Annotated in this window: 84 protein-coding genes and 1 pseudogene (2 of these 85 running past the window's edge); 41 read left to right on the forward strand and 44 right to left on the reverse strand. The window is 51.8% G+C overall.

Annotation, left to right across the window (positions count from 1 at the left end):
• On the forward strand, window positions 1-155 hold the end of the coding sequence (locus ACO064_RS22075) for a tetratricopeptide repeat-containing sensor histidine kinase (RefSeq protein WP_421829389.1). It extends 1,891 nt beyond the left edge of the window; the window shows 155 of its 2,046 coding nt (coding positions 1,892-2,046); its start codon lies beyond the left edge, outside the window; it ends in the stop codon at window positions 153-155.
• Between the two features lie 22 nt (window positions 156-177).
• Here the strand turns inward: ACO064_RS22075 and ACO064_RS22080 are convergent, their stop codons facing one another.
• Complete coding sequence (locus ACO064_RS22080; RefSeq protein ID WP_421829390.1) at window positions 178-1,206, reverse strand: YpdA family putative bacillithiol disulfide reductase; 1,029 nt, start codon at window positions 1,204-1,206, stop codon at window positions 178-180.
• Between the two features lie 261 nt (window positions 1,207-1,467).
• Between ACO064_RS22080 and ACO064_RS22085 the strand changes: the two genes are divergently transcribed.
• Together ACO064_RS22085 and ACO064_RS22090 are read left to right on the forward strand one after the other, a co-directional pair.
• On the forward strand, window positions 1,468-2,058 hold the full coding sequence (locus ACO064_RS22085; protein ID WP_421829391.1) for an NAD(P)H-dependent oxidoreductase: 591 nt from the start codon (window positions 1,468-1,470) through the stop codon (window positions 2,056-2,058).
• 6 nt (window positions 2,059-2,064) lie between these two features.
• Complete coding sequence (locus tag ACO064_RS22090; RefSeq protein ID WP_421829392.1) at window positions 2,065-3,951, forward strand: monovalent cation:proton antiporter-2 (CPA2) family protein; 1,887 nt, start codon at window positions 2,065-2,067, stop codon at window positions 3,949-3,951.
• 87 nt (window positions 3,952-4,038) lie between these two features.
• On the opposite strand, the gene ACO064_RS22095 is transcribed toward ACO064_RS22090, so the two are convergent.
• Window positions 4,039-4,413, reverse strand: coding sequence for a DoxX family protein (locus ACO064_RS22095; protein WP_421829393.1), 375 nt, complete (start codon window positions 4,411-4,413; stop codon window positions 4,039-4,041).
• 239 nt (window positions 4,414-4,652) lie between these two features.
• Here ACO064_RS22095 and priA point away from each other — a divergent pair, with 239 nt between their 5' ends.
• The 5 genes and pseudogenes from priA to ACO064_RS22120 all read left to right on the forward strand — a co-directional run.
• Window positions 4,653-7,157 (forward strand): replication restart helicase PriA, encoded by a 2,505-nt coding sequence (priA, locus tag ACO064_RS22100; protein WP_421829394.1) that lies wholly within the window; start codon window positions 4,653-4,655, stop codon window positions 7,155-7,157.
• A gap of 22 nt (window positions 7,158-7,179) precedes the next feature.
• A complete protein-coding gene (locus ACO064_RS22105; RefSeq protein ID WP_421829395.1) occupies window positions 7,180-7,410 on the forward strand; it encodes a hypothetical protein in 231 nt (76 codons plus the stop codon).
• Window positions 7,400-7,729, forward strand: coding sequence for a type II toxin-antitoxin system RelE/ParE family toxin (locus tag ACO064_RS22110; protein ID WP_421829396.1), 330 nt, complete (start codon window positions 7,400-7,402; stop codon window positions 7,727-7,729). The genes ACO064_RS22105 and ACO064_RS22110 overlap by 11 nt, the downstream gene beginning before the upstream one ends.
• A gap of 79 nt (window positions 7,730-7,808) precedes the next feature.
• A complete protein-coding gene (locus ACO064_RS22115; RefSeq protein ID WP_421831050.1) occupies window positions 7,809-8,006 on the forward strand; it encodes a DUF433 domain-containing protein in 198 nt (65 codons plus the stop codon).
• A 104-nt stretch (window positions 8,007-8,110) separates the two neighbouring features.
• Window positions 8,111-8,359: pseudogene (locus ACO064_RS22120) on the forward strand (DUF5615 family PIN-like protein); the annotation flags it as partial.
• A gap of 178 nt (window positions 8,360-8,537) precedes the next feature.
• Here ACO064_RS22120 and ACO064_RS22125 read toward each other — a convergent pair.
• Entirely contained in the window at window positions 8,538-8,999 is a 462-nt protein-coding gene (locus ACO064_RS22125; protein WP_421829397.1) for a hypothetical protein, read from the reverse strand.
• A gap of 90 nt (window positions 9,000-9,089) precedes the next feature.
• Window positions 9,090-9,518, reverse strand: a complete 429-nt coding sequence (locus ACO064_RS22130; protein ID WP_421829398.1) for a hypothetical protein — start codon at window positions 9,516-9,518, stop codon at window positions 9,090-9,092.
• 131 nt (window positions 9,519-9,649) lie between these two features.
• Between ACO064_RS22130 and ACO064_RS22135 the strand changes: the two genes are divergently transcribed.
• Both ACO064_RS22135 and ACO064_RS22140 read left to right on the forward strand, forming a co-directional pair.
• Entirely contained in the window at window positions 9,650-10,672 is a 1,023-nt protein-coding gene (locus ACO064_RS22135) for a helix-turn-helix transcriptional regulator (protein ID WP_421829399.1), read from the forward strand.
• A gap of 44 nt (window positions 10,673-10,716) precedes the next feature.
• Window positions 10,717-11,655: a carbohydrate-binding family 9-like protein gene (locus tag ACO064_RS22140; protein ID WP_421829400.1), complete on the forward strand. Its 939-nt coding sequence runs from the start codon at window positions 10,717-10,719 to the stop codon at window positions 11,653-11,655.
• 19 nt (window positions 11,656-11,674) lie between these two features.
• Here ACO064_RS22140 and ACO064_RS22145 read toward each other — a convergent pair whose 3' ends face one another.
• The 4 genes from ACO064_RS22145 to ACO064_RS22160 all read right to left on the reverse strand — a co-directional run bounded on the left by ACO064_RS22145 (window position 11,675) and on the right by ACO064_RS22160 (window position 17,053).
• Window positions 11,675-12,532, reverse strand: coding sequence for a DUF3037 domain-containing protein (locus tag ACO064_RS22145; protein WP_421829401.1), 858 nt, complete (start codon window positions 12,530-12,532; stop codon window positions 11,675-11,677).
• A gap of 121 nt (window positions 12,533-12,653) precedes the next feature.
• Complete coding sequence (locus tag ACO064_RS22150; RefSeq protein ID WP_421829402.1) at window positions 12,654-15,632, reverse strand: helicase-related protein; 2,979 nt, start codon at window positions 15,630-15,632, stop codon at window positions 12,654-12,656.
• A gap of 90 nt (window positions 15,633-15,722) precedes the next feature.
• Window positions 15,723-16,655 carry an HNH endonuclease gene (locus ACO064_RS22155; protein WP_421829403.1) on the reverse strand — a complete coding sequence of 311 codons (933 nt, stop codon included), beginning with the start codon at window positions 16,653-16,655 and terminating at the stop codon, window positions 15,723-15,725.
• Window positions 16,656-16,780: 125 nt separating this feature from the next.
• Window positions 16,781-17,053: a hypothetical protein gene (locus tag ACO064_RS22160; RefSeq protein ID WP_421829404.1), complete on the reverse strand. Its 273-nt coding sequence runs from the start codon at window positions 17,051-17,053 to the stop codon at window positions 16,781-16,783.
• A 25-nt stretch (window positions 17,054-17,078) separates the two neighbouring features.
• Between ACO064_RS22160 and ACO064_RS22165 the strand changes: the two genes are divergently transcribed.
• Window positions 17,079-17,270 (forward strand): hypothetical protein, encoded by a 192-nt coding sequence (locus tag ACO064_RS22165; RefSeq protein ID WP_421829405.1) that lies wholly within the window; start codon window positions 17,079-17,081, stop codon window positions 17,268-17,270.
• Between the two features lie 8 nt (window positions 17,271-17,278).
• Here ACO064_RS22165 and ACO064_RS22170 read toward each other — a convergent pair whose 3' ends face one another.
• Together ACO064_RS22170 and ACO064_RS22175 are read right to left on the reverse strand one after the other, a co-directional pair.
• Window positions 17,279-17,428 carry a hypothetical protein gene (locus tag ACO064_RS22170; protein ID WP_421829406.1) on the reverse strand — a complete coding sequence of 50 codons (150 nt, stop codon included), beginning with the start codon at window positions 17,426-17,428 and terminating at the stop codon, window positions 17,279-17,281.
• Window positions 17,429-17,433: 5 nt separating this feature from the next.
• Entirely contained in the window at window positions 17,434-17,562 is a 129-nt protein-coding gene (locus ACO064_RS22175) for a hypothetical protein (RefSeq protein WP_421829407.1), read from the reverse strand.
• Window positions 17,563-17,735: 173 nt separating this feature from the next.
• Here ACO064_RS22175 and ACO064_RS22180 point away from each other — a divergent pair, with 173 nt between their 5' ends.
• The 9 genes from ACO064_RS22180 (at window position 17,736) to ACO064_RS22220 (ending at window position 35,101) form a co-directional block, all read left to right on the forward strand.
• The gene (locus ACO064_RS22180) at window positions 17,736-19,487 is read left to right on the forward strand and encodes a PQQ-dependent sugar dehydrogenase (protein WP_421829408.1); all 1,752 of its coding nucleotides are present in this window, start codon (window positions 17,736-17,738) and stop codon (window positions 19,485-19,487) included.
• A 325-nt stretch (window positions 19,488-19,812) separates the two neighbouring features.
• Complete coding sequence (locus ACO064_RS22185) at window positions 19,813-20,493, forward strand: RNA polymerase sigma-70 factor (RefSeq protein ID WP_421829409.1); 681 nt, start codon at window positions 19,813-19,815, stop codon at window positions 20,491-20,493.
• Window positions 20,494-20,514: 21 nt separating this feature from the next.
• Window positions 20,515-21,597, forward strand: coding sequence for a FecR family protein (locus ACO064_RS22190; protein ID WP_421829410.1), 1,083 nt, complete (start codon window positions 20,515-20,517; stop codon window positions 21,595-21,597).
• Between the two features lie 81 nt (window positions 21,598-21,678).
• Window positions 21,679-25,020, forward strand: coding sequence for a TonB-dependent receptor (locus ACO064_RS22195; RefSeq protein WP_421829411.1), 3,342 nt, complete (start codon window positions 21,679-21,681; stop codon window positions 25,018-25,020).
• A gap of 24 nt (window positions 25,021-25,044) precedes the next feature.
• Window positions 25,045-26,922 (forward strand): RagB/SusD family nutrient uptake outer membrane protein, encoded by a 1,878-nt coding sequence (locus ACO064_RS22200; protein ID WP_421829412.1) that lies wholly within the window; start codon window positions 25,045-25,047, stop codon window positions 26,920-26,922.
• Between the two features lie 120 nt (window positions 26,923-27,042).
• Window positions 27,043-29,433 carry a GH92 family glycosyl hydrolase gene (locus tag ACO064_RS22205; RefSeq protein ID WP_421829413.1) on the forward strand — a complete coding sequence of 797 codons (2,391 nt, stop codon included), beginning with the start codon at window positions 27,043-27,045 and terminating at the stop codon, window positions 29,431-29,433.
• A 55-nt stretch (window positions 29,434-29,488) separates the two neighbouring features.
• The gene (locus tag ACO064_RS22210; protein WP_421829414.1) at window positions 29,489-31,501 is read left to right on the forward strand and encodes an NPCBM/NEW2 domain-containing protein; all 2,013 of its coding nucleotides are present in this window, start codon (window positions 29,489-29,491) and stop codon (window positions 31,499-31,501) included.
• 3 nt (window positions 31,502-31,504) lie between these two features.
• Window positions 31,505-33,529, forward strand: a complete 2,025-nt coding sequence (locus ACO064_RS22215; protein WP_421829415.1) for an NPCBM/NEW2 domain-containing protein — start codon at window positions 31,505-31,507, stop codon at window positions 33,527-33,529.
• 102 nt (window positions 33,530-33,631) lie between these two features.
• Window positions 33,632-35,101: a sulfatase family protein gene (locus ACO064_RS22220; protein WP_421829416.1), complete on the forward strand. Its 1,470-nt coding sequence runs from the start codon at window positions 33,632-33,634 to the stop codon at window positions 35,099-35,101.
• Between the two features lie 5 nt (window positions 35,102-35,106).
• On the opposite strand, the gene ACO064_RS22225 is transcribed toward ACO064_RS22220, so the two are convergent.
• The gene (locus ACO064_RS22225; RefSeq protein WP_421829417.1) at window positions 35,107-36,801 is read right to left on the reverse strand and encodes an ATP-binding protein; all 1,695 of its coding nucleotides are present in this window, start codon (window positions 36,799-36,801) and stop codon (window positions 35,107-35,109) included.
• Window positions 36,802-37,165: 364 nt separating this feature from the next.
• Here ACO064_RS22225 and ACO064_RS22230 point away from each other — a divergent pair, with 364 nt between their 5' ends.
• Together ACO064_RS22230 and ACO064_RS22235 are read left to right on the forward strand one after the other, a co-directional pair.
• The gene (locus ACO064_RS22230; RefSeq protein WP_421829418.1) at window positions 37,166-38,953 is read left to right on the forward strand and encodes a family 43 glycosylhydrolase; all 1,788 of its coding nucleotides are present in this window, start codon (window positions 37,166-37,168) and stop codon (window positions 38,951-38,953) included.
• A 159-nt stretch (window positions 38,954-39,112) separates the two neighbouring features.
• Window positions 39,113-39,796 (forward strand): 3-keto-disaccharide hydrolase, encoded by a 684-nt coding sequence (locus tag ACO064_RS22235; RefSeq protein ID WP_421829419.1) that lies wholly within the window; start codon window positions 39,113-39,115, stop codon window positions 39,794-39,796.
• A gap of 64 nt (window positions 39,797-39,860) precedes the next feature.
• Here ACO064_RS22235 and ACO064_RS22240 read toward each other — a convergent pair whose 3' ends face one another.
• The 3 genes from ACO064_RS22240 to ACO064_RS22250 are packed head-to-tail and all read right to left on the reverse strand — an operon-like array spanning window position 39,861 to window position 41,776.
• Window positions 39,861-40,070, reverse strand: coding sequence for a hypothetical protein (locus ACO064_RS22240; protein WP_421829420.1), 210 nt, complete (start codon window positions 40,068-40,070; stop codon window positions 39,861-39,863).
• Window positions 40,067-40,315, reverse strand: a complete 249-nt coding sequence (locus tag ACO064_RS22245; protein WP_421829421.1) for a hypothetical protein — start codon at window positions 40,313-40,315, stop codon at window positions 40,067-40,069. The genes ACO064_RS22240 and ACO064_RS22245 overlap by 4 nt, the downstream gene beginning before the upstream one ends.
• Window positions 40,316-40,339: 24 nt before the next feature.
• Window positions 40,340-41,776, reverse strand: coding sequence for an NADP-dependent isocitrate dehydrogenase (locus ACO064_RS22250; protein ID WP_421829422.1), 1,437 nt, complete (start codon window positions 41,774-41,776; stop codon window positions 40,340-40,342).
• 90 nt (window positions 41,777-41,866) lie between these two features.
• On the opposite strand from ACO064_RS22250, the gene ACO064_RS22255 reads away from it, so the two are divergent.
• Window positions 41,867-42,793, forward strand: a complete 927-nt coding sequence (locus ACO064_RS22255; RefSeq protein WP_421829423.1) for a LysR substrate-binding domain-containing protein — start codon at window positions 41,867-41,869, stop codon at window positions 42,791-42,793.
• Between the two features lie 91 nt (window positions 42,794-42,884).
• Window positions 42,885-43,586: an aquaporin Z gene (gene aqpZ / locus ACO064_RS22260; protein WP_421829424.1), complete on the forward strand. Its 702-nt coding sequence runs from the start codon at window positions 42,885-42,887 to the stop codon at window positions 43,584-43,586.
• Between the two features lie 169 nt (window positions 43,587-43,755).
• Here aqpZ and ACO064_RS22265 read toward each other — a convergent pair whose 3' ends face one another.
• Window positions 43,756-45,957 (reverse strand): bifunctional alpha,alpha-trehalose-phosphate synthase (UDP-forming)/trehalose-phosphatase, encoded by a 2,202-nt coding sequence (locus ACO064_RS22265; protein WP_421829425.1) that lies wholly within the window; start codon window positions 45,955-45,957, stop codon window positions 43,756-43,758.
• A 199-nt stretch (window positions 45,958-46,156) separates the two neighbouring features.
• Entirely contained in the window at window positions 46,157-49,468 is a 3,312-nt protein-coding gene (gene treS / locus ACO064_RS22270; RefSeq protein ID WP_421829426.1) for a maltose alpha-D-glucosyltransferase, read from the reverse strand.
• 401 nt (window positions 49,469-49,869) lie between these two features.
• Here treS and treF point away from each other — a divergent pair, with 401 nt between their 5' ends.
• Together treF and pyk are read left to right on the forward strand one after the other, a co-directional pair.
• Window positions 49,870-51,429 (forward strand): alpha,alpha-trehalase TreF, encoded by a 1,560-nt coding sequence (gene treF, locus ACO064_RS22275; RefSeq protein ID WP_421829428.1) that lies wholly within the window; start codon window positions 49,870-49,872, stop codon window positions 51,427-51,429.
• 127 nt (window positions 51,430-51,556) lie between these two features.
• Entirely contained in the window at window positions 51,557-52,996 is a 1,440-nt protein-coding gene (pyk, locus tag ACO064_RS22280) for a pyruvate kinase (RefSeq protein ID WP_421829429.1), read from the forward strand.
• Between the two features lie 255 nt (window positions 52,997-53,251).
• Here the strand turns inward: pyk and ACO064_RS22285 are convergent, their stop codons facing one another.
• The gene (locus ACO064_RS22285) at window positions 53,252-54,580 is read right to left on the reverse strand and encodes a DUF5690 family protein (protein WP_421829431.1); all 1,329 of its coding nucleotides are present in this window, start codon (window positions 54,578-54,580) and stop codon (window positions 53,252-53,254) included.
• Window positions 54,581-54,789: 209 nt separating this feature from the next.
• Between ACO064_RS22285 and ACO064_RS22290 the strand changes: the two genes are divergently transcribed.
• Both ACO064_RS22290 and ACO064_RS22295 read left to right on the forward strand, forming a co-directional pair.
• Window positions 54,790-55,347: a YqgE/AlgH family protein gene (locus tag ACO064_RS22290; protein WP_421829432.1), complete on the forward strand. Its 558-nt coding sequence runs from the start codon at window positions 54,790-54,792 to the stop codon at window positions 55,345-55,347.
• A gap of 190 nt (window positions 55,348-55,537) precedes the next feature.
• Window positions 55,538-56,119: a porin family protein gene (locus tag ACO064_RS22295; RefSeq protein WP_421829433.1), complete on the forward strand. Its 582-nt coding sequence runs from the start codon at window positions 55,538-55,540 to the stop codon at window positions 56,117-56,119.
• Between the two features lie 29 nt (window positions 56,120-56,148).
• On the opposite strand, the gene ACO064_RS22300 is transcribed toward ACO064_RS22295, so the two are convergent.
• The 5 genes from ACO064_RS22300 to ACO064_RS22320 all read right to left on the reverse strand — a co-directional run bounded on the left by ACO064_RS22300 (window position 56,149) and on the right by ACO064_RS22320 (window position 61,577).
• A complete protein-coding gene (locus ACO064_RS22300) occupies window positions 56,149-56,976 on the reverse strand; it encodes an NYN domain-containing protein (RefSeq protein WP_421829434.1) in 828 nt (275 codons plus the stop codon).
• Window positions 56,977-57,086: 110 nt separating this feature from the next.
• Complete coding sequence (locus ACO064_RS22305; protein WP_421829435.1) at window positions 57,087-57,347, reverse strand: YtxH domain-containing protein; 261 nt, start codon at window positions 57,345-57,347, stop codon at window positions 57,087-57,089.
• A gap of 120 nt (window positions 57,348-57,467) precedes the next feature.
• On the reverse strand, window positions 57,468-57,770 hold the full coding sequence (locus ACO064_RS22310; protein WP_421829436.1) for a DUF1330 domain-containing protein: 303 nt from the start codon (window positions 57,768-57,770) through the stop codon (window positions 57,468-57,470).
• A gap of 3 nt (window positions 57,771-57,773) precedes the next feature.
• Entirely contained in the window at window positions 57,774-58,943 is a 1,170-nt protein-coding gene (gene lepB, locus ACO064_RS22315) for a signal peptidase I (protein ID WP_421829437.1), read from the reverse strand.
• Window positions 58,944-59,156: 213 nt separating this feature from the next.
• Window positions 59,157-61,577, reverse strand: a complete 2,421-nt coding sequence (locus ACO064_RS22320) for an ABC transporter permease (RefSeq protein ID WP_421829438.1) — start codon at window positions 61,575-61,577, stop codon at window positions 59,157-59,159.
• A gap of 44 nt (window positions 61,578-61,621) precedes the next feature.
• Between ACO064_RS22320 and ACO064_RS22325 the strand changes: the two genes are divergently transcribed.
• Window positions 61,622-62,098 (forward strand): Uma2 family endonuclease, encoded by a 477-nt coding sequence (locus tag ACO064_RS22325; RefSeq protein ID WP_421829439.1) that lies wholly within the window; start codon window positions 61,622-61,624, stop codon window positions 62,096-62,098.
• Here the strand turns inward: ACO064_RS22325 and ACO064_RS22330 are convergent.
• From ACO064_RS22330 to ACO064_RS22340, 3 genes are read right to left on the reverse strand one after another with little or no spacing between them, the layout of a single operon-like run.
• The gene (locus tag ACO064_RS22330) at window positions 62,091-62,993 is read right to left on the reverse strand and encodes a winged helix-turn-helix domain-containing protein (protein WP_421829440.1); all 903 of its coding nucleotides are present in this window, start codon (window positions 62,991-62,993) and stop codon (window positions 62,091-62,093) included. The two genes, ACO064_RS22325 and ACO064_RS22330, sit on opposite strands and share 8 nt — an antisense overlap.
• A 13-nt stretch (window positions 62,994-63,006) precedes the next feature.
• A complete protein-coding gene (locus ACO064_RS22335) occupies window positions 63,007-64,170 on the reverse strand; it encodes a S1 family peptidase (RefSeq protein ID WP_421829441.1) in 1,164 nt (387 codons plus the stop codon).
• A 17-nt stretch (window positions 64,171-64,187) separates the two neighbouring features.
• Window positions 64,188-64,688, reverse strand: coding sequence for a hypothetical protein (locus tag ACO064_RS22340; protein WP_421829442.1), 501 nt, complete (start codon window positions 64,686-64,688; stop codon window positions 64,188-64,190).
• A 404-nt stretch (window positions 64,689-65,092) separates the two neighbouring features.
• Here ACO064_RS22340 and ACO064_RS22345 point away from each other — a divergent pair, with 404 nt between their 5' ends.
• Window positions 65,093-68,212: a SusC/RagA family TonB-linked outer membrane protein gene (locus ACO064_RS22345; RefSeq protein ID WP_421829443.1), complete on the forward strand. Its 3,120-nt coding sequence runs from the start codon at window positions 65,093-65,095 to the stop codon at window positions 68,210-68,212.
• Between the two features lie 132 nt (window positions 68,213-68,344).
• On the forward strand, window positions 68,345-69,925 hold the full coding sequence (locus ACO064_RS22350) for a SusD/RagB family nutrient-binding outer membrane lipoprotein (RefSeq protein WP_421829444.1): 1,581 nt from the start codon (window positions 68,345-68,347) through the stop codon (window positions 69,923-69,925).
• Between the two features lie 107 nt (window positions 69,926-70,032).
• Here the strand turns inward: ACO064_RS22350 and ACO064_RS22355 are convergent, their stop codons facing one another.
• From ACO064_RS22355 to ACO064_RS22375, 5 genes are all read right to left on the reverse strand, one after another.
• Complete coding sequence (locus ACO064_RS22355) at window positions 70,033-70,329, reverse strand: hypothetical protein (RefSeq protein ID WP_114403954.1); 297 nt, start codon at window positions 70,327-70,329, stop codon at window positions 70,033-70,035.
• 24 nt (window positions 70,330-70,353) lie between these two features.
• Complete coding sequence (locus tag ACO064_RS22360) at window positions 70,354-72,786, reverse strand: ABC transporter permease (RefSeq protein WP_421829445.1); 2,433 nt, start codon at window positions 72,784-72,786, stop codon at window positions 70,354-70,356.
• Between the two features lie 87 nt (window positions 72,787-72,873).
• Complete coding sequence (locus ACO064_RS22365; RefSeq protein ID WP_421829446.1) at window positions 72,874-75,297, reverse strand: ABC transporter permease; 2,424 nt, start codon at window positions 75,295-75,297, stop codon at window positions 72,874-72,876.
• Between the two features lie 4 nt (window positions 75,298-75,301).
• Entirely contained in the window at window positions 75,302-77,752 is a 2,451-nt protein-coding gene (locus ACO064_RS22370) for an ABC transporter permease (protein ID WP_421829447.1), read from the reverse strand.
• A gap of 29 nt (window positions 77,753-77,781) precedes the next feature.
• The gene (locus ACO064_RS22375) at window positions 77,782-80,205 is read right to left on the reverse strand and encodes an ABC transporter permease (RefSeq protein WP_421829448.1); all 2,424 of its coding nucleotides are present in this window, start codon (window positions 80,203-80,205) and stop codon (window positions 77,782-77,784) included.
• 256 nt (window positions 80,206-80,461) lie between these two features.
• On the opposite strand from ACO064_RS22375, the gene ACO064_RS22380 reads away from it, so the two are divergent.
• Window positions 80,462-81,046, forward strand: a complete 585-nt coding sequence (locus ACO064_RS22380; RefSeq protein WP_421829449.1) for a Uma2 family endonuclease — start codon at window positions 80,462-80,464, stop codon at window positions 81,044-81,046.
• A 53-nt stretch (window positions 81,047-81,099) separates the two neighbouring features.
• On the opposite strand, the gene fdhA is transcribed toward ACO064_RS22380, so the two are convergent.
• Both fdhA and ACO064_RS22390 read right to left on the reverse strand, forming a co-directional pair.
• A complete protein-coding gene (fdhA, locus tag ACO064_RS22385; protein WP_150876050.1) occupies window positions 81,100-82,290 on the reverse strand; it encodes a formaldehyde dehydrogenase, glutathione-independent in 1,191 nt (396 codons plus the stop codon).
• A 44-nt stretch (window positions 82,291-82,334) separates the two neighbouring features.
• Window positions 82,335-82,745: a GlcG/HbpS family heme-binding protein gene (locus ACO064_RS22390; RefSeq protein ID WP_421829450.1), complete on the reverse strand. Its 411-nt coding sequence runs from the start codon at window positions 82,743-82,745 to the stop codon at window positions 82,335-82,337.
• A 222-nt stretch (window positions 82,746-82,967) separates the two neighbouring features.
• Here ACO064_RS22390 and ACO064_RS22395 point away from each other — a divergent pair, with 222 nt between their 5' ends.
• The 3 genes from ACO064_RS22395 (at window position 82,968) to tnpA (ending at window position 84,821) form a co-directional block, all read left to right on the forward strand.
• Window positions 82,968-83,849 (forward strand): helix-turn-helix domain-containing protein, encoded by an 882-nt coding sequence (locus ACO064_RS22395; RefSeq protein WP_421829451.1) that lies wholly within the window; start codon window positions 82,968-82,970, stop codon window positions 83,847-83,849.
• A gap of 220 nt (window positions 83,850-84,069) precedes the next feature.
• Window positions 84,070-84,294, forward strand: coding sequence for a hypothetical protein (locus ACO064_RS22400; protein ID WP_421829452.1), 225 nt, complete (start codon window positions 84,070-84,072; stop codon window positions 84,292-84,294).
• A gap of 65 nt (window positions 84,295-84,359) precedes the next feature.
• Window positions 84,360-84,821 (forward strand): IS200/IS605 family transposase, encoded by a 462-nt coding sequence (gene tnpA / locus ACO064_RS22405; protein WP_421829453.1) that lies wholly within the window; start codon window positions 84,360-84,362, stop codon window positions 84,819-84,821.
• Between the two features lie 432 nt (window positions 84,822-85,253).
• Here the strand turns inward: tnpA and ACO064_RS22410 are convergent, their stop codons facing one another.
• Window positions 85,254-87,713 carry an ABC transporter permease gene (locus ACO064_RS22410; RefSeq protein WP_421829454.1) on the reverse strand — a complete coding sequence of 820 codons (2,460 nt, stop codon included), beginning with the start codon at window positions 87,711-87,713 and terminating at the stop codon, window positions 85,254-85,256.
• A 103-nt stretch (window positions 87,714-87,816) separates the two neighbouring features.
• Window positions 87,817-90,192: an FtsX-like permease family protein gene (locus ACO064_RS22415; RefSeq protein WP_421829455.1), complete on the reverse strand. Its 2,376-nt coding sequence runs from the start codon at window positions 90,190-90,192 to the stop codon at window positions 87,817-87,819.
• 41 nt (window positions 90,193-90,233) lie between these two features.
• Between ACO064_RS22415 and ACO064_RS22420 the strand changes: the two genes are divergently transcribed.
• The gene (locus ACO064_RS22420; RefSeq protein ID WP_421829456.1) at window positions 90,234-90,431 is read left to right on the forward strand and encodes a hypothetical protein; all 198 of its coding nucleotides are present in this window, start codon (window positions 90,234-90,236) and stop codon (window positions 90,429-90,431) included.
• Here ACO064_RS22420 and ACO064_RS22425 read toward each other — a convergent pair.
• The 3 genes from ACO064_RS22425 to ACO064_RS22435 all read right to left on the reverse strand — a co-directional run bounded on the left by ACO064_RS22425 (window position 90,417) and on the right by ACO064_RS22435 (window position 97,769).
• Entirely contained in the window at window positions 90,417-92,825 is a 2,409-nt protein-coding gene (locus tag ACO064_RS22425) for an ABC transporter permease (RefSeq protein WP_421829457.1), read from the reverse strand. The genes ACO064_RS22420 and ACO064_RS22425 overlap by 15 nt on opposite strands.
• Window positions 92,826-92,836: 11 nt before the next feature.
• Window positions 92,837-95,245, reverse strand: coding sequence for an ABC transporter permease (locus tag ACO064_RS22430; protein ID WP_421829458.1), 2,409 nt, complete (start codon window positions 95,243-95,245; stop codon window positions 92,837-92,839).
• Window positions 95,246-95,351: 106 nt separating this feature from the next.
• On the reverse strand, window positions 95,352-97,769 hold the full coding sequence (locus ACO064_RS22435) for an ABC transporter permease (RefSeq protein WP_421829459.1): 2,418 nt from the start codon (window positions 97,767-97,769) through the stop codon (window positions 95,352-95,354).
• Between the two features lie 63 nt (window positions 97,770-97,832).
• On the opposite strand from ACO064_RS22435, the gene ACO064_RS22440 reads away from it, so the two are divergent.
• Window positions 97,833-98,282 carry a hypothetical protein gene (locus ACO064_RS22440; RefSeq protein ID WP_421829460.1) on the forward strand — a complete coding sequence of 150 codons (450 nt, stop codon included), beginning with the start codon at window positions 97,833-97,835 and terminating at the stop codon, window positions 98,280-98,282.
• 7 nt (window positions 98,283-98,289) lie between these two features.
• Here ACO064_RS22440 and ACO064_RS22445 read toward each other — a convergent pair whose 3' ends face one another.
• Together ACO064_RS22445 and ACO064_RS22450 are read right to left on the reverse strand one after the other, a co-directional pair.
• Window positions 98,290-100,740 (reverse strand): ABC transporter permease, encoded by a 2,451-nt coding sequence (locus ACO064_RS22445; protein WP_421829461.1) that lies wholly within the window; start codon window positions 100,738-100,740, stop codon window positions 98,290-98,292.
• A gap of 20 nt (window positions 100,741-100,760) precedes the next feature.
• On the reverse strand, window positions 100,761-103,139 hold the full coding sequence (locus tag ACO064_RS22450; protein WP_421829462.1) for an ABC transporter permease: 2,379 nt from the start codon (window positions 103,137-103,139) through the stop codon (window positions 100,761-100,763).
• Between the two features lie 49 nt (window positions 103,140-103,188).
• Here ACO064_RS22450 and ACO064_RS22455 point away from each other — a divergent pair, with 49 nt between their 5' ends.
• A complete protein-coding gene (locus ACO064_RS22455; protein WP_421829463.1) occupies window positions 103,189-103,656 on the forward strand; it encodes a Uma2 family endonuclease in 468 nt (155 codons plus the stop codon).
• Between the two features lie 95 nt (window positions 103,657-103,751).
• Here ACO064_RS22455 and ACO064_RS22460 read toward each other — a convergent pair whose 3' ends face one another.
• The 5 genes from ACO064_RS22460 to ACO064_RS22480 form a co-directional block, all read right to left on the reverse strand.
• Entirely contained in the window at window positions 103,752-106,169 is a 2,418-nt protein-coding gene (locus ACO064_RS22460) for an ABC transporter permease (protein ID WP_421829464.1), read from the reverse strand.
• A gap of 98 nt (window positions 106,170-106,267) precedes the next feature.
• Window positions 106,268-108,688, reverse strand: a complete 2,421-nt coding sequence (locus ACO064_RS22465) for an ABC transporter permease (RefSeq protein ID WP_421829465.1) — start codon at window positions 108,686-108,688, stop codon at window positions 106,268-106,270.
• A 33-nt stretch (window positions 108,689-108,721) separates the two neighbouring features.
• Entirely contained in the window at window positions 108,722-108,916 is a 195-nt protein-coding gene (locus tag ACO064_RS22470; protein WP_421829466.1) for a hypothetical protein, read from the reverse strand.
• Window positions 108,917-108,970: 54 nt separating this feature from the next.
• Window positions 108,971-109,648 carry an ABC transporter ATP-binding protein gene (locus tag ACO064_RS22475; protein WP_114403935.1) on the reverse strand — a complete coding sequence of 226 codons (678 nt, stop codon included), beginning with the start codon at window positions 109,646-109,648 and terminating at the stop codon, window positions 108,971-108,973.
• A 112-nt stretch (window positions 109,649-109,760) separates the two neighbouring features.
• A complete protein-coding gene (locus ACO064_RS22480) occupies window positions 109,761-111,008 on the reverse strand; it encodes an efflux RND transporter periplasmic adaptor subunit (RefSeq protein ID WP_138989603.1) in 1,248 nt (415 codons plus the stop codon).
• Between the two features lie 343 nt (window positions 111,009-111,351).
• Between ACO064_RS22480 and ACO064_RS22485 the strand changes: the two genes are divergently transcribed.
• The 3 genes from ACO064_RS22485 to ACO064_RS22495 form a co-directional block, all read left to right on the forward strand.
• Complete coding sequence (locus tag ACO064_RS22485) at window positions 111,352-112,737, forward strand: sigma-54-dependent transcriptional regulator (RefSeq protein WP_421829467.1); 1,386 nt, start codon at window positions 111,352-111,354, stop codon at window positions 112,735-112,737.
• 3 nt (window positions 112,738-112,740) lie between these two features.
• Window positions 112,741-114,069 (forward strand): sensor histidine kinase, encoded by a 1,329-nt coding sequence (locus ACO064_RS22490; protein WP_421829468.1) that lies wholly within the window; start codon window positions 112,741-112,743, stop codon window positions 114,067-114,069.
• A gap of 367 nt (window positions 114,070-114,436) precedes the next feature.
• Window positions 114,437-115,343: the 5' portion of a hypothetical protein gene (locus tag ACO064_RS22495; protein WP_421829469.1), read on the forward strand. It continues 860 nt past the right edge of the window; 907 of the gene's 1,767 nt are visible here — the first part of the coding sequence; its start codon is at window positions 114,437-114,439; its stop codon lies beyond the right edge, outside the window.

The following is a 115,343-nucleotide window of genomic DNA, read 5'->3' on the forward strand; positions in this document are numbered from 1 at the left end:
AACGGAAGGGAACGTCCGGCGAAGAGTCGTTCGGGCTGGGCCTTTCCATCACCAAGCAGATTGTGGAAGCCCACGCGGGAAAAATCTCGTTCGAAAGCGTTCCGAATCAAGGTACTACGTTTAAAATTGTGCTTCCTGAGGCTGGTGTTGAATAGGGGTTTTCGAAGAAACCCCTACTCAAATCCGCTCAATCAACTCCGCTACTTTCCGCACCGGCTTGCCCGTGATGTGGTCGATAATCGCCTTGGCGTGGTCGCGGCCGTTTTCGATGAACACTTTTTCGGTGTAAATCCCGGCCATCACCGTGCCGCAGACGTACAGACCCGGTACGTTGGTTTCGAAGGTTTCCTTGTCGTAGGTCGGCACCTGGGTTTCGGGGTTCAGCGCAACGCCACACTCTTTCAGCAGGTCGGCATCAGGAATGTAGCCGGTCAGCATGAGCACAAAATCGGCGGGCAGTTCGCTTTCTTCACCGGTTTCCAACTGAGTCAGACACACTTTTCCGGGTTCGATGCGGTTTACGGAGGTGCTAAAGCGGGTGTGAATTTTTCCTTCCTTGACCCGGTTTTTAACATCAGGCACCAGCCAGTATTTAACGGTTTTCCGGAAATCATCGGCCCGGTGAACAATCGTCACGTGGGCATCGGCCCGGTACAGTTCCAGAGCCGCTTCCACTGCCGAGTTCGACGCGCCGATGATAACGACGTTGGTGTAGGAATACTGAAACGGTTCGTCGTAATAATGGCTGACATGCGGCAAATCCTCCCCCGGAATCGCCAGCGTGCGGGGTTTGTCGAAATAACCCGTCGCCAGAATGATTTTGTGCGCCTGATAGGTGCGGTCGTTGGTCGTGAAAACCGTAAACAGGTCTACCGATTCCTTGTCTTCTTCCTGGGGTGGTTGATACCGGGTGATGTGCTTGACTTCCGTGAACAGCTTGAAATTCAGCTTAAAATAACCGGCTACTTTCCGGTAATACTGCAAGGCTTCGGTGCGGTTGGCTTTCACGCCCGCAATCGGAAACGGAATGCCGCCGATCTCGATGTTTTCGGCCGTCGAGAAAAACCGCATCATTTTCGGATACCGGCGGATGGATTCAGTCAGGCTGCCTTTTTCCAGAATCAGATGGCTCAGTCCGGCTTTGGAAGCTTCGATAGCGGCCGCCAGACCGCAAGGCCCTCCGCCAATGATAATCACGTCGTACATATAGCGTTGCCCGTTGAGCAAGTTGGATCAGATGGACAAATAAAGAATACCAAAATTAGCCAAAGAAGTTCTGATTCGCCGGATAATTTCCCCGAAATCGCCGGGATTCCGTTGGTTGAAGCGGTCTGTGGGAAGTTGCCCGCGCTCCCCATCGGTTTTTATTTCTTTAGATTTGGCTTAAATTTGAGTAGACAGCCCTTTTGTGCCGGACTGGTAAACCGGTCGCGCGGGTGGTCTGAGTCCATCTTTTTTCCGAATCGCATGTCGTCCGTATTGATCCTTTTTGCGCATCCCGCTTTAGAAAAATCCCGCACCAACCGGCTGTTGCTGGAAGCCTGCCACTCGGTGGAGGGCGTCACTGTCAACGACCTCTACGAAGAATACCCGGATTTTGACATCGACGTGGACCGGGAGCAGCAGTTGCTACTGGATCATGATTACATCCTCCTGCATCATCCGTTTTACTGGTACAGTTCCCCCGCTATCGTGAAACAATGGGAAGACCTGGTGCTCGAACACGGCTGGGCGTATGGGCGGGAAGGCAGGGCGCTGGTGGGCAAAAAAATACTGAACGTGCTAACCACCGGCGGGCGCCACGAAGCCTACGAAGAAGGCGGCTATAACCGCTTCACCATGCAGCAATTTCTGGCTCCCTTCGATCAAACGGCGTATTTGTGCAAGATGATTTACCTGCCGCCCTTCGTCGTCCACGGCACCCACCGGCTTTCCGAACCCGAAATGCGCCGGTATGCGAGTCAGTATAAAAGTCTGCTGACGATGCTGACGACTGACCAAATTAACCTCGAAGACGCCAAAACGCGTCGGTATTTGAATGAATTACTCGTCGATTAAAACCTTATGAATCAATCCGTACTTATTCAGGCCATTGTTTACCTGGCTTCGGGTGTGTTTTTTGTTCCGATTGCCAAACGGCTTGGCCTGGGCTCGGTGCTGGGCTACCTGATCGCCGGGGTCATGATCGGCCCCGCCGTGCTGGGGCTGGTGGGCGAAGAGGGCCATGACATCATGCACTTCGCCGAGTTCGGCGTCATCATCATGCTGTTTCTGGTGGGACTGGAACTCGAACCCGAGCGGCTGTGGAAACTGCGCATGCCGGTGTTGGGTCTGGGCGGTTTGCAGGTGCTGCTGACGGCCCTGCTGACGAGCGGACTGGCGCTGACGACCGGTTTGCCGTGGCAGCCGTCGCTGGCGCTGGGCATGATTCTGGCGATGTCGTCCACCGCCATCGTGCTGCAAACGCTGAACGAAAAAGGGTTGATGCAAACGGCCGCCGGGCAAAACACGTTTGCGGTTTTGCTGTTTCAGGACATCGCCGTCATTCCCATTCTGGCCATCATGCCGCTGCTGGCCACCTATCCACTCCCGGTTAGTGCCAATGAGCACGAACACGTTGCGTTCATCGACGGTCTGCCGGGCTGGTTGCGACCCATTGTGGTCGTGAGCGCGGTGCTGGGGCTGGTGCTGATGGGCCGCTACGTCATGCAGCCGGTTTTTCGCATCATCGCCCGAACCGGTATGCGGGAAGTTTTCATTGCTACGGCCTTGCTGATGGTGGCGGGCATTTCGGTTTTGATGGAAATGGTGGGACTCAGCCCGGCCCTGGGCGCTTTCGTCGCGGGGGTGGTGTTGGCCAACAGTGAGTATAAACACGAACTGGAAAGTGACATTGACCCGTTCAAAGGACTGTTGCTGGGATTGTTTTTCATCTCCGTTGGGGCCGCCATCAATTTTGAACTGATTGCCGAAAATCCGCTGCTGGTGGTCGGCATCGTGTTGGCGGTGATGGTTGCCAAAGCGCTGGTTCTGGCGGTGTTAGGGAAGATCTTTCGATTAAAAACCGATCAGAATCTGCTGTTTTCGCTGGGACTTTGCCAGGTGGGCGAGTTTGCCTTCGTGCTGTTTTCCTTCGCGTCGCAAAACGGTATTCTGGCGAAGGAGACGGTGGATCTGATGACGGCGGTGGTGGCCATCAGCATGGGGCTGACTCCGCTGGTTTTTCTGGCCAATGAAAAACTGTTGCTGCCGCGAATCGGTACGAAGGAAGTGGTTGAAAAAGAGCCCGATACGATTGACGAAAAGAACGCGGTGATCGTCGCGGGCTTCGGGCGGTACGGCAACATCGTCGGGCGGTTTTTGCGGGCCAACAACATCGGAACCACGGTGCTGGATTTTGATTCAGATCGCGTCGATACGTTGCGGAAACTGGGCATGAAAGTCTACTACGGCGATGCGTCCCGCTATGACCTGCTGAAATCGGCCGGCGCGGAGGATGCCAAACTGATGATTATTGCCCTGGATTCGGCGGAAAAATCGCTGGAACTGGTCGAAACCGTCAAGAAACACTTTCCCCATTTGAAAGTTCTGGTGCGGGCCAGCGACCGGGAAGATACCTACGATCTGATGGATGCGGGGTTGACGCACATCTACCGCGAAACCGTCGACAGTTCGCTCCGGATGGGCGTCGATGCCATGACCTTACTCGGGTTTCGGGCCTACCAGTCGCAGCGGGCGGCCCGGTTATTCCTGAAACACGATGAAAAAGCCCTGGCGGGGCTGGCTGCTGTCCGGCACGACCGGAAGCAGTATTTCAGCAGTGCCAGACAGCGTATTCGCGAACTGGAAGACCTGCTCAGTTCCGACGAAAAAGACCGCTGGCTGAAAGATGTCGAAGACGGCTGGGATCCGGAATCGCTGCGGAACGAGTTCAAACAGCAGAATCTTTAAAGCTTGAATTAATCCCGATTAGCAGCCGAAACGCCAGACTGCGGTTTTCAGTCTGGCGTTTCGGCTGCTAATCGGGTTAAAAGCTCCTCAAATCCCTTCCCGGCTGGTGATTGGGAAAAAGACGGTTTTGTCGCGCAGGAAAGCCGCTATCCAGACCAGCACCATCACCATAACCGCCCCGGCGAGCGGCCCACCGTGGGAGAGTTCCGTGGCCATAGCCCCGGCAAAATAACAGCACAGCAGCACGAAGCCCAGCTTCATGGTTTTGGGATAGAGGAACAGGCCGGCAAAAGCAATCTCCATGATGCCCAGCACCGGGATGTAGGGGCCTACGCCCGCGTTGGTCATGGCTTTTACGATTTCGGTGCCCCCCATCAGTTTCATAACACCGCTGAGAATGACCATGCCACTGGCGATAACCGTAAACAGGATGGTGATAATTCGTTTCGTTTTTGCATTCATGATCTTCCTTTGGTTAAATGCGATCGGCTTCCGAACGGGCCGAAAAGCGTCGTTTGTTCGGCTGTAAAAGTACGGCGGATCACTATGCAAAAGATAGCACTATCCCAAAGGATACCGGTATCCTTTGGGATAGTGGATAAGCGGATGGAAAGGAATGATAACTGTCAAATGATGGATGTTGAGTGTAAAAGTGCCGCGGCAATTGCTAACTTGCTATACGAAATAAAGCCGTACCCATTGTGCAACCGCTGCCCCAGACATTTGCTTTCGACGAAGAGACTACCTATTTCGCTGACCTGATCATCCCCGTTCCGATTCCAAAACTCTTTACCTACCGCGTGCCGCGCGACCTGGTGGAACGACTGAAAGTGGGCGCGCGGGTGATTGTGCCGTTTGGCAAAAACCGGGTCTACACGGCGGTGGTAAAGAACATTCACCACCAGCCCCCGAATGCTTATCAGGCCAAATACATCCTCGAATTGCTGGACGAATACCCGCTGATTACCAGCTATCAACTGGAGCTATTTGCCTGGATGGCTGAATATTACCTCTGCAACATCGGCGATGTGCTGAACGTGGCCCTGCCGTCGGGACTGAAGATTACGAGCCAGTCGAAAGTGCAGTATAACCCGGATTTTGACTACCCCGAACTGTTGACGGATGACGAAGTTCGCTTGCTGGACGAGCTCAAAAAGCATTCGTCGCTGTCGTATGAAGAACTGGGTCGGCTGGTGGGGGAGACCAACGTGCCGGGTACGATAAAACTTTTGGTGGGCAAACGGGCGGTGATCGTTTTCGACGAAGTGCGGGAAAAGTACGTGCCGAAGATGGTGCGGAAAGTCCGGCTGACGGAGAAATACGAAAACCGGGACGTGATGCTGAATCTGATTAACGGACTGGAAAAGTCGCCGAAGCAGCAGGAAGTGGTCATGAAATACCTGAGCTACGTGCCGGTTTTGAACAATCCGACCCTCAACCGCAAAGGACTCGATAAAACCATTCTGAATCAGGACGATGAGGTGTCGCAGTCGTCGCTGCAAACGCTGATCAAAAACCACGTTTTCGAAACATTCGAAATCATCGTTCCGCGATTTGGCGACGAGGATATGCAAAATGTGGAGGTGAAACTGACTGACATTCAGCAGAAAGCCTGCGACGACGTCATCAGTCAGTTCAACGAAAAAGATATTGTTCTGCTGCACGGCATTACCGGAAGCGGCAAAACGGAAGTCTACATCAACCTCATTCAAAACGCGCTGGAGAGTGGTTCGCAGGTGTTGTATCTGCTGCCCGAAATTGCGCTGACCACCCAGATCGTGGTCCGGCTGAAGAAGGTTTTTGGCGATAAAATGGGGATTTACCACTCCAAATTCTCGGACAACGAACGGGTGGAAGTCTGGAAGGGCATTGTGGATGGGCAATACCAGTTTGTGGTGGGCGTTCGCTCGGCGGTTTTTCTGCCGTTCGATAACCTCGGGCTGATCATCGTGGACGAAGAACACGAAACGTCCTACAAACAGCACGACCCGGCCCCGCGCTACCACGCCCGCGACGTGGCCATGATGATTGCCCACTGGCAGAAAGCCAAGGTGCTGTTGGGTTCGGCCACGCCCTCCATCGAAAGTTACTACCACGCGCAGCAGGGCCGCTACGGTTTTGTTGAACTGCTGCAACGCTACGGCGACGCCATGCTACCCGACATTGTGTTGGTGAATACGCGGCTGGAAAAGCAGCAGAAGAAGATGAAAAACGAGTTTTCGTCGGTCTTGCTCGACCAGTTGCGGCAAAATCTGGAGCGCAAGGAGCAGAGCATCCTGTTTCAAAACCGGCGCGGCTACTCGCCCTATCTGCAATGTGAAGACTGCGAATGGACGGGCCGGTGTCCCAACTGCGACGTCAGCCTGACTTACCATATGCGTGATGCCGAAATGCGTTGCCACTATTGCGGACACAAAGATCCGGTGCCGAAAAGCTGCCCGGCCTGCGGTTCGTTCAAGGTGCGGACGATCGGGTTTGGGACCGAAAAGCTGGAAGATCAGCTCCAGATTGTGTTTCCAGAAGCCCGGATTCAGCGGATGGACTTGGACACGACGCGGGCCAAGAATGCCTATCAGCAGATTATTTCGGAGTTTGAGGGCGGCAACGTCGATATTCTGGTCGGAACGCAGATGATCAGCAAGGGGCTGGATTTCGGCAATGTCAGCCTGGTCGGCATTTTCGACTCCGACCGGATGATTCACTACCCCGAATTCCGGGCCATCGAGCGGGCGTTTCAGATGATTACGCAGGTGAGTGGCCGCGCCGGACGCCGGGCCGACCGGCGGGGGAAAGTGCTGATTCAAACCAGCAATCCGCAGCAGGCGGTTTTGCTCAAAATTCTGGAAAACGATTACCGGGGACTGTTTGAAGAAGAAATTGTGGAGCGGGAAAACTACAACTATCCGCCTTTTTCGCGGCTCATCAAACTAACGGTCCGGCACGCCGAGCAGAGCGTCAGTCAGAACGCGGCCCAGCGGCTGGTGGCCCAACTGACCGAGAAGCTGGGCGAAGCGCGGGTGCTGGGGCCGGAAGTGCCGCTGGTCGAGCGAATTCGCAACCAGTATCTGTACACGATTCTGATCAAGCTCGAACGCACCATCAGTCCCAAAGCCGCCAAGGTGTTTATCCTGGACAAAATCAATGAGCTGCTGAGTGACAAGGGGTTGAAAGCCGTGACAGTGGTAGCGGATGTGGATTGTTTGTAGTAACTTTATGTGAGCAAAAGCCATGGAAACAACATTAAACATATCATTGACCGTTAGTCAACTAGCTACATTACTACGGCAGCAACTGCCGAAAAAGGATCGCCAAAAGCTGATCTCACTCTTGCAGGATGAGGAAGAGTTGACAAAAACCGAATTGAAAGCAGAAATTCGGCAGGCCGTTCAGGAGGTTAATTTAATTAAAAAGGGCAAGTTAAAAGCCCGGCCTATCCAAGACTTGCTAGATGAGCTATAACGTTAAAGCTATTCCTACTTTTGATAAACAAGCGAAGCGCTTAGCGAGAAAGTATCCATCTTTAAAGCAAGAATTAGCCAGTCTTGCGCTCAATTTATCGGACGAACCTGACCAGGGTACGGGTTTGGGCAACAGTTGTTATAAAATTAGATTGGCAATAAAAAGCAAAGGACGAGGTAAAAGCGGAGGAGCCCGGGTTATAACTTACGTCCATGTAACGGAAGAAGATATTTATCTGCTTTCGATTTATGATAAAAGTGAAAAAGAAAATCTGAATGACGGAGAGCTGGACGAATTATTATCTGAAATAGAACCCTAAAGTACATAGCAATATAGACCCCAAAGCCGCCTATTGTATTATGAACTGGAGAAATTATATACATTCTGACCCCTAAATACTGCTTGGCAAACCGGTCATTAAAAACACCCGCATTTCAGTGGAGTTACTGCTTGAACTTTACGGGAAAGGGTGGACCGAAGAAATGATATTGGAAAGCTATCCAAGACTGACACGCGAAGATATTCGGGCGGTTTTTTTCTACCTGAACGAGTGTTTACGTCAGGAACTCTATTTTCCGTCTAAAGCCAGTGCCTGATGCGGTTTCTTGCCAATGAAAATTTTCCGGGTCCAAGTATTCGACGGCTGCGTGCGGAAGGCTATAACGTGATTAGTATATCCTAAACAAATGGTGGCTGGAAAGATACGCAGGTTCTGGCTCAGGCCGTTGCTGAGCAACTGATCATCTTGACTTTTAACCGGGATTACGGGGAGCTTTTATTCCGTTATCGATTGGAATCCCCTCCGGCAGTTGTTTATTTTCGTCGAAAAGGCGACACTCCTGATGATGCTGCTAAAATTTTGATTGACTTACTTTCGACCGGTAAGGTTGACATTTTAAACCATTTTACGGTCATTGACGAAGATGGAATTCGACAGCGGAAACTGTGATTACCGCCGATAAAAACCCGGAGGTAAAATCAGGACATGCGTGAGTACCAGTACTCGAATCAGAACCGAATAGCAGAGCAGTCTGAAAACCACCAGCGGTTTATTCTGAAACACGATAAAGAGTGCAATTTTCAAAGCCATAAAGGTGTGGGTGGATTGAAAAAAAGAAACCATCGTCTTAAGCCAGTGCTTTCCTGAACAATTCTTCCCGACTGCGAAAAATACTCCGGCTTACTTCCGACCCGCAGCTCCCCGGACTTTGGGAGCAGAATGCCCGCAGGCTGGTCGGCAGCGCATCGTAACGCGCCAGCGCCATCAGCCAGACGCTGCGGTCCTGGTAAGGAGCCAGCAACGCCCGGGCGCGGTTCAAATAGCGGTGTTGCCGCGGTTTCCAGACCGGGCGCTCCCCGTAGACCAATCCCTCGCCGTTTAACAGGTTGGGAAGAGCCTGGGGGGGCGCCAGGGGCAACAGTTCCGCCAGCAGAAAAAGCCCCAGTTCAACATTCAACAGCCGGTTGGACAACTGGCCGGGCAACTCGTGCTGAAACCGGAGTTGCGTCGCCAGCGGCTCCTGCCAGTGCAACGGAAACGGGCTCAGTTGGCGGGCGATTGGTGCGTTAGACAGGGGTAATGCGTTCATAAGTATGGTTGTTTACCGTTCGTTGTATACAAAAATAAACCCATCAGAACGTAATCTTTTTACGTTGTCAATTAATGTATTATTTTTTTTTCAGCCCAACACTTTTCGTAAAACCGTCAGGCGATTGCGCGAAAAGCCCACGGTTTTCAGGCGGAAACCGCTGCGATCAGAACTGATGTCGTAGGCTTGAAGATGAACGGGAACGGCAATGTATAATTCCAGGAGGTCATGCCAGCAGGTTTGCCGGGTCAGATGCGTCAGCAACGCCAGACCCCGGTTGCGCAGTTTTTGCTGGCGGGTGGTCCAGTTCAGGCACACAGAGCTGGTCGGATGGTGATCGCTCAGCAAACCGGGCAGGGCGTCGGGGGGAGCGCCGGGCAGGAGTTGCGAGAGTAGAAAAAGGCCCAGTTCAACATCCAGGAGCTGGCGGGCGGAAAGCCGGACCGGTCGCCGGGTAATGTGCTGACTGCTCAAAACCGGGTGTACAAAGGGTTGGAGAGATACGAGTTGCGTGTTCATCGTCGTGTTGTTTCTGTTCGGCCGGGTGATTCGAACACTACAAAATTGATTTTGTCAGAACGTAATCTTTTTACGGCCTTTGATTTTTCTGCGATTTTTTTTCGCTTCTTTGCCCCGACAAAAAAGAACCCATGCCCATTACCCGCTCCGCTTTCCAACGCTACCGCCTGATCGACGAAGTGATCAGCCGCTATCCCCGCCGGTATTCGAAACAGGCGCTGTTTGAACTGCTCCAGGACCGCTGCGGCATCCGGTCGGTTTCGTCGCTGGAAAAAGACATTCAGCGGCTGCGCGAAGACCACAACGCGCCCATTGCCTACGACAAACGCCGGAACGGCTATTACTATACGAATCCGCAGTTCCGGCTGCTCCGGCTGATGCTCACGCCCGACGACATGGAAGCGCTCGACTACGCCCGCGAGGTGCTGGCGGCCACGCAGGGCGCGTCGGTGGTGGCGGAACTGACCAACGCCCTCCAGAAAGTCCGGCAAAGTCTGGACATTGTCCGGGAGGTTCGACCCGAAGACGGCAATGCGTCAGGGATGCAGCGGAAAGTGGTGTATGTGGAAGAGAAAGTGCTGGGCGGAAACCGGCAGTACGTTCCGGTGCTGATTCGGGCCGTCAACCAAGACCGGCAGGTGTCATTTCAATACCGTAAACATGCCGATCCCGCAATCGAGTCGTCGGCGTCGGCCCGAACCCTGCACCCGATTCTGCTGCGGGAGGTGGCCGATAGCTGGTATGTGATTGGCTACGACGCCCTGAGCGGCAAGGAGAAAACCTACGCCCTTGACCGCATGGCCGAACTGGAGATTCTGGACGAACCCTGCGCCGTGCCGCCCTCGGTTCTGGCCTATGTCGCCGAGTTGTTCGACCACATTTACGGCATCACGGACACCACCGATCCGGTGGAGGAAATTCTGCTGTCGTTCACGCCCCTGTTCGGGTATTACGTGAAAGCCAAGCCGATTCACCAGACGCAGGAGGTGCTGCGCGACGACGAAACGGAGTGCATCGTCCGGCTCCGGCTGGCCCCCAACCGCGACCTGCTGATGCACCTCCGCAGCTACGGCGAACACGTCAAAGTGCTGAAACCGGCGAGTCTGGCGCAGACCATTACGGAGTCGTTGCGGACGACGCTGGGGCGGTATTGAATCGCCGGTGATCTTATGGAAATACACCTGAAATTTATACTCGCATGAAAAAATACTACCCCGCTGGCTTTCCTTCCTTTCTGATTCTAGTCCTCAGTTTACTTTTCTTTCAAGGTTCGGTTTTGCAGATTCCGTTTCGTGCGACCGATCAGACAACGGCTGATACAACCGGCTGGGCTTTTCCGTGTGACAAAAACACCATCGAACAGTATACCGCCTACCGAACCGCCAAACCGCCCGTGATCGACGGAAAACTGGACGAGGCAATCTGGACCAAAATCCCGCGTTCACCCCGGTTTGTCGATCTGGTTTCGGGCGGCAAGACGTTGCACGACACGCGGGCGGCTGTCTGTTGGGACGCCGAGAATCTTTACATTGCCTTCTGGGTGGAAGAACCCTACATCAACGCCAAACTGGCGAATCACAACGATCCGATTTATTCGGAAAACGACGTGGAGGTGTTTATTGCCGGGAAAGACACCTACTACGAATTTGAAATCAATGCGTTAGGCACACGCTACGAAGCGTTTTTTATCTGGCAGGACGCCTACGAAAAAGGCGGTTTTGGACAGGATTCCCGCTTTGCGCTTTCCAATCCGGCGGTTCGGAAATTCAACGGCGTCGGGTTCAAAAACCACCCCCGGGGGCTGCGCTACGGTTCCTGGGATTTCCGTTTTCCGGGCCTGCAAAGTGCGGTTTTCGTGGACGGCACCCTGAATAACAACCAGGATCGGGACCGGAAATGGACGGTGGAGCTGGCCTTCCCCTGGAAAAGCATGGGCGACCTCGCCAAAGCGGACCACCGGGCACTACCCCCGAAAAACAATGATCAATGGCGAATCGATTTTTCGCGCTTCAACACCTACAAAGAAGCCGCCCCCTCCGGCGACCACGGCGGCTGGGCCTGGAATTCCCACCGCGTCTGGGATTCGCATGTTCCGGAGTGTTTTCCCATGATCCGGTTTTCGGAGAAGGGGTTGTGAGGGAGGGTGGAATTATAGGCTACCGTAACGCTTCCGCCGTTTTCTCGGAATAGCTATCCAACTCGTCTTCTTCCACGATTTTTACCTTTGGTACACTTTCAATCTGTTGGAGGGCATCATCATAGGCGCTATACAGATTCTTGTCTTTCGGGCGGGCCACCAGCAGGTCGAAACGGGCGTTGTGTTCGTTGGCATAGGGTTGCAGAAAGCTGAATTGACCGAAATTAAAGGTGGCTTTCTCGTGAATGGATTCTTCTAATTTCAGATCGAAACTAACCGGTTTTACCAGGTTGTAGGTGCCGTTCTGCCAGGCGAAAGGGAATTTGTAGCTGAAGTTGGTTCCTTCTGGTTTGATCGTAAGCGGATGTTCAAAAGCTTCGCGCAACGATACGCCATTCAAGCGTTGTCGAAGTCGTTTTTGAAATTCTTTTACCAAATAACTCTCATCATGGGGAATACGGTATTCTTCCTGCTGATCATAGAAGGACAGATACAATCGGTAGAATTGATCACTGATCGCAGCTAAATCGTCGGTGTAGAGAACGGCGGTTTTGACGTCACTGAACTGCAAGGCACTGGAATCGCGGATCAGGATTTCGTGATCTAGAAACAGCCGTGGCCGTTGCTCGTATTTGATAAAGATATCAGGCTGTTTATTGAGTTGCTGAGTTTTGGCCGTAATACCCCGGAAGTAGGATCGAATGGTCTTCTCCGGAAAAGATGGGTACAGTTTACTAATTCGGCTCAGCCGCGACGGATAGCGAAATATAACCTGGTGCTGCTCCGGAAACCACAACAATACCCCAATATTCAACACTTCACCCAGCGCTTGGGAGTGGTGGTATTGGAGGATGCTATAGTGGAAGATTGAATTCACGCGATTAAGGTCGTTGGAAATCTACAGAACGCTCCGGCACGGGCTTTGGTTTGGGTTAAATGCGTTTTGATAAATCAGGGTACTGGGCTTATTGCGGCTTCAAGGCATTACGCAACATCTGTTATTGCTCATCAAAAATGGTTAACATACCATTTTGACGTTTTTTTTCAGTATGTTTTTGAGGTTTTTTGTTAGGTTGTTCAGAATCGATTAGTCGCGCAAAATTACGCATTGCAATTTCATGGCTAATAGGTTTTGGCAATAAAACCATAGCACACCACTTTCTTGTTTCCTCAATACTCCGTGGCTGGCTAGGGTCTTCTACACACCAAGCCGTTAGGGCTCTATCGCACAATTTTTCTATTATCCAAACTGGAATAAACGCTTTCTCTGTATCCGGTTCGCAAGCTATTCTATTTAATATACCTAGATCACTTGGATGGTCAATTGTTTTGGTGCCAGCATTGTAAAGTATTGGCCAAAATTGGTCTTTCCAATGAATTAACATAAATACAATATACGTTCCAGCATTATGATATTGAGCACTATGCACAAAACCAGGTAGATTTTTACACGTTTCCTGATGTTGTAATAGAACCAAATCATGTTCAAGCCGGGAGTTTTTTACAGATGCAAACAGATCTTCAGCCATGTCAGCCTGTCTCATAAAATCCTCAATATCATTAATGACAGCGTTATCCAATAAAATACTGTGTTCAGTTTGATCTGATAATACATTAGCTCGTAATACATTGCTAGCACTTTTATGTCGTTTTATTAATCGATTAAATTTGGCGATAATAGCTTTATGGCAGAGTGAAGAAGTTATACTCTTAGTGAACAGAGTTGGTATAAATGTGTAAAAAATAACACTTCTATTTTTTCGGACGGTCATCCTTAAAATCCGGCCAGCACGTTGGAATAATACATCTGCTCCTTCAGGTATATCGTAATTGACGACAGTGTCTGCTTCGGGTAAATCCACTCCTAAACCATCTGCATCTGTACAAATTAGCACATCAATTATATCTTTAGGCTTCATTTTCATGTCTGGAAAGGAAGATGGAGAAAACTGGCATAATGTTTCATCTCGCTTAGATCTACTCTTTAGTCGGACACTCCCACTGGCTTTTTTAACTGTACATCCTATTTTAACAGTTTTTCCATAATAAGTAGTTAGTCTGTTCGTCAAGTACAACGCGGTAGCATGCCGACGGATGAATATTAAAACTTTACCCTTCTCATGAATATGATGTTTATCAATGATTTCAATAAGTTTGTTCAATTTATCATCATGGATTTCAGGCTTCGTGAGAGTGTCAAGAATGGAAAGTAACGATTGTTTCCGTTTGCTGAGCGATACCTCTAGGGCAAGCTTATATGCCCCTGATGACTTCACTATCTGATTTTCTTCATATTTTTCTGAAGGTACATCTTCTGGAAATATAGGCAGTTGGTCTTTAGGAGGATCAAGTGTTGCCAGATTATGCTGAATTGCTTCTATGATAGCGTCGGGAGAACTTAACCAGCTATTTAGAGCAACTTTATACAAAAAGTTGACAGGAGCTTTCTTCACTTCGCCAGTTTCATCATCAAGATATGGAATGTGAAAATTATCGCGCTGACTAAACATTTTGTTGTCGAAGGCTAATTGTAGCTGTGACTCAAGTGGCAATTCATAAGGAACACGTTGTAAAACTAGCTTCTTAGGTAAGTAAACTTTTTTGTCAGGATATTGGACGTAAGGTTGGCCATCTTCTATATGATTAAGTTTTCTAGCAATACTTAATACATGGCTGATACTCATTACGCTAACAATATCAAGCATAGCGAATTCTTCCACTGCTTTAACTTGCCAGCGGTCATTAATTTTATGAAGTTCGTTGTGTATGACATGTAATGGAAGCAAACGAAGTAAACCGTTTAGATTATCAATTGTAGTACCATAGACAGTTGCTGTCAATAATACAATCCGTGCTCCACGGCGAACCGCAGGTTCAAACAGTTGATATACTCGGCTTACTAAGTCACGGGTTTGTTCATAAGCCTGTTGATTTCGATAATAATGTGCTTCATCAATTATAATAAGTGTGTTTTTGTCGGCCAGTTTAAGTAGTCTAATTAATCGATTGATTTGGTGATTTGAGGTTTCATCAGATTTATAAAATGGAGTGGTAATACTAAACAAATAGGGAGTGACTCGTCTTGCCATAAACTGCGTTTCCCATTTGCTATGTACTAACGGAGGAGCAATTATGATAATAGTTTTAGCATGCTTAGATTCCTGAAATTTTAGCGCAATTTCTGAGCCTATAATCGTCTTCCCTAATCCGGTAGCTGCCACAATAAATGCCCCTCCATGTTCCTTTAATTGCCGCATTGCTGCTTGAATTAGTACCTGCTGAAAAAAGACAGGAGCAAAAGGGCGGTCTATTTCTTCTTTATAACCCAATAGGTACTGTAGAGCTTTTAAATATACATCAAAAGGGCGGGCCATATCAAGCCATACTTCCAATAGTTTCAGTAAAGGCCCCAATAAATCATCTGATTCAGAAGCTACATTATTGAACCATGATGTAAATTTGCCAATATCGCTTGGTTTGGGAAAAAGACCAACCTGTTCGGCATTTATTTTAAGGCCATTATTAGCGTAGTTTGATGAGCCGTGCCATCCTACTTTTTGGTCGCAGATGTAAAACTTGCAATGAAATGGTTGAGAAATTGAGTTAGCAGATTTTATAAAAAAACGCCCACTCTTAATTCGGTTAACTAACTCGTTGACTATAATTGTAAGGGTTACACCCGGTTGACGCATTTCTTCTGTAATCTCATTAAGAACAGCCTCTTGAACATCAACGCCATCATCGCGACCAACTAGAATTTGATAGACAACCTGTTCTTTTACATGCTCTTGACCGAGATGGAAACCCTTTAAACTGAAGAAAACACTAGAAATGCGAATAATATCTTCGGCAACTGGGAAGTACCTTTCTATAAATGCATAACCAGATCCTGGCCCGACAGCTGATCCTAAAACTCCATCATCATATTCATGAAATGATAGCGTTCTAACTGCTAATTTCTTTTTGCGTTCGGCCATGTATATTGGTTGAATTTTATATTACCAATATATTTAATTTTTAGAAATTTAGCTAAATAATTTTTATTACTATGATAAATCGTAGACTAATTATGGCCGAAAAACCGTATTGTTATGATATTCTAAATAAAGTGATGAAGGTTTATTTGTATTTAATTCAGGAAGTACTAACAAGCTCTTGCCATGATATTGATAATACTCCCTGCCGTTGTTAAATTCCTCTCGAATTCGCTTACTAACTTCAATTTTTAAGTTTGGAGTAACTGTTATATAACCATCATCAAATAGCTTATGCATATCAGAGCGAAGCAGTAAACCGTTCGCTGTTTGATTAGGGCCGGATTCCGCAAAAGGCTTAATATGGGCGGCTTCTAAAACTGGTAATGTTTTTTCTCCTGTAATAGCGCACCTTTTATTGTAAGCATCTATTACTGAAAGGCGGAAAGCCCCCTGACCAATTCGCACTTTACGCAATACTGCATTTCCATACTGCGGAAGTTCTTCTGCCACTGCAAAAGAATCCTGAATATTTGGGACAGTCGTTAAATACCGGGCGAGAACCGTTTCAATTTGTTGCCAAAGCGTTTTACCAATTGCATCATTCGTACTATAAGTTTTACCTTGTACGATGTTTCTGCTCCAATTACGAGGAATGTTTATCCAATCTTCTCGGTTGAAAAATATCGGATTAGTCAAGGCTATACAACCAATAATAGGATTGCGTTCCGAATCATGACGATACCGTTGAATTACTGTTCTAAACTGTTCTAAATTATCAAAACCGTTTCGAACCCCAAATGTATCCCAGGCTAGAGAAAGCGGGATTTGACTTTGAGCTGCAAAAAAACCAATTCCGCCAATAGCGTTATTTAGGCCTTTTAATTTGAACACAAATGCACCTCCAGGCTTAAGAGCACGGAAGGCAGTCCGACCGCCGGGTTGCCAGAAATTTACATCTTCAGGAGCAAGTCTGCTTAAGTAGCTATACCAATTCCAGTCAGTTACACCAAGGTAATAATCCATAATCCAAGGTAATCAACCTATGCGAATTCTACACAATTTATTAACTGAGTTCTGAATCTTGTACTTCCAAAACCACATGGTGGAGTAACAAGATTTTGTGTAATTACATCAATCATAGCGTCTTCTCACTTCCGCACCAGCCGCGCATTCCTCAACTCCTCCCGCAACGCATTCAACCGGCTGTACGTCTTATACAAATGCTCGGCGTAAATCGCCACCTGCGGTTTCAGCGATTGAAAACCGTTGAGCGCCGTCAGCCAGCTTGCGATGGACACGTACATCACCCGGCCCCGCTGGTCGTTGTCGAGGCACTGCGCGCTGTGCTCCATCACCAGGTCCATGCACTCGTTGGGGCAGGTGTGGGCCGTCAGTTTCAGAATTTCGTTCAGGCCTTTCATACAGACAGTCGGTGTTTTTGACCAGTTGCAAAAGCTCGGCGGGGCGCTTTTCGACCTGGAGAACCTGCGCGTAAAACAGGTGATTGTGGACAATACCGCCTTTGCTTTTCAGGCTGTCGACAAACCGGTTGTGTTGGTCTTCGCTCCAGAACGTGCGCAATTGCTGGTAGTCGGTAACGCTGCCCTGCGACCGGCTGCGGTTTTCGAGGGCCTGTAAATACAGGTTCAGCGCATCGCGGGTGCGAGCAACTGGTCGTTCAGATTTTCGAAAATGAACGTATCGAAGGTGCCGGGAAAGCGTTTGATAAGTCGTAACAGCGCGGTGATGAGTGCCGGGTGATCGCCGGAACGGTGGTGATAATAAAGAAGTCGCAAGCCAATTAGGGCGTCACGTTCCAAAAATTGCCCCGCTGCTTGAGCTTTTTGACGGCACCCCGCCGGTAATAGTCTTCACCCCGGCCGAATACCGTATTCCCGGCCAACTGGCGCAGTGCATTTTTAGTGAACATGGCTGATTGAAAAGCGACCCGCGTTTGATTTTCGCAAAGAAATGACCTAATTTTCAAACCTCGTTTGAAAATTAAACAACCGAATGAATTTACGAATGCTTCCTGCCCCTAAATCCCCTCAAAAATACGTTAACAAGACTTCATGCGGATTCCAAAAACCCTTTTTAGGGCCTATGGCGTCCTGGGTCTTTGCACTGCTCAATCTGCTGGCTGTCTGCACTTTTTCCCACGCGCAACAACCCAGGAAACCCAAAACCGCAGCCAAACCGCCCGTCACCGCCCCCACGGCATACTCCACCGACAAGGCGGTTTTGACCAAAGGACAGCAGTTGTTCCAGCAGAACTGTACGGCCTGTCATAATTTCCTGCAAAAAGGCATCGGGCCGAATCTGGCCAGCGTGACGACGGAAGTGCCGGTGGACTGGCTCCGGAAGTTCATCCGCAATGCCCCGGAGGTCATCAACAGTGGCGACGCCCGGGCGCACGAACTTTTTGAAGAATACAAGCAGATGATGCCGCCGTTTACGCAGCTCAGCGAGGGCGACATCACCGCCCTGACGGCCTACCTTCACTCGAAACGCAAGGTGTCGACGGTCGATGTGGGCAGCGAAAACCTCGGCGCGGTGCTGAACGATCCCATTCCGACGAAAATACCGCCCTCCGGGTTGCGGATTCAGCTCGAAGAAGTGACCACCGCCCCGGCCAGCGCCGAAAAAATACCGCTGGCCCGCATCAACAAAATGCAGGTGCTGCCCGGCACGAAAAACCGGCTGTTTCTGGAAGATCTGCGGGGAACGCTGTACGAAATGGAAGGCAATTCGCTGCGGCCCTATATGGCGATGGCAAAAGAACGCCCGAATTTCATCCACGTACCCGGTTTGGCCACCGGTTTTGGCAGCTACGCCTTCCACCCGGATTTCTACACCAACGGTCTGTTCTATACGACCCATACCGAAAAAGCCAACACCGCCCCGGCCGATTTTGCCTATCCCGACTCCATCAAGGTGACGCTGCAGTGGGTGCTGACGGAGTGGAAACTGCCTGATCCAACGGCCGCAACCTTTTCCGGCACGGGCCGGGAGCTGCTGCGGCTCAACATGGTAAGCCCGATTCATGGCGTTCAGGAGATTACGTTTAACCCGATGGCGAAACCGGGCACCGCTGATTACGGCATGTTATACATCGGCGTAGGCGATGGCGGAGCCACCGAAAACGGATTCTATTTTATCTGCAAAGACCGGAGCCGACCCTGGGGAAAAGTGCTGCGCATCGACCCGAAAGGCACCAACAGCACAAACGGGAAGTACGGTATTCCGACCCACAACCCGTTTGCGAAGGATCCGACGGCGCTGAAAGAGATTTTTTGTCAGGGATTCCGGAACCCCAACCGGATTAGCTGGACGCCAGACGGCAAGATGCTGATTTCGGACATCGGTCAGGCGCAGTCGGAAGAGCTGAACCTGGGTGTTGCCGGGGCGAATTACGGCTGGCCGGATCGCGAAGGCACCTTTGTCATTAACTACCGGGGCCGCATGGACCGGGTGTACGCCCTGCCTGCCAATGATGCGACCTTCCAGTATACGTATCCCGTCGTGCAGTACGACCACGACGAAGGCAACGCGTTCTCCGCCGGTTTTGTCTATTCAGGAACCGCCATTCCGGCCCTGACGGGAAAATACATCTTTGGCGATATTGTCAGCGGGAAAGTTTATTACGTGGAAAGCAGTCAGCTACAGCCTGGTAAACAAGCCGAAATCAAAGAGTTGAAAGTGGAAGTGGCTGGCAAAACCGCTACGTTTCAGGAATTGAGCCAGAGTAAAAAAACGGATCTGCGGTTTGGCCTGGGGCTGAATCAGGATTTCTACATCTATACCAAAGCCGACGGCCGGATCTATAAACTGGCCAACTGCGTACCCGATAAATAGAACGGCGGAAAAACCGTACAGGGCTATTTCTACGATCTGATGAGTAAACGTTAGCCGGTATACGCGACAGCTTTTTCGCTGCGCTGTATACCGGCTATTTTCTTGCCATTTCTTCCGGCCTCCCTCTCTGATTTCAACCTGACGAACCACCCGAAACCCCGAATTCAGGCTGGTAAGGCGGTGTTGAAAAATAGGAGAAAAGAAATGTTTTTTTAGTGTGGGGTAAAATAACAAAACTTTGTCTTTGAATTAGAATATTTTTCCGGCCTGTAGGCACAACGTCAACCATTCTCTACAACGTGCGTAGCGTGTATTCTCTGACCCGATGAACCCTGAAGAACAGCCTTTAGAAGCGTATCACGCCGACCGAACCGGGCCACGGATTTCGAAGGAACCGGAAGAACCCCGGGTGCTTTCCGACGAGTATTTTATTCAAACCTATTTCGCTTCGTCTCCCCAGAAAGGGTTTGAGTTGCTTTTCAGAAAGTACTACACCAATTTATGCAACCATGCCATTCGGTATGTGTATTCGAAAGAAATAGCGGAAGATGTTGTGGCTGAAGTTTTCACGAATTTCTGGAATAATAAGGTGTATGAAACCATCGCCATTTCGTACCGTTCCTATTTATACACCTCCGTCAAAAACCGCTCCTACAACTACATAAAACAGGAGTTAAACCGGAATGAAAACCTGGATACCAGTGATGAGAACGCGGATTATTTTAAATCCATTGCGGTGCTGCAACCGGATGAAATCCTGCATTTCCATGAGCTAAGCCGAAAGCTGGAAGTGGCCATTCAACACCTGCCCAAACAATCCCGAAAAGCGTTTCAGTTAAACCGGCTGGAAGGCAAGAAATATGCGGAAGTCGCTTCCGAAATGGAATTAACGGTTAGCGCGGTAGAACGCTTGATCAGCAGAGCGTTATCCAGAATCAGAGAGGAGCTGAAACACGAGTACTTACTCAGTTTATTTCTGCTGTTTATTCTCTCAGTCAGTGAGTAATACGATCCAAATCCCGCCATTATGGAATCTTCATTAATAAAGAAAATCGTATTTGATTATTTTGATCACAAGTGTACCACGATTCAACGGAAACTGATTGAAGAGTGGCTAGCGGATAAAAGTAATCTTGAGCTGTTTCATCAGTATCTGGATGAATGGGAGTCACAACATCCCCAGTATAATTTTGATCCTGACAGAGGATTGGAAAAAGTATACCGATCCATTCAGGCACCGGAAACCGAACAAAAAGTGAGTACGGTTCCGACCAAACAATTCCGGTTAAATTCGCTATTCAAATGGCTTTCCGTGGCTTCCATTGTTTTAGTTCTGGGTTGGCTGGGCTGGACTAAATATGCAGAATCCCCCGCCATTACCTACCGGATGCTCATCAATACGGTAAAAGAAGAAACCGGTGAAATTTACGAAAAAGAGAACCTGACCAACGGCCCAATTCTGGTAAACTTACCCGACAAAAGCTCCGTCATTTTACAGCCCCAAAGCCGGATCAGTTATTCACCGAAGCTATTTAATAATCGGAAACGGGAAGTGGTTCTGGTCGGTGAAGCTTTTTTTGAAGTACAGAAAAATCCCGAGAAACCCTTTTTTGTCTATACGAGAGGATTGATTACCAAAGTGTTAGGGACCAGTTTTCTGGTGAAAACGCAGGCCGAGTTTTCCGAAGTCGTGGTAAAAACCGGGAAAGTCGAAGTGTTTCTGCATAATGATAAAAACAAGGACAAGAAAATGGCCAGCAACCAACTGGATGGGCTGATTTTAAAAGAAGATGAACGCATTAATACGGACCCGAATCAGCATACCTTAAACAAACCGCTGACGGTCGATAAAACCAATCTGAAGCTACCCATTCAAAGCCTGAGCTTTAATTTCGATGAGACGGCGGCTATTAACGTTATCGAGACGTTAAACAAGGCCTATCATGCGAACATCGTGTATGACAGTACCCACTTGTCTTCCTGCAAACTGACCGCGCATTTGTCGGACGAACCCTTATTGCAAAAAATCGAATTAATCTGCATTGCGCTGGAAGCCAGTTACGTCGAAAACGACGGCCGGATAGTGATCAAGTCAAACGGATGTAAATAAACCGGTTGCAGAATGTGCCGGTATTTGCCAACTGTAATCACTAATACCTCTCCTTATTCCTAACCCTTAACCCGTAATTTTATGAACATAGCGCTACGAAATGGCAAACAAGGCCTGGGTTTTCTGCCTGCTTTTATTTGCCAGCTATTTCTTTCAGTTCTCTTCATGGGGCCATTGTTTGCCTACAGAGCCGATTCGCAGGAAGTGCTGAAAAAACGGATTAGCCTGAAAATCGAAAATCAATCCGTCAAAAAGGTGTTGATCGAAATCGAGAAAAATGCCGAAGTGCGGTTTATTTATAATCCCAATCTGTTAAAATCGGCGCACAAGGTTAACCTGACGATTAACAATTTACCGCTTGGCGATGTGCTGACCAGCGTCCTTGAGCCGCTGCAATTAGGTTACCGGATTCTGGGGAAACAGATTGTTCTCAATCGGATTGAAGTAAAGACTTCGGCAATGCCGGAAAACGAGGCCAGTCTACAGCCCATGCTGCCCCTGGATATATCCGTCAAGGGCCAGATTAAAGATGACAAAAATGAGGCCATTGTGGGGGCCAGTATCATCATCAAAGGCCTGAATAAAGGCACAACTACCGACGCGGAGGGCCGGTTTTCGCTGTCGGTTCCCAACGAGGATGCGGTGCTGATCGTCAGTTTCATCGGGTATGAATCACAGGAACTGGCCGTTGGAAAACGCACGGTTTTCGATGTGGTTTTAAAGGCGGATTTAAAGCAACTGGAGGAAATTGTGGTGGTTGGCTACGGCGAAATCAAGAAGACCGACCTGACCGGCGCGGTGGCCTCGGTTCAAACCCGGGACATTGTCCGCGCCAATCCGGTGATGGCTTCCAAAGCCATTCAGGGGCAGGTCGCGGGCGCAACCGTCACCAAATCAAGCAACAAACCGGGGGCGGGCTACAACATCACCATTCGGGGCGAAAACACCATCAACAACTCCACCGAACCCCTGGTGGTGATCGACGGGCTGATGGGTGGTAATCTCAACAACCTCAATCCCAACGACATTCAGTCGATGGACATCCTGAAAGATGCGTCGTCGACCGCCATTTACGGGGCGCGGGGCGCCAACGGTGTCATCATCGTCACGACGAAAAAAGGGATTTCCGGCAAACCGCGCGTCAGTTACGACAGCTACGTGGGCGTCAAGATGCCCGCCCACATGCCCGAACTGATGTCGAGTGAGCAGTTTTACAAAGCGACGTATACCGACCGGGTGCTGGAAGGGGCCACGGGTGCTACGTTCACAGCCGCCGAAATGGCGAACATCAAGGCCGGAAAAACCGCTGACTGGGTGGATTTGATTACCGACCCGGCCCTGCAAATGAGCCAGAATATCAGCGTAGCGGGTGGAAACGACAAAACGACCTACCGGTTTTCGGGTGGTTATCTGAACGAAAATGGCAATGTGCTCCACACGGGCTACAAACGCTACAACCTGAACGCCGGTCTGGACAGCAAGCTGGGAAACCGCTTCAAAGTGGGGTTTACGTCCTACCTGACCTACAGCAACCAGAATGTGGGGTCGCAGGAGTCGCTGCGGGGGGCGTATCGGGCGCGTCCGACGGGAACCCCCTACTTTAGCGACCTCGCCAACCCGTCTGAGAACGGTGATTTCAATGTCGATGGCTATGCGTTCTGGATGGGAATCAACGACAAGCAGGTGCCCAATCCGCTGGCCGACATCGACCCCAAAACCTCGAAACTGCTGACCACCACGATGTCGGTGATGAGCAACGGCTACGTTGAGTTTACCCCCATCAAAGGGCTCAGTTTCCGTTCGTCGCTTTCGGCTTCGTATAACACCGACCGCATTGGCGATTTCCGGGGGCAGTGGTCCAAATCGCAGATTGGGTCCAAACCCCGGGCGCAGTATGACAACCGGACGCAGGGAAACTACACCCTGGACAACATTATCACCTATAACCTGGACCTGGGCAAGCATAAATTTGGCGTAACGGGTTTACAAAGTGCCTTCTACCAGCGCAACGAAGCCTATCAGATTGCCGCCAAAGACCTGCCCTACAATTCAGACTGGTATGCCCTGAACACCGGAACCGTGACGGGCATCAACAGTTCGCTGGTCGAGCGCTCGCTGCTGTCGTTCATGGGTCGGGTCAACTACTCCTACAATGACAAATATCTGTTGACGGTAACGGGTCGTTCAGACGGTGCTTCCCAGCTTTCGGAAGGCAACAAATGGGCCTTTTTTCCGTCGGTGGCCCTGGCCTGGCGGATGGGCGACGAACCGTTTATCAGTAACCTCAACGTGTTTTCGAACCTTAAACTGCGCCTGAGCTACGGGCAGGTGGGAAACTCGACGGTGAGTCCGTACAGCACGCAGGCCGGTTTGCTCAACACCGGGTATGACTTTGACGGCACGGCGGCTTACGGTTTTGCGCCTTCCAACCTGGCCAACAAGGACTTGAAGTGGGAGCGGAGTACGGAATATAACCTGGGGCTGGACTTCGGGTTCTTTAAAAACCGCCTTTCGGCCTCGCTGGAATTGTATAACCGGAGAACCGCCGACCTGATTCTGAATCAGAAGATTCCGACCGTAACCGGGTTTTCGCAGGTTATTGCCAACGTCGGGCAAATCGAGAACAAAGGCGTGGAACTGACGCTCAATACCGTCAACATCGCCCGCAACGATTTTAGCTGGAACAGCACCTTTGCGTTCACCCGCAACCGCAACAAACTGCTGCAACTGTACGGCGACGGCCAAACCGTCGATAAAGGCAACAAGCTGTTTGTCGGCTACCCGATCCGGTCGAATTTCGATTACCAGTTCGATGGCATCTGGCAAACCGCCCAGCAGGAGCAGGCGACCAAATACAAACAGGTGCCCGGCTCGGTACGCGTGGTCGATCAAAACAACGACGGCGTTATTTCCTCCACCGATGCCATCGACGACCGCGTGGTGCTGGGAACGCAGTTGCCAAACTGGATTCTGGGCATCACCAACCGTTTCAAATACAAAAACCTGGACCTGTCCTTTTTCGTCTATTACCGGGATGGTGTTCAATATTACAACAGCACTTTGTCGGGCACTTTCGGCGAAATCAGCGGCACCCGCTACAACAAACTGGCCTCGCTGGACTACTGGCGGAGCGACAATCCGTCGAACACCTATTTTGGCGTCGTCGCGGCCAATCCGTACCGAAACGCCATCAACTACCAGGATGCCAGCTTTTTGCGGATTTCGGACATTACCGTAGGCTACACCCTGCCGAAAGGCCTGATGAATTCCTGGAAACTGGCCAATGCCCGCCTGTATGCGCAGGTCATGAATCCGTTTGTATTTACCAAATTCACCGGATTTGACCCTGAATTTAACTCGGCGATTTATCAGGATGATGTGCCGTCGATGACGTATACCGTAGGTGTCAATATCAGTTTCTAACCCCGAAATCAACGCGTAATTCCCATGAGATCTTTCCTCTCGATCCGATATACGGCCCTGTCCCTTGCTTTCCTCGGCCTGGTGGCTTCCGGCTGCAAAGACGAATTTTTGGTTGAAAAACCGGTTACCACCCTGACCACCGACGTATACTACAAAACGGAAGCCGGTTTTGAAGATCTGGTTCGGTCCTGTTATTCCCTGCTGCGGAATATCCACCAGAACCGGACGCTGGTTCTGAACGGTACTGACATTTTTTCGCAGAGCGGTTTTGGAGATCCCAAATTTGCCACGCCAGCCGTCACGGGCGGCCCGCTGGAACAATATGATGTTCGCCTGAATGCCACCTTGGCAGAATTGCAAAGCCTCTGGACGCTTCTGTATGCCGAGGTGGCCCGCACCAACACGGCCATTAGCCGGGCCGGGGACATCACAACGATGGCGGCTGCACTGAAGGACACGCGGGTTTCGGAAGCGAAATTCCTGCGAGCGTTGTCGTATTTTTATCTGGTTCAGCAGTGGGGCGATGTGCCGATGCCGCTGACGGAATCGCTGAGTCCGAGCAAAGAAGCCATTCGGGTGCCTTCAGCAACTATTTACAAACAGATTATCGACGATTTGCTCGATGCGGAAGCCAAGTTGCCGGTAACGGCTTCCAACTACGGACGGATTACCAAGGGGGCCGCTCAGTTTTTGCTGGCCCGGGTGTATCTGACGAGGGGCTGGAATTTCAAGAGTTCGCTGGGCGGGAGCAATGCCGATTTTGATCTGGCGCTGCAATACGCCGATAAGGTGATCGAAGCCTATCCGCTGGCAACAGCCTACACCCAATTGTTTCCGATTCGTTCCGAAAATCCGCTGAAACAATATACCGGCGCTCAGAACGACAAAAATCCGGAGATCGTGTTTGCCGTCCAATACAATTCGGATGTGCTGACCAACAAAACCGACCCCGCTTTTGCCGTGGATGCGGCTGGTGGCAACAACCTGCATTCGGTTTTTGGCGGTGGCGGTGAAGGCTATCCGGGCACGAAAGGCCGGACGTCGGACTACAACCGGCACCAACCTTTTCACATTACCAACCCGGCGATGTATCGGCTGTTCGATCCGGAAAATGATTCGCGGTACGATCATAATTTTGTGGAAGTGGGCTATGCCTTGTTGCCGGTTGCCGGTTTCAAGCCCTTGCCGGTTGTTAATCCGAATTTGAAAGTCGACATCAAAGCGGGCGATACCGTCGTGTATTTCCGGCCGTGGAATAAACCGGCCACCTCATTGAATGAACGCGGCATTGATTTGGGCGGTAAAAAGAACTATTCGGTGGTGAATCTGGATGAGTTTAGTGGCGGATACGGTTTTGTGAACGGCAGCACGGTCAGCGTGAGCGGTTTTCCGTCAGACCAGCCCATGATGTGGAAGTTCTGGCAGCCCGGTATTGCCTACGGTGATGCATTTGGCACCTTCAACGAAGCGGTTTTCCGCTCGGCAGAAGCCTATCTGATTGCGGCCGAAGCACTGGTGAAAGGGGCTAAAAACGGGAAACTGGGTGGTGCCGAAGTCTATTACAACAAAGTGCTGGACCGGGCGCTGGTGAAAAAAGGGGCGGATCCGCTGTGTGCCAAAGAGCCGGGCAATATAAAGTCACTGGAAGCGGTGTCGTACCGCGCCACGGCGGCCAACATCTCAATCGACCTGATCCTGGATGAACGCGCCCGCGAACTCATGGGCGAATATTCCCGGTGGTTCGATCTGAAACGAACCGGCAAACTGGTCGAACGAGTGAAGAAATACAACCCCTGGGCGGCCAAAAGCAACACGATCAAAGACATTCACTACTTGCGGCCCATTCCGCAGGGCGAGATTGACCTGTCGTTTCCGGCCATGAAACAGAACGAAGGCTACTGATCCATAACCCAAAGCCAAAAAAGGGGAGCGGTTTTGCGTTCCCCTTCCTAACCAGAGGATCGTCGTGTAGATTTGTGATCGGACATTAAATGGCCTACACGCAAACGATTCTACCTCAACATGTTTAAATTTTCCTCCTATCGTCTCCTGTTTCTGCTGGTTCTTGAAATTGGAACAACGCCTTCATGGGCGCAGAAAGACGCCCCAAAACCGGTCGATCTGGTAAATCCGCTGGTGGATGCGGCCAACTCCCGCTGGTTCTTTTTTAATTCGGCCAGCCGACCGTTCGGCATGGTCAATCTGAGCCCCGACAATGCCGTCAACGCCGACTGGAACGCGGGCTACCGGTATCACCTCGACAGCATCAAATGTTTCAGCCACATTCACGGCTGGCAGTTGTCGGGGATTCCGGTGATGCCCACAACGGGGGATTTTAACGGTCACCGGGGAGCCAGCCAGTACGGTTCGCCGTTTTCGCACAGTAGCGAAGTCATCAAAGCCGGTTATCACAAAGTAGTGCTGGATCGGTACAAAATTACCGCCGAACTGACCTCGACCACGCGGGTTGGTTTTCACCAATATACCTTTCCGGCCTCGGCCCAAAGCCACATTCTGTTCGATTTTTCGACCTTTCTGGGGCCATCCGATACGCAGAAAGGATCCGTGAAAAAGGTTAGCAATCAGGAGATTGAAGGCTACGCGATCATGGCTCCAACCATTCGCCGGCCCAAAACGCTGACGGTATTTTTTGTGGCGGTTTTTGACAAACCGTTTGAGTCCTTCAAGGGCTGGCGAAACGGTACGCTGGAAACGCCCGGCGAGGTGATCGAGGGCGAACGCACGGGGGCTTACCTCAGTTTCAAAACCGGGGCGGGTGAAATCCGGAAAATGAAAGTGGCAATTTCGTACGTCAGTGAAGCCCAGGCCCGGCTGAACCTGACGACTGAACTGCCGCATTGGGATTTCGAAAAAACCGTGCAGGAAAGCCGCACCGACTGGAACACCTGGCTCAGCCGGATCGAAGTGCAGGGCGGCACCGAAACCGAACGCAGCCGGTTTTACACCGATTTGTGGCATGCCTTGCAGGGACGACGAATCATTTCGGACGTCAACGGGAAATACAGTGACATGACCGGTCCCGAACGGCGTATCAAACAGATTCCGCTGGATGCCAACGGGAAGCCCCAATTCAATCACCACAATTTCGATTCGATGTGGGGCGCACAGTGGTCGCTCAACACGCTCTGGCACCTGGTTTATCCGGAGGTGACGGAATCATTCGTGAATTCGATGCTGCTGATGTACGACGACGGTGGGCTGATTCCGCGTGGACCGGCGGGCGGCAACTACACGTACGTGATGACCGGTGCTTCATCTACGCCGTTCATTGTCAGTGCGTATCTGAAAGGAATCAAAGGGTTTGACCACCAGAAAGCCTACGAAGGTTTGCGGAAAAATCACTTCCCCGGCGGTATGATGAGTAAGGCGGGGTATGAACACAACACCTTTAAGGGGGGCGGTCTTGAGTTTTACCTGGAGCGCGGGTATGTGCCGCACCCGATGGGCAAAACCCGCTACGGTTTTCATCAGGACGGTTCTACGCAGACGCTTGAATACGCTTATCAGGATTACACGCTGGCGCAGATGGCGAAGAAACTGGGCAAAACGGACGATTACAGCCTGTTTATGAAGCGAGCCGAGAATTACAAGAACATCTGGAATCCCGAACTGGGCTGGATGTGGAACCGGACGCTGGACGGGAAGTGGGGAGAACCCGCCGATATTTTGCGGTATGACAACGGCTGGGAAGAAGGCAATGCCGCTCAATACACCTGGTTTGTGCCGCACGATGTGCAGGGCCTGATCAAGCTGATGGGCGGTCGGGAAGCCTTTACGGCCAAACTGAACAGTTCGTTTGAAAAAGCCGAAAAACACGATTTTGTTTCGGGGAAATCGCACGACAAAGAGACGCTGGAAGAACTGCGCCGGGTGTTTATCAACTACGGCAATCAGCCCTGCATGCAGACGCCTTTTCTGTTCAATTACGCCGGTTCGCCCTGGCTGACCCAGCACTGGACGCGGCAGATCATCGAGAAAGTCTACAGCGGTATTTCACCCGATTTTGGCTACAGTGGCGACGAAGATCAGGGCCTGATGGGCAGTTTGGCGGTTTTGCTGAAAACCGGGTTGTTTTCGACCAACGGCGGCACGACGCCCGAGCCGTTTTACGAGATCAGTAGCCCGCTTTTCAACAAAATCACGATTCACCTCAACCCCCGGTATTACAAAGGGAAGCAGTTTGTGATTGAAGCAAAAAACAACTCGGCTCAGAACCTGTACATCCAGTCGGCACAATTGAACGGCAAAGCCCTCGACCAGCCGTGGATGACGCACGAAACCGTCGTCAACGGCGGAACCCTGCGGTTGCAAATGGGCGGAAAACCGAATAAAGCCTGGGGCAGCAAACCGGAGCAGGCACCGGTGTCGATGTCGTCACAATCCGAAAAATGAAAAAGCTGAAAATACCGGTCAGAAAGGCCAAAGGGGTAGTAAAAACGAATGGTAAATGAGTGTGACGAAGCGATTCTGGCTGCTTATGGTCTGGGTGTTTAGTTTTGTTACAGCCACAAACGCCCAGAAAACCAGCGAAATCTGGCTGGACGATTTGCCCATCAAATCCTTTTCAGAGGGCATTCCAGCCGTGTTGCCCAAAACGACAGCGGCTGGTGATTCCATTGTCATGCACGGGACGTATTTTAACCGGGGCGTTGGTGTGAATGCGACCAGTATTCTGGCGTTTTTTCTGGATGGAAAAGCGACGGAATTTACGGCAACCGTGGGCGTTGACGACAAAGGAGTGAAAGAACTGTCCCATACTTTTTACGTGATTGGCGACCGGAAAATCCTGTTCGACAGTGGTGAAATGCGGCTCGGCGACGTGCCCCGGAAAGTCCGTGTGAAGTTGAACGGAATCAAACGGCTGGGGCTTTTGGTGAAGGTTGATGACGTGGGGCGGACGAAAGTATATTCCAACTGGGCCGATGCCCGACTGGTTATGCTGGCTGATCACCGCCCTGGAAATATTCCCAATTCAGATGAAAAGTACATTTTGACTCCAACTCCGGCTAAAACACCCCGGATCAATTCGGCAACGGTTTTTGGCGTCACGCCCGGTAATCCATTTTTGTATACCATCGCGGCAACGGGTGACCGACCGATGCGGTTTTCGGTAACAGGCTTACCGACGGGGCTTTTACTGGACGAACAGACGGGACTAATCACGGGAACAGTGTCGCAAGCCGGAACCTATCCCGTGACCATCCGCGCCAAAAATGCACACGGCGAAGCGACGAAACTATTGAAAATAAAGGTGGGTGATACCATTGCGCTGACGCCCCCGATTGGCTGGAACGGCTGGAATTCCTGGGCCCGAAACATCGATCAGGAGAAGGTAATGGCCTCGGCCGATGCGATGGTGAAAATGGGATTGAGCCAGCACGGCTGGACCTACATCAACATCGACGACGCCTGGCAGGGCAAACGCGGAGGAAAATTCAACGCAATTCAGCCCAACGATAAGTTTCCGAAGTTCCGGGAAATGGTGGACTATATTCACAGTTTGGGGCTGAAAGTGGGCGTTTATTCGACGCCGATGATAACGAGTTATGCGGGTTACATCGGCGGTTCTTCCGATTTGGAAAACGGCGATTTTCCCGATTCGATTCAGGCCAACAAACGCGCTTTCCGTTACGTCGGGAAACACCGGTTTGAAACACAGGACGCCTGGCAACTGGCCGAATGGGGGATTGATTACCTCAAATACGACTGGCGGATCGACGTTTCTTCTGCCGAGCGGATGTCAGTAGCCCTGAAGCAGTCAGACCGGGATATTTTTTACAGCATTTCCAATTCTGCGCCGTTCGCGAATGTCAACGATTGGGTTCGACTGACGAATAGTTACCGCACCGGTCCCGACATCCGGGACAGTTGGAACAGCCTCTATGTTTCGGCCTTCACGCTCGACAAGTGGGCACCCTACGGCGGCCCCGGCCATTGGAACGACCCCGACATGATGATTGTGGGCAATGTCACCACCGGAACGCAGCTTCACCCCACGCGCCTGACGCCCGACGAGCAATACAGCCACGTGAGTTTGTTCAGTCTGCTGGCGGCCCCGTTGCTCATCGGTTGTCCGATTGAACAGCTCGATGCGTTTACCCTGAATTTGCTGACCAACGACGAAGTCATCGAAATTGACCAGGACCCGCTGGGGAAATCGGCCCGGCTGGTGTTGGAGGAAAACGGCATTCAAATCTGGCTCAAACCGCTGGAAGACGGCTCGTTTGCGGTCGGCATTTTCAACGTCGGCAACTTTGGCAAAACCCCCGAATCGTATTTCCGCTGGGGTGATGAAACGGCCAAAGCGTACACATTTGATCTGGCGAAAGCAGGATTAAAAGGTAATTACCGGCTGCGCGATGTGTGGCGGCAAAAGGATCTTGGTGTGTTTGAAAGGACATCCAAAACCGAGATTCGGCATCACGGGGTGGTTTTGCTCCGGTTGTTTCCGAAAAAATAATCCATGAAAAACCTTCTTAAAATGGCAAAATCGTTGACGGTTTTATTGCTGTTCATGACCACCGCAACGTATGCGCAAAAGACGAGTACGGTTTGGCTGGATGATCTGCTGATTCAAACCTTTTCCGAGGGCATTCGTCCGGTGACGGCGAAACGCAATTACAGCAACGATTCAATGCGGATCAACCGGACGTATTTCAGCCGGGGCGTGGGCGCGCAAAGTGTGAGCGTGCTGGCGTTTTACCTGAAGAAAAATGCCACGCAGTTCCGGGCTGTGATTGGAGCCGATGACCTGGGTAATACAGAAATACCGGTCAAGTTCTACGTCATCGGCGACCGGAAAATTCTTTTTGAAAGCCGGGAGATGAAGGTGGGCGACGCTCCCCAGAACGTGGAGGTAGACCTGACGGGGATCGAACGGCTGGGCCTGTTGATCACCGATCCGGTCGGTGGTTCCAACAACAAACGAACCTACGCCAACTGGGCCAATGCGCAGTTGATTATGAAGGGCAACAATCGTCCTGAACACCTGCCGAATACGGACGAAAAATACATCCTGACGCCCAAACCGGGCGAAAAACCCCGGATCAATTCCGCAAAAATCGTCGGGGCCTCGCCCGGCAATCCATTTTTGTATACGATTGCGACGACCGGAAAACGCCCCATCCTTTTTTCGGCCACGGGTTTGCCAGCCGGTTTGATACTAGATTCCAAAACCGGCATCATTACGGGAAAAGTGAGCCAGCACGGTACGTATAAAACCACGCTGAAAGCCAAAAATGCGCTGGGAGAAGCGATCCGGCACGTAACGATCAAGATCGGCGATACGATTGCGCTGACACCGCCCATTGGCTGGAACGGCTGGAATTCGTGGGCCTCGCTGATTGACCGGGAAAAGGTAATCGCGTCGGCCGACGCCATCGTGAAGATGGGGCTGATTGATCACGGCTGGACGTATATCAACATCGACGATGCCTGGCAGGGCGTTCGGGGTGGGCCGCTGAACGCCCTGCAACCCAACGAAAAATTTCCGGATTTCAAGGGCATGGTGGATTATATTCACGCACTGGGTTTGAAAGCGGGACTGTATTCGACGCCCTATATTTCCAGTTACGGCGGTTATGTTGGGGCTTCCTCCGATTTTGCAAAGGGTGGAGAATCACACGAGTCGATCATGGTGAATCGACGCGCGTTCAATCACATCGCCCCTTACCGGTTTGAAACCGAAGACGCCCGGCAAATGGCCGAATGGGGCATTGATTTCCTGAAATACGACTGGCGGATCGATGTCAACTCGACCGAGCGGATGTCGACGGCGCTGCGGCAATCGGGCCGGGATATTGTATTCAGTTTGTCCAACTCGGCCCCGTTTGCCAACGTCAAAGATTGGATGCGGTTATCGAACATGTACCGCACCGGCCCCGACATCCGGGATAGCTGGACGAGCCTGTACCAACTGGCGTTTACGCTCGACAAATGGGCACCCTACAACGGCCCCGGCCACTGGAATGACCCCGATATGATGATTCTGGGCAATGTATCCACGGGGCCCGAACTTCACCCGACCCGCCTGACGCCCGACGAACAGTACAGCCACGTGAGCCTGTTTAGCTTACTGTCAGCCCCCTTGCTCATCGGTTGCCCCATCGAACAACTGGACGCGTTTACGCTAAATTTACTAACCAACGATGAGGTCATTGAAATCAATCAGGACCCGCTGGGGAAATCGGCCCGGTTGGTGCGGGAAGAAAATGGCGTACAAATCTGGCTCAAACCGCTGGAAGACGGTTCGTTTGCGGTCGGCCTTTTCAACGTTGCGGAGTATGGCAAAACCCCCGAATCGTATTTTCGCTGGGGGGATGAGACGGCTAAAACCTTTACATTTGACCTGGCTAAAGCGGGGCTGAAAGGCCGCTATCGGCTGCGTGATGTGTGGCGGCAAAAGGATTTAGGGGCATTGAAGGATTCATTCAGGGCGGAGATTCGGCATCATGGCGTGGCCCTGCTCAGGTTATTTCCGGTTCAGTAAAATAGTAGTAATCCGCGTTCCCATCCCTTAAGCATTCATAAAATGATCAGATTCTTCAGTAGCGGTGTATTGATTTGCGGGATTGCCGGTTTTTTAATCGGCATGAATCCATCACAACCCGGCAAGAAACAGCCGCCCAACATCGTCTACATTCTGGCCGATGATCTGGGGTATGGCGACGTGTCGGTGTATAATCCGGAAGGGCAGATCAAGACGCCCCATATCGACAAACTGGCGTCGGAAGGGATGCGGTTTACGGATGCCCATTCGCCCTCGTCGGTTTGCACGCCCACGCGCTACGGCCTGCTGACCGGTCGCTATCCCTGGCGGAGCCGCCTGCCGGTCGGGGTGTTGCGGGGCTACAGCCGGACGCTGATCGAAGCCGATCGCCCAACGGTGGCTTCGTTGCTGAAAAGCCAGGGATATCAAACGGCGGTGGTTGGAAAATGGCATTTGGGGCTGGATTGGGCGGTGCAAAAGGGCCGTGAAGCGGTTCTGACGACGGAAGGATACGGGATCAAAACCGAGATGAATCCCGACGACATCGATTTTTCGCGGGAACCGGCGCAGGGGCCGAAAACCGTCGGCTTCGACTATTCCTACATCCTGCCTGCCTCGCTCGATATGCCGCCCTATTGTTACCTTGAAAACCAGAAACTCACCGACTTGCCGACGGCTTACACCGACGGTAATAAGCTGGAAACCGGCTATACCGGCCCGTTCTGGCGCGAAGGCAAGAAGGCACCCTCATTCGATTTCTATGGCGTACTGCCCACGTTTGTGTCCAAAGCCGTCGATTTTTTGAAAAAGCAGTCGACGCAAAAACCGTTTTTTCTGTATCTGCCGCTGGCTGCTCCGCACACGCCCTGGGTGCCAACCGGCGACTATACCGGGAAATCGAAAGCCGGGGAATACGGCGATTTTGTGCAGCAGGTGGATGCCTCCGTCGGGGAAATTCTGCGAACGCTGGCTGAATCGGGGCTGGCCGACAATACAATGGTCATTTTTGCGAGCGATAACGGCCCCTACTGGCGGGAAAATTTTGTGAAGCAGTTCAACCACAAAGCAGCTGGTGGATTTCGGGGCATGAAAGGCGACGCGTTTGAAGGCGGTCACCGCATTCCGTTCATCGTTCGCTGGCCGGGCCACGTAAAACCGGGAACGACCAGTGCGGCTACCACCACCTTAACCAACCTGATGGCGACCTGTCATGATGTGCTGGGACTGAAAAACCGTACTGCCATGCCCGAAGACAGCTACAGCATTTTGCCGGTGTTGCTGGGCAAAGCCAGCCAGGTGGCCGATCAACCCGCCGTGGTGCACAGTTCATCCATCGGTTTTTTTGCGATTCGGAAGGGCGACTGGAAGTTGATCGAAGGGCTGGGCTCGGGCGGTTTTACGGAACCCAGACAGATCAAAGCTCCGGAGCAGGGGAGCAAAGGGCAGCTTTACAATCTGGCAACGGATGGTGCGGAAACGACTGACCTTTACCAGCAGAATCCCGAAAAAGTGCGGGAGTTAACGGACTTACTGGTCAAAATCCGGCAAAGCAAAACGCGGGTTTCGCGCTGAGGGGTTCACTTGGCCGGAACGGATACCGCCACACTTTGGGGCAGAAATACCGTGAATGTGGCTCCCTGACCGGGTTGCGACTGAGCTGCGATGGTACCGCCGTGCATCTCGGCCACTTTTTTGCAGATGGTCAGACCGATGCCCGTGCCGGCATACTGGTCTTTGCCGTGCAGCCGTTGGAAAAGCTGAAAAATCCGGTTATGATACCGTTCGTCAAAACCGATGCCGTTGTCTTCCACGCTGATGGCCAGATACGACGGTTCCCGTTGCCGCATCGGAACCGGAATGTCGAAAATTGTGACGTCCCGGGCAGAAATCCGCACCTGCGGAGGGCGATCGGGTGCGATGAATTTCAGGGCATTCGAGAGCAGGTTCTGGAACAGTTGCCGCAGTTGTAGCGGATTGCCGTAAATGGTGGGTAAAAAATCAACGAAAATCTGCGTCTTTTTTTCACGAATGACTAGTTCCAAATCACCCAGCACCTCTTTAGTCAGCGCATTGAGGTCGACCTGCCGAAAGGGCTGGTGGTGCGTGTTCAGCCGCGAATAGGCCAAAATGTCCTTGATCAGAACGTGCATGCGTTCGGCTGCGTGGTGCATCCGTTGAATCAAGTCCTGGGCCGTAGGGTTTAGCTCATTGGCAAACTGTTCGACGAGCAGCGTTCCAAACGATTGAATCTTGCGCAACGGTTCCTGCAGATCGTGGGAAGCGATGTAGGCAAACTCGGCCAGTTCCTGGTTGCTGCGGTTCAGTTCGCCAATGTTCAGTTTCAGTTCGTGCTGGTATTGTTCCAGTTTCTGCTTGGTTTCGGTCAGTTCGCGGTTGTCCTGCAGGGTTCGTTCCACCATTTTCTGAGCCTGAATATCCACCAGAAAACCGCTCCAGTACAGCACTTCCTTCTTTTCATCCAGCAGCGCGGTGGCGGTCATCCGGTGCCAGACGTAAGCACCCGTTTCGGCATTCCGGATTCGAATTTCGGTCTGGAACGCGTGGTCGGCCGAAGCGGTTTCGGCCCATTTTTCCCACCACACGGCCGCGTCGTCTTCGTACAGAACCGTCTCCCATTTCGTTTTATTCAACTGGCTGACCGATTCGCCGGTGTATTTTCGCAACCATTCATTGGCGTACAGGAGTTTCCCTTTTGCCGTGGCCGTAAAAATCATGAGCGGCAACGAATCGCTCAGCACCTGATACTGCCGTTCCGACGAGCGGAGCCGCTCGGCCAGTTCCTGTAGCTGGTTATTTTTCCGTTTGATTTCATCGGCTACCAGTTCGGTCGGCTCGGTGTTGAAATGGTGCTTCCAAAGGGCCACGTTGGTTTCATTGACACACTGATCGGCTAAAACCGGCATACTCAGCCTCACTTCCGACCCTTTTTCAGATTTGGAAATCTGAACCTCGTCCACCAGGCGGCTGGCCACCTCGATCCGTTCATTTTTTTGTCCGGTAATCGAAATGCGGCTGTCACTGATTTTGGCCATAATCCGGGCTCTGGAGCCATTTTGAGGCACAATCCCGAGCGTTAGCGATACATCACTGCCATGCAGGAGGGCATCGCGGGAAACTTCCAAAACCGCCGTTGCAAAAGTCGTTTGAGCCACGAGTGAAAGCTCCGCCAGTTCGCCTAATTTCAAGGTGCGTCTATGCGCCAGAATTAGATCCTGCTCATCGTCCAGCGAAACTTTTGCGAGTTCGTACATAACAGAAACAGGGTATGCGCTAAGGCTGTCAGGGGATGATGGTTGCCCCAACGTAGTCTTTCTAAAAGGAGATTACCGGCAAAATATCCTCTTATGAGTCGGGGAAGATGCGTTGATAATCCCAAAAAAAACGCTGAACCAACGATCTGACCAACATGCTTCGTAAGTCTGTAAAACAGATAAGTTGCTGATTTTGTTTAAAGTAAATCCAGGTAAATGATCCGATTGGCATGTAACGAAAACGGGTGTTTTTTGAAAACTATTTTCCTGCATCCCGAAATCGAAACGGTTTTTTGTCCCGTACTTGCAAGCGGAGAAATGGATTCCATAGCCAGGTGGACTGGTTATCGAAAACAGGAGAGTTATGAAAAAAATCATTCTGAAAAAGACCTTGCTGTTTGCTCTTCTTTGGTTCGTCGGGGCTTCCGGCCTGGCCCAGCAACGGACCTACTGCAACCCGATGGACATCAGTTACCGGTATAATTTTGAGCAGTTGAACGAACGGATTTCGTACCGCTCCGGGGCCGATCCCGTCATTATCAACCACAAGGTGGGCAACAAACCGGGCGAGTACTTTCTGTTCGTCACCATTTCCGGGGGCTGGTGGAAATCGAAGGATCTGGTCAGTTGGCAATACGTCGTGCCTGATAAATGGCCGATGGAAGACATGTGTGCGCCGGCCGCCCTGTCGGTGCGCGATACGCTGTTTCTGTTTCAGTCGACGTTTGAGCAACGCCCCATTTTTTATTCGACCGAACCCGAAAAAGGCAAGCTCAAATTCTATAACCGCTGGCTGCCGCGCCTGCCCAAAGACATCGGCCCCTGGGACCCGGCACTTTTCCACGATCCGGATACCGACAAGTGGTTTATGTACTGGGGTTCCTCGAATGTGTATCCGATTTTTGGCGCCGAACTCGACCACCGCCGTCGGCTGACCTACCTGAACCCGGAACCGTCGAAAGCCTACCAGCCGATGTTCTGGCTCGATCCCTGGCAACACGGCTGGGAGCGTTTCGGTCCAAACCATTCCGACCCCATCAAACCGTTTACGGAAGGCGCCTGGATGACGAAACACAATGGCAAGTACTACCTGCAATACGGAGCGCCCGGAACCGAATACAACGTGTATGCCAACGGCACCTATGTCGGCAAAGATCCGCTGGGACCCTTTGAATACGCGCCCTACAACCCCATTGCCTACAAACCGGGAGGCTACGCCACCGGCACCGGCCACGGAAACACGTTTCAGGACAATTTTGGCAACTACTGGAATACCGGCACCACCTGGCTGGGCATCGTCTGGGGCATGGAACGACGGATTGTCATGCACCCCGCCGGTTTTGACAAAGACGACCAGCTTTACGCCAACACTCGTTTCGGGGACTTTCCGCATCATCTTTCTACCGGAAAGTGGGAGAACAGCAACGTACTCTTTACGGGCTGGATGTTGCTGAATTACCGGAAACCGGTTATGGCTTCCTCGACGCTGGATACCCTGCGCGCAGAATTGACGGTGGACGAAAACCCGCGGACGTTCTGGGTGCCGACCCAAAACAAAGCCGGTGAGACCCTGACTACCGACCTCGGTGCCGAACACGACATCCGGGCGGTGCAGGTCAATTACGTCGATTACAAAAACACCATTTTCGACAGTGATTCTACTGTTTATACCCAGTTTCGGTTGTATGCGTCGAAAGATGGAAAGAAGTGGGACAAAATTGCCGATCTGACATCGGAGCCCAAACGCGACCGCGCCTGTGCCTATGTGGAACTGCCCCGGCCGGTGCGCGGGCGGTATGTGCGGTATGAACACGTGTATACGGCGGGTCCCTACGTGGCCATCAACGGTTTTCGGGTTTTTGGCAACGGGTTAGGAAAAGCCCCGGCGACGCCCGTAAAACTAGCGGCCGTCCGGCAGAAAGACCAGCGAAATGCCGATATTGCCTGGGAAAAAGTGCCCGGCGCGGTGGGCTACAACATTCTGTGGGGCATTGCCAAAGACAAGCTGTATCAGACCTATCAAATCTGGAACGACCAGCCCAATAAACTGGAGTTGAGGGCGTTGAATGTGGGCGTGCCGTATTATTTCGCCATTGAGTCGTTCAACGAAAACGGCGTGTCAACGGTTAGCGAAGTCATTGGTCCCCGGTAAAAATGGAATACGAATTCTTCAGGTTCATGTCCCGGTTTTTGACCATTGATTCGTTCCTCATTCACGCCGGAACGCCCGGATGGTTTGATAAAACTTTTCTTTTTCAAAAAAGACCCTCAACTTCGGGTCGCTAAATCGAGTTTGAAACCAACCAATTCCATGAACAAAATTCTAGTACTGATTTGCTGTTTGCTAACCGGGCTGGCCGTTGCCCAAACCGCGCCGAAACACCCCGATACGTCCGGGAACGACTGGCAACCGCTTTTTGCCGCCGATTTGTCCGACGCCGGTTTTCCGAAAGGCATCTGGAGCGTTGAAAACGGCGTTCTGACGGCCACGGAAGATATTCCGATCTGGACCAAAAAAACGTATAAAAACTTCGTGCTGGACCTGGAATTCAAGAATGCACCCGGCACCAACAGTGGGGTTTTCGTCTACTGCAGCGATACCGCCAATTTTATTCCGAACTCGGTGGAGATTCAGATTGCCGACGACTACAGCGAACAGTGGTCGAAAGCCCCGGCGTCGTGGCAATGCGGAGCGTTTTTCGGTCACAAACCTGCCATGCTGCCCAAGGTGGTCAAATCGGCGGGCGAATGGAACCGCTACACGATCACCTGCCAGGGAAAAAACATCACGGTTTTGCTGAACGGTCAACTCGTCAACCAGATCGACATGAGCCTGTGGACCTCCGGCAAGACCAATCCCGACGGGTCGGAAATTCCGAACTGGCTCAACAAGCCCTGGGCCACGCTGCCGAATGAAGGGTATGTCGGTTTTCAGGGCAAACACGCCGGTGCGCCGATTTACTTCAAGAATATGAAAATTAAAACGTTGCCATAACCAGCGTTGCCAGAGTCTGCCGACCCGGAAAAAACGCAACCGGGTCGGCAGACCGATCAAAAGTTTAGTGAGTCGTCAGACTTCGCAGCAGGTTTGCGCTGCAAATAATCGACAGAACTTTGAGGACTTCCCGCGGCAAAATATCGTCCCGCATCACGAAAGCCGCCACCAGACAGGCTCCCGAAACACTGCACTGGAAAATGATTGGTAAAACCGGTAAGCGGGACTCGAGCCGGGCACTCAGCATCCGGGCGTTGAGCAGGAACTTTTTCATGACAGCCTGATCGTTAGAACTGAATCAATCGAAACCGGCCCACTGCTGGATTGAATGGCCTGCCGAAACTCAAAGAGATCTTTCTGCAAGGTTTTGATCCGCTTTTCCCGCATTTTGACGTCTTCCTCGCTGCTGTTGCTGCCGATCTTACTTTCGTGGTATTTGATTTTAACATGTACCATTTCTGTAAGGAGTTGAATGGAATCCCGGGCCGAAAACTGACCCTGAATGAGCTGCATTTCCATGATATGCCAAGTGAGTTTGATGAATTATTGACCTTGCCCCAGCGAAAAGGCGGGTTTTCCGTTAAAATCGTACAGATTCTCCGTCTTGATGGTGTCAATGTTATTTTCGACGGCTTTGACCAAAAGGAAAATAAGATCCAGTTTATTCAGGGTTTTCCTTTTGGCGGGTTTGAAACGACACCGCCAGTGGTCGGTACAAAACGTTTCTGAAAAGCCGTCGGGCCATACTTTGATGCCGCGGTTGGTGATCATGGAAAGTGTCGTTTTTTCAGATTCCAGCGGTTTCAGCAACCGGGCAAGCTCGTCCGGATTGGTACCATTCCAATGAACAAAGACATCGACGCCTACCAGTTCTTTTCGGGCGGGCGGTTTTCGCTGGTATTTAGGCAGATTTAACGGCGTTCCATTGGCCAGATTAACGGCTTTCAGGGTTGACGGTTTCTGCCCCAGATTGGCAATAACCGCCTGCGCAAATTCTTTTGTGCCTACTTTTTGCGTGCTGATGCCTTCTTTGTAAAGGTCATACGTATGAATGCCGTCTTCGATGGTTTTTAGCCAGGCATTCTGCACCTTTTCGGCCACGTCGGTTTGCCCGATGTGAATCAGCATCATGACCGCGCCCTGAAGCAACCCCGACGGATTGGCCAGATTTTGCCCGGCCCGGCGCGGAGCCGACCCGTGAATGGCTTCAAACATGGCGCATTCTTCACCCAGGTTCGCTGACCCGGCCAGCCCCACCGATCCCGCGATTTGAGCCGCTACATCCGAAAGCACATCGCCGTATAAATTGGGCATGACAATGACATCGAAAAGTTCGGGCGTATCGGCCATCTTGGCGGCTCCGATATCAATGATCCAGTGTTCATTTTCGATGTCGGGGTATTCGACGGCAATCTCGTCGAACACCTGGTGAAACAAGCCATCCGTTTGCTTCATAATGTTGTCTTTGGTGAAGCAGGTTACTTTCTTGCGCTCATACTGACGGGCGTATTCGAACGCATACCGGATGATTTTTTCGCAACCCGGTCGGCTGATGAGCTTGAGGCATTGCACCACTTCGTCGGTTTGCTGGTGTTCAATACCGGCATACAGATCTTCTTCGTTTTCCCGCACAATCACCAGATCCATGTGCGGGTGTTTGGTTTTGACGTATGGATGGAGACTCAGGCAGGGCCGGACATTGGCGTAGAGACCTAAAAATTTGCGGGTGGTAACGTTCAGGCTTTTGTACCCTCCGCCCTGCGGGGTGGTGATGGGCGCTTTCAAAAATACCTTGTTTCGCCGGATGACTTCCCACGATTCTTTGGCAATCCCCGCTGAATTACCGGCCAGGTAGACCTGTTCGCCCACCTGAATCTCATCCAGTTCGAGTTGCGCACCTGCCGCCAGAATAATGTCGAGCGTGGCATCCATGATTTCGGGACCAATGCCGTCGCCCTTTGCAACTGTAATTCGTATCATTTTAATAAGCAGTTATTGATGCGACAAAATTGCAGCGTCCGGATTATATATTTTTATTTATGTTTGTAATGATATGTATAAAAAATATTTATGAACTATACCCTGAATCAGCTTCGCATTTTTTCAACGATCGTTCAAAATCAGAGCATTACCAAAGCTGCCGAAGCACTGCATCTGACCCAACCGGCCGTTTCAATCCAACTGAAAAATTTTCAGAATCAATTTGAAATTCCGCTGACGGAAGTGATCGGGAAGAAGTTATACATCACGGATTTTGGGAAAGAAATTGCCGTTGCGGCCGAAAACATCCTGAATGAAGTCTACGCCATTAATTACAAAACCCTGGCTTATAAGGGACAACTAACGGGACGCCTGAAAATTTCGGTGGTTAGTACCGGTAAATACGTAATGCCGTATTTTTTGACCGACTTTATAAAGCAGCATCCGGGCATCGAACTGGTGCTGGATGTGACGAACAAATCAAAAGTGATTAGCAGTCTGGAGAACAATGAAGTTGACTTCTCGCTGGTTTCCGTCTTACCGAATCAGTTGGCCATCAGCCAGATTGAACTGATGCAGAATAAGCTGTATCTGGTGGGGAGTCGGGAGACGGACGTTGGCCCGAAACCGTACACGATGCGCCTGTTCGAGACCATTCCGCTAATTTACCGGGAAGCAGGCTCCGGTACCCGGCTGGTGATGGAGCGGTATCTGGAAAACAGCGGGCTAACGGTTTTGAAAAAGATGGAACTGACTTCCAATGAAGCCGTAAAACAGGCGGTTATTGCCGGGTTAGGCTATTCCGTGATGCCGCTGATCGGCATTAAAAATGAGCTCGAAAACGGTCAGCTCCGGATTATTCCGGTTGAGAATTTCCCCATCAAATCGGTTTGGAGTCTGATCTGGCTTTCCCATAAAAAAATGTCGCCCGCTGCCGGTATGTATCTGACCTACGTTAAAAAGCAGAAGGATGCAATCATACGGGAGCGCTTTAACTGGTTTGAAAATTACCAGTAGCGTTTTTCTTCGGTTACCTGTGACTTAATCCGGTTTTTGGGGTCAAAAGAATGGGCCAACAAACCCTTTCTCTTAAACTTAAAAACTGTCTATGAAAAAGTCATTGGCCGAACTGATCGGCACCTTTTCTCTGGTTCTCTTTGGCTGCGGAGCCGCCAGCATTTCCGGAATTTCGACCACCGGACCCGCCGGTATCGGCTTGTTGGGCATTTCGTTTGCCTTTGGGCTGGCGGTGGTGGTGATGGCCTACGCCATTGGCCCCGTGTCGGGCTGCCACATCAATCCGGCCATTACGATTGCCATGCTGGTGGCCGGAAAAATCAGCGTCAGTGATGCCATCACCTACATCATTGCGCAGTTTATTGGGGCCACGCTGGGGGCGGGGGTTCTGTATCTGATTCAGAGCGGGGCTCCCGGTTTTTCGATGGGCCAATGGGCGCTCGGTTCCAACGGCTGGGGTCCCGGCTACCTGGGAGCCTACAGCACCTCCTCCGCTTTCATCACGGAAGCTGTCCTGACGTTTTTGTTTCTGCTGGTTATTTTCAAAACGACGTCGCGGCTGGGCAACAGCAACATGGCCGGTCTGGCAATTGGTCTGACGCTGGTGCTGATTCACCTGGTGGCTATTCCAGTCACGGGAACGTCGGTCAACCCCGCGCGGAGTTTTGGCCCGGCAATTTTTGCGGGCGGTCTGGCCCTCAAACAATTGTGGCTGTTCATCGTGGCTCCGATCGTGGGCGGAATTGTAGCCGCATTGTTTTATAAAGGTGTTTTTGAAGAAAAGAAAAAATAAAAAAGATTCTACAAGATGAATCCTCCCGATGGGATTTTTGGTGTTCCTGCGGAGTTCAGGTTGCACCACACGTCCCATCGGGAGGGCTCATTTTGCAGGAAGCGTATCCGATGACGTCAGGAGGATGGTCTCAAATTTTAATGCCTTTTTTTGTATCAATCCGGGTTAATTAAAGCGGCATATTTTCGGCACTGAAGTCTTTCAGCAACGCCAGAACTTCCTGAACATTTTCGACCCGATGAGCGGCATGGGTGCTGCCGGGGCCAACCTTGACGGTATACTGGTTTTCCAGCGTCAGGGCCGTAAACATATCTTCGTCGGTGCGATCGTCGCCGATGGCCAGCACAAAGTCATAAGGGCGAGCCAGCGATAATTGCTTGGCCACCTTGCCTTTATCGGTCTCGGTACTTTTGATTTCGACCACGCAATTGCCATCGATCACCCGCAACTGGTAGGGCAGCAGGTTTTCGAGCGTGGTGATCAACTCGCGGGACCGCACAAAGCCGGTTTCTGATTCGGCAGAGCGGTAATGCCAGGCCAGCGAATGACTTTTTTCTTCAATAAATGAACCGGGGCAGCGGGTTACAAAATCGATCAGAACCGGGCTGACAATCTCCTTCCACGAACCGTCGTCCAGAATATCCCGTCGCCACAACCCCTGCTGCTTGATGTACGAACCGTGTTCGGCCACCATGTCGATGGGCAGAAATCCCAGCCATTCGTCGAGCGTCTGCTGGTCGCGTCCGCTGATGATCACCACGTAATTTTCCCGGCGGCTCGCCAGCCTACCCAGCACGTTGATCACTTCGATGGGCGGAGCGGCCAGCTCCGGTTTGGTCTTGTAGTTCACCAGCGTGCCGTCATAATCGAGCAGCAACAGCCGCGAACGGGCCTGCGCGTAGCGTTCCTGGAGGGAGAAATTGGTTTGTGATTTCAAGAGCGGGGCGGGTTCAGTCTGTTGGGTACTTTGCAGATTCAATAAACAGTCGACAAAACTACCGGCCCATTTTTTAACGTCATATTCCTTCAACCGACGTTGCATGATGGCAATCCGGCGGGCCTGTTCTTCCGGTTCCATTTCCAGGGCAATTTTCATTTTGTCCGCCACTTCGTTTTCATCCATCGGATTGATATGCAGGGCCGTGCTCATTTCGTTGGCGGCCCCGGTCATTTCACTCAGGATCAACACGCCCTGGTGGTCTTTGCGAGCCGCCACAAACTCCTTGGCAACTAGATTCATCCCGTCGCGAATGGGCGTAATCAGGGCCACATCGCAAGCTGTGTAGAGTGCGAGCAACTGCGGAAAAGGCACCGAACCGTAGCGGTAGACAATGGGCCGCCAGATCAGGGTTCCGTATTTGCCGTTGATTCGCCCGACGGCCTGTTCGATCATCACTTTCCGTTCGCCGTATTTCAGAATTTCATCGCGGGAGGGCACCACCACCAGAATAAACGTCAACCGCTCCGTCCATTCGGGGTAGCGTTGCAAGAAGGCTTCCAGCGCATCGAGCCGCTGCATGACGCCCTTGGTATAGTCCAGCCGATCGACCGAAAAAATGATCTTGTTATCTTTGTAGGCATTCTTTAAAGCCGCCCGTTCTTCCACCACATCCGCGTTGTCGTAGGCGTCGTGGTAGAGCGAATAGTTAATGCCAACCGGAAACGCATCCGACTGAATAAGCCGGTTCTGGTAGTTGATCTTCCAGATTTTGTGCTGAACGCCGAGGTTGATCTGGACGGATTGCAGAAAATGAATGTTGTAGTCGTTGGTATGAAAACCGACCAGATCGGCGCCCAGCAAGCCTGTGAGCAGGTATTGCTTGCATTTCTGGGGCAGAATTCGGATCAGTTCGTAGGAAGGGAAGGGAATGTGCAGGAAAAAACCGATCGTCGCATCGGGCTTCTTTTCACGAATCAACTTCGGCAAACCCATGAAGTGATAGTCGTGTATCCAAACGATGTCCTGGGGTTTCATCAGTTGCGCAACGGCTTCGCTGACGGCTTCGTTGGCTTTCTGATAGGCTACAAAATCCTTTTCCTGATAGTCGACGTAGGTCGTAAAATAGTGAAAAAGGGGCCAGATGACCGAATTGGAAAAACCGTTGTAGAAATCCTGCTGAATTTTGCGGTCTAAAAAAACCGGCACATACTCAAAGTCATCGTTGAGGAGATGTTTGTGTTTTTCCCAGGTTCGGCGGGAGAAATCGGCGCAGCCCACCCAAACCGGTTTTTCTTGGGCGCCTGTGAAATCCAGCGATTTCATGGCCGTCACCAATCCTCCTGAGGATGCTTTCAGCGTCGTACTACCGGAGGTGGTTTCAAAGGCGAAAGGCAGCCGGTACGAAACGATGATAAGTCTATTGTTCTTCATAATGAATGGTTTATACTAATCACGTTGGGTAATTAAATAAGACCATTTAGCGGGGAATGGTTCGGAAAACACCCGGATTAGAATTTTTCTAATCCGGGTAACCGCCACCTTCAGAATGCTAAATTTTGTATCTAAACTTCTGATTAACAATGATTTGCGAGATTGTCAGAAGTTCGCCTGATCGGATTTGTCAGGCCTTTCAATCAAGGATCGTTTTGATGATTCGGACCGGAGCCAGCACCCGGTCCGGACGGTTGGCCAGGTCATCACTGAGGTCAAACATGGCTCGTTCCAGCAGATAGGCTTCCAGCATAACCCGAAGATCATCCCGGTTTTTCGGATAGAAATTCGCTTCCTCAACGGTGTCGAGGTACGCTCTCAGGAAGATCTGGCTGATCTGGTACGCCCACCAGTCGGCAAACGACAGCAGGGTTTTAATGTCCTCCTTCGGAACCTGGTTGGTGGCCAGAAATCCTTCGATAGCAACGTAATAAAACGACCGGATCATGGCGGCAGCATCCCGCAACGGCGACCGCTTGATGCGCCGGGTGCTGAAACTCCGCAGCGGATTGCCGCCAAAATCCTGAATAGCAAGGTCCCGGCCCGTGAGCAGCACTTGCCCCAGGTGGTAATTCCCGTGAATCCGAATCTTCAGCGCATCCAGTTTGTGGTCATAAATCCGCTTCATGGCGGCCAAAACCGCCTGCTTTTTGTCGAGAATATCCTCCACTTCCTGGCGGCTGTCGTCCGGCAAATCCTTCAGGTTCTTGGTCTGGCTCTGGTAACTTTCCCGAACGAGCGACTGCATACCGGAAAAGAGTGACCGCTGGTAGTGCAGCGAGAACTCCTCGGGGGCAAAGTCCCTGTTGGTGGTGTTGGCCAGCGCCAGATGCATCTGCCCCGTGCGAATCCCTAGCAAACGGGCCTCTTCCGAAGCCGTGCCGCCCAGCAATTCCCGGCTTTCGGCGGTTAGTTCGTCAAAACTGAGGGGCTCACCCCAGTTTCCCTGCCGACCGATGGATGCCAGTGTCTCTTTGTTCCGCGCCAGAATCCGCTCGATGAAGTTGTGAATCCGTTCCAGCATAAAGCTATGGCCGTCGCCGTGGTTTTCAACCATCACCTCCATCATGCCCAACGCGATCGAGCCTTTCTCAGACTGCCATTCGATGGTGCCGATAAACGATGGAACGTACTCAAAATGGGCTTCATCACTCAAAAACCGGGTGATTTCCACGTCTGGGTTCAGGTTCCAGTCCACTTTTCGGTACATTTTCAGGAAAAACTGGTTGTCGTAGGCAATGGCCGTGTAGTCCCGGTCGGCGGTGTGCATTTTGGATTTGATGTCTCCGGCGTTCAACGGATAGCTCGTCAGCCTGTCGTTCCCGCTAAAAACCAGCTTGCCATTTTTGGCCGGAATGGCCTGGTTCGCGGCCATTTTGGTAAAGAGCAACTGATGCAACTTGGCGGTGAAGAAAGCATCGCAGAGCAATCCTTCCTGGTCACCAATTCTCAAGCTTGCCAAAACCGCCTGTGGGCAACTCATGGCGATCTGGCTGGCCCGGTCGCCCTGCACAAACACGACCGGAACCTGGTATAATTCGGGCAAACCCTGTTCATACGAGACTTCGACCAGCAGGAGCGAGCCAGTTTTGTCGTCCAGGTGGATAACGGCCTGGTCGGTGATGGCAAAGTTGTCGATTTCCCGGCCTTTGCCGACGAACCAGTGGGCCTTCGTCATGTAGTTCGGCAGAATCTCGTTTTCGAGCGCCGTCCGGGCCTTGGTCTGCGTCAGGTCTTCCCATTTCGCCAGGGTCAGCGACGGCAGCGCATTTTCCAGGTCGATATCCGGGTGGGCTTTTTGCAGCGAAAACCACTGGTAATCATAGGGTGCGAGCGTAAACGGATAGGGGCTGTCTTCCCGAATGACCGGAAACCGGTTTTTGCTGAACAGTTCAACCGGCCGGTAGCCTTTGTAGTCGACCAGATCGATCTCCGCCGGTTGCGAGTGTTTGGACAGGTTGACCACAATCAGCAGCGTCTCGTCTTCGTAGCTGCGGGTAAAGGCCAGCACTTTCGGATTTTCGACGTTCAGAAACTTCAGGTTGCCGCGCCCAAACGCTTTGTACCGCTTGCGCATGTTGATCATCCGTTTCGTAAACCAGAGCAGCGACGAGGTGTTTTGCCACTGCGTTTCCACGTTCACGGCTTCGTAGTGGTAGGCCGGATCGAGAATCACCGGTAGGTACAATTTCTGCGGGTTGGTCACCGAAAAACCGGCATTCCGGTCGGGCGACCACTGCATCGGGGTCCGAACGCCATCGCGGTCGCCCAGATACACGTTGTCGCCCATCCCAATTTCGTCGCCATAATACAAAACCGGCGTACCGGCCAGCGAAAACAGCAGACTGTTCAGCAGCTCGATTTTCCGCCGGTCGTTGTCCATCAGCGGAGCCAGCCGGTGCCGGATGCCCAGGTTGATGCGCGCTTTCGGATTTTTGGCATACATCTTATACATGTAATCCCGCTCGTCGTCGGTCACCATTTCGAGCGTTAACTCGTCGTGGTTGCGGAGGAAAATGGCCCACTGACAGGTTTCCGGAATGTCGGGCGTCTGGTCGAAAATGTCGGTAATCGGATAGCGATCTTCCATCTGAACGGCCATAAACATCCGGGGCATCACCGGGAAGTGGTAGTTCATGTGGCACTCATCGCCATCGCCGAAATACGAAGCCGAATCCTCCGGCCACATGTTCGCTTCGGCCAGAAAGATGGTTCCCGGAAAATGCTCGTCGATGTGTTTGCGCAGGGTTTTCAGGTAGGCATGCGTTTCCGCCAGATTTTCGCCGTTGGTGCCTTCCCGTTCAAAAAGATAGGGTACGGCATCGAGCCGAAAACCGTCCACGCCCATCTTGCACCAGTAATCCAGAATTTTGATTATTTCGTCCTGAACCAGCGGATTGTCGTAATTCAAGTCAGGTTGGTGGTGGAAAAACCGGTGCCAGTAATATTGCTGAGCCACGGGGTCCCAGGTCCAGTTGGAGGCTTCGAAATCCTGGAAAATAATCCGGACATCCTTGTATTGACTGGGGTCGTCGGTCCAGACGTAGTAGTCGCGTTCGGGTGATCCTTTCGGGGCTTTCCGCGCCCGCTGAAACCACGGGTGCTGATCGGAAGTATGGTTGATGACGAGTTCTGTAATCACTTTCAGGTTGCGGTTGTGCGCTTCCTGCAAAAATTCCTGAAACTGCTCAATGTTGCCGTATGAGGGATTGATGCTGTAATAATCGGCGATGTCGTAGCCGTCATCGCGCAGGGGCGACGGGTAGAAGGGCAGTACCCAGATGGCCGTAACGCCCAGATCCTGCAAATAATCCAGTTTTTCCAGCAATCCCCCGAAATCCCCTATGCCGTCGCCACTGCTGTCGCGAAAGGCTTTGATGTGTAATTCGTAGATGATGGCATCTTTATACCAGTGAAGTTTATCGTCTAAGCCAGCTTTGTTCGTCGCCATATTTCTTTCGTCAAAAGTCCTGTTTCAATCAGTCTACCTATTAAAACTAACTTATACGGGAGCGAGATGTTTGGGAAAACCGCTTATTCCGGTCATATACCGTGTCCTTGGGATGCAATCCGGTTCGTGTCCCGTTTTCCCGGACTGCAACCCGGTTGGTATCGCGTCTCCCCGGTGTGCAATCCGGTTGGTGTCGCATTTCCCCGGATTGCAATCCGGTTGGTGTCGCGTTTCCCCGGTGTGCAATCCGGTTTGTGTCGCGTTTCCCCGGATTGCAATCCGGTTTGTGTCGCATTTCCCCGGATTGCATCCGGGGCTAGTGATAGTCGCCCCGTTGGGGCTGGAAAACCTTGAAACGTCTTTCAGGGTTACTTGACTAGAGACGCATAAAAAACGGTACAATGCTCCCACCAACTAATCAGACTGCTCTGTCACCGGATGTCGTATTTGGTGACTTTTTTCTGGATGTTCAATTGAGCGGTATTTTCCCCGACTCGAAAACCTTCGTCGACAGCGTTCCGCTCATGGCTCCGGAGGCTATTCTGGCCCAGTATGAAGCCCAAAAAAACAAGCCTAATTTTTACCTGAAAGCGTTTGTCGACCAGCACTTTACGCTACCCGATTCGCCCGCATCCGGTTACGCCAGCGACACGAACCAATCGACCACAGCCCACATCGATCAGCTTTGGGAGGTTCTGACGCGTGATCCGGATGTGCCGGTAGAAGGCAGTTCGCGATTGCCGCTGCCCCATCCGTATGTTGTACCGGGCGGACGGTTTCGCGAGATTTTTTACTGGGATAGTTACTTTACGCTGCTGGGACTCAAACAGGCGGGGCGGGTCAATCTGATTCGGAACATGGTCGATAATTTTGCGTACCTGATTGATACGTACGGTTTTATTCCAAATGGCAACCGCACCTATTTTCTCAGCCGGTCTCAACCGCCGGTTTTCGCGCTGATGGTGCAGTTGCTGGCCGAACTGGACGGCCCGGAGGTTCTGACGCGCTACCTGCCCCATTTGCAGCAGGAATATACGTTCTGGATGAAAGGAAGCGAGCGATTAGACGTGGATCGTCCGTTTGACCAGCGTGTAGCCCGGCTGGAAAATGGCGTGGTGTTGAACCGGTATTTTGATGCGACGCCCCGGCCCCGCGCCGAGGCTTATCGCAAGGAAGTGGAACTGACCGAAGCTGCCAATTCGGTCGGCATTGAGTCGACGGTTTTTTATGGCCATTTACGGGCCGCCTGTGAGTCGGGTTGGGATTTCAGCAGCCGCTGGTTTGGCGACGGCCAGACGATGGCAACCACCAGCGCGGCCACCTTGCTGCCGGTCGATCTGAATTGCCTTCTCTATTCTCTGGAACTGACGTTGCGGGATGCCTACCGCCAAACCGGTGATAAATCGGCGTCGGAACGGTTTGAACACCTGGCCGAAAACCGGAAAACCGCCCTTTTGCAGACCTTTTGGGATCAGGACCGGGGGTTTTATTTTGATTATGACTTGGTTACCAACCGGCGGGCGACTGCTCAAACGCTGGCGGCTGCTTTTCCGTTGTTTTTCGGACTGGCTACGCCCGAACAGGCCCGGTGTGTGCATGACCGGCTGCGGGACAATTTTTTGAAACCCGGTGGCTGGGTCACGACCCTGGTTCGATCCGGGCAGCAATGGGATTCGCCGAATGGCTGGGCGCCCTTGCAGTGGATTGTTTATAAGGGACTTACGAACTACGGTTTTTCGGAAACGGCCGCCGAAGGACGAGACCGCTGGCTGGCACTCAACGACCGGGTTTTTCGGGAAACCGGTAAAATGATGGAAAAATATAATGTGGAGGACGATACGCTGACGGCGGGCGGGGGCTATTACCCGAATCAGGACGGTTTTGGCTGGACCAATGGCGTTTACCGGCAATTGATGCGCGAAAAACTGGGTGAAACCGCGCTGGCAGATCAAGCGGTATAGCCGAAAAAGCGGGGGGGAAAGGCATTTTTTAGCATTGATTATACAACCTTTACAGAAAATTTGCTGGATTGTCGGAAAGGGTTGCTTATTTTGCACCTGTATGGTCTACTGACTTCTGTCAAATTCTATGTCATTGAAAAAAACCAAGATTGTTGCCACGGTCGGCCCGGCGTCCGACACCAAAGAAAAACTGCTGGCTTTGGCCCGCGCCGGTGTGAATGTTTTCCGGCTGAATTTTTCCCACGGCACACACGAAGATCATTTAGCCCGCATCAAGAGCATCCGGGAAATCAACGCTGAATACGGTCTGAACCTCGCGATCCTGCAGGATTTGCAGGGCCCCAAGATCCGCATCGGCAAAGTCGAGGATGACAATGGGGTGATGATTTATTCCGGAAATAAGCTGGTCTTTACCAATGACGAAATCATTGGAACGGCTGAACGCGTCAGTACGCCTTACAAAGGCATGTACCGCGACGTTCGGAACGGCGAACGCATCCTGCTGGATGATGGTAAACTGGAGGTAAAAGTAATTGGAACAGACGGCACCGATGTCATCACGGAAGTGGTGTATGGCGGACCGCTGAAATCGAAAAAAGGGGTTAATCTGCCCAATACGAAGGTTTCGATGCCCTCGGTCACCGAGAAAGATTTCGAAGACCTGGATTTTGGTCTGGAACACGAAGTGGACTGGATTGCGTTGTCGTTTGTTCGGCAGGCATCTGAAATCCTGGAAATTAAGGAATACATTCGGGCGCGGGGCAAAGCCTGCCGCGTGATTGCCAAACTCGAAAAACCGGAAGCGATTCAGAACATCGACGAAATCATTGCCGCCACCGACGGTGTCATGGTAGCCCGGGGTGACCTGGGTGTGGAACTGCCCGCCGAAGAGGTTCCAATGATTCAGAAAATGATCGTCGAGAAATCGAACAAGGCGGCAAAACCGGTGATCGTGGCGACGCAGATGCTCGAAAGCATGATCGACGCCCCCCGTCCAACCCGGGCGGAGATCAACGACGTTGCCAATTCCGTGTTAGACGGAGCCGATGCTGTGATGCTCAGTGCCGAAACCGCGTCGGGTAAATACCCGATTCTGGCGGTCGAAAACATGGCCAACACCATCCTGAAAGTAGAAGAACTGAGCGATAAAATTTACTACCGCTACCACGCTTTCGTCAACGAACAGCCGGGCAAGAACGTCCTGAACGACAATGTCGTGATGAGCGCGTGCCGGTTGGCGCGTGACACCAAAGCCAAAGCCATTATCGGGATTACAACCTCGGGCTACACGGCCTTCCGGTTGTCGCACCACCGCCCGAAAGCTGGCCTGTACGTTTTTACCTCCAACAAAATCATGATGAACGCCCTGGCGCTCTATTGGGGTGTTCAGGTGATGCCGTATGAACCGAATCCGGAAAACACGGTGGATCAGACGGTTTCCGAAATCAAGGATCTGCTGGTGAAACAGGGGGTGCTGAAGTCAGGTGATATTTTCATCAATACGCTCAGCATGCCGTTGATGGAAAACCTGAAAACGAACACGGTGAAGCTGAGTGTCGTGGAATAAAAAAGATGTTTCTCGGAGTTAAGCGGAGAGAATTTCTCTGTTTAACTCCTTTTTTTATGTTGTAAATGAATAGCCCACGGTTTGAACCGTGGGAATCTTATAAATAAGGGTGGGATATTTGAAACCGTTTTAACGGTTTTGAGGTCTTTAAACCGTTAAAACGGTTCGCAAAAGGGACGGTTTTAACGCACATTCCCCACGGTTCAAACCGTGGGCTATTTTTGCCAATTCCGATCTGGAAATACAACCCTCCGCTTAACTCCTTTTTTCTCCGCTTAACCGCTTGGGCGGCCCCGTCCGCGAAACACTTTCCTCCAAACGCTGCGAAACCACCGCCTTGTATTTCTGTTGAAAATACCCGAAAGAAACGACGATCAGAACGCCGTAGACCACGGAAATCACATAAGCCGAGTAGATAAAAAAATCGAGAAAACTGATGTTCGGCTGGCCAAAGTTTTTATACAATACGACAGCGACACTCCCCATATAGCCGTAATAATCCGCCAGGGTCACGATGAAGCCCACCGTGCTCACATAGCGGAACGACGCCACCAGCCGCTCGAAATACAACCCGTTGCACGGCACGTAAGCCCCGTAGAGACCCAGCCCCACCAGCGTAAACCAGGTTCCCGGCGACAGGATGCCCTGCTGAAAAAACCAGGTACTGACGCCAATCAGCACCGCCGACAGCAGCATCACAATGTTGATGAGCCTGAATGCCAGAAAGTTGTCTTTAACGAGCTGCAAAGCCCCCATGACGACCAGAATCCCGAACGCGACGGTAGTTTCCGTTTTAGTAAACACACCCGGATTGGTAATGCCGACGGCTGAGAGAATTTCAGGGGCAAAATTGTCGCGGAAATCCCGGAAGGCCGACAGCAGGACGTAGGAGACGATCAGCGTGGTGAGTCCCACCGAAAACGTTTGCAGAAAATGCCGCCGTTCGGTCTGGTTCATCGGTCGCCGTTCGGTGCGGAGGTCGCGGTCTTCGGGCGAAGGCGGAGGAAGGAGCGTCATCATCCAGACCGAAATCAGCAGCGGCACGACAAACAGCAGACCCGTAACGAACGGGAGCCAGAACTCCGAGACGCCCCAGGCACTCCGGATGGTCAGGGCAACGGTTTTGACAAATCCCGACGCAAAGATGAACGAGGCCGTGAGTCCGGCAACGAGCGCGTCGGTTTGCCGCCGACCCTCCAGAAAACCCAGCATAATGCCGTAGACCATGCCCAGCGGCAGGCCGTTCAGAAACAGAAAAACGATGTTGTAGGGGGGCGGAGTCAGCGCGAAACCAAGCAACGCCAGTTCGGCCAGACCAATGAAAATCAGGATATACAGGGCGCGTTGGGCTGGTCTCATCTCCGACACGACCTTCACACCAATCCGCTTGGAAACCGCATAGCCCAGCACCTGTGCCGTGATGAGCCAGATTTTGTAGCTGATGCCGGCGTAACTCATGCCCTCGAAAATGACGGCCGTAATGCCTTTCCGGAACGCATACATGCAGGCATAGGTGCAAAACGCAGCAACCGCGCCGAAAGCAATGAAGAGAATCGGGTTTCGTAAAATGGATTTGTTGGGCATTCGGGTAGGTTTGATCCCAAATTACACAGGATTTATGAATAGAAGACGCGCCGGAACCTAAAAATCAAAATTCGGGATGCTTCCGGGCAAATCCAGTTTTCTGGTATTAAGATTGTGTTACGGAAAGAAAGAAAACTGTATACCGAAATAAGCCACTCTTTCGTATATATTCTTAAATTCACGTTAGTCTCCACCTGAATACAACCGATATGAGCGCACAACCGATCACCAATGGATGTCTGCTGATCGCTGAACCGTTTCTGGGCGATCCGAATTTTGAACGAAGTGTCGTGCTGGTGTGCGACCATAACGAGGAGGGCACGTTCGGGCTGGTGCTGAACCAGATGGCGCAGGTGAAATTGAACGACGTGCTGACCGATGAAATGTACCACGATTATTCGCTGTATGTCGGCGGGCCGGTGCAGCAAAACACTTTGCATTACATCCACCGGCTGGGCCACACGGTAGAAGAGTCCATCGAACTGCCCAACGGCCTCTACTGGAGCGGCAATTTCGACCGGTTGCGGCAACTCATCAACGCCGGTGCGGTGAAAGAATCCGACGTCCGGTTTTTTGTCGGTTACTCCGGCTGGTCGGGGGGGCAACTGGCCGACGAAATGGCGCAGAATGCCTGGATTGTGACCCAGGCCGATTCAAACTACATTTTCGATACGCCCTCCGACCAGTTCTGGCGGGGCATTCTGCGCCAGATGGGCGGACAATACCGGGTGCTCTCGCATTACCCCGTCGATCCGCGGCTGAATTGACGACCGACGATTGACCATGGACGATTGACAATGGTTAATGGTCAATCGCCTGTCGTCAATTCTCTTAATTTTTGTGAAAATGGCCCGAAACTTCGGGCTTTACCCGTAAGATAACTGAATTTCTCCCGTTATTTGTCTGCCGGTTCACGCTCTCAGGGGTGAACGACTTTGTTTATTTCTCCAAAACCGTATGTTGAAAGTCAGACTACTACTATTGGTGGCGTTTTTGTTCGCTTCGTTTGCTTCATTTGCTCAGCTTCAGGGTGTATTTGGTATAAAAGCCGGTGCCAGTTCGTCCATCACCGCTCAGGAAGGAATTACCCCGTATATTTCCCGCTATAAAACCGCCTTTCATCTGGGCGGGGTCTACCGCCTTCGCTACAAACGCTTCGTGGCACAGCCGGAAGTATTGTATTCCATCAAAGGAGGTACTTTCAAGCGCCTGGGTGTCAATCCGCAAACGATCCGGAATAATTACAACTACCTGAGTGTTCCGCTGATGCTGGGTTGGATTCCCACCGAAGGGGTTGTGCTCCAGGCCGGGCCAGAGTTCAGCTACGCCATCGACACGCCCTACGGCCCCGGAAAGAAGCAGGATACCGGAATTGCCATTGGTGCTCACTACGATTTTCTGGACATGGCCGAGAAATTCAGTTTAAACCTCCGCTATATTCACGGATTGAACAACGTCTCCAACAGCTCCATTGTCGAATACCGCAACCGGACGTTTCAGGTTTCGATCATCTATAATTTTTACAAGAAAAAGAAGTGAGAGAGGGGGGGCGGTTTTTTCATAAACCGCTAGGATTTTACCCGCACATACACGAGTTTAAAATTGCCCTTTCCGGTTTCTCGCTCGTCAATTTCGAACTGGTCGATGCTTTTCAGCAGCGGAACCAGCTTTTTAAAACCGTAATTGCGCGGGTCGAAGTCGGCCTGTTTTTTGGGTAAAAGATTTCCGAGTTCACCCAGAAACGCCCAGCCGGATTCGTCGGCGAGGTCGTTGATGCTATCGGCAATCATTTTGATGACGTCTTTATTGACCTTGCCAATCGCTTCGGATTCCACAACGGCAATCGGTTCCGGTTCTTTCGTCGGTTTTATTGGAACCTCGACGGGTCTCGGCGTGGCTTTTTTCCGGGAACGGGTTTTCGCAGTTGCCGGTACGAGAACGGGAACGTGCTCGTTTTTTTTCAGGATTTCGAGGTAAATGAACTTGTTACAGGCGGAGATAAACGGCGTTGGCGTTTTCTTTTCACCGATGCCAAATACTTTCATCCCGGCTTCGCGCAGGCGGGTGGCCAGTCGCGTAAAATCGCTGTCGCTCGAAACAATGCAAAATCCATCGACCCGCCCGGTATACAGAATGTCCATCGCATCGATGATCATGGCCGAGTCCGTCGCGTTTTTGCCGGTGGTATAGCTGTATTGCTGAATGGGCGTGATCGCATTTTCGAGCAACACGGTTTTCCAGCCGGCCACGGTCGGTTTGGTCCAGTCGGCATAAATGCGTTTAAACGTCGGCGTTCCGTACTTGGCAATTTCTTCCAGCATACCCCGGACGTTGGAATAAGGCACATTGTCGGCGTCGATCAATACCGCAAGGCGGAGGTCAAGGACGGTTTCCATGAATTTTTCGGTTGGAGCGGGCTATAGTGAATCGATAATCCGGCAACTTTACCGAAAATTATGCAGAAGTCCACCTCACCGGGCAAGCTTCTTGCCCGGTGAGGTGAGAATTAGGCGGTTTTGCTTTCCTTCGGCTCTTCCGTGTGGCTTTTGAATTTCGTGGCGATATCGTCGTAGGCGGCATCGACTTTCCGCTTGAGGCTTTTGACGGAATGGTTGTATTCGTCTTTCAGATCTTCCAGATAATCCTCTCCCTTTTCCCGGATCTTTCTGCGGACTTTTTCCCCTTTTTCCGGTGCAAACAAGATGCCCAGGGCCACACCGGCGGTGGCGGCCAGCAAAACGCTCAAGATTACTTTTTCGGTTTTCATGGTGTACAATGGTACGGTTTGTAATGATTACTGAATTCGATTTACAAAACTAAACGGATACAAAGTAGCGGAAACTGATCGATATTGGGCATAAAACTGAAAATTATCACCTCTGCCGGGCTACAGTAACACCCCTTCAATCAGCAGAACCCGGTCGATCGACTGGTTTTTCAGGGCCAGATACTGCTGGCGTTGCGGATCATCGCGGTAGGCTTCAAAGTCGGCCTTCGTCGGAAACGTAACGAGGTGAAGTTCGTACGGAAGGCCCAGCGTTGTCGCGATCACCACCGATTGGGGTGGCCGGACCCGGTAAAGCAACTCGCCCCCATACTGATCGAGCAAGGGCAAAACGTGATCTTCGAAGGCGTGAAAAACTGTTTCCTGCCCCGGTTTTACAAACAGGATCTGTGTGTAATACAGCATGGTTTATTCGATTAACCGGAACAACCGGTTCCAGCGGATTTTAGCCCAAACCGTCGCCGGATCGGGGTCGATCGACATCCAGACGAAAACCGCCTTGCCCACGATGTGATTCTCCGGTACAAAGCCCCAGTAACGCGAATCGTCGGAATTGTGGCGGTTGTCGCCCATCATGAAGTAATAATCCTGCTTGAAGGTGTACGAAGAAATCGGCTGTCCGTTGATCGTGAGGCTGTTAGCGGTCATTTCCACCTTTTCATTGCCTTCGTGGCGGCCAATCAGCGTACCGTAAACGGCGAGAGTCTGCGGGTTGATCGGGACGGTTTGCCCTTTTTTCGGAACGGCCAGCGGACCAAAATTATCGCGGTTCCAGGCATACGCCGAGCCGCCGTAAATGCCCGGAGCCGCCTGCCCGGCGGGTTCTGTCATTCGCTCGATTCCCTTCACCCACGCCAGTTCTTTCAGTTTGGCAATAACCTCCGGCGTGGTCGTGACGCTGTAGCCCACCAGAACGGATGCCTTCGTGGCTTCGCTGTATTCTTCGATGGGCTGCCAGTTGATAAAAGGCCCTTCCGCCGATTTGTAATCGTTGATGATGTTGTAGTTCCGGAAAAACCGCTCGTTCAGCACCTCCGTCGTTCTAACGAAATAACTGGTTTCGGCCCGAACCGGCGTCGGAAATGCCTTCCCATTGACGTAGACCTGCTCCTGCCGGATTTCAAGTTGGTCGCCTGGAATACCGATGCAGCGCTTGATGAGGTTGGTTCGCAAATCCATCGGGTAATCCGGTTCGCCAGCCTTGGGCGGGGGAAAGTTGAAAACCACGACATCGCCGTTTTTTACAGTCGTAAAACCGGGCAGGCGATAGGTCGGCAATTGAATCAGGTCGCTGTACGACGGAATTTCCGTTCCCCAAATCTTCTGGTGGGTGAGCGGCACCTGCAAAGGCGTCTGGGGCGTCCGGGAACCGTAGTGCAGTTTGCTGACAAACAGGAAATCGCCCACCAGCAGGCTGTTCTCCATCGATGGTGTCGGAATGGCGTAGGCTTCAAAGGTCAGAAACCGGATCAGCGTCGCGGCAATCACCGCAAACAAAATCGAATCGAGCCATTCCTGAAGGAACGATTTTTTAGGTTTGGTGGGCTTGTTGGCCGGGTCAGTCGGGGATTGGCGCATAAGAAGCAGCTTTATACAGGTAAGCTGCGCAAAATACGGTTTCGTCGGACAATTGGAAATCAATTTTACAGGAGCGGTAATGCCATTTTTCGATAGATTCGGTACAAATTCGTACAGCTATTACACAGGGTTTATCAGGGGAAATCAGAGTTTATCAGAGAAAAGAATACTCAGCGTAACTCTGATTTCCTCTGTTTAACGCTGCGAAATAACTCACTCACTCCGCAAACTCTCCACCGGATTCATCAGGGCGGTTTTTGCCGATTGGAGCGAAACCGTCAGCAGCGTGATGCCGATGGCCAGCAAACCGGCCAGGGCAAATACCCACCCTTGAATCTCAACGTGGTAGACGAAGTTTTGCAGCCAGCGACTCATCACCCAACCCGCCACGGGTGAGGCCACGGCAATGGCAACCAGCACCGGTTTCAGGAAGTCTCTCGACAGCAGGGCGACGATGTCAGCCACCGTGGCGCCCAGCACTTTCCGCACACCGATTTCCCGCGTTCGCTGTTGGGTGGCCAGTTTGGCCAGGCCGAACACGCCGAGGCCGCAAATCAGGGTCGCCAGCAGGGTTGCATAGCTCACAATTCGCTGCCATTTCTGCTCCAGCTCATAGGCTTTGGCGTTCAACTCATCCTGAAAACCGTAGTCCATTTCAAAGGATGGGTAGGCTTTCCGGTATACGTTCTTCAAAACGGTCAGGGCTTCTTTTTGGCGGTTCTTGTCAATTTTTACCAAAATTCCGCTGGCCTGATCTTCCCGCATGAACAGGGCCATCGGTCGAATGCGCTCCCGCAATGAACTGGCATGAAAATCCTTGATCACCCCAATGATGGTCAGTGGTTTCTGGCTGAAATTCTCATGCAGGCGGATGGTTTTCCCGATCGGCTTCTCCAGCCCCGCGGTCTTTACGAACGTTTCATTGACCAGAACGGCCTCGGTTTTGTCAGACGCGAAAGCAGGGGATAGGTTGCGCCCGGCTTTCAGTCGGATGCCCAAAGCCGGTAGGTAGTTTTCGTCAATGTACTGGTAGCGGCTTTCAATTTTCTGATTCCCCACGCGGGTTTCGTACGATCCGCCCAAGTCACTGGTAAACGAAACGGTTCGGATCAAGGGCTCGCCCGCCAGTTCGGTCCGCAGAAAAGCCTGATCGACTTTCAAATCATCGCTGAAAGGAATGTACGTTCCGACGACCTGATACGGATCGTAGCCCAGGTCTTTCGTCCGCACATAATCCATCTGATGGTAGAAAACCGTGGTCGCAATCACCAGAAAAACCGACAGGGCAAATTGAATCATGACGAGCGTTTGCCCCAGCCAACTCCGCCCCGAAAGTCGCGGTTTATTATACAATACGTCGGTGGGTTTAAAATTAGACAGAACGAATGCCGGATAAAGACCCGCTAGCAAAATATTAAAAATCAATAGGATAATAAAATAAAGCAGGAGTTTGCCGTCCAGGATTTCACTGAAAACGATGGCTTTGCCAGCTAACTGGTTAAAAACCGGTAGCGTCAACTGCGCCATCAGAATCGCTACCCCAAAAGCCCCCAGACACAGAATCGCCGACTCCCCCAGGAATTGAGCCATAATGCGTTGCGAACTGCTCCCCGTTAGTTTCCGAACCCCGATTTCTTTGGTCCGTTTCAGCGAGTTCGCCAGACTGATGTTGATGAAATTAATGGAAGCCATCAGCATAATAAAGGCCGAAATACCCAAAAAGAGGTACGAAAAAACCGGGTTGCTGCCGTTGGTAATACCGCCTTCCCGATTGTTTTCGTGGTGGTAAAGGGGCTGTAAATGAATATCGGTTATGGGCTGTAAACCGTAGCTGATTGTGGGATCGAAGCCGTAGTTTTTTCGATTTTCGGCCACCTGCTGTCGGGCGTGAATATCATACACTTTTCCGAATTTCCGGACAACGATATTCAAATCAGAGTTCGGATGCAGCACGACAAAGGTGCTCAGATAGGAGTTCAGCCAACTGGTGTCGTCGAATGACACCTGCATGAACCGGAACGGAAACAGCAGATCGAACTGGAGAGAGGAGTTTTTGGGCGGGTCCTGCACCACACCGGTGATGATCGATGCTCCCACCCGCTTGCCGGAAGGCCCGTCTTCCAGCAACGTTTTCCCGATTACGTCGAGGCTGTTGAATAGTTTCCGCGCCGTCCGTTCGGTGATGACGACCGTGCCTGCCCCCCGCAAGGCGGTTTTCGGATTGCCACTCAACAGCTTGAAAGAAAACACGTTGAAAAAAGTGGAGTCGACAAAAAAGGGGTGAAGCACAAACGATTTATGGTTGGCCACAAACATGCCCTGGATGTCTCCTCCCATCACCCGCACGTAGTTCTGTACTTCAGGCACTTCTGCTTTGAAGGCCGGTCCCTGCACCTGACCTGTGCCGCCGTTCGTCTCGCCGGTTCCGCCCCGGGTTTCGGTCGTGGTCGTTGTGATCCGGTAGAGGTTCGGGTTGTTCTCGTGAAACCGGTCATAGCTTCGCTCGTCTTTTATATAGAGAATCGCCAGCAACAGGCAGGTGATGCCAACGGCCAGACCAACGACGTTGATGACCGAATACAGCCGGTTTTGCCATAAATGGCGGAAGGCGATTTTGAGGTAATTTTGGAGCATTTACTGGTTCGTTTTTCGTATTTTTGTAAAAACCGCTCTGTGTTATGGATGATGTCATTGAATTAACGGAAGCCGAAATCCTACGTGGGAAACCCATGCCCAGCCGCAACCATTCCATTCTTGAAGTCCGTATCAGTCACCTAATTATGGAGAAATACGAGCCTGAATTTGATGTTTTGACTGAACTTGACCTCGACTTAACCTACGGCACGGCCATTCCTGATATCTGCATCTACCCTAAATTAAAATTTAATTGGGAAGACGATGATATTATCAAAATGACCACACCGCCAATTACTACGATTGAAATTCTGTCACCCCGCCAGGCGTATGAAGTGTTGGCGAGCAAGATTCGGAAAGTATATTTTCCGTCGGGGGTTCAGTCGGCCTGGATTGTGATGCCGTCGGTGAAAGCAATTCAGCTTTTTCTGCCAGATGGCTCGGTTCTATTTTACCGTGATAACATCTTCAATGATGTCACCACCGGTATCGAATTGGATCTAAAAACCGTGTTCAAATAGGACGGATTTCCAGGCGATACCCTACGCCGTGGACAGCGACGATCTTGAGCGTTGGGTCGTCCTGCAATAGTTTCCGCAGCCGTGAGACGAACACATCGACACTGCGCCCGACAATGATGCCTTCGTCTTCCCAGACCGATTTGAGAATAAAATCACGTTCCAGCAGTTGGTTCGGATTCATGGCAAAAAGGCGGAGCAGCTTGGCTTCCCGATACGTCAGGTCGTGTTCCTGATCATTGGCAATCAATTTCAGATTGGCCATATCGAGACTGGAGTCTCCAAAGTGGAGTTTATGATCTTCTTCCGGTGTAGAAACCGGCGAAGCGGTTGCTTCTTTCGGTGATGCCGACTGGCGGAAAACGGTAAAAACCAGTGCCGTCAACACACTCCCAATAGCCAGCATCCACCAGTTCATTGTGATTGGGGGAGCGGCTTCGGGCGTTGCAAACCGGACTTGCAGGTTGTAGCAACCTTTGGTTTGCACCCGGCCGGAACAAGCGACAACCTGCTTTTTTCTAACGTCCAGAACCGAGTAACCCAACTGGATTTTCCCGTCGGAACAGTTCAGGACGGCAACGTCGTATTTCTCGTTAATCGCATGAATCTGAAGAGATTTCTGCAACAATTCGGGCAATTTATCGTAGTCGAACGATTGATCCAACCGGATCAGAAACGTGCTGGCATCGGTTTGCTGAACGGGCGGAATCTGCGACGTCGAGTCGCCCGCGGCTGCCAGCATCTGATGGGCCGTCCGGCGAAGGGCGAGGTTGACTTTCTCCGCAAACCGGTTTTTTTCGGACTGCGCCGGGCTGGGCGTCGAACGAACAAACTGCACGAAGAGCAAGGCCGTTAACAGAACGACACTGAGGGCGATGATTCGGGTTGCTTTTCCCATGTTTAATACCGTTTTATTCCCGGCGAACAATGTCTGCCAGCAATTTCTCCAGTTCATCTTTCACGTACGGATCGATGCCCGGTTTTTTTACTTCCGTTTCCAGCCGTTTAACCGCTTCCGGTTTTCGATTGACCAGCACCCATGTTTTGGCCAGCGACATCAGATAACCGTGGTAATCGAAATTTTTAACAAAGTAATCAAAATAAAGAACTGCTTCCTCTTTTCGGTTTTCGCCAATCAGTTTTTCACCGGTTTTCAGAATCGCATCGTGGTTTAGATACGTAAGTTCATACTGATAAAACGACGATTCCGTTTTCCGGAACCGATCAAAAACCGGTAATGCTTTTTGTACGGTTTCCCGATGCAGCAACGAATCGAGGTACACCGAAACCGGTTTTCGGTTGACGTTAAGCGGTTGGGTACCGGCCAGTATTTTTTTTAGGTAATCCGTTGAACTGATGACGTTTATACGCTTGCCGGTTTTCCCATCCGTCCGGCCATTCGAATAAATTCCGATCAGTTTTCCATGGGCGTCGATGACCGGCGATCCGCTGGCACCACCCAGAAAAACCGTATCCATGCCTGCGCCCTCAAACTGGACATAAAACACCGGTCCTTCGGTTTTCACTACCTGACCTTTCGCCGTCAGCGTTTGTTGAAACCGGTAGGGGTTGCCCGTCAGATACACCTTTTCGCCGACCGAAACCGCCCTCTCCCGCAGCCTGACCGGTTGAATTTTCGGCGAAACTGATTTGGTTGAAAAAACAAGCCAATCCCGCTGCAACACCCCGTTGTCAAAACCATCCCACAGTTTTTCGGTGGAATCTTCGTTCATCAACCGATCAATGACCACCGAATCCGCGGGCTGGTGTTTCGGGTACATCTTCCACGTTTTAAGCTGGTCGTTGATCACCACCCGCTTCGTCGCTTTGTTGCGGGCGACCCACAAAATGTGTTTTGCCGTTACCGCCAGCGTGTCTTTTCCGGTATCGAGCAAAAAACCGCTGGCGGCATAGGTGATTGTCGGGTCTTCGTATCGATCCCCGTTTTTATACAAAACTTCATTGACCAGGGCAATCGGCGGCCATTGTTCGACCGGTTTCTGAATCCATTTTTCCGGGGTTTGGGCAAATCCAAAAACCGGCAATCCGAGCAATAAAATTAAGATTTTTCTCATAGCGACTAAGGCACTGGTTAACATCCGTCTCCTTTTCTGAATGGGAGTTTAAGAAACCAGAAAAGCTTCAACCGGATGATCCGCCGGGCAACTTCGTCTTCTTTTCGGGTCGGTTCAATCACCAGATCATCGCCGACGTGCGCGTATGCCAGCACGTCTGATAGCTCAATTTCAGCCTTTTCGCAACGCCCATCCGCTTTTGCCATATTGAGCGGTTTTCCGTCCCGTCGCAGATAAACCCGGAATGGAATTTTGACGGCATCGGGCGAATAGGGATCGCCGGCAACAACGGTCAATTTGCCCCGGCTATTGAGCGAGAAAAAGGAATAATCCAGCGGAATACCGTCTAATAGTAAGGGATTATCGGAAAATTCTTTCGTTTTTTTCTCAGCAGTTGGCTTACTGCTTTCGTGAGAATCGGTTACCCGGTTTTCCGTCAACAGCACGGAACTACTAAAAACGGACGGCTGGGAAACTGTACCGAAAAAGAAGACGAGAAAAATCCATTTTTTTGACATGGTGGCTTTTCGTTAAGTGGACAATGGACCAAATGTATCGTCCCTGCCAAACGCGGCCAATTAATGCCCGTAAAACATTGTAAACGAAATGTAAAAGCTTTCTATTCAGTCATTAAAAGGCTTTCTATCCGGCAGTTACCGTTGGATTCGGATGAGTCAAACTTTTTTTAAGAAATCGCTTCTAATTCTTTAAAAATCTTTTAAAGGAGAATAATCCAAAAACGGCAGAAATAATTTCTGGTATAGGGATTGGCGAAAAATCCCCAATTTCCTATTAAATTACCGCCATAATGGGAAATTAAATAGAGTAATGTCACTATTCAGCAAAACAATTGTTCGTTTTCCGATTGTACTCAACATACCCACCTATAATTCTCTTTTACCATTTCTAACTTCATTTCCCCATGCGAAAACCAGTACTTTTTTTGAACCGGAAAGCGCCCTTCAAACGCCGGTCTCGGTCCTACACCCTTGTTCTGCTGGCCATCGGAATGGCATTGTCTGCTCCGCCGGCTCCAACCTATGCCAACCCGGCCAAAGCCGGTGCGGTGGCCACCCTTGAAAAAGAAGTAACCGGAACCGTTAAGGATAACAATGGCAACGCGCTGCCGGGGGTTAACGTCGTCATCAAAGGCACAACCAAAGGCACCACTACCAACAGTGTCGGAAAATATACGCTGATGGTCGACAACGACGCTACGGTTTTGATTTTCTCATTCATCGGGGCTTTGTCGCAGGAAGTTACCGTGGGTGATCGTTCGGTGGTCGATGTGACGCTTCAGGAAGATGCCAAGCAGTTGAACGAAATCGTTGTAACGGCCCTTGGGATCGAACGAAACGCGAAAACCCTGACGTATTCTACCCAGCAGATCGACGGCAAAAAACTGGTCGATGTTCGGGATGCCAACTTTGTCAACACGCTTTCCGGAAAAGTGGCCGGGATGGTCGTGACGCAGGGTTCGTCGGGTCCCGGTTCAGCGACGCGGGTGGTTTTGCGCGGAAACCGCTCCATCACCGGTAACAACAATGCCTTGTTTGTGATCGACGGCGTTCCGGTCGACAACACCGTCCGTGGCCAGGTCACCGGCGACTTTGGCGGGATCAACGGCAGCGATGGTGCCAACAACATTAACCCCGACGACATCGAGTCGATGAACGTGCTGAAAGGCCCGGCAGCTTCGGCTCTGTACGGCAGCCGTGCGGCCAACGGGGTCATCATGATCACGACGAAAAAAGGGAAAGCCGGAAAAGTGTCGGTCGATGTGAACTCCGGGGTTCAGATGGAAACGCCGTTTATGTTACCCAGTTTGCAAAATACGTTCGGGCAGGGTGCCGGTGGCAAAACCAGCGCCAACTCGCCGTATAGCTGGGGAGCCGCTGCCACGACCTATCCCGACAACATCAAAGACTTTTTCCGGGATGCGATTTCGACCAACAATTCGGTGGGCATTGCGGCTGGTAGCGAAAAGGTGCAGACCTACACGTCCTACACCAACAACTACAACCAGGGCATTCTGCCCAACAATGAGCTGATGCGTCATACGCTGAACCTCCGGCTTACGTCGCAGATTACGAAGCGGTTTTCGACCGATGCCAAGATTACCTACATCAACCAGAAGATTGACAACAAGCCCCGCTCCGGTGAGGAAAGCTCGGTGACGATGAACCTCTACAAGGTGCCGCGCAGTGTCGATCTGAACAACGTCTACAATACGTATGAAGACGCCAACGGCAAACCGACCTACTGGACCAGCTCGGGGATCTATATGAACCCTTACTGGACGCTCAACAAAACGTTTGCGCTCGAAAAACGGAACCGGGTGATTGCCCTCGGTTCGGCCAAATACCAGTTGACCGACTGGCTGAATGTGCAGGGACGGATCAGTTACGACTGGTATGCCGACCGGTATAACTTCGGGTATTCCAACAACACGCTGCTGTTTGCCGGAGCGGGTGGTTCGTATTCGGATTATACAGGTGAGCAACTGGAGCGCAACATGGACGTGATCATTTCCGGGAACAACAACATCGGAAAAGACTTCGCCGTAACCTACAACGTGGGCGCCGGGTCGACCTACAACCGTTTCTCGCAGGTGGGCGCCAGCACCAACGGTTTGTCGGTAGCCAACCGCTTCGACCTTTCTTTCGCGTCGAACCTGACGCAGATTACCGGTTATAACGAGAAAGAACTGCAATATGTGTTTGGAACCGCTTCCGTTTCGTTCCGCGATTACCTGACGGTTGATGCGTCGGTGCGGAACGACTGGTCGTCTACGTTACCCAAACCGTATTCCTACATTTATTCGTCATTCGGTGCCAACATCATTCTCTCCGACGCGGTAAAACTGCCAAACTGGATCAGTTTTGCCAAACTGCGGGGTTCGTGGGCGCAGGTGGGGAACGATGCCGCGCCGTATAGCCTGCTCCAGACGTACGCGTTCTCACAGGGTGGAACGGGCGGTTATATTTCCCGCAGCACGACCCGCCCGGCTGAAAACCTGAAACCTGAAATTTCGTCATCCACCGAATTCGGGGCCGACGTACGGTTTTTGGGTGGCCGTTTAGGGGTTGATTTTACCTACTACAACAGCAACACGGTCAACCAGTTGCTTTCGCTCGGTCTGGCTCCGGCGTCGGGTTTTGCCAGCCAGTTTGTCAATGCCGGGAAAATCAACAACAAAGGCTTTGAACTAACCCTGAGCGCATCGCCGTTGAAGGGCAATAGTTTTACCTGGGATGCCTCGCTGAACTTTGCGCGGAACGTCAACACCATCGTTGAACTCCACCCGAATATCAAGAGTGCTACGCTGGGCGGAAATACGCGGACGACGACCGCCGTGGTGACGGAAGGCGGTTCCTACGGTGATCTTCAGGCCTATGGCTGGGCGAGAGATGCGCAGGATCGTTTGCTGGTGAATGCCAACGGCTTACCGGTGGTCAGTGCTTTCAAAACCATCGGAAACTTCAACCCCAAGCTGACGTTCGGGTTTAGCAACACGTTCTCCTACAAGAACTTTGTGATGAGCTTCCTGGTCGATGGCCGGGTGGGGGGCATCATGGTTTCCGGAACGGATGGCAACCTGGCGTATGACGGAACGGCCAAGTATACCCTCGAAAACCGCGAAGGCGGCTGGGTATTGCCGGGCGTAACGGCAACGGGCGAAACCAACACGAAAGCGGTTACTGCCGAGCAATTCTGGCAAACCGTATCGCAGGGCCGCTATACCTGGGGTGAGTTTTTCTCGTATTCAACCACGAACGTGCGCTTGAGAGAAGCAACTTTGGGCTACAATATTCCGTTCCCGCAAGGCTTTTTCATCAAAAACGCCCGCCTGTCCCTCACGGCACGCAACCTGTTTTTCCTGTACCGGGGCAACGCCACGATGGACATTCCCGGTTTGAAAACCCGCAAGTTGCCGTTTGACCCGGACGTGAACCTGAGTGCAGCCAACTACCAGGGTTCCGAATACGGTGCGCTGCCTTCGACCCGTACCGTTGGTCTTAACTTAAAATTAGGATTCTGATCGTCGTTCTGAAACAAAAGAATTGTCCGATAAAAGCCCCCAACCCCCTAAAGGAGGCTTTAACAATCCGGATTTTTGAGCCCCCTTTAGGGGGTTGGGGGCTAATTTTTAAGAATCAACACAGAACTCACCATGAAAATAGTAGGTACTAAAGTAATAAGATTATCCGCCATCGGCCTGATTGCCGGGGCGGCCGGCATCTGGAGTGGCTGTACGAGCGATTTTGACGAAATCAATACCAGCAAAACCGCCATCACCACACTAAGTGCGACTGAACTCCCATATTTGTTTTCGCGGGCCCAACAACAGGCGTCGTATGCCGCCGGTACGTACCAGACGGCCCAGAACCTGTTTGCGGATCTGTACGCCCAATACTACGCTACCACGACACCGAACTTCCAGTCGGACCGGTATTTTATGCACCGGACCTGGATCAATTCGCACTGGAACCCGATTTATACACAGGTGGTGCCGCAGTTGAAAACCTTGTTCGACCAGACCGACCCGGCTTCGTCGCAGTATGCCCTGGCCAGCATCTGGTGGGTGTTTGCGTTTCACCGCCTGACAGATTACTACGGCCCGGTGCCGTATTTCGATGCGGGCATTCCGGCCAACAGCGTTAAATACGATCCGCAGGACAAAATTTACGACGACTTCTTCAAACGCCTGGCGGCTGCAACGACGGTTTTGAAAGGCAAAACGGCGGAAAAACCGTACGGAAGCTACGACATCATCTACGCGGGAGATGTCAACAAATGGATCAAATTTGCCAACACGCTGCGGCTGCGGCTGGCGATGCGGATTTCGAAAGTAGATCCGGCCCGGGCCAAAACCGAAGCAGAGGCTGCCATCGCGGGCGGTTTGCTGACCGACGTTGCCGACAATGCGCTGATGACCAAAAACCAGGTGGGGAATGATTACAACGGTTTGGCGACGATCTCCGGCTGGGGCGAGTTTCGGATGAGTGCGTCGATGGAGTCGATCCTGAAAGGCTTCGATGATCCCCGGATTGGGATTTACTTTCAGCCCGCTTTCAACACCAAAACGTACGAAGGCGTTCGCAACGGGCTGGGTTCCGTCGAGTTGACCGATCCGCTCAACAACAACGACAACAACTCCAACATTGGCGATCGTTGGGTGAAAAACACCGGCACCGGATCGGCCTGGGCGCAGCAATACGCTACCAAACAGGATATTATGCACACGGCTGAAGCGTATTTTCTGGTAGCCGAAGCGGCTCTGAATGGCTGGAATGTGGGTGGAACGACGGCGCAACAGGCCTACGAAAAAGGCATCCGGGCGTCGATGGATGGCTGGGGAATCAGTAGCGCCCTGACCGATGCCTACATCGTCAGCACCAAAACGCCGGTTGCTCCGCAGGATCAGCAGAAATCACCGGCTTTGTCGACGATTCCCGTCAAATGGGGTGCTACCGAAGCGATTCAGCGGGAACAGATCGGTACGCAGAAATGGCTGGCGGTTTATCCCGACGGCATCGAAGCATGGGCGGAAGTTCGCCGGACGCGGTTTCCAAAATTGTATCCGGTGGTCAACTCAGTCAACACCGACGTTCCGACGACGGCCTATCCCCGCCGGATTCCGTTCCTGCTGCTGGAAGAAACCTCCAACACGGCAGCGGTCAAAGCGGCTGTTGCGTTGCTAGGCGGACCGGACAACGCGGCAACGCCGTTGTGGTGGGATAAGAATAAATAAGAAGTTATTTCGCGGAGTTGAGCGAAGAAGAAAGGAGTTAAGCGGAGGTTTATAAATCTCTGCTTAACTCCTTTTTTTCTCCGCTCAACTCCGCGAAATACTTTACGTCAAGACTCCACCAACATCCGCCTTTGTTTCACCAGATCCTCCCGCTTCACGAAGGTGATCGGCACAAACTGGTCGGTGGGCGAACCAATGTAGTAGAGCGTCCAGTCCTGATCATAGTGCGCCAGCATCTGTCGGATGCAATCCACGCGGTCGATGGTCGGAATGTTGCAGTCTTCCCAGTAAAACAGCTCCACGCGGTAGTGCAATTCCTGCCGCTTGCCGTTGATGGTGACTTCGATTTCGATGTCCTGTTTGCCGGGCATCATGGGAATGGGAATAGCGATATGTGCTGCCATAGTATAGGAGATTGGAAAGTTCAGTTATTCACTCCGAAGACTTTTTACCGGGTTGGTCAAAGCGGCTTTGATGCTCTGGAAACTCACGGTTACAAAAGCAATGACAAGGGCCAGAACGGCTCCGGCGCCAAAAATCCACCATTCAATCGCCACTTTGTACGCAAAATCCTGCAACCACTTGTCGGTGAAATAATACGCAATCGGCGACGCAATCAGGATGGCGACCAACACCAGCTTCAGAAAATCGCGGGTCAGCAATCCCACAATATTAACGACCGTGGCCCCCAATACCTTGCGAACCCCCACCTCTTTGATCCGCTGATACGCGATCAGGGTCGACAACCCAAAAAGACCGAGACAACTGATGACGACGGCCACGGCGGTGGCCAGGTTGATGATCCGGGACATATTCCGCTCACGGGTGTAGATTTCTTCCAGCGTGCTGTCGTAAAACTTGTATTCAAACGGTTCGGTGGGGTAGAAGTTTTTCCAGATTTTTCCGATTTGCTGGATGGCTGTCTGCCACTGTTCCGGATTCGATGTACTGAGTTTGATGTTGAAGGTCGTCAGGCTATTTTTGTTCGTCATCAGCAGAACCGGATCAATTTTCTGGTAAAACGAGCCGATGTGAAAATCCTTCACCACGCCGACAATCGGGATCGGATGTCCATCAACCTCCTGAATGTATTTTCCAATGGCTTCCTGGGGCGACGCAATTCCGAATTCGTGCAGGGCGGTTTCGTTGATGATGTATTCGCGGGCGGTGTCGGATGCGGCCAGATTCCGGCCGGCCAGCAATGGAATTTTATACATCGCCAGCAAGGTCGTATCGATGTATTTGAGAAACATGCCTTTCTCAATAATCTCACCTTTTTTCGTCTTGTACTGGTAACTGTTGCTGTTGAACGACTGGTTCATGGGTGCATTGCCCAGCGCGACGCCGGCAATACCGGGTTGTTTCGCCAGTTCCTGCTGCATCGTAAACTGACGGTTTTTGTAGGCGGGTTTGTCGCTTAGTTTCCAGGGAACGTTGAACAGCAAAACCGCTTCCCGGTTAAAGCCCAGGTCTTTGTGGAGCAGGTAATTCAGTTGCCGACCCACCAGCATCGTTCCGACAATGAACAGTTGGGCGATTACAAACTGGAAGACAATCAGGCTTTTGCGCATCGTCAAACCGCCTTTTCCGACTTCCGCCGTGACCTGGCCGCGCATCATGCTCACGGCCTGAACGCGGGTGACGAGCCAGCCGGGATAGAGGCCGGAAAAACCGGTAACCCCCAGCACCAATATCCCCAGAAAAATAGCCATCTTTCCGAAATCCGTATACGCATTCATGCCGTCCGGAATCAGCTTCTCAAATACCGCCAGCGTCCACTGCGACAGAAAAGCCGAAAGCAAAACCGCCAGGATTGTGATCACCAGCGTTTCGCCCAGAAACTGCCGGATCAGGTGCCAGCGCGAACTGCCCAGCGTTTTGCGGATGCCGACCTCTTTGGCCCGCTGCGGCATCTGCGCCGTGGTGAGGTTGATGTAATTGATGCAGGCCAGCAGCAGCAGGAAAGCCGCAATACCCATCAAACCGTAGAGTACATTGCGGTTGGCCTTGCGCAGGTTTTCGCCGTATTCCGTCGAAAAATGCACCTGTGCCAGCGGAAGCAGTTCATGCCATCTTTTGAAGTGGTATTTCTTCATATTTTCCGCGCCATTCAGGGCAGAAATCGCATTGATCTGCTTCAACACCTTCGCCGGAACCGCATTCGGAACCAGTTGGATATACAGCCTGTTGTTGGAGCTGACACCGCCCCAGCTCGGGTTCCGGTTGGTCGTTCCTTTTATGGGAAAGAACTCCTGGGCATCGAAACTGCTCGGAAAAGCGAGGTCGCCCACCACGCCCGAAACCCGCACCATAACGGTATCGTCGTAGATGATTGTGCGGCCCAGCACCTTTGCCGTGGGAACGCCCGGAAAATATTTTTCCGCCCGGCTTTGCGTCAGCACCACCTGATTGGGTGCATCCAGAGCCGTGGCAAGGTTTCCGGCCAGCCACTGGTGCGGCACCATTTCAAAGTAGTCGTTGTTGGTGACGATGAGCTTTTCCGGTTCCGAAAACTGATTGGAACCGGCTTTCCCGCCCGGAATCAGAACGCTCTGTTTCCAGTGATCCCAAACCGGCACTACCTTCTCCAGACCCGGCACCTGTTCCTGGATGGCTTCGGCCATGGGCATCGGCACCCCGGCATTTTTTCCTTCATTTCCCTCCGACTTAAAATGGCTGACCACCCGGTAAATCCGCTCGCGGTTGGGCTGTTGGGTGTCGAAACTGAATTCATAGCTGACAATCCGGTAACTGACCCAGCATCCGCTGATGCCAATGGCCAGGCCCAAGATGTTCAGAGCCGTGAATAACCGGTTCCGCCAGAGGTGACGCAGGGTGGTTGTGAGGTAGTTGTGAAGCATTTTAGTGAAGAGTTATGAGTTCGGAGTTAAGAGTGATGAGTTAAAAAGAAATGCGTCAGCAACTCTTAACTCATCACTCTTAACGCTTCACTCTGAACGAAGTGAGGTTACCGGATTCATGAAAGCCGCCTTGATGGATTGAAATGAAACGGTTAGTACGGCAATCGCCAGCGCCATCACACCGGCAACGACGATAATGCCGACACCAATCGAGGTGCGGTAAGCAAACCCGGCCAGCCAGCCGGTCATCAAATACCAGGCGAGTGGCACCGCAATGACGATGGAAAACAGCACCAACCGGATGAAATCTTTCGTCAGCAAAAAAACAATGGCCGAAACATCGGAACCCAGGACTTTGCGGATACCAATCTCGCGGGTTCGGCGGGCTACGGTGAACGAAATCAGGCCCAGCAAACCCAGCGAAGCAATGAAGATGGCAAGTCCGGCAAACAGGCCGAAAACCGTTCCAAACTGCTGATCCGACTTATATTGCTGACTGAAGAACTCGTCCAGAAAGAAATATTCGAACGGATTCCCGGGAAATGCCTGTTCAAACTGGCGCTCCACAGCCGCTATTGTGGCGGGTAAATTGCCCGTCCGAACTTTCAGTGAGTAATAGTTCAAATTGCGTAATTGGTCAGGACGGCGATACACCGACAGAAAAACCATCGGATCTTTGACCCGTTTCAGCCCCTGCTGATGGAAATCTTTTGCGACACCAATAATCTTTAGCGGGTTGTTGCCCGACATAATCTCTTTATCCAGCGCATCTGCCGCCGATTGGAAACCAAATGTGCTGACGGCCGTTTCATTGAGCAGAACGGCCATCGAGTCGGTGCCAAAACTACGGTTGAAGTTCCGACCCGCCACCAGACCGATTTGATAACTATCCAGAAAGTCGTTGTCGATCGAGGTGAGAAACATCGTACTGAAGTTTTCCCGGTTCTCGTCTTTTCGCCGGAAACTGTTGGTCCACAGAATCTCGATTCCCGGCACATAGGCCGAGCCCGTTGCGCTTTCGGCCAGATTCTGCTGCAAGAGCAGTTGTTTAAACGTCTCCGAACGCGTCGGGAAACTGGCATCGGTTACGCGGGGCGCCTGCAACACCAGCGTCTGTTCTTTGTTGAAGCCCAACGCCTGTTTTTGCATAAACCGCAGTTGCTTGTAAACCGTCAACGTTCCGATTATTAGGGCAACCGAAGCCGCAAACTGCACCACAATCAGCGTTTGTCGCAGTCCCATTCCCTGCGTGGTTTGCGAAAAACGGCCTTTCAAAACTGCAATGGGCTCGTAGTCGGAAAGCACGAATGCCGGATACAGGCTGGACAAAACCGTGCCCGTAAAGAACACGAGCAGTCCGTTTGCCCACAGACCGTTCGTGAAGAATTGGGAGAAATCCAGCGGTTTTCCGGTTAGCAAATTGAACGACGGCAGCAAGGCCCAGACCAGCCCGATGGCCAGTCCGAAAGCCAGCAGATTCAGCAGCAGGGATTCCAGGATAAACTGCCGGATCAGCCCCGAGCGCAGGGCGCCCACCACCTTGCGGATTCCGACTTCCCTGGCCCGGTCGAGCGCGCGGGAGGTGGAAAGGTTGATGTAATTGATCCAGGCAATGATCAGGATGGCAAAGGCGACCCACACCAGAAACTGCACGGTTTGGCCGTCGCCATTCACTTCGGCTTCCTGGTTCAGGTGCGATTCCAGGTGAATATCGCGCAGCGGTTGCAGCAGCAAAACGTTTTTTTTGCCCGACCGCCGGTACCATTCGCCGTTGTATTTCATCAGCATCGCCGGCAGCTTGGCTTCCAGTTGCTGCGGGTTGGTCGGTTCGCCGTTGCGAGCGGGGCGGAGTTTGACGTAGGAGAAAAAGTCGTACCAGCCCCAACTGGTTTGCGCGTCTGGCTCGGTGAGATACGAGAACAGCAAGTCGATTTCGAGGTGGGAGTTTTTGGGATAATCCTTAAACACGCCCGTAACGAGATACGAACTGGTATCCAGCTTCACGGTTTTATTGAGCGGGTCGGTATCTCCGAAATATTTCCGGGCGGTCGATTCTGACAAAACCACCTTTCTGGTTCCGATCAACGCCGTTTTCGGGTCGCCTTTTACTAAACCGATATTAAAAAACGACAGGGCGTTGGAATCAGCGTAGAAGAAATTCGTTTCCCGGAAATGCCGGTCACCAAAGCTGACAACGCCGTTGTTGGCATCATAGAGCCGGGTAAAATCCTCGACTTCGGGATAGTCTTTTTTCATCGTCGGCGCGATAGCCGGAAACGATGTGGCCGACCGCCAGGCCAGTTTTCCTTCCGACTGATAGGCGTCGAGCTGGATGCGGTAAATTCGGTCGGCGTCGGTGTGAAAATTGTCGTAACTTTTCTCGAACGTAACATACAGTCCGATGACCAGGCAGGCAGCCATCCCAACGGAAAGCCCCAGCAGGTTGATAAGCGAGAAAAACCGCTGATTGCGGAAGTTTCGCCAGGCGATTTTTAAGTAGCTTTTGAACATGGGATTATTCCGAACGAAGTGAAGTGACCGGATTTTTCAGGGCGGCTTTGATGCTTTGAAAGCTCACCGTGATCAGGGTGACGAAAACCGCCAGAATGCCCGCCAGCGCGAACATCCACCATTCGATGTCAATTTTATAGGCAAACTCCGCCAGCCATTTGGTCATGGCCCACCACGCCAGCGGAGAGGCAATGACCAGCGCGACAACCACCAGAATCACAAAATCACGCGACACCAGCCCGACAATGCTGCTGACGGTGGCCCCCAGCACTTTACGAATACCGATTTCCTTGGTTTTTTGCTGCGTAACGAGCGACACCAGACCGTATAAACCCAGGCAAGAAATGAGAACGGCCAGCCCGGCGAAATACCCAATGAGCTGGCTCAGCCGTTGCTCGTTTTCATACAACCGGGCGAGGTTATCATCCAGAAACTGCGAAGCGAAACCTTTTTCGGGAAAATACCGATCCCATTCCTGCTGGATGAACTTCAGGGTTTCGGCCCGGTTTTGCGACTGAATTTTGATTGAGAAAAGCCGCAGCAACGGCTGGTCGATCGTCATCAGCATGCCTTCGATGGGGCGTTGCAGCGACTGGTTGTGGAAATCTTTCAGAACGCCGACGATCTTGCCCTGTTTGCCTTCCAGATTGACCGACTTGCCGACGGCTTCGGTGGCCGATTTCCAGCCCAGTTGCTTCACCCCGGTTTCGTTGATCAGAAAAGCCGCCGTCTTGTCCGTTGGAAACGACTCCGAGAAATCCCGTCCGGCCACAAATTTGAGTCCGTAGGTTTGGGCAAAGTTGTGATCGACGCCCATTGTTCCGATAAAAATATTCTCGTCGGGCGAATGGCCCTCGGCGATGACATTCCGCCGGACCGAACCGGAACCCATTTGCTGGGTCGACAGCGTTACCTGACTGATCTGCGGGTTTTTGAGCAGAATGTCCCGGAAGGTCCGCAACCGGAAATACGCGCTGTCCGAGCGGTTGGCGAAAACGTTGGTGATCTTTTCGTTTCGCGTATTGGCCGTGATAATGAAGTCCTTTTCAAATCCAAGCGGGCGGTTTTTCAGGTATTCCAGTTGTTGAAAAGCCACCAGCGCGCCGATGATCAGCGCAATCGACGCCACAAACTGCGCGCCCAGCAGCACCTGCCGCAACCGCCCACCCCGGGCTTTTCCACTGACAAAACTGCCTTTCAGGGTCGCAATCGGCTGGAAACCGGATACGAAAAAAGCGGGATAACTGCCGGATAATAAACCGGTTAGTAATGCAATTCCGGCAAACAGCACCAGCAAACCGGCGTCGGACAGAAAATGCCGAATGGTTAGTTCTTTGCCGGTCAGGTTGTTGAGAACCGGTAGCAAAACCGCAATCAGAACGAAGGAAAACACCAGGGCGATGACGCTCAACAGGAGGGATTCGCCCAGAAATTGCGCAATCAGTTGTTGTTTTTCACTGCCCAGAACCTTCCGAATACCGACTTCTTTCGCCCGCTTGAGGGAGCGGGCCGTCGAGAGGTTTACAAAATTGATGCAGGCAATCAGCAGGGTGATGACGGCAATGCCGAGAAAAACGTAAATGTAGGTCATGCTGCCGGGAGCTTCCGGAGCGCCCTGCGCCCGCGAACGCAGGTGGAAATCCCGCATCGGGTCCAGCGCATACACAATATCGTTGGCAAACTGCTTGTCGGCGTGTGTCAGCAGAAACTTCGGAAACCGGGCATTGACCGACTCCGGCGAGGTTCCGGGGCGCAGCAGGACGTAGGTGTAGCCGTGGGAAATGACCCAGTTTCGCGGGAGATTTTGCCGGGCGTTCTCACTTTCAGTCGCAAACATGGTTTCGTAATTCGACAGCAAATCAATGTGAATGTGCGAATTGTCCGGAAATTTTTCCACCACGCCCGTCACCCGCAACGGATGCTGGCCTTCGTAGAGCAGCGTTTTGCCCAAAGGACTGGTTTTGCCGAAATACTTCGCGGCCATTTCATCGGTAATCACCACCGTAAATTTGTCTTTCAGAGCCGTACGCGGATTGCCTTGCAGGAACTTGAAAGAGAAGATGTCGAGCAGGGTCGAATCGCTGAAGAAAAACCGCTCCTCGTCGAATTTGACGGGTTGCGACTGCCGGTTGTCCATCAGCTCGATGGTGGCACTGCTGCGGTAGACCCGGGCCGATCGCTCGATTTCCGAAAAATTGGAGGTCAGCAAGGGCGAAACCGTGGGGGGCGTCAGGGCCAGCGGTTCTTCCAGCCCCGCAAATTTGGGCAGGTAGCTGATGCGGTAAATCCGGTCGATTTTCTGCTGAAAGGTGTCGTAGCTCAGTTCGTGCCGTATAAAGAGCAGAATCAGGAAACAGCATGTCAGGCCGACGGTTAAACCGACGATGTTGATGATGGAAAATGTCTTCTGCCGCAGCAGGTTTCGGTAGGCGATTTTCAGGTAATTCTTAATCATCTCATAGGATAGGTTTGGTACTGAGGACTTTATTCACTCTTTAAACTTTTCACGGGATTCATCAACGATGCTTTGATCGACTGGAACGAAACCGTTAGCAACGCAATGCCGACTGCCAGAAAAGCCGCCAGGACGTAGATCCACCAGGCGATTTCGATGCGGTACGCAAAATCCTGCAACCAGTAATTCATCGTCCAGCCCGCAACCGGGAAGGCAATCAGAACTGCAATGAAAACCAGTTTCAGGAAGTCTTTCGAGAGCAGCACAACGATGCTGGACGAGGTGGCGCCCATGACCTTCCGGACGCCAATTTCCTTCGTGCGCTGTTCGGCGGTGAACGTGGCCAGCCCAAACAGACCCAGGCAGGCGATAATGATTGAAATGCCGGCAAAAACCGTGAAGAGCCGACCGGTTTTTTGTTCCGCTTCGTACAAAGCCGCAAAGCGATCATCCAGAAACGTATAGGTAAAAGGGGCGGGAGGACTCAGAGCGGCCCATTTTTGCTTGAACGATTCGACAACACCGGAAGCATCATCCGCCTTTACCTTCACCTGAATGGCACCCGAATTACCGCCCAGAATCATCATGAGCGGAGCAATTTTTTGCCGGGCGGAGGCATAATGAAAATCCTTGACAACGCCGATCACCGTAAATTCGCGACGCCCGGAACGGACGATGGTTTTGCCGATTGGATTGCTGCGCCCCCAGCCCAAATCCCGAACCGTGGCTTCGTTGATGATCACGGCGGCAGAATCCGTTGAAAATGCTTTCGAGAAGTTCCGCCCCGACCGTAAAGCAATGCCCAGCGTGGGCAGATACGCGTCGTCGATGCGAAAAACCGTGGCCTGAATTTCGTTGGTATTGGCCTTTTTGACCGGGTCTTTTCCGAAAATCTGCGTGCCTTCCTGCGTCTCAGTACTGAGCGGAATGCTGCGGGAAAGACTCGCCTGCACCACCCGGCTGTCCTGTCGTAACTGATCTTTAAAAGCGGTTTCGTTCGTTCCCAGCATGTAAGTATCGTGAATGACCAGAACCTGCTCTTTATCAAAGCCCTGCGTTTTGGTTTGCATGAATTTCAGTTGCTGGTACGACACCAGGGTGGCAATGATGAGTGCCCCGGAAATGGCGAACTGAAAAACCACCAGGCCGCTTCGCAAGCCACCTCGACCGGCGCTCTGAAGCACGGAACCGCCTTTCAGAACGGCGGTAATTTTGGAGAAAGCGAGGAAAAACGCCGGGTAGATGCCCGCCAGAATACCGACGACAACCCCGAATGCCAGAAAACCGGCAATGCTTTTCGGGTTGAATACCGTAGAAATTTCAATTTGTTTCCCGGCCAGGTCATTGAAAAAGGGGAGAAGCACCGTCACCATCCCAACAGACAGCAGCAGGGCCAGAAATGTAATGATGACCGATTCAAGCAGAAACTGCCCCATCAATTGGGTCTTGATCGATCCCATGACTTTCCGGATTCCGATTTCCTTGGAACGTTTGGCGGCACCCGCCGTAGACAGGTTGGTGAAATTGACGATGGCCAGCAGGAGGATAAAAACCGCCAGAACGCTGAAAATATAAACGTAGCTGATGTTGCCGTTGGGTTCCAGTTCGTACTTCGTGGCCGAGTGCAAATGAATGTCGGTCAGCGGCTGGAGGAAAAACCGGAAAGTATTGACCGATTTCTGCGCTTCGGCCCGGCTAACGCCCATGTCATGCTGAATCTCGGGAACGACGTGTTCGGCAACCAGTTGTGGAAATTTCGCTTCCAGCCTCTGCGGATCGGTGCCTTTTTTGAGCACCAGATACGTGTAGCAGCCCACATTGCTCCAGGTCTGGTTTTGGGCGTATTTTACGTCGGCGGTGCTGAAAAACAGGCTGAAGTGAAAGTGCGAATTCTTCGGAATTTCGCGGATGATACCGGTGATCTTGCGGACATCGCCGTTGCCGAATGTCAGCAGTTGTCCAAGCGCGGGTTCATTGCCAAAAAAGCGCGTGGCAAACTCCTTCGTTACCACCGCCGAGTTCGGCTCTTTCAAGGCGGTTTTCGGGTTGCCTTCCAGAAACGGCAGCGAGAAAATCGTCATGAAATTGGAGTCCACAACGGCGATGGATTTTTCCTTGATCTGTTTCTCTTTGTGGCGAATAAAAACCTGGTTCCACCGCAGCAGCCGGGTAGATGCCTCGACCTCCGGGAACGCATTTTTGATGCCCTGCCCCACGGCAACATCGACGTTGGGAAAGTCGGTGATGGCGTCATTGACCGTCAGATGCAGGCCGACGCGGTAAATCTGGCCGGCTTGTGCCGGATACCGGTCGTAGCGTAGTTCGTCTACGACAAACGCCGTGATGAGGATGCAGCAGGTTAATCCGACCGATAAACCCAGAATATTGATAAACGAAAAAATCTTATTTTTAGCAAAGTTTCGGAGGGCGATCTTGAAGTAGTTGCGTAGCATAATCGGCCGGATCAAAGGAAATGAGACAGGTACCGATCTAGCTCGACCAAATGATATACCAGATTTTTAACGTATTGATAATCAATTTTATAGGGAATGGAAATAAAATGAAATGTCCGTAAACGGACGCGGATCGTACATTTACGGACAGCATGGTTCGGGCCGTATTGGCCGCCAACCGCCGGGCGTCGAATCGACCGTTTTCGGGCTTGCCAGCCCAGTCATTTTTGGCTATATTTGATCAAAACAGAAGTCTATGATACCTGCACCAATCGTTACACGTGTGTCCGAAGAGGAGTACTTCGCGCTCCTGAAGGAGTCGACTGAGAAACTGGAATACCACGATGGAGAGATCGTAGCGATGGCCGGTGCTCAATTGCCGCATAATCTGATCGCCAGTAATCTGATTGCATCCTTATGGAATTGTCTAAAAGACGGCGATTGCCTGGTTCTGAACAGTGACCAACTGGTGCATCTGGCGGATTGCTACAAGTATGTTTTTCCGGATCTGGCCATTGTTTGTCAAAAACCTATTCTGACGGCGCGCTACGGATTGGATGTATTGGAAAATCCGGAAATTATCGTCGAGATCCTATCGGATTCGACGGAACTGTTTGACCGTACGGAGAAATTCGATTGCTACAAGCAAATCTCCAGCGTGAAAGAATACGTGCTGGTGGCGTCCAAAAAGAAAAAGGTGGAAGTTTTCCGGAGAACCGAATCAAATGAATGGCTGCTGCACGATTACCGTCCTCAGGATGAAGTCGTTGCTATTGGCACCTGCACGCTGTTAATGGAAGATATTTACCGGAAAGTCGGTTTTGAGATACCGACGAGATAAGAGATAAGAGTTATGAGTTGGATGACACACTCATAACTCTTATCTCTTAATTTTTAATTCGGAATCATTCCGTGTGGATCGATGACGAATTTCTTGGCGGCTCCTTTGTCAAAATCCTGGTAGCCTTTCGGTGCTTTATCCAGGCTGATCACTTCCACATTCACGGCTTTGGCGATCTGAATTTTATCGTACAGAATGGCGTTCATCAATTGCCGGTGGTATTTCATGACCGGGCACTGACCCGTATAGAACGAGTGCGACTTGGCCCAGCCTAAACCAATCCGGATGCTCAGACTGCCTTCCTTGGCGGCATCGTCGGCGGCTCCCGGATCGCCCGTTACATACAGGCCCGGAATGCCCAGTGCGCCCCCGGCCCGGGTAACGCTCATGATGGCGTTCAGAACCGTAGCCGGCCGTTCAACACCGGCATCCGAACCGTGGCCGCGGGCTTCGAAACCCACGCAATCGACGGCGCAATCGACCTCCGGAACGCCAATAATGGCCGCAATCTGGTCGGCCAGTGGCGTGTCTTTTCGCAAATCGACAATTTCGCAACCAAAGCTTTTGGCCTGCTCCAGCCGCTCGGGAATCATGTCGCCGACAATGACGACGGCGGCCCCCAGCAGGTGGCACGAAGCCGCACAAGCCAGACCGACCGGACCCGCTCCGGCCACGTAGACAATGGAACCCGGTCCCACACCCGCCGTGACGGCACCGTGGTAGCCCGTCGGGAAAATATCCGACAGCAAGGTCAGATCCCGGATTTTGGCCATCGCCTGGTCTTTGTCCGGAAATTTCAACAGGTTAAAATCAGCATAGGGAACCATCACGTATTCGGCCTGACCGCCAACCCAGCCGCCCATATCGACGTAACCGTAGGCCGCTCCAGGTCGGGCGGGGTTAACATTCAGGCAGATCCCGGTTTGGCCCACCTTACAATTCCGGCAACGTCCGCAGGCAATGTTGAACGGAACCGACACCAGGTCCCCGACTTTGACAAACTCAACATCGCGCCCGGCTTCGATGACCAGCCCGGTAATTTCGTGGCCCAGCACCAGGCCCGCCGGGGCGGTGGTTCGGCCCCGCACCATGTGCTGGTCGCTGCCGCAGATGTTGGTTGAAACGATTTGCAGGATGACGCCGTGGTGGCACATTCGATCACCGATCGCCAGTTTGGGGTATTCAATGGATTGTACTTCCACCACACCGGGTTTGATGTACGCAACACCGTGGTTTTGACACATACTTCTAGGGTTTAGAGGGTTTAGAAATTCAAACAATGGTACTTTTAATGAACCGCTTCGGCCCCCGCTTTGGCGACGGCATGGTCGTTTTCGACGGTGCTGCCGGATACGCCGATGGCCCCAATCACGTCGCCGTCGGCATTCTTGATCGGAATACCGCCGGGAAAGGTGATCAGTCCGCCATTCGCGTGTTCGATGTTGAAGAGCGAGCCACCCGGTTGTGATAACTTTCCGAGTTCACCCGTATTCATATCAAAAAAGCGGGCGGTTTTCGCTTTCTTCTGCGAAATGTCGACCGATCCCAGCCAGGCGCCGTCCATGCGGGCAAAAGCCGTCAGGTTGGCGCCGGCGTCGACCACCGTGATGTTCATGACTGTTCCCAATTCGACGGCTTTGGCTTTGGCGGCTTTTACCGCAACCTCAGCCTGTTCTAATGTGATGCCAGTTGTGTTCATGATTTTGTTCTTTTATATAAAAGTGATCAATCAGTTGGTCGCTTTGGCGAACCTGAACAAAACTAGGCATTCAGAAAAGCTTCTAGTTACACGATAATACCAACAAATACTACTATTATCCAATCCTATCGTGTTGATCAGTAAATTTTCTTATCAAATAACGTTTATAGAGCATAACCCTGAAACATAATGAACAACGGATTTCCCTTACAGACTATTAATTTGTCGGATACTAGAGAACTGGATTCATTGGTCGAACACCGCCGGGTTTTTACGCTGAATCATTGCGAATTGAATATTTTCGAAACTTATCGGCAATGTTCCGACGTGGTGTTGTCGTACAATGGGCTGGTTATTACCAGCATGTTGCGTGGGAAAAAAGTGATGCATGTATCCCAGAAACCCGGTTTTGATTTTCTGCCCGGCGAAACCGTCATTTTGCCGGAAGGCATTTCGATGAAAGTGGATTTTCCGGAAGCCGACGAAAAACACCCGGTACAATGCGCCACCATCGCCCTCGACTGGCATGTGGTGACGCAAATGCTGGATTTTCTGAACGAGCGTTATCCCCGAAAAGATGAGGGAGGGGAGTGGAAGCTGAATTTTAGTCAGTATCATTTTTACAACAACCGGGAACTGGCCAACGTCATGAACAAGTTGATCAACATCAGCATGGAAGACGATCTGGCCAAAGACGCCCTGGCCGACCTGACGCTCAAATCCCTGCTGATCCGGGTGATTCAGACGCAGAATATGGCGCTGATCGAAGACGGGCTGGCGATGAACAACCGGTTTGCCGCCGTGGTTGAATACATCCGCGAAAACCTGACGGCGAAAATCAGCATCGAGGTGCTTTGTCAGAAAGCCTGCATGAGCAAATCCGGTTTTTTCCGAACCTTCAAAGAAGCCTTTGGGCTATCGCCGGTGGAGTTTATTATCCGCGAACGGATCGGTTTGGCTAAACGGCTGCTGGCCAATCCGACGGCTACGGTCACCGAGGTGTGTTATCAAGTGGGGTTTAATAACCTGCATTATTTTTCCCGCCTGTTCAAAATGCTGGAAGGCGTAACCCCAACAGTTTATCGCCAGACGGTGGGGGCGTGACAGAGGAGTGGTTACAGGAGAGTTCCAGGAACAAATCTTGTAGAAATCGCTACATGAGCCATCCTACGGGATTGTTTTTGGTTTTTCGCGCGACACGGTTTCTACAAAATGGCCCATCCCTACGGGATTGTTTTTGGTTTTTCGCGCGACACAGTTTCTACAAAATGGGTCGTCCCTACGGGATTGTTTTTGGTTTTCTAGTGGACACGGTTTCTACAAAATGACCCATCCCTACGGGATTGTTTTTGGTTTTTCGTGTGACACGGTTTCTACAAAATGGCCCATCGAGACGGCCCATTTTGTAGAAATCGCACGCGCTTATCCGGAGATGAATCCAGTAGGGATGGCCCATTTTGTAGAAACACGTGCGTTTATTCAGGGTATGAATCCCGTAGGGATGGTTCATTTTGTAGAACAACATTCAGAAAACCAACCAATCCCGTAGGGATGACCAATCTTGCCGCAACCGGTCTCAATGGAATACTAAAAAATCCCAGTGGGATGACCGATATGGCAAACACGTATCACCAGGTCTATATCCAGACCGTTTTTTCAGTGAAATACCGGGCCGCTCTGATTCACAAAGATTGGCAAACCGATTTATTTGGCGTCATTGGCAATCTGATCAATGAAACTAACTGCAAAACGCTCATTGTCAATGGTGTTGACGACCATGTGCATTGTTTTATCGGTCTGAACCCAATCCGCTCCATTTCGGAGGTGATGCAAATCGTGAAAGCCGGGTCTTCAAAATGGGTCAATGACCACCGGCTTACACCCTCTCGTTTCGAATGGCAGGAAGGCTATGGGGTGTTTTCCTACAGCCGTTCGCAGGTGGAGGATGTGTTCCGCTACATTCAAAACCAGGCGGAACACCATCGAAGCCAGACGTTTCAGGAAGAATATTTGAAATTTTTGAAAAAATTTGAAGTGCCGTATGATGTACGGTATATTTTTAAAGAGCCGGTCTAATGGAGCATCCCTACGGGATTGGTTGGTTTTCTGAATGTTGTTCTACAAAATGAACCATCCCTACGGGATTCATACCCTGAATAAACGCACGCGTTTCTACAAGATGGGTCATCCCTACGGGATTTATCCCCATCAATGTGGACATGTTTTCTACAAAATGCGCCATCCGTCCCGTAGGGATGGCGCAATCGGGTTCTCGAAGACAAACACCAACCAATCCAGTAGGGATGCTCCATTTTGTAGAACCACATCACAAAACATCAACCAATCCCGTAGGTATGGCCTATTTTGTAGAAACCGTTTCGCACGAAAAATCGGAAATAATCCCGTAGGGATGCTCCATTTTGTAGAAACCGTGTCCACATTCATGGGGATGAATCCCGTAGGGATGGCCCATTTTGTAGGACCGTCGGAATGATTAGCCTCGGGTTTTCATTCCGACCGCAAACTCTTCACCGGATTCATCAACGCGGCTTTAATGCTTTGAAATGAAACCGTGGCGAAGGCAATGACGACGGCGGCAAAACCGGCGAGGACGAACATCCACCATTCGACATCAATTCTGTAGGCAAAATCCTGTAACCACTGGTTCATGCCGTACCAGGCGATGGGCGTCGCAATCAGAATGGAGACCAAAATCAGTTTCAGGAAATCTTTCGACAACAACCCGACGATGCTGCCCACCGACGCGCCCAACACCTTGCGAACACCGATTTCTTTCGTCCGCTGGTTGGCGGCAAACGTAATCAGGCCGAACAGACCCAGGCAGGAAATGAAAATGGAGATGGCGGCAAAAATCCGGAAGGCGTCGAACACCAGTTGCTCAATCAGGTAATTTCTCGCCAGGTCCTCGTCGAGGAAGGTGTACCGGTACACATCGTTCGGGAAAATCTGCTTCCAGGTTTGTTCAATCGCCTGAAGGGCTTGGCGCAGATTCGGCTCGTTGCCGGTGTGCGGGACGAGTTGGAGGTGAATCTGTCCGTAGAATCCGGTATTCCAGCAGAGCATGACACAGGGTTCAATGGTGTTCTGCAACGACCGGTTGTGAAAATTCTTCACCACACCCAGAATCGGGGCTTCGCCTTCGTTGATGACAACCGTTTGACCAATAGCGATTTCTGGCGTGAGCCCCAGCATCTTCACCAGCGTTTCGTTGACGATAAAACCGTTAAAGGGCTGACCATTCGGAACGAGATTTGAAGTCGTGAACCAACGGCCGCTGACTAGTTGAAGGCCAAAAAGGGATTGGTAGTTCAGGTCCACTACTTTGAATTCGGCCTGGCGTTTCATAGGCTCCGACTCCGATTTCAGGCGAAAATCCGTTCCGTAGTGGTTGTCGGTCAAGGGGGCACCCGACGAAAAGCTCACGTTTTTGACCGCCGGGTTTTGCAGCAACCGTTCCCGAAATACCGTCAGCTTGCTGTCTTGCGGGTTGCGCGGGCTATTGACCGTAAGCACCGCATCCTTCGTAAAACCCAATGACTTTTGCTGGAAAAGAGCCATCTGCCGCGAAACCACCAGCGTGCCGACCAGCAAACCGTAGGTAATACAAAACTGAAGAACGATCAGTCCCTGGCGCAGCGAGAAACCCTTTTGGGGTGCCGAAAACGTATTTTTCAGGGCTTTGATGGGCTGGAACCTCGACAGTACCATCGCCGGATAGAACCCCGCCAAAACCGCCACGATCCCCACCAGACCCGCTCCGAACCACCAGACCGTGTGATCGGCACGCAGGTCGAGTTCAATGAGGGTCATGGATTGGTTGATCAACGCCAGCAACCCGTTTAGCGCACCCAGCGACAGGATTCCCGCAATCACCGTGATCACCAGACTTTCGCCAATGAACTGAACGAACAATTGCCGTTGCGAACTGCCAACCACCTTTCGAACGCCCACTTCCTTCCGCCGTTGAATGGCCTGCGCAATGCTGAGGTTGATGAAATTAAAAGCGCCGATCAGAATCAAAAAAACCGCCAGACTCGCCAGCCCGGCCAAAACCGTGCGGCTGATGACGTAACTGCCAATATTGTCGCCATAACGCGTTTCGGTATGCACATCGGCCAGCGGTTGCAGCACGTAGGTTTTACGCCGAATGTCTTCGGCATTCATGTATTTTTTCTGCAGGGCCATCAGTTTTCGCTCAAACGCCTGCGGATCAGCACCAACCGGCAGCGTGACGTAGGTCGTACCCTGGTAGTTGCCCGACCAGTTTGTCGCATAATACGGGTTATTGGCTTTGTAGAACTGGTAATTGATCAGAATATCAAACAGCAGATTGGTATTTCGGGGTGGATTTTGGATAATTCCCGACACCACCAGTGGGTCCGAATTGTTGATGGTCAGCGTTTTTCCAAGCAACCTTTCGTAGGGAAGGGCGGCTCCGGCAAAATACCGTTCGGCCATTTTCTGGGTCAGCACCACGGCATTCGGTTGTTGAAAAGCCGTGGTGGCATTGCCCGCCAGCCAGATTCCGTCCGGCGCAATCGCTTTAAAATCAAACGTTTTCAGGTATTCCGCGTCGGCAAACAGCACCCGTTTTTCATCAAACCGGTACACCGTTCCATTTCCATCCGTCGAACTGATGATGCGCGAATCGGGACCGGCGGTTTGCGTCACGCCCACCCCCGGAATCTCCCGGCGAATGGCTTCGGCCAGCGGATAGGCGGTGCTCGACCAGTATTGAACCCCGTCGGCTTTCCGGTTGTGCTCCACAATCCGGTACGTTCGATCGGCGTTTGAATGGAAATGATCGAAGCTCAGTTCATACCGGATAAACACGTAAATAACGAGACAACAGGTGATTCCCAACGACAAACCGAGCACGTTGATCAGGCTGTAGGAGCGGTTTTTCCACAAAGTCCGCCAGGCGATTTTGAAGTAGTTCCGTAGCATAATGATTTAGTGATGAGTTAAGAGTGATGAGTTGGCTGACGCCCGTGTTTTCAGCTTGCATCAGCCAACTCATCACTCTTAACTCATCATTCTTAACTCTTTGTTATTCCGAACGAAGTGAGGAAACCGGGTTCATCAGGGCGGCTTTGATGCTTTGAAAACTGACGGTCAAGCCGGCAATAATCAGGGCTGAACCACCCGCCAGCGCGAACATCCACCATTGAATGTCCACTTTGTATTCAAAATCCTGCAACCACTGGTCCATCGCATACCAGGCAACGGGCGAAGCAATCAGCATTGACAGCAGCACCAGTTTCAGGAAGTCTTTCGATAGCAGCGTGACAATACCGGAAACCGACGCGCCCAGCACTTTCCGGATGCCGATTTCCTTGGTGCGGGCTTCTACCGAGAATGTGATCAGACCCAGCAAGCCCAGACTGGCCACCAGCAACGTCAGGCCCGTAAATCCGTTGAACAAGCGCATCAGTTGCTGTTCTTTGGCGTACAGTCGGTCGTAGGCATCGTCGAGGAAATAATAATCAAAGGGTACAACGGGTTTGCTGGCGTCGTAAAGTGCTTTCAGTTTTTCCAGCGATTGGGCTACGTCCGTATGAGCATTCAGCCTAACCAGCAGAAAACCGCCGTTGGCAACCAGCGCCCGGGCCGAATCACTGACAACACTCAGTTGCATGGGCGACACCGGCCCGTGCAGACTTCGCACGTGGAAATCAGTAATCACACCGGCGGTTTTTACGCCTTTAAACGGTGGAGCCTGTTGCTGCGGATTGCCCTTGATTCCGGCTTCTTTCATCAGCGTCTGGTTGAAAACCGTCAGTTCGTTCGTCACCGGTTTTTGTTCCCAGCCGACGGGCGCATACAACCAGCGGATGCCCATCATTTTGAAGAACGTTTTGTCTACCGACAGCACATTCACCATCACCTGTTTTTTGGTTTTTTCCGTTTTCATAAACCAGGTAGAAATGTTGTCGGTAAACAGCGCCGTGTTGGAAACCGCCACGTTGTCGGACCCCGCCCATTGCCGAACGGCGTCGCGCAGGGCCGGGAACTGGGTCGCCATTTCGGCATCGACTTTCATCGCTACAACCTGCGATCGGTTGATTCCCAGGTTTTTGGTGCGTAAAAACCGCATCTGGGTATACAACACGATGCTGCAAATCAGCAGGCCAATGGAGGTGGCAAACTGCACGGTGGTGAATACCCGCCGAACCGCAGCCCCGCTCCGCCCCGAACTCATTGTGCCTTTCAAAACCTCCTGCGGCCGAAACCGCGACAACAGCAAAGCCGGATAACTGCCCGCCAGCAGCGAACAGCCCAGCCACAGGGTCAGCAGCAACATCCAGTAGGGACCCTGTTGCAACACCCGGTTGTCCATGTGTAGATCCAGTGCCTGATTGGCCCACGGAAACAGCGCCTGCAAAACGCCCAGCGACAGCGTAAACGCCAGCGTGGTGGTCAGGAACGATTCCGTAAAAAACTGGCCGATCAGTTCCCCGCGTTGTCCGCCGACGGCCTTCCGAACGCCCACTTCCCGGGCGCGTTTGGTGGCGCGGGCGGTGGTTAGGCTCACGTAATTGATGACTGCCAACGCCAGAATGACGAGGGCAACGGTCAGGAGAATGTAGAGCGATTGTCGACCGGTTTTGGGTGCCATCCGGCTGTCGAGGTGCAGCGCAGGCATCGGTTCAAGAACATAATTGGCCGTCATATCCACGAACTGAATCCCGGCTTTTACTTTTTTGAGCTTGGCTTCAACCTGGGCTATATGGGCCCCCGGACGCAGTACCAGGTAATGGGTCAGAAAACCGGCTGATTCATAGACGTTTTGCGCCGTTGCTCCCAGCGTCGGCATCGAACTCAACGACACCAGTGCGTTGAACTGGATCACCGAATTGGTCGGCAGGTCGTCCAGCACACCCGAAACCGTGAGCGTGTAGTGTTTGTCGTAGACCAGCGGGCGTCCGATGGGATACTGGTTTCCGAAATACTTTTCCGCCATCGCGCGGGTCAGCACGATGCGGCCCGGTTCGCTGAGCGCCGTCTTTGGATTTCCGCTAAGCAATCGAACGCCTAGAACCGACAGGGCCGGGCTGTCGGCAACGCCGATCTTTTCTTCCTTAAACCGGTGCTTTTCATCCGATTGCAACACAACATCGCCAAACCCTTCGGATAACCGCACCACCTCTTCCGCTTCCGGAATCTGTTGTTTAATGGCCGTAGCGAACGACTCGTGCAAACCGGCCATCATGAATTCTTCACCTCCGTAGTTGGCAACCGACAACAGGCGATAGGTTCGCTCGGCAAACGGATGATGGCGGTCGTAATGAAATTCGTGCCAGACATACAGGGCAATGAACGTGCTGACGGCCAGCCCGACGGTTAAGCCGAGGATGTTCAGGAAGCTGAACAACGGGTTATACCGCAACTGGCGAAGGGCGATTTTGAAGTAGTTCCGGATCATTCCTTGTTCGATTTTGTTATATTTGTTAAAACAACACCCTCATGGTAACTCAAAAACTCAATGCACTTCAGCTCGAATTACTGAAGGTGTACTCACTTGATCCTACTGAGGAAGACTTACTGGCAATTCGTAAAATGCTGGCTCAATACTTTTCAGAAAAGCTAACGGGTAAAGTCCAACAAGCCATTGAACAGCGAAATATCACTGAGCAGGACTTGGAAACATCACTCGGTTTTTAAGGATTGCACCGGATTCATCAACGCGGCTTTGATGCTTTGAAAACCGACCGTCAGCAAGGCAATGAAAACCGCCAGCGACCCCGCCAGCGCGAAAACCCACCACGACAATTCTACTTTGTACGCAAAATCCTGCAACCAGTTTTTCATCACATAGGCCGCAAGGGGCGTGGCTATTCCGATGGAAATCAGAACCAGTTTCAGAAAATCGACAGAAAGCAACCGGACAATGTTGGTAACACTGGCTCCTAATACCTTCCGAACGCCGATTTCCTTGGTACGCTGTTCCGCGGTAAAAGCCGCCAGCCCGAACAAACCGAGGCAGGCAATCAGGATGGCAAAGCCGGTGAGAGCCAGAATGATTTTGCCCATACTCAGCTCATTGACGTACAGTTGGCGGTAGGTGTGATCCAGAAACACATACGCAAACGGTTTGGCGGTTTTATAGCGATCATACACCTGCTGAATGGACGCCAGCGTTTCCGAAGTAGGGGCCCCTTTGGCCAGCTTTATGTATAAATAATCCCGGAAAGTCGTGTCACTCCCGACAAACAAAGCCATGGGTGCAATGCCATAAGCCATCGTCATGAAATTAAAATCCTTCACAACGCCCACGACGGTTTTTGTCATTCCCCGCCCTAAATCAAGGCTCTGTTCGTAATTTTTTGGGTTGACGCCCAGTTGTTTCGCAGCACTTTCATTGAGGACGATCTGGTTGGTGGTCGCCCAGTTCAGTCCTTTTCGGGGAGCGGTGGCCCACTTGATGTTCATGGTTTCGATAAATTCGGCATCTACCGTATAGGTGGTAGCAATCACTTCTTTTTTGCCATCCATGCGTTTCAATTGCCAGCTACTCGAAAAGGGACCATACATCAGCAGCGTCGAAGCCGCAACCGATTCAACGCCTTTCAACTGGTTGATCTCGGACCGAATGGCTTTGGCGTATTTATCCAGACCGTCTTCCGGGTCCAGATGTACCGTCACCACCCGCTCGCGATCAATGCCGAGGTCTTTCTGCAGGAACAGATCCAACTGGTTTTTAATCAGTATGGAACCGATCATCAGCGCAATGGAAACCGTAAACTGAAAAACCGTCAGCCCTTTCCGAATCCGGAGCGCACTACCCGCTGCGCTGAATTTGCCTTTCAACGACTGAATTGGTGAAAAACCGGAAAGCAGCAAAGCCGGATAACTTCCCGAAAGCAGAATACTCAGGATGAAAAATCCAGCCGTTGGAATCAGGAAGAAGGGGCTGGTCAGAAAGTTCGGATCGATGGTGATTTGGAGTGTATAGCAGAAAACCGGTTGCAATACGGTGAAAATCAGAATGGCAAAACAGAACGCGAGCGTTACATACAGCGCTGATTCCAGATAAAACTGAATGACGAGTGCTTTGCGGGCGGCTCCCACGACCTTCCGAATCGATATTTCCTTCGCCCGGATTGTGGAACGCGCCGTGGTCAGACTCACGTAATTGATGAGTGCCAGCAGCAGAATGAGCCCACCGACCCCTGAAAATATACCGACCCGTTTATAGGTTAGGTTCTGGAATTGAAAATGATAATCGAAAAGCGGATAGAGCCGGTAATGGTCTCTACGATCTTTAATCGTTTCTTCTTTACTCAGCAGCGACGGTATTTTCCGTTCAATGTCGTGCGTGGTCGTTGGGGAATTGAGCAAAAAATACGTTTCGTAACTTCCGCCGGTTCCCACGCTCTCCTGAATTTCGTCGGCTTTCTTTTCGCCCAGGAAACCGGCATGCCAGCTCCGTTCAATCGCGCGATGGGTTGTCATGTCGCCCAGAAAATCAAACTGGATAGACGAGTTAAACGGCGGATTTTTTACCACACCAACCACTTGCAACCGGTGGACTTTGTCGTACAGGATCGTTTTCCCCAGCGGGTCCGCATCACCGAAATACTTTTGGGCCATGCGTTCGGTCAGCACCACCGTCGCCGGGCGGGTCAACACGGTTTTGGGATCACCTTTCAGGAGTTGAAAAGAAAATAACCGCAGAAAACCGGGGTCGGCAAACCGGAAGTCCGATTCAAAGGTTTTGTGGTCGGCATCGCTCTGAATCAGTTTGCTGTTAAAACCTTTTTCCGTCAAACGGGCAAAATCTTCAACGCCGGGACAGGCTGCCTTGACCGTTTCGCCAAACCGGTATGACATCGTGGGGGCTGAAAACGACCGCTCGCCCTCCTCGTGCCGGAGTTCCACCTTCACGATCCGGCGGCCATTGGCATGAAACCGGTCGTAACTGTACTCATGGGCAACATAGAGCACGATCAGCAAGGTCACGACCAGGCCGAAGGCCAGCCCCAACACATTGACCAGGCTGATGGTGCGGTTTTTCCAGAACGTCCGCCAGGCAATTTTAAAATACGTCTTCAGCATAAGTGATTACGTTACTCCGTCTTCAAACTCTTCACCGGATTCATCAAAGCCGCTTTCACACTTTGGAACGAAACCGTCAGGAACGCAATGGCAACGGCAATGATCCCGGCGATGACAAACACCCACCACTCGACCTCGATTTTGTAGGCGAAATCCTGCAACCACCGGTTCATGGCCCACCAGGCCAGGGGCGAAGCCAGCACGATGGCGATCAGAACCAGCTTCAAAAAATCTTTGGAAAGCAGCAGAACAATGTTCGGCACCGACGCGCCCAGCACTTTCCGGATGCCGATTTCTTTGGTGCGCTGGGCGGTTGTATAGGCCGATAAGCCGAACAAACCTAAACATGCGAGCAGAATAGACAGGAAGGCAAATACGCTGAAAATCTGGCCCGTGCGGGTTTCGGCGAAATAGAGTCTGGAAAACTCTTCATCCATAAACTCGTATTCGAATGGGCGGGAGGGGACGACTGCTTTCCACTTTTCTTCCAGAAATTGAAGCGTAGCGGGCAGTTGGCTTCCCGACATTTTGACCAGCAGAACATGGCCACCAGCTTCGGGAAAAATAACCAGCGGGCTGATTTTCTGTTTCATGGAAGCAAAGTGGAAATCTTCGACCACCGCACCGACAATACCGGGTCTTTGTTTGCCCATATCCATTTTCTGCCCAACCGCTTCCTGGGCCGACTTCCAGCCCATTTCTTTCACGGCGGCTTCGTTCAGAATGAAATGAAAATGACGCAGGCTGTCACTGCCAGGCGTGGTCGCCTGCTCCAGATCGGTTGCCGTCCAGTCGCGACCCGCCACAATCCGAAGGCCCATCGTTTTGACGAAATCCTCATCGGCGGGCAGGGCCGTCACCGATTTGTATTGGTCGTCCGGCGTTCCGGTTCGGTGCATGCCGTAGCCGCCGTTGATGTAAACCGGTGATTCATAAGCCCGGGTCACCTGCTGCACATCGGCGTTCCGTTTGAATTCGGATTTTAAGGCCCGGATTTTTTCGTTCACCTGCCGGTCGGCGGGCAGCACCAGCACATGATCTTTGCTATACCCCAGTTTTTTGTCCTGAATATAGGACAACTGGTTGCGAACCAGCATCGTACAGACAATCAGAAAGGCGGTGATGGCGAATTGAAACACGATCAGCGCCCGGCGGAATTGCCCCGCTCCGGCGGTTTTCAAATGCCCCTTCAGGACGTGAACGGGTTCATAGCGGGCCAGTACCAGGGCCGGATAACCGCCCGCTATGAAACTGACCAGCAGCACAATCCCCAACAGGAGCAACAGATTCCGGGATTCCATCAGAACGTCGAACGAAAATTCCCGGTCCGACAAGTCGTTGAAAAGCGGAAGACCCAGGTAAACCAGCAACAGGCCCAGTCCCAGGGCCGCAAAGGTGACGATGACCGACTCGCCGATGAACTGCCCGAACAATTGCCCCTGTAACGCGCCCATTACCTTCCGAACGCCCACTTCCTGCGCCCGCTCCACGGCCCGCGAGGTGGCCAGGTTGATGTAATTGACGCAGGCGATGATTAGAATCAACACCGCCACGGAGCCGAAAATGTAGAGGTAAACCAGATCCCCGTTGGGTTCGAAATTGCCTTCGACGTCGGAGTGAAGATGCACAGTCTGTAGCGGTTCTAGGCTGTAAGTCAGGTAATTACCGCCCGACATCTCTTCCTTGCTGAACTGCGTTTTCATGAAACCCGGAATCTTGGCCTGCAGCGTAGCAATCGACTCCGGTTTGCGCAGCAGCAAATAGGTGGCATAATTGGCCGAAAACCACTGCTCTTCTTTCGACGCAGAGAGGGTCGTAAACGAAGCCAGCAGGTCGTATTTGATTTGGGAATTGTCCGGGCAATCTTCCACCACGCCCGTTACGGCATAGTCTTTGTCCCCACCCCCGGCGTTGATCCGGACGGTTTTGCCAACCGGGTTCTCGCTGCCGAAATACTTTTTGGCCGACGACTCCGACAGGACGACCAGATTGGGGCCAGCCAGGGCGGTTTTCGGATTTCCCTGTTTCAACCGAAACGAGAAGATGTGGAACAGGGCCGAATCGGCGTAGACTACTTTTTTCTCGCTGAATTTCCGGTCGGCATAACTGACCACAGCCTGCCGGTTTTCCATCCGGACGCCCGATTCTACTTCGGGAAACTGCCGCCCAAATTCCGGGGCCACCTTCGTTCCGGTTTGCGGGACTTTGCTGACCTGCCCTTCCATGCTGTATTCCATCACGACCCGCACCGTCCGGTCGGCCTTCTGCTGAAAGCTATCGTAACTTAATTCGTGCGAAATGTACAGATACAGTAACAAACAGGACGCCAGCCCGACGGCCAGCCCAAAAACGTTGATCCCGGAAAAAACCTTGTTTCTCCACAGATTACGAAAGGCGATTTTGAAGTAATTTTGTAGCATACGGTTTTTAGTTATGAGTTATGACGGGGCCGCCCGCGCGGTGAAGAGTTATGAGTTGAATGCGTCAGCCAACCGTGCGGGCGGCCAACTCATAACTCTTCATTCTTCATTCCGAACGAAGTGAGGTAACCGGGTTCATCAAAGCCGCTTTGATGCTTTGGAACGAAACGGTGGCAAACGCGATCAGGCATGAAACCGCGCCGACCAGCGCAAACACCCACCATTCCACGTCGATGCGGTAACTGAATTCTTTCAGCCAGCTTTCCATCGCATACCAGGCAATCGGGGTGGCAATGACGAGTGCCAGCAGCACCAGTTTCAGGAAGTCTTTGGAAATCAGGGCGACAATTCCCGTCACCGACGCTCCCAGCACTTTCCGAACGCCAATTTCTTTCGTCCGTCGTTCGATGGTGAACGTGGCCAGTCCCCACAAACCCAGGCAGCAGATTACCAGCGCAATCCCGGCAAAAACGCGGAGAAGCGAGAATTGCCGCTGTTCGTCTTCGTAGAGTTCCTGTAGGCTGTCGTCCAGGAATTTAGCGTCAAACAGGCTTTCCGGATACAGTTCCTTCCAGGCGGTTTCGATAGCCGCCATCGTGGTCGAGTAGTTGCTCGTTCGCAAGTTGAGCCCGACGGAATAGTAGAATTCCGGCAGGTTCATCAGCACCATCGGCTCAATGGGTTTGTGAAGTGAACTGGTATGAAAATCCTTCACGACGCCCACCACTTCGGCTTCAATGTCGTTGATACCCACCCGGATCCGTCGCCCCAGAATCTGCTCCGGTTTGGCATAGCCCAGTGCTTTGACGGTATTTTCATTAACCACAAACGCATACCGGCGTTTCTCTTCCGGTATGGAACCCGAAATCGACACGGTATCGCGGTGTTCGAGGAAACGCCCGGCCACTAGCTTTAAACCGTAGGTCTTGAGGTAGTCGGCGTCGGCCAGTTTGAGCGAGATGTTTATTTTCTTCGCCGGATTGGCGGGGTCGGGGCGCATGTCGGTGCCGAAATTGTTGGGTGATGTCGGCGCTCCCAGCGCAAACGAAAGGTGCTCGACCCCCGGAATTTGCCGCAGCGACTGACCCAAAACCGCCATTTTTTTCGAATCCGGGATGGCAACCGTCACAATGGCATCCCGTTTGAAACCCAGGTCTTTCTGCCGGAAATAATTCATTTGCCGGTAAATGATCAGCACGCCCACCGCCAGAATGAGGGAGATGGAAAACTGGAAAACGACCAGCCCCTGCCGCAGCCAGACGCGCCCGGAGCGAAGACCACCCGCTTCCGTGGCGGTTTTTAAGGCGCGAATCGGGCGGAAACGGGCGAGGAAAAACGCCGGATACAAACCCGCCAGCAAGGCCGTAAACAACGCCAGAGTCGCCAGAATACCGCTGGTCCGGAGCCATTCTGAGGTAATCTGTTTCTGCAAAAAGTCGTTGACAACCGGCAATAAAGCGTTGGTAAGCAGCAACGACAGCAGGGCCGAAATGCCGGTCAGCCACAGGGCTTCGCTCAGAAACTGCCAGACCAACTGCCTTTGCGTGGCACCGATCACTTTCCGAACGCCCACTTCCTTGGCGCGTGTCATGGCGCGTGCCGTCGACATGTTGATGAAATTCACGCAGGCAATCAGCAAGACAAACAGGCCAACGGCACCGAAAACGTAGAGATACGTGGGCGAAATGGCAGCCGTCAGGATGGTGCCCTCGTAGTCGGGATTGAAATGAATGTCGTGGAGCGGCTGGAGAACCAGGGTGCTGGTTTCGCCGTCGCGGCTGGAAAAGTATTTTTTCTCAGCCTGTCGAAGCCGGGCGGCATACTGCTCCGGTGACTTGCCTTCGGGCAAAACCGCAAACACACTTCCACCGGAGCGAAGGCCCCACTGGTCGATGCCGAACGAAAAATAGGATTTCATCGACAGGAAAGACACCAGCATCGTTACCGGAAAATTCGTTTGGGAAGGCATATCCCGCATGACACCCGCCACCTGCACCTTCAGGTCGTTGCTGAGTCGCAGCGTTTTGCCGAGGGCCGAAGCCGAGCCGAAATACTTTTGAGCGGTTTTCTGGGTTAAGATGACTTTATTGGGTTCGGCGAGAACGGTTTTTCCGTTTCCTTCGACCATTTCAACATCAAACAGGTCGATGAAGTCGGGTTCCGCAAAAACGACGTTGTCTTCTTTCAGAATTTTCTGGGGCGAAACCAGCACGGAAAGGTCGCGGTCGGCGTGAATGCGGGTCACTTTCGGCCAGTCGGCAAAATCGGTTCGCATGGCCGGTGCCAGCGGATAGGGGGTAATTCCCGACTTCTCGACTTCGGCACCCGTTGTTCGGATGAGGTTCACGCGGTAGATCCGGTCGCCCTGCTTCAGGTGCCGGTCATACCCCCATTCGTTCTGAACAAACAGCAGGATTAGCAGACAGGTCGTCAGGCCGAGCGTCAACCCGATCAGGTGAATGCTCGTGGTGGTCGGGTGCTTCAGCAGGTTCCGCCAGGCGATTTTGAAGTAGTTACGCAGCATTTCGTTTCAGTCGTTTTTGTATCTTTAACGTGACCCGACCGCAGCCGGCCCGGTCTACAGGTTATGAACTATCCCAATTCTACCTCCCCGTATTTCTTCGTCCATGAGGACGAACTGGCGGTTTACGGCCCCAAAGATCATCAGCGTGTGATCAGTAAACTCAACACCCATCTGGGTCAGCTTTATTATGTCGAAGGCTCGATTCCATTCGAACCCTTCCCGGAAACGATGCTGGACGAGTCCAAAGCCAGCCCGGTACCTGACTTGTTACTGTATGACAACGAAACCGCCGAAAGTCCGATTATCGTGGAAGTTTGTAATCAGGAAGGCCTGAAAAAAGACCTCAAAAAGGTGATGCAGTTGGTTGACGAAGACAACTACGGCATCGTCGAAGGGTTCGTCTACAACTACAAAAACCGGCAATGGCATCAATACCGCAAAGGCACCGGCTGGCTTATCGATTCGCCTTCGTTTTCAAACCTCCTGCAACTGGATCTCGACTCGTTTCTTTAGTTATGGGTTATTCCGAACGCAGTGACTTCACCGGGTTCATCAACGCGGCTTTGATGCTTTGGAAACTGACGGTTATGAAAGCGATCAATAACGCCAAAACGCCCGCGGCTACGAAAATCCACCAGGGAATTGTGATCTTGTACGCAAAGTTTTGCAACCATCGATTCATGGCCCACCACGCCATCGGTGATGCAATCAGGATGGCGATGATGACCAGCTTTAGAAAATCGGTGGAAAGTAGCAGCACGATGTGGGATATGGAAGCGCCCAGCACCTTTCGGACGCCAATTTCCTTGGTGCGTTGCTGGGCCGCAAAAGCCGCTAATCCGAACAGCCCGAGGCAGGAAATCAGGATGGAAATGGCGGTGAAATAAGTCACGATGCGCGACGTACGGACTTCGGCCTGGTAATTCTTCTGGAAATCTTCGTTCAGAAACGAATATTCAAACGGCTCGTCGGGGCGCAGGGCTTTCCATGTCCGTTCCAGAAAACCCAGCACGTTTTCCATGTTGTCTGAATTGACGTGCGCAATGATGTAGTTGAAGTTCGGACGGGTCATCAGCATAAAAGCATAGGGCTCAATGGGTTGATGCAGGTTTTCGTGGTGAAAGTCTTTCAGAACCCCAATCACTTCGTACTGGTACGTCTGCCCGTGCCAATTAAAATTCAGTTTTTGCCCAATGGCTTTGCGGAGTGGAATCTGAAGCTTTCGCAGGGTTGATTCATTGACAACGAGCCGGTTATTGGTATCGCCGGGAAATTGCCGCGAGAACAACCGTCCGGCCACCAGTTTGAAACCCATCGTTTGCAGGTACTCAAAATCGACCTCGCTGTTTTTGACATTCTGCATTTCATTGACGGTTTGATCCGGGCGATACAAACCAAAATCCGTGGGGTTCATAATGCCGGGATAATACTGGGTTCCGGCCGCCGAAACCACCTGGTTATTCCGTAAAATCTCGTTCCGAAACGCCGTATACATCCCGCGCGACTCGCTGCTCCGCAACGGAATGGCAATTTGCTGATCCTGCGTAAAACCCAGCGACTGATTCCGTAAAAACCGCATCTGTTCCTGAATCACGAACGTGGCCAGCACCAGCCCGATGGCGACCACAAACTGAAAAACCACCAGCCCGCGACGCAAAGCCACCGCCGACAGGCTGTTGACAAACTTACCCTTCAATACCTGAGCCGGATTGAACATCGACAGGAAAAAAGCCGGGTAACTGCCCGCGATCAAGCCCGTCAGCAGCGTCAACCCCACGAAGGACAGGGCGATTGACGGCTCCAGCAATTCCGACACCTGCAAGGATTTGCCGGCCAGTTGATTGAATGCCGGCAGAAGCAGGGAAATTAGCCCCAATGCAATCACAAGCCCCAGCAACGACAGGATCATCGACTCGCCCAGAAACTGCCGGATCAGCGAGCCCCGCTCGGCGCCCATCACCTTCCGAATGCCGACCTCAGCCGCCCGTTTGGCCGACCGGGCCGTCGAAAGATTCATGAAATTAATACAGGCAATCAACAGTGTGAAAACCGCAACCGATGCCAGGATGTATAGGTAGGTTGTGCTGTTGGTCGGCGTCACAATCGCCTGAATCTGGCTGTATAAATGAAGCTCCGGAACCGGAATCAGGAAGAGTCGTTTATCGTAACCGTACCGTTTCAGCTCACTGCGCATGTATTTTTCGACAAACGCCGGTATTTTCTGTTCCAACTGCTGCGCGTCTGCATCCGGCCTTAACCGGAGGTAAGTAGTAAAGAGGTTGTTATTTGTATAATCCAGATTGGGCTGCCGAAGGTAATTGCCGATCATGCCGACATACATCGGTACAAAAAACCGGGCATCAATGTGGGAACGGGCACTTTCATCGCGGTAAACGCCCGACACCCGGAAATTGTCGCCGTTGCCTGTCGATCCGCTGATCCGAACGGTTTTGTTCAAGGCGGGTGTGTTTCCGAAAAGTTTATGGGCAACCTCTTCGGATAATACAATCGAATTGGGCTGAAACAGGGCTTTTTCAGAATTGCCTTCCGTGAATTCGTAGGAAAAAAGATCAAAGAACGTCGAATCGACCTGATAGCCCTGGGTTTCGTAAAATGACTTCATGGGTTTGCCCGTTTCCTGCACCTGCAGCAACGTTTTGTCATCCATGATGTTGACGTAAAGCCGCGCGACTTTTTCGACCTCCGGAAATTCCGATTGAATCGCGGCTGCCATCGGCCCCGAAAGGCGGGGGTATTCTTCATTCAACCCGGGTGATTTGACGGCACTCGACATCAAATACAATTGCTTCGCGTGCTGGTGGTGCTGATCGAACGATAACTCGCTCCGGATGTAGAGCAGCAGCAACAGACAGCACGTCATGCCAACCGACAGACCAAGAATATTGATGGCCGAGAACGTTTTGCTTCTCAGCAAGTTCCGAAAGGCAATTTTTAAGTAGCTCGTTAGCATAACTTTACATTCTTAACTCTTCATTCCGAACGTAGTGATTTCACCGGATTCATCAACGCGGCTTTGATACTCTGGAAACTGACGGTGGCAAAGGCAATTAGAACCGCCAGCAGACCCGCCAACGCGAACATCCACCACGCCAGGTCAATTTTATAGGCAAAGGCGGTCAGCCACTGGCTCATCGTCCACCAGGCAATCGGAGACGCAATCAAAATGCCGATCAGCACCAGCTTCAGGAAATCTTTGGAAAGCAGCGCGACAATGCCCGTAATCGACGCACCCAGCACCTTGCGGATGCCAATTTCTTTGGTACGTTGCTGGGCCGTAAAAGTTGCTAACCCGAATAAACCGAGGCAGGAAACCAGAATGGCGATTCCCGCAAAGAAGTTGAACAACTGCCCCGTCCGCTGTTCCGATTTATACAGCTCGTTGTATTGCACGTCCATAAACTGGTAGTCAAACGGATAATCGGGGCTGTATTTTTTCCAGAGTTTTTCGGTGGCTGCAATGGCTTTGGACGCGTCGCGGCCAGTTGTTTTGATATAAAGCCGCCCCAAATTGGTGTTGTTCCGGTAAAAGAAAACCGCCGGTTCTACTTTCTGGCGCAGGGAGGCAAAATGAAAATCTTTCACGACACCGATGATGATTCCTTTCGTTTGACCCAGCGTAAAACGTTTGCCGATCGGGTTTTTGATGCCCGTATTTTTCACGGCGGTTTCGTTCAGGATGACGTGCATCGAGTCGGCGGGTGAGCCGGTAAAGGTTTCTCCCTGCACCATTTTCAGGCCGAAGGTGGAAATGAAATCTTTCTCGACCTGCATCCGGTTGATGATAAACATGCTGTTTTTGGGCTTTCCGTCCCAGTCCGTATCGCCGGTTGAATTGCCTAAACTGAGCAGATTGCCATTCGAAGCGGTTACGCTTCGGACGCTGGGCTGGCGCGACAACTCGGCCTTGATCGCGTCGAAATGCTTCAACATATCGCCGGTCATCCAGAACGCGAACACATTTTCCCGGTCATACCCCAGGTTGCGTTCCCGCATAAACCGGAGTTGGTTACCGATGACCAACGTTCCTACGATCAAAGCCGTCGAAAAGGCAAACTGGGTGATCACCAGCGTTTGCCGGAACGTAACACCTTTGCCGCCCGTCGCCATTTTCCCGCGCAACACCTTCAAGGGTTCGAACGATGACAGAACCAGGGCCGGATAGATGCCCGCAACGGCCAGGGTAAATACCAGCGCACCCACCAGCACCAGCCAGGTCTGTGGATCAGCCAGTGAGAAGGGTTGGGTTTTGCCGGTCAGTTCCTGATAGGTCGATTCCAGTCCTTTGATCAGTCCGATAGCCAACAGCAGGGCGACGACAAAAATGAGGAGCGATTCTGCCAGAAACTGCCCGATCAGGTGTTCGCGACCTGCACCAACGACCTTCCGGACACTCACTTCCTTCGCCCGTTGCGTGGCCCGCGCCGTGGCCAGGTTGACGTAGTTGATGCAGCCGATGGCCAGCAGAATCAGCGCGACGATGCCCATCATTTTTACTTCCTGCATGGCGCCGGGGGTGCCGTCGGGCCGGTAGAGGTGAATGTCGGTCAGGGGTTGCAGCCGATACACCGTCACCTGATCATATTGGTTGCTGGCGTGGTGAACGTCGTTCAGGGTTTTTACGATCTTGTCCAGATTGGCGCGCGGATCGACCCGGAAATACGTTTGGGCGAACCAGTTGCCCCAATCCGAATCCATGGTTTTCCAGTAATCACCGGGGGCACCACTGTATTGATTCGCCAGAAGCTGCAACGGAAACAGCAGGTTGCATTGAATGCTGGAGTTGTCCGGAAAGTCACGGATGACGCCACTCACAACGAAGTTCTGCTTTTTCGGAACCGAATACAGCACTTTTCCGACCGGTTCAGCCGAACCAAAGTATTTCAAAGCCGCTGACTCCGTCAGAACGACCGATTGCAGATCGGGAAAAGGACGCTCGCGGTTGCCTTTCACCCATTCGAAGCTAAAAAACGTGAAGAAACCCGGATCGACGTAGACGGCTTTTTCTTCCACCAGTGTTTTGTCCTGCACCTTGAAAGGCGAGACATCGTAATTTCCGACGATGCGCACGGCGTCTTCCACCGACGGCATCTGCTGTTTGGCATAAGCCGCCACGGGGGCCACGATCTGGCCCGAAAACTGCTGCGCCGTGCCGGAGCCAAAACCGCCATTGACGCGGTATATCCGATCCGCATTCGCATGAAAACGGTCGAAACTCGTTTCGTCTTTCACCCACCAGAGCAGCAGAATGCCGATTCCCAGTGCCACGGCCAGCCCGCCAATGTTGATGGCCGAGTAGCCTTTGTTGTTGAGCAGACCCCGCCAGGCGGTTTTGAAGTAATTGCGAATCATACCTGTAATTCGTTCGTTTTCGTTATTTTTGACAAAATCCCGTTGCGCTATGGAAACGCCTTTTCATGATCTGATCGAAGAATACCACTCCGAAGACATTATGTCACTGAACCATTCCCGCCTAATTCACCGGATCAGTGTTGCGCTCGATCGCTACGATGAAGAATACGATGTATTCCCCGAACTTGAGCTGGAGCTATCGACGGGTAAGTGTAAACCTGATATTTGTGTCTATCCCAAAATGCCTTATGACTGGCTGAATGATGTTATCTATTTCAAGAAACCGCCGGTTTTAGCCATCGAAGTCCTTTCGCCGAAACAGGGTTTGTCCGATATTACAGATAAAGTAACTAAAATCTATTTCCCGGCTGGTGTCGAAACCGTCTGGATTGTTGTACCCGGGCTTCAATTGATTCAGGTTATGACTTCCGATGGCAAACGCCTGACCTCAACGGAAGGTGTGTTAATTGATCCCATCACTGGAATAGAACTCGATACTTCTTATATCTTTCGATAGCAAACCGGCTTTTATAGTTAAGGGTTATGAGTTAAATGCATGAGCCAACCGCCGGGCGGCCCCGTCTTCACTCATAACTCTTAATTCTTCACTCATTATTCCGAACGCAGCGAAGTAACCGGATTCATCAGAGCCGCTTTCACCGACTGAAACGAAACCGTCAGCAGCGCAATCGCCAGTACCAATACGAACGGGAGTGCAAAAAGCCACCAGTTTATATCGGCTCGAAAGGCGTACGTGTTGAGCCACTGGCTCACGGCCAGCCACGCCAGCGGAGTCGCTACCACGCAGGCAATCAGGATCAAAACCGCAAATTCTTTATACAGCATCCGCACGATCTCGGGCACCGTGGCCCCCAGCACCTTGCGAATGCCGATTTCTTTGGTCCGCTGGGCCGTGGTGAACGACGCCAGCCCGAACAAGCCGAGGCAAGCGACCAGAATGGCTAAACCGGTGAACAGCCCGAACACCTGCCCAAACCGCTGATCGGCCTGGTATTGCGCATTGAAATGTTCATCCAGAAAGAAGTATTCAAAGGGGTTGCCGGGGAAAAACCGGTCCCATTCGCTCCGGACGGTAGCGATCGTGGTGTTCAGTTGACTGGACGCCATTTTGATCGAAAAATAACCGCCCGCATCCGGAATGAGCCGGAGAATCAAGGGCTCGAAGGCATCCCGCAGGGATTGCTGGTGGAAATTGTCGGTGACGCCCACGATCGTAAACGTTTCGCCCCAGAAGTCAATTTCTTTGCCAATCGACTCTTCCGGCTTGTTGAAACCCAGTTGTTTGATCGCCATTTTGTTGAAAATAACGGCTTTCTTTTCCATTCCGTATTCTTTCGAAAAATCGCGCCCGGCCAGCAGTTTCAGGTCGAAGGTTTTCAGAAAATCGTAATCGACGGCAATGACCCGGTATTGACTTCCCTTGCTTTCGTCGGTCCCTTTCAGCCGGATACCGCCCGCGTTCCAGTCTGATGCCTGACCCGGCACTACCGACGACGCGGCCACGTGCCGAATGGCGGGTTGGCGCAGCAATTCCTCTTTGAAGGCTACCATCTGCCGCATAAACGTAGAATCCAGGCGGATGATGGGCGGATTGACCACCAGCGTCTGATCGATGTTGATACCCAGACTTTGTTCCTGCATGAAGCTAATCTGCCGGAAAACCGCCAGCGTGCCGACGAGCAGAAACAGCGAAGCCGCAAACTGAAAAATGACCAGCGATTTCCGCAGGATGATGCCCTGCCGTGACGTCACCATCTTGCCTTTCAACACCGTTACGGGCCGGAAACCGGACAAGACAAAGGCCGGATACAAACCCGAAAAGAAGGTGCCGATGACGAACAACGCGGTTAAGGCCAGCCAGAACGACCCGTTGCCCAACAGCGACAACGTCAGGTGCTGGCCCGACAGCGCGTTGAACAGCGGCATCACGGCCACGACGAATCCCAGCGCCAGAACCACCGCCAGGCCATTCAGTAAGACCGATTCGATCAGGAATTGCCGGATCAACTGCCCCCGTTGCGATCCGACGGCTTTGCGAATGCCGACTTCCTTGGCGCGATTGATGGCCCGCGCCGTGGCCAGGTTGATGTAATTGACCCAGGCAATGACCACGATGAAGAACGCAATCGCCAGCAGCAGATAAACCGTGTTGCCGTCGCCGTTGGGCTCGGCTTCCTCCATCAGGTGCGAGTAGAGGTGAATGTCTTTCAGGGGTTGCAGCGTATAGACCGCGCCGGCATCGTATTTTTTCAGTTCGGCCCCAATGGTTTTTTCGATATACGGCACAAATTTGGCTTCGAGGGCTTTCGGATTAGCGTCGGGGCGCAGCAGCAAATACGACATGGCTCCGTCCCACATCCAGGCATTATCCGGGTTGTTGTCTGGCCCCATTTCTTTCACGAATGTCACGTGTGGAATCAGCAGATCCGCGTGCAGATGCGTATTGGCCGGCATGTCTTTGTAAACGCCCGTTACTTTAACCACCTTCCGCTGGTTGAACCGGATGGTTTTGCCCATCGGTTGTTCGTTTCCGAACAGTTTTTTGGCAACGGTTTCGGAAAGAACAACGGTATTGGGTTCGGCCAGTGCGGTGGTGGGATCACCGGCGAGCAGGGGATAGGAGAAGATTTTGAAGAACGATTGACTGGCCACAAAAACCTTCTCGACCTTCAGGCTTTTTTCGCCGTAATCGGCAATCAACGCCCGGCGTTTCAGCACTTTAACGTAATCTTCCACCTCCGGGAAGGTGGCTTTGAACGAGTTCCCGGCGGCCTGTGCGCCACCGGCCCATTGCGTGCTCAGTTTGCCTTTGTCATACCGATCCTGTTTGACGCGGTAAATCCGGTCGCCCTTGGTGTGAAACTGGTCGTAGCTCAACTCAAAATCCACGTATTGCAGAATCAGCAGACAAGCCGCAATCCCGATGGACAGCCCGACAATGTTGATGGCCGAAAACACCTTATGGCGCACCAGATTCCGAAACGCGATTTTGAAGTAGTTCGTTAGCATGTTGTGTAAAATTATGAGTGAAGAGTTATGAGTTGAGAGTTAGAAATGCAGACATCCATTTTAACTCTTAACTCTTAACTCACAACTCTTCACTCTTTTCACTCCGAACGAAGTGAAGATACCGGATTGGTCAAAGCCGCCTTGATGCTTTGGAAGCTCACCGTGGCGAAGGCGATCAGTATGGCGAGCAAACCGGCAACAGCGAACATCCACCACGCCAGTTCGATCTTGAAAGCATATTCCTGCAACCATTGGCTCATGAGCCACCACGCCAGCGGGGATGCGATGACAATACCGATCAACACCAGTTTCAGGAAGTCTTTCGACAACAGGATGACAATGCTGGCAACGCTGGCACCCAGCACTTTACGAACACCAATTTCCTTGATCCGTTGCGCCATGATCATGATCGCAATGGCAAACAGGCCCATGCACGACAGCACGATGGCCACCCCGGCGGCCGTAATGAACAGCTTGGCCATTTGCTCTTCCGACTGGTATTGCCGGTCCGTATTTTCGTCGACGAAGCTGCCTTCAAATTCAGATTTGGGGGCTACTTCTTCCCAGGCTTTTTTCAAAACCGCCATGGTGGCCGGTACGTTGTCCGGAGCAATTTTGACCAGAACATACCCAATCGGCCAGTCGTGGCTCATGAGGAGGGTGTTGGGCTGCACGGTTTTCTTGAGCGATTCGTGGTGGTAGTCTTTTACCACGCCGATGACCACCAAAGGCGGTTCGCCATCACTGACGTTCAGCAACGTACCAACCGGGTTTTTCTCACCCAGTTCCTTCGCCATAGTTTCATTGATGATGACGCTGGTGATCGTGTCGGTTGGATACTGGCGGGAGAAATCGCGCCCGGCCTGCAGTTTGATGTCCAGGGTTTTCAGGTAGTCGTAATCGACGGGTTGCCAGTGGCTGCGAATCGTCCGGTTTTTGTGGTCAAAGCCCACAATCGACGTCACGGTGGAGCCATCCAGACCACGGCCAAAGTTCTTGTACGCGCCCGTCACACTCAGCACCCGGGGCTGTTGTGCCAGCTTATCCCGGAAAAGATTCAGCGCCTGCCGCCCATTGACCGAACTGCCAACGGGGATGCTAATGACCTGATTTTCATTAAACCCCAGTGGCATCGTGCGCAGGAAGTTGACTTGTTGCCAGGCAATGAGCGTGCACGCCATCAGGAACGTAGCAATCGCAAACTGAACGATGAGCAGGGTGTTGCGAACCGCTCCGGTTTTCCCCAGCGAAACTTTTCCTTTCAGAATCTGAATGGTGTTCAACCGAGTTACAAACAGCGCCGGATAGCCGCCAGCTACGAAGGTGATCACCAGAAATGCTGTCAGCATGGAGACGATTACCGTCGGGTCGGCGAGGGAGGAGAGGGATGCTTTGGTTCGTAAAATGCTGTTCAGTTCGGCAACCAAAGCCGTGGCCAGCAAACCGCCCAGGATCAGCGAAATCAGGCAAAGGATGAAGGCTTCGCCCCAGAATTGAAAGACCAGTTGTTGCTTTAAGGCCCCCAGCACCTTGCGCATGCCAACCTCGCGGGAGCGCGTCATGGACCGGGCCGTTGAAAGATTGATGAAGTTGATGCAGGCAATCAGCACGATGAAACCGGCCACCACCAGCAGCAGAATCGGGTAGGAGCGTTTGACGGGCGAGCCATTGCCTCCGCCCACCTCGGTGTCGAAGTGCATGTCGGTCATCGGCAACAACCGCAGGCTGGTCAGGTCGCCGTTTTCGTCGGGTTGGCCGCCGTCGCGCTTGAGGTTCAGAATCGAATTGGCGAGGTATTTGGTGACGAAAGGCCGGAGCCGTTGTTCGAACGTGGCTTCACTGATTTTTGGATCGATCTGGACGAATACCGAATGAAACCGGTTGTCCCAGACGTCTTTGTTTTGCTGGTATTCGGGGTAGGCTTCAAACCGGACCAGCAGGTCGAATTTCAGGCTGGAATTGGTGGGCGCATCGGCAACCACGCCCGACACGACGAACGGTTTCCAGGTTTCGTTTAGCCGCAGCGACAATGTTTTTCCGACGGGGTCGGTAGAACCAAAAATAGACTGGGCGGTTTTTTCGCTGATGACGATATTGCTCAGGCTGTTCAGAACGGTGAGTGAATTGCCTTTCTGCATCGGGAACGAAAACATCTCGAAAAAGTCCGGATCGACAAACCGGACGCTCTTGTCAAATTCCTGATCGCCGTACCGAACGGCTCCACCGCCATCGACCACCCGCGTAATGTGCGCGATCTCGGGCAGGAGTTCTTTGCGGAGTGAGGGAGCCAAAGGGGCGGGCATCGTCGCCGATTTGTTCGTGGGTCCCGACTGCTCATACACCATGAACAACTCCTTGCCGTTGGCGTGGAAATTATCGAACGTCAGGTGCGACCAGGCCGCCAGAAACAGCAAAAGGCAGCTCGCAAACGCTACCGACATGCCAATGACATTGACCAGCGCAAACGTTTTGTGTTTCCACAGGTTACGCAGCGCTATTTTAGTGTAGTTGAGAAGCATAAGAAAAAGCGGAATCGTCGGTGAGCCTTCGTACTACTGTGCCAGCGTCCGCACGAACCTTACCAGCGTCGGTTGGGATAACTGGCAAGGGGTTCGCTGGCTATCCTTTGTCTTTGGGACATACTGTTTCACCTTCCGGTGGGCCGAAAAAAGGTTGTGTGGATGACCAATGGCCGAAGCCGACTGGCCAATACACACCATGAGAAACAAAAGGATCAGCGTTTTCATAAAAAAGGTTTCTGAACCGGGATTAAACTGACTTTACTCCCGGTTCAGAATGGATTACACGTGGAAATTCTCCGTCACAATCTTGCCATCGAACAGGTTGACGATGCGGTGGGCGAAACCGGCATCGTAGGGTGAGTGCGTCACCATGATGATGGTTGTTCCTTCCGTGTTCAACTGGTTCAGCAATTTCATTACTTCCTCCCCATTGGTAGAGTCAAGGTTACCCGTCGGCTCATCGGCCAGGATCATCTTGGGTTTGGCAACTACCGCGCGGGCAATGGCCGTCCGTTGCTGCTGACCACCCGAGAGCTGCTGCGGAAAGTGGTTGCGACGGTGCATGATGTTCATCCGTTCGAGCACTTCCTCGACCGCCTTTTTGCGATCTTCGGCGGGGGTTTTCAGATACAGCAGCGGCAGTTCGACGTTTTCGTAAACCGTGAGTTCGTCGATGAGGTTAAAGCTCTGAAACACAAAGCCGATGGAGCCTTTCCGCAACTGCGCCCGCTGGCGTTCCGACATCTTCGACACCTCGGTGCCGTAGAAGTGGTATTCGCCTTCCGACGGATTGTCCAGCAGGCCGAGGATGTTGAGCAGCGTGGACTTTCCACAGCCCGACGGACCCATCATAGCCACAAATTCGCCATCCTTGACATCCATGGAAATGCCGTGCAGCGCGGTGGTTTCGACTTCTTCAGTCGCAAAAACTTTTTGTAGGTTTACGGTACGTATCATATAGTCTGACTGGTTTCTGATTTAAACTCTGATAACCTCTGATATTCTCTGATAAACTCTTTGATATAATTCTTAAAAACTATTTCACAGAGTTTATCAGAGAATATCAGAGTTAAAATTCGAGGACTTCGTTATCACCAAAGTTCTCGTACGATGACGTAATGACCTGTTCGCCCGGTTCCAGGCCGGTCAGCACTTCGAAGTATTCGGGGTTTTTACGACCCAGCGTAATGCTCCGTTTCACCGCCCGGTTGCCCACTTTATCCACCACATAGACCCAGTTGCCACCCGTATCGGAGAAGAAACCGCCCACTGGCAACAGCGTCGCTTTCGAAGCCTTGCCCAGTTCGAGTTGAATGGGCGTCGACTGGCCGCGTTTGATCCCCGCCGGAGCGCCTTTCGGAAAAATCATGTCCACCTCAAACCGTCCGTTCCGCACTTCCGGATAAACCCGCGTAATCTGCAAGGCATTGTTGGTACCGCTATATTCAAACGTTCCGTTCAAACCGGCGAAGATGCGGCTGTTGTAGTGTTCGTCGATGCCGACCCGCATTTTAAAACCGTTGAGGTCATCGATCTGGCCAATGTTCTGGCCCTGGTTGATGTTGGAACCGACTTCCACGTCCATCGACGATAACTGACCCGAAACCGGTGCTTTAACCACCAGATTATTCAGCGTTTGCTGCCAGAGAGCCACGTTTTTCTGGGTCCGGGCCAGCGTTTCTTCCAATTGCTTGATCTGAATCAGCGAGTTTTCCTGCTGGTATTTCTGCGATTCCACTTCAATTTTGCGTTGCTCCACCAGCCGGTCGTAATCCCGTTTAGCCGTCAGGTAATCCTGTTCAGGAATGGCTTTGTCTTTAAACAATTTCGCCTGGCGATCATACGCATCTTTGGCCTTATCGAGCTGAAAATCCAGATCCGAGAGCGTTTTTTGCAGCGTATAGCGTTCCACCCGCAAGCGTTGGCGGGTATTTTGCAAATCGTTGACCAGTCGGTTGGCTTCGGTTTCCGACTGGAGGAAGTTGAGTCGCAGGTTCTGGTTTTCCAGCTTCAGCAACACCTCGCCCTGTTTCACCATCGCCCCGCCTTCCACGAGTTTCTCCGTCACATACCCCCCGGCAATGGCATCGAGCCGGATGGTTTTCAAAGGCTGAACCACACCGGTTACGACAATGAAATCGTCGAAAGTGCCGGTTGAAACGGTTGAAATCGTAATTTTATCCTTTTCGACGTTCAGTTTCGAACGGTGATCGGCCCATAGAAAGTTGTAAGCCAGCAATCCGATTACGGCTACTCCGCCGATTGCGATGGCAATCCGCTGGCTTGTCCAAAATCGTTTAGGTAATACGCGATCCATTAATTCGTTGATTGATTGGTTGACTAATTGATTCTTGAATAAGGCTGCAATAAAATGATTTTTCAGCACCATCCACTCGGACAGTCTAATGCCAATTGACGTGCCAGTAATTTACGAGTGCTGATAGACAGTAAGTTACGATCGTTTTGGCGGCTAATTCCTGTCCACATGCGGACAAGTTTTGTCCGAAAGCGGACACGGACAAAACCGCCTTATCTTGCCGTGCTGTTTCTTCCGGATAAGCCGTTTTGCAGCGAACCGACAGACTGCCTATCTTTAGGCGGTAAACGAACATCCCGACTGGAAAAAACCGCACTGTTTCTGGCCCTGTATTGAAAATTTTATGTCGAAACTTCTGATTATCGACGACGACGTCGATGTGTTGAGTGCCGCCAAATTGCTGCTCAAACGCCATTATCCCCAGGTTGATATTGAAAAGAATCCCGAGAGAATTCCGTTTCTGATCACCAACGGAAGCTACGATCTCGTGCTGCTCGACATGAATTTCCAGCGCGACAACAGCAGTGGCCGCGAGGGCTTTCTGTGGCTCGACCGGATTCTGGACATTAAACCCACCACGGCGGTTGTGTTGATCACGGCCTACGGCGACGTTGAAATGGCGGTGCGGGCCATCAAATCCGGTGCCCGGGATTTTGTGTTGAAACCCTGGGAAAACGATAAGCTGCTGGCCACCCTCCAAAGCGCGCTCGACGGGCGGAAGGACGACAGCAACGGTCTGTCGAAAACCGGCAGCCCGGCCGGATCGGCGTCGGTTGGCGGCAAATCGCAAAACCAATCCAGCTACGTAGCCGTCAGTCCCTCCATGCGGCAGGTATTTGCCACCGTAGAGCGGGTGGCCGAAACGGATGCCAATGTGCTGATTCTGGGTGAGAACGGAACCGGAAAGGACGTGGTAGCCAGAGCCTTACACCAGCGGTCGCTCCGGCGTGACAAACCGTTTGTGAGCGTCGATCTGGGTGCTTTGAGCGATAGCCTGTTCGAAAGTGAGTTATTTGGCCACGTCAAAGGTGCTTTCACCGATGCCCGTGAAGACCGCACCGGGCGGTTTGAAGAAGCCCAGGGCGGCACGATTTTCCTGGACGAAATCGGCAACATTTCACTGCCCCAGCAAGCTAAACTGCTGACGGTTTTGCAACAAAGGGTGGTGACGCGCCTGGGAACGAACAAGCCCAAAAACATCGACGTTCGCCTGATTTGCGCCACGAATTCACCGATTTACCAGCACGTCAGTGACCGGTCGTTCCGGCAGGATTTGCTGTACCGGATCAACACCATCGAGATTCACATTCCGCCCCTGCGCGAACGGCCCGAAGATATTGTGCCGCTGGCCGAGCATTTCCTGAAGCAATACCGCAAGCAGTATAACCGCAAAGTTACTTCAATCAGTCCGGCCTTGACGCGGCAGTTGCAGCAATACCGCTGGCCGGGGAACATCCGGGAATTGCAGCATGCCATCGAGCGGGCGGTTATTCTGGCGCAGGGCAACGTGCTGGAACCGGAAGATTTTTACTTCGGCACCAGCACTCCGGCGGCTATTCCGACGGACAAGGATTTGCCGTTCCAGGAAAATCTTCAGATTGAAGACATGGAGAAGAAAATGATTCAGCAAGCCATGCAGAAGTACCACGGCAACATCACCGACATCGCCCGGGAACTGGGTCTGTCGCGGCAGGCACTATACCGCCGTCTGGAGAAATACGGACTCTGATTTATGAAACGATTCGCCACCGGCCTCTTTATTCGGATTACCATTATCCTGGCTACCTGTCTGCTGATCGCGTATGCGTGGTGGACGGTTCCGGCCAGCCGGTCGTTGCTGGTAGGAGTGGGCGTTATTGTATTGACGATTCAAACCGCCAATCTGCACCGCTACATCACCAGCCTGAACCGCAAGCTAACCCGGTTTATGGAGTCGGTACGGTATTCGGATTTTGCCGTAGCTTTCAAAGCCGATAGTGAGTTAGGGCCCAGCTTTAAGGAATTGAACCAGCAGTTCAACGAAGTGCTGGAAGCCTTCCGGCAGGCGCGGGCTGAGAAAGAAGCGAACCTGCATTACCTCAACACCATCGTTCAGCAGGTGAGCGTAGGGCTGATTTCGTTCGATATGGCCGGCAACGTCGAGATGACCAACCAGGCGGCTTTGCGTTTGCTGGGAATCTACAGGCTCCGCAATCTTTCTGATTTACAGTCGGTTCATACCGGTTTATACGATATTCTGACCGGAACGCCCAGCAGCACGCCCGCCATTTACCAGACCAGCTTCGAGCAGGAACTTTCGGTGCGCTGTGCCACGGTTAGCCTGCGGGGTCGTCCGGTCACGGTGGCCTCGATTCAGAACATTCGCTCCGAACTGCAGCAGAAGGAACTGGAAGCCTGGCAGAACCTGACCAAGGTACTGCGGCACGAAATCATGAATTCCGTGACGCCGATTGTCTCGCTGGTCGGCACCATGCAGCAGATTGTCAATACCGAACTGGCCGGGGCGGATACCGAAGCGGTCAATGACCTGCGCGAAGCCCTGACGACCATCGAACACCGGGGGCGTGGCATCATGCGGTTCGTGGATGCCTACCGCAATTTCACCGCCATTCCGCAACCACGCCTGGCCGAAATCTCCGTCGAGAACTTGCTCAAAAATGTCATTGCGCTGGTTCAGACGGAGTTGCAGCAGCGGCATATTATTTTGCAGGCTCCCCCCGTACCGTCGTACCTGATGATTTTTGCCGATGCCGGGCAAATTGAAATGGTGTTGATCAACCTGATCAAAAATGCGATGGAAAGTCTGGACGGACACCGAAAGCCGAAACTCCGGCTGGAAGTTAAATCGCAGGACAACCGGCTGATGATTTACGTTTCCGACAATGGGCCGGGCATCGAACCGGAAGCCATCGAGAAGATTTTTATCCCCTTTTATACCACCAAAAAAACCGGTTCCGGCATCGGTTTAAGCCTTTCCCGACAAATTATGCAGCTTCATAACGGGCAATTAAAAGTGACCTCCACACCCGGGCAAGGCAGCACGTTTTCAATGATTTTCTGATTAACCCGCCAGCTTGCTGATCAGTTCGCCGTATTGGTATTATATTTGCTTTTGCAAACATATATCAGTCGGGTTTATTATATTTACCCGAGTGATCGATCACGGTTATTCCTGATAGCCGTATTTTCTAGTTTATAAATTTCTATCCCGTTCGCCATGTAAAACCACTATCCACTGTTGTATGATATTAGCGATAAACTATTGCAGAATCTACCTCTTACCGACTTTTGAAAGATTCATTAATACGAAAATTGAGAATCAAACTATAAAAATCAGTTACGTATTACTTCTTTTAATTCTGACGTTTCCGTACCTGGATTTCGTCCATATACCGAGTGCCGGGATCGATAATTCATGGCGTATTGCGTTGGAGCTTAGTCAGGAAAAGAAACTGATCTGGGGGCAGGATATTATTTATACCTATGGGCCGCTGGGCCGCTGGCTTCAGCGGTATACGATTACAACCGGCCGGTTGGAGCTTTTGGCCGTGGATCTTTTCTTCGCGGTTAATTTTGCCGTTTTGCTTTACAATATGTTGCCTAATCCGCTCAGAATGTGGAATTTGGGTATCCATTTCTTCCTGTGGGCCCTGATCAGCAACATGTATGGGGAATGGGTGCATTTCCTGTGGTTTTATTCGGTAGTTTACTGGGGTGTTCGCTATGTCTACCGGCCGACGCAGGGTTTGCTCTACTACCTGTATGTCCTCTCCACCGTAAATTTTTTCATGAAGGCCAATTATGGCATTCTCATTCTGGTTTTTGTTGTTTCATTGTTGCTTTATATTTACTTGAGCAAGCAAAAATCGGGACTCTGGTTTCTCTATCAGGTAGCGATTCTACTGGCGTTACTGATGACGGGTGCTCATTTTTTGCACACCGATTTAGTGAAATACTTTATTTCCAGCCTGCATATAATCAGTGGTTATAACGAATCGCAGGCTCTTTATCCGGATAACAGGCTCAGGCTCGTACTGCTCTCATATGGAATGTATCTCCTGCAAATCGCAACCACCTTGCTCTACTTTTATACCATAAAGACATCCGCATACAAGCCTAAAAGTAACCCTTATGCCACCTTATTCAGCCTGGTGTGGTTGCTGATTATTTCTCTGGTTATCCTGAAGTATGCTTTTACCCGGGCCGATAGCGGCCACATAACGGTCTATATCAAGCAATCGAGCATATTGCTGGTGCTGATTATCGTTTCTGCAAAAGAAGACTGGATTCGGAAAACATTCTTTGTCTATTTACTTTTGAATGGCAGTTTTTATC

Source organism: Larkinella sp., assembly GCF_965227735.1.
Taxonomy (GTDB): domain Bacteria; phylum Bacteroidota; class Bacteroidia; order Cytophagales; family Spirosomataceae; genus Larkinella.

What these genes read in the sequence shown, in the direction of transcription:
- treF (WP_421829428.1), top strand. Translation starts at nt 49,870, where the DNA reads ATGCTCCCACCAACTAATCAGACTGCTCTGTCACCGGATGTCGTATTT.
- ACO064_RS22375 (WP_421829448.1), bottom strand. Translation starts at nt 80,205, where the DNA reads ATGCTACGCAACTACTTCAAGATCGCCCTCCGAAACTTTGCTAAAAAT.
- ACO064_RS22245 (WP_421829421.1), bottom strand. Translation starts at nt 40,315, where the DNA reads ATGGAAATGCAGCTCATTCAGGGTCAGTTTTCGGCCCGGGATTCCATT.
- ACO064_RS22400 (WP_421829452.1), top strand. Translation starts at nt 84,070, where the DNA reads ATGACCCATCCCTACGGGATTGTTTTTGGTTTTTCGTGTGACACGGTT.
- ACO064_RS22080 (WP_421829390.1), bottom strand. Translation starts at nt 1,206, where the DNA reads ATGTACGACGTGATTATCATTGGCGGAGGGCCTTGCGGTCTGGCGGCC.
- ACO064_RS22295 (WP_421829433.1), top strand. Translation starts at nt 55,538, where the DNA reads ATGTTGAAAGTCAGACTACTACTATTGGTGGCGTTTTTGTTCGCTTCG.
- ACO064_RS22240 (WP_421829420.1), bottom strand. Translation starts at nt 40,070, where the DNA reads ATGAAAAAGTTCCTGCTCAACGCCCGGATGCTGAGTGCCCGGCTCGAG.
- ACO064_RS22340 (WP_421829442.1), bottom strand. Translation starts at nt 64,688, where the DNA reads ATGTCAAAAAAATGGATTTTTCTCGTCTTCTTTTTCGGTACAGTTTCC.
- ACO064_RS22305 (WP_421829435.1), bottom strand. Translation starts at nt 57,347, where the DNA reads ATGAAAACCGAAAAAGTAATCTTGAGCGTTTTGCTGGCCGCCACCGCC.
- aqpZ (WP_421829424.1), top strand. Translation starts at nt 42,885, where the DNA reads ATGAAAAAGTCATTGGCCGAACTGATCGGCACCTTTTCTCTGGTTCTC.
- ACO064_RS22195 (WP_421829411.1), top strand. Translation starts at nt 21,679, where the DNA reads ATGAACATAGCGCTACGAAATGGCAAACAAGGCCTGGGTTTTCTGCCT.
- ACO064_RS22365 (WP_421829446.1), bottom strand. Translation starts at nt 75,297, where the DNA reads ATGTTCAAAAGCTACTTAAAAATCGCCTGGCGAAACTTCCGCAATCAG.
- ACO064_RS22095 (WP_421829393.1), bottom strand. Translation starts at nt 4,413, where the DNA reads ATGAATGCAAAAACGAAACGAATTATCACCATCCTGTTTACGGTTATC.
- treS (WP_421829426.1), bottom strand. Translation starts at nt 49,468, where the DNA reads ATGGCGACGAACAAAGCTGGCTTAGACGATAAACTTCACTGGTATAAA.
- ACO064_RS22255 (WP_421829423.1), top strand. Translation starts at nt 41,867, where the DNA reads ATGAACTATACCCTGAATCAGCTTCGCATTTTTTCAACGATCGTTCAA.
- ACO064_RS22415 (WP_421829455.1), bottom strand. Translation starts at nt 90,192, where the DNA reads ATGATCCGGAACTACTTCAAAATCGCCCTTCGCCAGTTGCGGTATAAC.
- ACO064_RS22425 (WP_421829457.1), bottom strand. Translation starts at nt 92,825, where the DNA reads ATGCTGAAGACGTATTTTAAAATTGCCTGGCGGACGTTCTGGAAAAAC.
- ACO064_RS22210 (WP_421829414.1), top strand. Translation starts at nt 29,489, where the DNA reads ATGAGTGTGACGAAGCGATTCTGGCTGCTTATGGTCTGGGTGTTTAGT.
- ACO064_RS22350 (WP_421829444.1), top strand. Translation starts at nt 68,345, where the DNA reads ATGAAAATAGTAGGTACTAAAGTAATAAGATTATCCGCCATCGGCCTG.
- pyk (WP_421829429.1), top strand. Translation starts at nt 51,557, where the DNA reads ATGTCATTGAAAAAAACCAAGATTGTTGCCACGGTCGGCCCGGCGTCC.
- ACO064_RS22160 (WP_421829404.1), bottom strand. Translation starts at nt 17,053, where the DNA reads ATGAAAGGCCTGAACGAAATTCTGAAACTGACGGCCCACACCTGCCCC.
- ACO064_RS22190 (WP_421829410.1), top strand. Translation starts at nt 20,515, where the DNA reads ATGGAATCTTCATTAATAAAGAAAATCGTATTTGATTATTTTGATCAC.
- ACO064_RS22090 (WP_421829392.1), top strand. Translation starts at nt 2,065, where the DNA reads ATGAATCAATCCGTACTTATTCAGGCCATTGTTTACCTGGCTTCGGGT.
- ACO064_RS22250 (WP_421829422.1), bottom strand. Translation starts at nt 41,776, where the DNA reads ATGATACGAATTACAGTTGCAAAGGGCGACGGCATTGGTCCCGAAATC.
- ACO064_RS22125 (WP_421829397.1), bottom strand. Translation starts at nt 8,999, where the DNA reads ATGAACGCATTACCCCTGTCTAACGCACCAATCGCCCGCCAACTGAGC.
- ACO064_RS22420 (WP_421829456.1), top strand. Translation starts at nt 90,234, where the DNA reads ATGGTAACTCAAAAACTCAATGCACTTCAGCTCGAATTACTGAAGGTG.
- ACO064_RS22130 (WP_421829398.1), bottom strand. Translation starts at nt 9,518, where the DNA reads ATGAACACGCAACTCGTATCTCTCCAACCCTTTGTACACCCGGTTTTG.
- ACO064_RS22200 (WP_421829412.1), top strand. Translation starts at nt 25,045, where the DNA reads ATGAGATCTTTCCTCTCGATCCGATATACGGCCCTGTCCCTTGCTTTC.
- ACO064_RS22345 (WP_421829443.1), top strand. Translation starts at nt 65,093, where the DNA reads ATGCGAAAACCAGTACTTTTTTTGAACCGGAAAGCGCCCTTCAAACGC.
- ACO064_RS22465 (WP_421829465.1), bottom strand. Translation starts at nt 108,688, where the DNA reads ATGCTTCTCAACTACACTAAAATAGCGCTGCGTAACCTGTGGAAACAC.
- ACO064_RS22440 (WP_421829460.1), top strand. Translation starts at nt 97,833, where the DNA reads ATGAACTATCCCAATTCTACCTCCCCGTATTTCTTCGTCCATGAGGAC.
- ACO064_RS22290 (WP_421829432.1), top strand. Translation starts at nt 54,790, where the DNA reads ATGAGCGCACAACCGATCACCAATGGATGTCTGCTGATCGCTGAACCG.
- fdhA (WP_150876050.1), bottom strand. Translation starts at nt 82,290, where the DNA reads ATGTGTCAAAACCACGGTGTTGCGTACATCAAACCCGGTGTGGTGGAA.
- ACO064_RS22390 (WP_421829450.1), bottom strand. Translation starts at nt 82,745, where the DNA reads ATGAACACAACTGGCATCACATTAGAACAGGCTGAGGTTGCGGTAAAA.
- ACO064_RS22330 (WP_421829440.1), bottom strand. Translation starts at nt 62,993, where the DNA reads ATGGGAAAAGCAACCCGAATCATCGCCCTCAGTGTCGTTCTGTTAACG.
- ACO064_RS22140 (WP_421829400.1), top strand. Translation starts at nt 10,717, where the DNA reads ATGAAAAAATACTACCCCGCTGGCTTTCCTTCCTTTCTGATTCTAGTC.
- ACO064_RS22335 (WP_421829441.1), bottom strand. Translation starts at nt 64,170, where the DNA reads ATGAGAAAAATCTTAATTTTATTGCTCGGATTGCCGGTTTTTGGATTT.
- ACO064_RS22430 (WP_421829458.1), bottom strand. Translation starts at nt 95,245, where the DNA reads ATGCTACAAAATTACTTCAAAATCGCCTTTCGTAATCTGTGGAGAAAC.
- ACO064_RS22320 (WP_421829438.1), bottom strand. Translation starts at nt 61,577, where the DNA reads ATGCTCCAAAATTACCTCAAAATCGCCTTCCGCCATTTATGGCAAAAC.
- ACO064_RS22470 (WP_421829466.1), bottom strand. Translation starts at nt 108,916, where the DNA reads ATGAAAACGCTGATCCTTTTGTTTCTCATGGTGTGTATTGGCCAGTCG.
- ACO064_RS22230 (WP_421829418.1), top strand. Translation starts at nt 37,166, where the DNA reads ATGAAAAAAATCATTCTGAAAAAGACCTTGCTGTTTGCTCTTCTTTGG.
- ACO064_RS22435 (WP_421829459.1), bottom strand. Translation starts at nt 97,769, where the DNA reads ATGCTGCGTAACTACTTCAAAATCGCCTGGCGGAACCTGCTGAAGCAC.
- ACO064_RS22480 (WP_138989603.1), bottom strand. Translation starts at nt 111,008, where the DNA reads ATGGATCGCGTATTACCTAAACGATTTTGGACAAGCCAGCGGATTGCC.
- ACO064_RS22135 (WP_421829399.1), top strand. Translation starts at nt 9,650, where the DNA reads ATGCCCATTACCCGCTCCGCTTTCCAACGCTACCGCCTGATCGACGAA.
- ACO064_RS22455 (WP_421829463.1), top strand. Translation starts at nt 103,189, where the DNA reads ATGGAAACGCCTTTTCATGATCTGATCGAAGAATACCACTCCGAAGAC.
- ACO064_RS22380 (WP_421829449.1), top strand. Translation starts at nt 80,462, where the DNA reads ATGATACCTGCACCAATCGTTACACGTGTGTCCGAAGAGGAGTACTTC.
- ACO064_RS22490 (WP_421829468.1), top strand. Translation starts at nt 112,741, where the DNA reads ATGAAACGATTCGCCACCGGCCTCTTTATTCGGATTACCATTATCCTG.
- ACO064_RS22300 (WP_421829434.1), bottom strand. Translation starts at nt 56,976, where the DNA reads ATGGAAACCGTCCTTGACCTCCGCCTTGCGGTATTGATCGACGCCGAC.
- ACO064_RS22085 (WP_421829391.1), top strand. Translation starts at nt 1,468, where the DNA reads ATGTCGTCCGTATTGATCCTTTTTGCGCATCCCGCTTTAGAAAAATCC.
- ACO064_RS22410 (WP_421829454.1), bottom strand. Translation starts at nt 87,713, where the DNA reads ATGCTACGGAACTACTTCAAAATCGCCTGGCGGACTTTGTGGAAAAAC.
- ACO064_RS22105 (WP_421829395.1), top strand. Translation starts at nt 7,180, where the DNA reads ATGGAAACAACATTAAACATATCATTGACCGTTAGTCAACTAGCTACA.
- ACO064_RS22155 (WP_421829403.1), bottom strand. Translation starts at nt 16,655, where the DNA reads ATGGATTATTACCTTGGTGTAACTGACTGGAATTGGTATAGCTACTTA.
- ACO064_RS22185 (WP_421829409.1), top strand. Translation starts at nt 19,813, where the DNA reads ATGAACCCTGAAGAACAGCCTTTAGAAGCGTATCACGCCGACCGAACC.
- ACO064_RS22265 (WP_421829425.1), bottom strand. Translation starts at nt 45,957, where the DNA reads ATGAAGAACAATAGACTTATCATCGTTTCGTACCGGCTGCCTTTCGCC.
- ACO064_RS22460 (WP_421829464.1), bottom strand. Translation starts at nt 106,169, where the DNA reads ATGCTAACGAACTACTTCAAAATCGCGTTTCGGAATCTGGTGCGCCAT.
- ACO064_RS22485 (WP_421829467.1), top strand. Translation starts at nt 111,352, where the DNA reads ATGTCGAAACTTCTGATTATCGACGACGACGTCGATGTGTTGAGTGCC.
- ACO064_RS22285 (WP_421829431.1), bottom strand. Translation starts at nt 54,580, where the DNA reads ATGCCCAACAAATCCATTTTACGAAACCCGATTCTCTTCATTGCTTTC.
- ACO064_RS22220 (WP_421829416.1), top strand. Translation starts at nt 33,632, where the DNA reads ATGAATCCATCACAACCCGGCAAGAAACAGCCGCCCAACATCGTCTAC.
- ACO064_RS22225 (WP_421829417.1), bottom strand. Translation starts at nt 36,801, where the DNA reads ATGTACGAACTCGCAAAAGTTTCGCTGGACGATGAGCAGGATCTAATT.
- lepB (WP_421829437.1), bottom strand. Translation starts at nt 58,943, where the DNA reads ATGCGCCAATCCCCGACTGACCCGGCCAACAAGCCCACCAAACCTAAA.
- ACO064_RS22355 (WP_114403954.1), bottom strand. Translation starts at nt 70,329, where the DNA reads ATGGCAGCACATATCGCTATTCCCATTCCCATGATGCCCGGCAAACAG.
- ACO064_RS22205 (WP_421829413.1), top strand. Translation starts at nt 27,043, where the DNA reads ATGTTTAAATTTTCCTCCTATCGTCTCCTGTTTCTGCTGGTTCTTGAA.
- ACO064_RS22325 (WP_421829439.1), top strand. Translation starts at nt 61,622, where the DNA reads ATGGATGATGTCATTGAATTAACGGAAGCCGAAATCCTACGTGGGAAA.
- ACO064_RS22110 (WP_421829396.1), top strand. Translation starts at nt 7,400, where the DNA reads ATGAGCTATAACGTTAAAGCTATTCCTACTTTTGATAAACAAGCGAAG.
- ACO064_RS22150 (WP_421829402.1), bottom strand. Translation starts at nt 15,632, where the DNA reads ATGGCCGAACGCAAAAAGAAATTAGCAGTTAGAACGCTATCATTTCAT.
- tnpA (WP_421829453.1), top strand. Translation starts at nt 84,360, where the DNA reads ATGGCAAACACGTATCACCAGGTCTATATCCAGACCGTTTTTTCAGTG.
- ACO064_RS22235 (WP_421829419.1), top strand. Translation starts at nt 39,113, where the DNA reads ATGAACAAAATTCTAGTACTGATTTGCTGTTTGCTAACCGGGCTGGCC.
- ACO064_RS22175 (WP_421829407.1), bottom strand. Translation starts at nt 17,562, where the DNA reads ATGTTCACTAAAAATGCACTGCGCCAGTTGGCCGGGAATACGGTATTC.
- ACO064_RS22445 (WP_421829461.1), bottom strand. Translation starts at nt 100,740, where the DNA reads ATGCTAACGAGCTACTTAAAAATTGCCTTTCGGAACTTGCTGAGAAGC.
- ACO064_RS22450 (WP_421829462.1), bottom strand. Translation starts at nt 103,139, where the DNA reads ATGATTCGCAATTACTTCAAAACCGCCTGGCGGGGTCTGCTCAACAAC.
- ACO064_RS22310 (WP_421829436.1), bottom strand. Translation starts at nt 57,770, where the DNA reads ATGCTGTATTACACACAGATCCTGTTTGTAAAACCGGGGCAGGAAACA.
- ACO064_RS22370 (WP_421829447.1), bottom strand. Translation starts at nt 77,752, where the DNA reads ATGATTAAGAATTACCTGAAAATCGCCTACCGAAACCTGCTGCGGCAG.
- ACO064_RS22215 (WP_421829415.1), top strand. Translation starts at nt 31,505, where the DNA reads ATGAAAAACCTTCTTAAAATGGCAAAATCGTTGACGGTTTTATTGCTG.
- ACO064_RS22180 (WP_421829408.1), top strand. Translation starts at nt 17,736, where the DNA reads ATGGCGTCCTGGGTCTTTGCACTGCTCAATCTGCTGGCTGTCTGCACT.
- ACO064_RS22475 (WP_114403935.1), bottom strand. Translation starts at nt 109,648, where the DNA reads ATGATACGTACCGTAAACCTACAAAAAGTTTTTGCGACTGAAGAAGTC.
- ACO064_RS22360 (WP_421829445.1), bottom strand. Translation starts at nt 72,786, where the DNA reads ATGCTTCACAACTACCTCACAACCACCCTGCGTCACCTCTGGCGGAAC.